This window comes from Acidithiobacillus sp. HP-2 (assembly GCF_015100155.1).
In the GTDB taxonomy this organism is placed as follows: domain Bacteria; phylum Pseudomonadota; class Gammaproteobacteria; order Acidithiobacillales; family Acidithiobacillaceae; genus Acidithiobacillus.
Window position 1 is genome coordinate 56,683 of record NZ_JACKZA010000009.1, and the last position, 90,396, is coordinate 147,078.

99 protein-coding genes and 1 tRNA gene (1 of these 100 only partly in view) are annotated in these 90,396 nt (G+C 53.5%); 56 read left to right on the forward strand and 44 right to left on the reverse strand.

All coding sequences use genetic code 11. The annotated features are described in order from the left end of the window. The 5 genes from H7F11_RS08645 to H7F11_RS08665 form a co-directional block, all read right to left on the reverse strand. On the reverse strand, positions 1-181 hold the 5' end (the start) of the coding sequence (locus tag H7F11_RS08645; RefSeq protein WP_193651094.1) for a roadblock/LC7 domain-containing protein. Its footprint begins 458 nt before the window's first position; the window shows 181 of its 639 coding nt (coding positions 1-181); its start codon is at positions 179-181; the stop codon falls past the left edge of the window. Further along, positions 178-744 (reverse strand): GTP-binding protein, encoded by a 567-nt coding sequence (locus H7F11_RS08650; RefSeq protein WP_193651095.1) that lies wholly within the window; start codon positions 742-744, stop codon positions 178-180. The genes H7F11_RS08645 and H7F11_RS08650 overlap by 4 nt, the downstream gene beginning before the upstream one ends. A gap of 51 nt (positions 745-795) precedes the next feature. Next, positions 796-1,944 carry a response regulator gene (locus H7F11_RS08655; RefSeq protein WP_193651096.1) on the reverse strand — a complete coding sequence of 383 codons (1,149 nt, stop codon included), beginning with the start codon at positions 1,942-1,944 and terminating at the stop codon, positions 796-798. A 9-nt stretch (positions 1,945-1,953) separates the two neighbouring features. Continuing rightward, entirely contained in the window at positions 1,954-3,450 is a 1,497-nt protein-coding gene (locus tag H7F11_RS08660) for a hypothetical protein (RefSeq protein WP_193651097.1), read from the reverse strand. An 80-nt stretch (positions 3,451-3,530) separates the two neighbouring features. Beyond that, positions 3,531-3,962: a hypothetical protein gene (locus H7F11_RS08665; RefSeq protein WP_193651098.1), complete on the reverse strand. Its 432-nt coding sequence runs from the start codon at positions 3,960-3,962 to the stop codon at positions 3,531-3,533. A 107-nt stretch (positions 3,963-4,069) separates the two neighbouring features. Here H7F11_RS08665 and H7F11_RS08670 point away from each other — a divergent pair, with 107 nt between their 5' ends. Continuing rightward, the gene (locus tag H7F11_RS08670; protein ID WP_193651099.1) at positions 4,070-5,161 is read left to right on the forward strand and encodes a L,D-transpeptidase family protein; all 1,092 of its coding nucleotides are present in this window, start codon (positions 4,070-4,072) and stop codon (positions 5,159-5,161) included. A 12-nt stretch (positions 5,162-5,173) separates the two neighbouring features. On the opposite strand, the gene H7F11_RS08675 is transcribed toward H7F11_RS08670, so the two are convergent. The 18 genes from H7F11_RS08675 to H7F11_RS08760 form a co-directional block, all read right to left on the reverse strand. After that, the gene (locus H7F11_RS08675) at positions 5,174-5,980 is read right to left on the reverse strand and encodes a YdcF family protein (RefSeq protein WP_193651100.1); all 807 of its coding nucleotides are present in this window, start codon (positions 5,978-5,980) and stop codon (positions 5,174-5,176) included. A 12-nt stretch (positions 5,981-5,992) separates the two neighbouring features. Next, positions 5,993-6,949 (reverse strand): lipoyl synthase, encoded by a 957-nt coding sequence (lipA, locus tag H7F11_RS08680; RefSeq protein WP_193651101.1) that lies wholly within the window; start codon positions 6,947-6,949, stop codon positions 5,993-5,995. A 2-nt stretch (positions 6,950-6,951) separates the two neighbouring features. Continuing rightward, positions 6,952-7,593, reverse strand: coding sequence for a lipoyl(octanoyl) transferase LipB (gene lipB, locus H7F11_RS08685; protein WP_193651102.1), 642 nt, complete (start codon positions 7,591-7,593; stop codon positions 6,952-6,954). Then, a complete protein-coding gene (locus tag H7F11_RS08690) occupies positions 7,590-7,856 on the reverse strand; it encodes a YbeD family protein (protein ID WP_010637236.1) in 267 nt (88 codons plus the stop codon). The genes lipB and H7F11_RS08690 overlap by 4 nt, the downstream gene beginning before the upstream one ends. 19 nt (positions 7,857-7,875) lie before the next feature. Then, entirely contained in the window at positions 7,876-9,042 is a 1,167-nt protein-coding gene (locus tag H7F11_RS08695) for a D-alanyl-D-alanine carboxypeptidase family protein (RefSeq protein ID WP_193651103.1), read from the reverse strand. A gap of 286 nt (positions 9,043-9,328) precedes the next feature. Then, positions 9,329-10,423, reverse strand: coding sequence for a rod shape-determining protein RodA (gene rodA, locus H7F11_RS08700; RefSeq protein WP_193651104.1), 1,095 nt, complete (start codon positions 10,421-10,423; stop codon positions 9,329-9,331). Next, positions 10,420-10,893: a rod shape-determining protein MreD gene (mreD, locus tag H7F11_RS08705; RefSeq protein WP_193651105.1), complete on the reverse strand. Its 474-nt coding sequence runs from the start codon at positions 10,891-10,893 to the stop codon at positions 10,420-10,422. The genes rodA and mreD overlap by 4 nt, the downstream gene beginning before the upstream one ends. Beyond that, positions 10,890-11,672, reverse strand: a complete 783-nt coding sequence (gene mreC / locus H7F11_RS08710) for a rod shape-determining protein MreC (protein ID WP_319803395.1) — start codon at positions 11,670-11,672, stop codon at positions 10,890-10,892. The genes mreD and mreC overlap by 4 nt, the downstream gene beginning before the upstream one ends. 82 nt (positions 11,673-11,754) lie before the next feature. Further along, the gene (locus tag H7F11_RS08715) at positions 11,755-12,792 is read right to left on the reverse strand and encodes a rod shape-determining protein (protein ID WP_372606774.1); all 1,038 of its coding nucleotides are present in this window, start codon (positions 12,790-12,792) and stop codon (positions 11,755-11,757) included. A 227-nt stretch (positions 12,793-13,019) separates the two neighbouring features. Then, positions 13,020-14,747, reverse strand: coding sequence for a thiosulfohydrolase SoxB (gene soxB / locus H7F11_RS08720; RefSeq protein ID WP_193651107.1), 1,728 nt, complete (start codon positions 14,745-14,747; stop codon positions 13,020-13,022). An 18-nt stretch (positions 14,748-14,765) separates the two neighbouring features. Beyond that, positions 14,766-15,293, reverse strand: a complete 528-nt coding sequence (locus H7F11_RS08725; protein WP_227485368.1) for a DUF302 domain-containing protein — start codon at positions 15,291-15,293, stop codon at positions 14,766-14,768. A 70-nt stretch (positions 15,294-15,363) separates the two neighbouring features. Further along, a complete protein-coding gene (gene soxA, locus H7F11_RS08730) occupies positions 15,364-16,227 on the reverse strand; it encodes a sulfur oxidation c-type cytochrome SoxA (protein ID WP_193651108.1) in 864 nt (287 codons plus the stop codon). 50 nt (positions 16,228-16,277) lie between these two features. Continuing rightward, the gene (gene soxZ, locus H7F11_RS08735; RefSeq protein ID WP_193651109.1) at positions 16,278-16,610 is read right to left on the reverse strand and encodes a thiosulfate oxidation carrier complex protein SoxZ; all 333 of its coding nucleotides are present in this window, start codon (positions 16,608-16,610) and stop codon (positions 16,278-16,280) included. A gap of 34 nt (positions 16,611-16,644) precedes the next feature. Then, on the reverse strand, positions 16,645-17,157 hold the full coding sequence (gene soxY, locus H7F11_RS08740; protein WP_193651168.1) for a thiosulfate oxidation carrier protein SoxY: 513 nt from the start codon (positions 17,155-17,157) through the stop codon (positions 16,645-16,647). Between the two features lie 35 nt (positions 17,158-17,192). Beyond that, a complete protein-coding gene (gene soxX / locus H7F11_RS08745; protein ID WP_227485369.1) occupies positions 17,193-17,648 on the reverse strand; it encodes a sulfur oxidation c-type cytochrome SoxX in 456 nt (151 codons plus the stop codon). 259 nt (positions 17,649-17,907) lie between these two features. After that, the gene (locus tag H7F11_RS08750; protein WP_193651111.1) at positions 17,908-19,278 is read right to left on the reverse strand and encodes a sigma-54-dependent transcriptional regulator; all 1,371 of its coding nucleotides are present in this window, start codon (positions 19,276-19,278) and stop codon (positions 17,908-17,910) included. A gap of 43 nt (positions 19,279-19,321) precedes the next feature. Beyond that, the gene (locus H7F11_RS08755; protein WP_227485370.1) at positions 19,322-20,701 is read right to left on the reverse strand and encodes an ATP-binding protein; all 1,380 of its coding nucleotides are present in this window, start codon (positions 20,699-20,701) and stop codon (positions 19,322-19,324) included. A 136-nt stretch (positions 20,702-20,837) separates the two neighbouring features. Next, on the reverse strand, positions 20,838-22,370 hold the full coding sequence (locus H7F11_RS08760) for a PhnD/SsuA/transferrin family substrate-binding protein (RefSeq protein ID WP_193651113.1): 1,533 nt from the start codon (positions 22,368-22,370) through the stop codon (positions 20,838-20,840). Positions 22,371-22,429: 59 nt separating this feature from the next. Between H7F11_RS08760 and moaC the strand changes: the two genes are divergently transcribed. Beyond that, positions 22,430-22,924 (forward strand): cyclic pyranopterin monophosphate synthase MoaC, encoded by a 495-nt coding sequence (gene moaC / locus H7F11_RS08765; RefSeq protein WP_193651114.1) that lies wholly within the window; start codon positions 22,430-22,432, stop codon positions 22,922-22,924. A 7-nt stretch (positions 22,925-22,931) separates the two neighbouring features. On the opposite strand, the gene H7F11_RS08770 is transcribed toward moaC, so the two are convergent. After that, on the reverse strand, positions 22,932-23,237 hold the full coding sequence (locus tag H7F11_RS08770) for a hypothetical protein (protein WP_010637263.1): 306 nt from the start codon (positions 23,235-23,237) through the stop codon (positions 22,932-22,934). A gap of 178 nt (positions 23,238-23,415) precedes the next feature. Here H7F11_RS08770 and H7F11_RS08775 point away from each other — a divergent pair, with 178 nt between their 5' ends. From H7F11_RS08775 to H7F11_RS08890, 24 genes are all read left to right on the forward strand, one after another. Next, entirely contained in the window at positions 23,416-26,274 is a 2,859-nt protein-coding gene (locus tag H7F11_RS08775; RefSeq protein WP_193651115.1) for a molybdopterin oxidoreductase family protein, read from the forward strand. Between the two features lie 18 nt (positions 26,275-26,292). Beyond that, on the forward strand, positions 26,293-26,985 hold the full coding sequence (locus tag H7F11_RS08780) for a 4Fe-4S dicluster domain-containing protein (RefSeq protein ID WP_010637265.1): 693 nt from the start codon (positions 26,293-26,295) through the stop codon (positions 26,983-26,985). 9 nt (positions 26,986-26,994) lie between these two features. Further along, on the forward strand, positions 26,995-27,933 hold the full coding sequence (locus H7F11_RS08785; RefSeq protein WP_193651116.1) for a dimethyl sulfoxide reductase anchor subunit family protein: 939 nt from the start codon (positions 26,995-26,997) through the stop codon (positions 27,931-27,933). Between the two features lie 59 nt (positions 27,934-27,992). Continuing rightward, the gene (gene moaA, locus H7F11_RS08790) at positions 27,993-29,024 is read left to right on the forward strand and encodes a GTP 3',8-cyclase MoaA (protein ID WP_193651117.1); all 1,032 of its coding nucleotides are present in this window, start codon (positions 27,993-27,995) and stop codon (positions 29,022-29,024) included. 72 nt (positions 29,025-29,096) lie between these two features. Further along, positions 29,097-29,426 (forward strand): rhodanese-like domain-containing protein, encoded by a 330-nt coding sequence (locus H7F11_RS08795; protein ID WP_024892993.1) that lies wholly within the window; start codon positions 29,097-29,099, stop codon positions 29,424-29,426. 124 nt (positions 29,427-29,550) lie between these two features. Beyond that, positions 29,551-29,781: a sulfurtransferase TusA family protein gene (locus H7F11_RS08800; RefSeq protein WP_010637274.1), complete on the forward strand. Its 231-nt coding sequence runs from the start codon at positions 29,551-29,553 to the stop codon at positions 29,779-29,781. A 40-nt stretch (positions 29,782-29,821) separates the two neighbouring features. Then, entirely contained in the window at positions 29,822-30,292 is a 471-nt protein-coding gene (dsrE2, locus tag H7F11_RS08805; RefSeq protein ID WP_010637276.1) for a sulfur carrier protein DsrE2, read from the forward strand. Between the two features lie 64 nt (positions 30,293-30,356). Beyond that, positions 30,357-31,037, forward strand: coding sequence for a 4Fe-4S dicluster domain-containing protein (locus H7F11_RS08810; protein WP_010637278.1), 681 nt, complete (start codon positions 30,357-30,359; stop codon positions 31,035-31,037). Positions 31,038-31,057: 20 nt separating this feature from the next. Beyond that, positions 31,058-32,401 carry a heterodisulfide reductase-related iron-sulfur binding cluster gene (locus H7F11_RS08815; protein ID WP_024892996.1) on the forward strand — a complete coding sequence of 448 codons (1,344 nt, stop codon included), beginning with the start codon at positions 31,058-31,060 and terminating at the stop codon, positions 32,399-32,401. A 12-nt stretch (positions 32,402-32,413) separates the two neighbouring features. Continuing rightward, a complete protein-coding gene (locus H7F11_RS08820) occupies positions 32,414-33,469 on the forward strand; it encodes a CoB--CoM heterodisulfide reductase iron-sulfur subunit A family protein (RefSeq protein WP_193651118.1) in 1,056 nt (351 codons plus the stop codon). After that, a complete protein-coding gene (locus H7F11_RS08825) occupies positions 33,459-34,277 on the forward strand; it encodes a hypothetical protein (RefSeq protein ID WP_010637281.1) in 819 nt (272 codons plus the stop codon). The genes H7F11_RS08820 and H7F11_RS08825 overlap by 11 nt, the downstream gene beginning before the upstream one ends. Before the next feature lie 23 nt (positions 34,278-34,300). Beyond that, complete coding sequence (locus H7F11_RS08830) at positions 34,301-35,020, forward strand: 4Fe-4S dicluster domain-containing protein (protein WP_010637284.1); 720 nt, start codon at positions 34,301-34,303, stop codon at positions 35,018-35,020. Further along, positions 35,013-35,924 carry a CoB--CoM heterodisulfide reductase iron-sulfur subunit B family protein gene (locus tag H7F11_RS08835; RefSeq protein WP_010637286.1) on the forward strand — a complete coding sequence of 304 codons (912 nt, stop codon included), beginning with the start codon at positions 35,013-35,015 and terminating at the stop codon, positions 35,922-35,924. Before H7F11_RS08830 ends, H7F11_RS08835 begins: the two co-directional genes overlap by 8 nt. Positions 35,925-35,990: 66 nt before the next feature. After that, positions 35,991-36,437, forward strand: a complete 447-nt coding sequence (locus H7F11_RS08840) for a glycine cleavage system protein H (RefSeq protein ID WP_010637288.1) — start codon at positions 35,991-35,993, stop codon at positions 36,435-36,437. After that, positions 36,434-36,829, forward strand: coding sequence for a DsrE family protein (locus H7F11_RS08845; RefSeq protein WP_193651119.1), 396 nt, complete (start codon positions 36,434-36,436; stop codon positions 36,827-36,829). The genes H7F11_RS08840 and H7F11_RS08845 overlap by 4 nt, the downstream gene beginning before the upstream one ends. Before the next feature lie 20 nt (positions 36,830-36,849). After that, entirely contained in the window at positions 36,850-37,290 is a 441-nt protein-coding gene (locus H7F11_RS08850) for a glycine cleavage system protein H (RefSeq protein WP_226826144.1), read from the forward strand. Positions 37,291-37,375: 85 nt separating this feature from the next. Next, positions 37,376-38,497, forward strand: coding sequence for a radical SAM protein (locus H7F11_RS08855; RefSeq protein ID WP_024892999.1), 1,122 nt, complete (start codon positions 37,376-37,378; stop codon positions 38,495-38,497). Between the two features lie 53 nt (positions 38,498-38,550). After that, the gene (locus H7F11_RS08860; protein WP_193651120.1) at positions 38,551-39,621 is read left to right on the forward strand and encodes a biotin/lipoate A/B protein ligase family protein; all 1,071 of its coding nucleotides are present in this window, start codon (positions 38,551-38,553) and stop codon (positions 39,619-39,621) included. Continuing rightward, positions 39,618-40,679 carry an NAD(P)/FAD-dependent oxidoreductase gene (locus H7F11_RS08865; RefSeq protein ID WP_193651121.1) on the forward strand — a complete coding sequence of 354 codons (1,062 nt, stop codon included), beginning with the start codon at positions 39,618-39,620 and terminating at the stop codon, positions 40,677-40,679. Before H7F11_RS08860 ends, H7F11_RS08865 begins: the two co-directional genes overlap by 4 nt. 24 nt (positions 40,680-40,703) lie before the next feature. After that, positions 40,704-41,840, forward strand: a complete 1,137-nt coding sequence (locus H7F11_RS08870) for a radical SAM protein (RefSeq protein WP_010640287.1) — start codon at positions 40,704-40,706, stop codon at positions 41,838-41,840. A 243-nt stretch (positions 41,841-42,083) separates the two neighbouring features. After that, positions 42,084-43,397, forward strand: a complete 1,314-nt coding sequence (locus tag H7F11_RS08875) for an OmpP1/FadL family transporter (protein WP_193651122.1) — start codon at positions 42,084-42,086, stop codon at positions 43,395-43,397. Between the two features lie 165 nt (positions 43,398-43,562). Next, entirely contained in the window at positions 43,563-43,967 is a 405-nt protein-coding gene (locus H7F11_RS08880) for a hypothetical protein (RefSeq protein WP_193651123.1), read from the forward strand. Positions 43,968-44,016: 49 nt separating this feature from the next. Then, positions 44,017-45,024: a biotin/lipoate A/B protein ligase family protein gene (locus tag H7F11_RS08885; protein WP_193651124.1), complete on the forward strand. Its 1,008-nt coding sequence runs from the start codon at positions 44,017-44,019 to the stop codon at positions 45,022-45,024. Positions 45,025-45,055: 31 nt separating this feature from the next. Then, a complete protein-coding gene (locus tag H7F11_RS08890) occupies positions 45,056-45,433 on the forward strand; it encodes a hypothetical protein (RefSeq protein ID WP_075323203.1) in 378 nt (125 codons plus the stop codon). A 75-nt stretch (positions 45,434-45,508) separates the two neighbouring features. On the opposite strand, the gene H7F11_RS08895 is transcribed toward H7F11_RS08890, so the two are convergent. Then, complete coding sequence (locus H7F11_RS08895) at positions 45,509-45,832, reverse strand: hypothetical protein (protein WP_024893006.1); 324 nt, start codon at positions 45,830-45,832, stop codon at positions 45,509-45,511. 125 nt (positions 45,833-45,957) lie between these two features. On the opposite strand from H7F11_RS08895, the gene H7F11_RS08900 reads away from it, so the two are divergent. The 6 genes from H7F11_RS08900 (at position 45,958) to H7F11_RS08925 (ending at position 52,613) form a co-directional block, all read left to right on the forward strand. Continuing rightward, positions 45,958-46,353, forward strand: coding sequence for a hypothetical protein (locus H7F11_RS08900; RefSeq protein ID WP_193651125.1), 396 nt, complete (start codon positions 45,958-45,960; stop codon positions 46,351-46,353). Between the two features lie 3 nt (positions 46,354-46,356). Continuing rightward, positions 46,357-47,154 carry a CbbQ/NirQ/NorQ/GpvN family protein gene (locus H7F11_RS08905; RefSeq protein WP_193651126.1) on the forward strand — a complete coding sequence of 266 codons (798 nt, stop codon included), beginning with the start codon at positions 46,357-46,359 and terminating at the stop codon, positions 47,152-47,154. 9 nt (positions 47,155-47,163) lie between these two features. Continuing rightward, the gene (locus H7F11_RS08910; protein WP_193651127.1) at positions 47,164-49,656 is read left to right on the forward strand and encodes a nitric oxide reductase activation protein NorD; all 2,493 of its coding nucleotides are present in this window, start codon (positions 47,164-47,166) and stop codon (positions 49,654-49,656) included. Further along, the gene (locus tag H7F11_RS08915) at positions 49,656-50,837 is read left to right on the forward strand and encodes an acetoin utilization protein AcuC (protein ID WP_193651128.1); all 1,182 of its coding nucleotides are present in this window, start codon (positions 49,656-49,658) and stop codon (positions 50,835-50,837) included. Before H7F11_RS08910 ends, H7F11_RS08915 begins: the two co-directional genes overlap by 1 nt. Beyond that, positions 50,834-51,979 carry an aldo/keto reductase gene (locus H7F11_RS08920; RefSeq protein WP_193651129.1) on the forward strand — a complete coding sequence of 382 codons (1,146 nt, stop codon included), beginning with the start codon at positions 50,834-50,836 and terminating at the stop codon, positions 51,977-51,979. The genes H7F11_RS08915 and H7F11_RS08920 overlap by 4 nt, the downstream gene beginning before the upstream one ends. Positions 51,980-52,127: 148 nt before the next feature. Next, positions 52,128-52,613 (forward strand): class I tRNA ligase family protein, encoded by a 486-nt coding sequence (locus H7F11_RS08925; protein ID WP_227485371.1) that lies wholly within the window; start codon positions 52,128-52,130, stop codon positions 52,611-52,613. 16 nt (positions 52,614-52,629) lie between these two features. Here the strand turns inward: H7F11_RS08925 and H7F11_RS08930 are convergent, their stop codons facing one another. The 3 genes from H7F11_RS08930 to H7F11_RS08940 form a co-directional block, all read right to left on the reverse strand. Beyond that, positions 52,630-52,926: a type II toxin-antitoxin system RelE/ParE family toxin gene (locus H7F11_RS08930; protein WP_227485372.1), complete on the reverse strand. Its 297-nt coding sequence runs from the start codon at positions 52,924-52,926 to the stop codon at positions 52,630-52,632. Continuing rightward, the gene (locus H7F11_RS08935) at positions 52,926-53,114 is read right to left on the reverse strand and encodes a stability determinant (protein WP_024893012.1); all 189 of its coding nucleotides are present in this window, start codon (positions 53,112-53,114) and stop codon (positions 52,926-52,928) included. Before H7F11_RS08935 ends, H7F11_RS08930 begins: the two co-directional genes overlap by 1 nt. A 129-nt stretch (positions 53,115-53,243) precedes the next feature. Further along, on the reverse strand, positions 53,244-53,828 hold the full coding sequence (locus H7F11_RS08940) for an NINE protein (RefSeq protein WP_193651130.1): 585 nt from the start codon (positions 53,826-53,828) through the stop codon (positions 53,244-53,246). Positions 53,829-53,912: 84 nt separating this feature from the next. Between H7F11_RS08940 and H7F11_RS08945 the strand changes: the two genes are divergently transcribed. From H7F11_RS08945 to H7F11_RS08960, 4 genes are read left to right on the forward strand one after another with little or no spacing between them, the layout of a single operon-like run. After that, a complete protein-coding gene (locus H7F11_RS08945; protein ID WP_010637323.1) occupies positions 53,913-54,839 on the forward strand; it encodes a selenium metabolism-associated LysR family transcriptional regulator in 927 nt (308 codons plus the stop codon). A 26-nt stretch (positions 54,840-54,865) separates the two neighbouring features. Continuing rightward, a complete protein-coding gene (locus tag H7F11_RS08950; RefSeq protein ID WP_193651131.1) occupies positions 54,866-55,618 on the forward strand; it encodes a type 1 glutamine amidotransferase in 753 nt (250 codons plus the stop codon). After that, entirely contained in the window at positions 55,615-55,977 is a 363-nt protein-coding gene (locus H7F11_RS08955; protein ID WP_193651132.1) for a hypothetical protein, read from the forward strand. Before H7F11_RS08950 ends, H7F11_RS08955 begins: the two co-directional genes overlap by 4 nt. Further along, positions 55,977-56,624 (forward strand): VTT domain-containing protein, encoded by a 648-nt coding sequence (locus H7F11_RS08960; protein ID WP_193651133.1) that lies wholly within the window; start codon positions 55,977-55,979, stop codon positions 56,622-56,624. The genes H7F11_RS08955 and H7F11_RS08960 overlap by 1 nt, the downstream gene beginning before the upstream one ends. Positions 56,625-56,675: 51 nt before the next feature. Here H7F11_RS08960 and H7F11_RS08965 read toward each other — a convergent pair whose 3' ends face one another. The 7 genes from H7F11_RS08965 to H7F11_RS08995 form a co-directional block, all read right to left on the reverse strand. Further along, positions 56,676-57,428 carry a gamma-glutamyl-gamma-aminobutyrate hydrolase family protein gene (locus H7F11_RS08965; RefSeq protein ID WP_193651134.1) on the reverse strand — a complete coding sequence of 251 codons (753 nt, stop codon included), beginning with the start codon at positions 57,426-57,428 and terminating at the stop codon, positions 56,676-56,678. After that, positions 57,421-58,293 carry an N-carbamoylputrescine amidase gene (gene aguB / locus H7F11_RS08970; protein WP_193651135.1) on the reverse strand — a complete coding sequence of 291 codons (873 nt, stop codon included), beginning with the start codon at positions 58,291-58,293 and terminating at the stop codon, positions 57,421-57,423. The genes H7F11_RS08965 and aguB overlap by 8 nt, the downstream gene beginning before the upstream one ends. A 114-nt stretch (positions 58,294-58,407) precedes the next feature. Then, positions 58,408-58,719, reverse strand: a complete 312-nt coding sequence (locus H7F11_RS08975) for a FeoC-like transcriptional regulator (RefSeq protein ID WP_193651136.1) — start codon at positions 58,717-58,719, stop codon at positions 58,408-58,410. Then, entirely contained in the window at positions 58,716-61,064 is a 2,349-nt protein-coding gene (feoB, locus tag H7F11_RS08980) for a Fe(2+) transporter permease subunit FeoB (protein WP_193651137.1), read from the reverse strand. The genes H7F11_RS08975 and feoB overlap by 4 nt, the downstream gene beginning before the upstream one ends. Then, positions 61,061-61,324, reverse strand: a complete 264-nt coding sequence (locus tag H7F11_RS08985; RefSeq protein ID WP_227485373.1) for a FeoA family protein — start codon at positions 61,322-61,324, stop codon at positions 61,061-61,063. The genes feoB and H7F11_RS08985 overlap by 4 nt, the downstream gene beginning before the upstream one ends. A gap of 27 nt (positions 61,325-61,351) precedes the next feature. Continuing rightward, positions 61,352-62,602 carry a carbohydrate porin gene (locus H7F11_RS08990; RefSeq protein ID WP_193651138.1) on the reverse strand — a complete coding sequence of 417 codons (1,251 nt, stop codon included), beginning with the start codon at positions 62,600-62,602 and terminating at the stop codon, positions 61,352-61,354. 166 nt (positions 62,603-62,768) lie between these two features. After that, the gene (locus H7F11_RS08995) at positions 62,769-63,338 is read right to left on the reverse strand and encodes a thioredoxin fold domain-containing protein (protein WP_193651139.1); all 570 of its coding nucleotides are present in this window, start codon (positions 63,336-63,338) and stop codon (positions 62,769-62,771) included. Positions 63,339-63,399: 61 nt separating this feature from the next. Here H7F11_RS08995 and H7F11_RS09000 point away from each other — a divergent pair, with 61 nt between their 5' ends. Together H7F11_RS09000 and H7F11_RS09005 are read left to right on the forward strand one after the other, a co-directional pair. Beyond that, entirely contained in the window at positions 63,400-63,732 is a 333-nt protein-coding gene (locus tag H7F11_RS09000) for a hypothetical protein (RefSeq protein ID WP_193651140.1), read from the forward strand. Positions 63,733-63,838: 106 nt separating this feature from the next. Further along, the gene (locus tag H7F11_RS09005) at positions 63,839-64,939 is read left to right on the forward strand and encodes a C40 family peptidase (protein ID WP_227485374.1); all 1,101 of its coding nucleotides are present in this window, start codon (positions 63,839-63,841) and stop codon (positions 64,937-64,939) included. 295 nt (positions 64,940-65,234) lie between these two features. Here H7F11_RS09005 and ccsB read toward each other — a convergent pair whose 3' ends face one another. Together ccsB and H7F11_RS09015 are read right to left on the reverse strand one after the other, a co-directional pair. Further along, a complete protein-coding gene (gene ccsB, locus H7F11_RS09010) occupies positions 65,235-66,404 on the reverse strand; it encodes a c-type cytochrome biogenesis protein CcsB (RefSeq protein WP_227485375.1) in 1,170 nt (389 codons plus the stop codon). A gap of 226 nt (positions 66,405-66,630) precedes the next feature. Further along, a complete protein-coding gene (locus H7F11_RS09015; protein ID WP_227485376.1) occupies positions 66,631-66,903 on the reverse strand; it encodes a hypothetical protein in 273 nt (90 codons plus the stop codon). 135 nt (positions 66,904-67,038) lie between these two features. On the opposite strand from H7F11_RS09015, the gene H7F11_RS09020 reads away from it, so the two are divergent. Genes H7F11_RS09020 through H7F11_RS09040 form a run of 5 tightly spaced genes read left to right on the forward strand, consistent with a single transcriptional unit; the run spans position 67,039 to position 72,189 of the window. After that, positions 67,039-68,946, forward strand: coding sequence for an ATP-dependent DNA helicase (locus tag H7F11_RS09020; RefSeq protein WP_319803367.1), 1,908 nt, complete (start codon positions 67,039-67,041; stop codon positions 68,944-68,946). Further along, on the forward strand, positions 68,943-69,620 hold the full coding sequence (tsaB, locus tag H7F11_RS09025) for a tRNA (adenosine(37)-N6)-threonylcarbamoyltransferase complex dimerization subunit type 1 TsaB (protein ID WP_193651143.1): 678 nt from the start codon (positions 68,943-68,945) through the stop codon (positions 69,618-69,620). The genes H7F11_RS09020 and tsaB overlap by 4 nt, the downstream gene beginning before the upstream one ends. After that, entirely contained in the window at positions 69,617-70,087 is a 471-nt protein-coding gene (gene rimI, locus H7F11_RS09030) for a ribosomal protein S18-alanine N-acetyltransferase (protein WP_193651144.1), read from the forward strand. Before tsaB ends, rimI begins: the two co-directional genes overlap by 4 nt. A gap of 8 nt (positions 70,088-70,095) precedes the next feature. Beyond that, positions 70,096-71,718: a peptide chain release factor 3 gene (locus H7F11_RS09035; protein ID WP_193651145.1), complete on the forward strand. Its 1,623-nt coding sequence runs from the start codon at positions 70,096-70,098 to the stop codon at positions 71,716-71,718. A 27-nt stretch (positions 71,719-71,745) separates the two neighbouring features. Further along, a complete protein-coding gene (locus H7F11_RS09040) occupies positions 71,746-72,189 on the forward strand; it encodes an SEL1-like repeat protein (RefSeq protein WP_193651146.1) in 444 nt (147 codons plus the stop codon). 342 nt (positions 72,190-72,531) lie between these two features. Here H7F11_RS09040 and H7F11_RS09045 read toward each other — a convergent pair whose 3' ends face one another. The 5 genes from H7F11_RS09045 to H7F11_RS09065 all read right to left on the reverse strand — a co-directional run bounded on the left by H7F11_RS09045 (position 72,532) and on the right by H7F11_RS09065 (position 77,600). Continuing rightward, positions 72,532-72,990 carry a hypothetical protein gene (locus H7F11_RS09045; RefSeq protein ID WP_193651147.1) on the reverse strand — a complete coding sequence of 153 codons (459 nt, stop codon included), beginning with the start codon at positions 72,988-72,990 and terminating at the stop codon, positions 72,532-72,534. Positions 72,991-73,404: 414 nt separating this feature from the next. Beyond that, positions 73,405-74,916, reverse strand: a complete 1,512-nt coding sequence (locus H7F11_RS09050) for a YifB family Mg chelatase-like AAA ATPase (RefSeq protein WP_193651148.1) — start codon at positions 74,914-74,916, stop codon at positions 73,405-73,407. A 3-nt stretch (positions 74,917-74,919) separates the two neighbouring features. Further along, the gene (locus tag H7F11_RS09055) at positions 74,920-75,183 is read right to left on the reverse strand and encodes an accessory factor UbiK family protein (RefSeq protein WP_193651149.1); all 264 of its coding nucleotides are present in this window, start codon (positions 75,181-75,183) and stop codon (positions 74,920-74,922) included. A 10-nt stretch (positions 75,184-75,193) separates the two neighbouring features. Then, positions 75,194-76,381: an FAD-dependent monooxygenase gene (locus tag H7F11_RS09060; RefSeq protein WP_193651150.1), complete on the reverse strand. Its 1,188-nt coding sequence runs from the start codon at positions 76,379-76,381 to the stop codon at positions 75,194-75,196. After that, positions 76,371-77,600, reverse strand: coding sequence for an FAD-dependent monooxygenase (locus tag H7F11_RS09065; RefSeq protein WP_193651151.1), 1,230 nt, complete (start codon positions 77,598-77,600; stop codon positions 76,371-76,373). The genes H7F11_RS09060 and H7F11_RS09065 overlap by 11 nt, the downstream gene beginning before the upstream one ends. 140 nt (positions 77,601-77,740) lie before the next feature. On the opposite strand from H7F11_RS09065, the gene H7F11_RS09070 reads away from it, so the two are divergent. The 5 genes from H7F11_RS09070 (at position 77,741) to ubiD (ending at position 82,155) form a co-directional block, all read left to right on the forward strand. Then, positions 77,741-78,550: a TatD family hydrolase gene (locus tag H7F11_RS09070; protein WP_193651152.1), complete on the forward strand. Its 810-nt coding sequence runs from the start codon at positions 77,741-77,743 to the stop codon at positions 78,548-78,550. Further along, positions 78,551-79,309: a ThiF family adenylyltransferase gene (locus H7F11_RS09075; protein ID WP_193651153.1), complete on the forward strand. Its 759-nt coding sequence runs from the start codon at positions 78,551-78,553 to the stop codon at positions 79,307-79,309. A gap of 73 nt (positions 79,310-79,382) precedes the next feature. Continuing rightward, a complete protein-coding gene (locus H7F11_RS09080; RefSeq protein ID WP_193651154.1) occupies positions 79,383-79,772 on the forward strand; it encodes an SCP2 sterol-binding domain-containing protein in 390 nt (129 codons plus the stop codon). A 13-nt stretch (positions 79,773-79,785) separates the two neighbouring features. Further along, a complete protein-coding gene (locus tag H7F11_RS09085) occupies positions 79,786-80,658 on the forward strand; it encodes a phosphate/phosphite/phosphonate ABC transporter substrate-binding protein (RefSeq protein WP_193651155.1) in 873 nt (290 codons plus the stop codon). Between the two features lie 24 nt (positions 80,659-80,682). Continuing rightward, positions 80,683-82,155, forward strand: a complete 1,473-nt coding sequence (gene ubiD / locus H7F11_RS09090) for a 4-hydroxy-3-polyprenylbenzoate decarboxylase (protein WP_193651156.1) — start codon at positions 80,683-80,685, stop codon at positions 82,153-82,155. A 58-nt stretch (positions 82,156-82,213) separates the two neighbouring features. Here the strand turns inward: ubiD and H7F11_RS09095 are convergent. After that, positions 82,214-82,287, reverse strand: a tRNA-Gly gene (locus H7F11_RS09095). Positions 82,288-82,401: 114 nt separating this feature from the next. Here H7F11_RS09095 and H7F11_RS09100 point away from each other — a divergent pair. The 8 genes from H7F11_RS09100 to trxC all read left to right on the forward strand — a co-directional run bounded on the left by H7F11_RS09100 (position 82,402) and on the right by trxC (position 90,093). Beyond that, a complete protein-coding gene (locus H7F11_RS09100) occupies positions 82,402-82,704 on the forward strand; it encodes an ArsR/SmtB family transcription factor (protein WP_024893036.1) in 303 nt (100 codons plus the stop codon). Positions 82,705-82,901: 197 nt separating this feature from the next. Next, the gene (locus H7F11_RS09105) at positions 82,902-84,326 is read left to right on the forward strand and encodes a TolC family protein (protein WP_193651157.1); all 1,425 of its coding nucleotides are present in this window, start codon (positions 82,902-82,904) and stop codon (positions 84,324-84,326) included. Next, a complete protein-coding gene (locus H7F11_RS09110; protein ID WP_193651158.1) occupies positions 84,326-85,405 on the forward strand; it encodes an efflux RND transporter periplasmic adaptor subunit in 1,080 nt (359 codons plus the stop codon). Before H7F11_RS09105 ends, H7F11_RS09110 begins: the two co-directional genes overlap by 1 nt. Then, positions 85,398-88,700: an efflux RND transporter permease subunit gene (locus tag H7F11_RS09115; RefSeq protein WP_193651159.1), complete on the forward strand. Its 3,303-nt coding sequence runs from the start codon at positions 85,398-85,400 to the stop codon at positions 88,698-88,700. Before H7F11_RS09110 ends, H7F11_RS09115 begins: the two co-directional genes overlap by 8 nt. A gap of 6 nt (positions 88,701-88,706) precedes the next feature. Then, positions 88,707-88,928 (forward strand): DUF2892 domain-containing protein, encoded by a 222-nt coding sequence (locus H7F11_RS09120; protein ID WP_193651160.1) that lies wholly within the window; start codon positions 88,707-88,709, stop codon positions 88,926-88,928. 3 nt (positions 88,929-88,931) lie between these two features. Then, entirely contained in the window at positions 88,932-89,357 is a 426-nt protein-coding gene (locus H7F11_RS09125) for a rhodanese-like domain-containing protein (RefSeq protein ID WP_193651161.1), read from the forward strand. Continuing rightward, positions 89,354-89,632, forward strand: a complete 279-nt coding sequence (grxC, locus tag H7F11_RS09130) for a glutaredoxin 3 (protein WP_193651162.1) — start codon at positions 89,354-89,356, stop codon at positions 89,630-89,632. Before H7F11_RS09125 ends, grxC begins: the two co-directional genes overlap by 4 nt. A 26-nt stretch (positions 89,633-89,658) precedes the next feature. Next, positions 89,659-90,093, forward strand: a complete 435-nt coding sequence (gene trxC / locus H7F11_RS09135; protein WP_193651163.1) for a thioredoxin TrxC — start codon at positions 89,659-89,661, stop codon at positions 90,091-90,093. Between the two features lie 125 nt (positions 90,094-90,218). Here trxC and H7F11_RS09140 read toward each other — a convergent pair. Next, positions 90,219-90,396: transposase (locus H7F11_RS09140; protein WP_193658107.1), on the reverse strand; the 178-nt coding region annotated here is incomplete at its 5' end.

The window sequence follows — 90,396 nt, forward strand, 5'->3', positions numbered from 1 at the left end:
TGTTTTCCGCCCATTGACTGGCAATTTCCGTCGTAAAAGGAGCGCGGTGACCTTCGCGTAGTACGTGCAACAGAATGGTACGATTACCTTCCTGATCAGGACTGGAAGTCGCGTAAAAGGCTCCTGCAGGAGTAAGCTCAGCGTATACTTCAGTACGCGTTGCAACCAGCTCTACACTCATAAGATGTCTCCAATTCCCGGGTCAATGGAATAAAGCAGGGCCATGACCAGGTTTTTGATGTCCTCCTTTTTGCGGCCATCAATTTCAAAAATGGGGGGGATGGGATTGAGCATTTTGAGGTCAGCGGTGACTTCAGGAAGCATGTTCGCATAATCGGCGGGACCTGGATGGTTCTGGACATCGGTTTTGGAAATGCCAATGACGACTGGAACATTGATGATGTAGTCCTTGAAGGCGTGCAGAAAAAAGTGGAGATCCTTCTTGGGATTGGGGCGAGTGTTGTCCAGCATGAGCACCAGACCCAGTCCGCCTGTGGTCAGGATGTCCCACATAAAATCAAAGCGTTCTTGACCCGGGGTGCCATATAGATGAATCTTGGTCTGGGTGTCCAGTTTGAGAATGCCATAGTCCATGGCGACGGTTGTATGACCCTTACGATTCAGGGTCATGTCCGAAGCCTGAGCATCTGTAGATATGATGGGTGTATCGGATAATACGGATATGGCCGTGGTTTTCCCCGCACCTACCGGACCGGTAAAAACGATTTTATTATCTTCTCTCACAAATTGGCTCCTTGAAAATCATTGTTATTTGCATCGCTGCGCGCGCAAGCCTTATATCCCGGCTATGCGTTTCAGGAGACGGCCCAAAAAGCTTCGCTTGGCTGCAGGAATTTCTGTCTCTAAGGATGCTGAATCATGTGGCATTCGAACGATATTGCCTGGATTTTCCGGCGTGTTGTAGCGGAGTAATTCCAGGCTGTCTGCAGCTGCAAGAAAATTGAACAAATCCCGGGGTTCGATGCGTAACATCTTGACAGTGAGCGCGGGCGAGGCCGGGGAACGTGCCAGAAACGCAGCCAGTCTTAATGCATCAGGAAGCATGGGCAGACGCGTCAGATTAGGCCATTGTTTCAGCTGAACCGGGGCGTTGAGTGGCAATTTTTGATTCAATCGCCCATTGGCTGTCCATGCGGCTACTTGCCAGAGCAAGGATTGCAGGGACATATGACGAAGGCTGCCTTTTTCTCCTGAATCGCCATCTCTTGGGGCTCTCAACTGCAGATTACTGGCAGAAACCTGGCACAGTTGCTGCAATTGTTCATCATCTATTAGGGCTGCTGCCTGGTCTGCGGAGGGATCAAGGCGCACAATCGCGCGCTGGTTTTGATCGGAAATTATGCTAATGCCATGATCGCGCTGGGAAATTTTTAGAAGTCCCAAGAATCCTTCATCAGGATTAAAATACTGCACTTCCTCGGGGCGAAGAACGGGAGCGGGCTTGCTGGGTGCTACGGGTACTTCTGGTGCATTTTGCAGAGCCGGGGATGGACTGGCATGCTGAGTATGGAAGCTGGTGATCGGGACTGCTATATCCGGTCGTATGGGCTTGACATTGGTATCCTGTTTTTCAGCTGTTCCGGGTGTATCCAGCAGGAGAGCTTCCAATGCCGGGAACAAGGTTTCCATGCGCACCGGCTTTTGGAGTATGGGGAAAATACAATCTGCCGGTGAAGCTATAGTGGTCACGAGTATCCGCTGCTCAGGTTCGCTCTGATGCAAATTTCTCGCGAGTTCAGTGCCCCCTGGCCCGTCAATGTCCACAATGCTCAGGTGGGCGACGCGATCATCTCCCGATTCCAGCAGTTGATACTGACGCCGTGTATGCATTTTAAACGCCATGCGAAAAACAGCCTCTTTACGGGTGTCCATGCCGAAGCTGCGGACGAGAATGCTGGCATTGTCTGGAGTATTATTCGTCATGATCAAATCCTAAATAACCTGTCGCTGCGGTTGGCGTTGCATGCGTTCAGCAAGGCTGAACATCTGCCGCATGATTTCTTCATCAGGTGGGGTATCCATATTGAGTATGGATCGGGTAAAGCTGGAAAAGCGTTCATGAGCGCCCATGCGCTCATACATTTCCAGAAGCGGGCGATAGTAAAACTCGTGATCAGGACGTGCCAGGGTGGCTTTTTCAAGAAGATCAACGGCCTCTTCCACTTGTCCGTACTCCAGCAGGCTGTCGAATTCTTCAAGAATACTGTCATCATTGTTGTGGGCCATGATCTGATGATTACGATGAATCTCCTCCAGAACCAGTGCCGGGCTGGAAAATGGGATAGCCGTCAAGGGAAGATAGAGACCATATTTTTCTGCCTGTTCAGCGAGAATATGCTTGTCTGCCTCACTGGCTACCAGATGATCCCAGAGTGGATGTTCGCCCAGTTGTCGGCCATGTTTAAGCATTCGGGTACGGAGTGCGCTGCCAGCTCCCCACAAACTGATATATAACTGCAATAAAGATTCTGCGTAATTGTCACAGCGTTTTTGTCGGTAAAAAATATCCAGCAAGGTTGCATGCAGTATCAACTTACGTGGTTCAAAAATGAGATTGCGTTTTAAAATCCGTTCGGCCTCCTGAATCTGCTGGGCCGTCAGTAATGTGCGAATAGTAGCCAAGGGGTCTGCCAGAGTCGTAGCCGTTTCCCACTCCCTGGGAGTTATAGCGTCAATTTTTACATCACCTTGGAGCAGCACTTCTACATTATTGCTGACCATTTCAGAAGGATCGTTGCTCTGGAATGATTGCAGAGGCTTTTCGGAAAAGCCGCTGAGATCCATATCCATGGGTTCGGGGTTGACAAGGGCCTGCTGGAGTTCCTGTTGTACCCTGATGAGCGCCGATGAAGGTGCCAGCTGGGCTTCGCTGGTTTTGATTGTGTTAATGGCTGCCAACTGACCATTGCTGATGCCCAGATTTTCGGCAAGCACACGGAGTTGGAGGTTTTCCGGGTCAGCTTGCAGACCGGCAAGGGTCAGATCCTGGGCTTCGACGCCTGATATGATTCCTGAATCACACAAATTACCCAGCAATTCCGCAAAACGATCCAGGTCTGGAATTTCCTGATATAAAGCCAGTAATCTCCGGCTTTGCCGGGTATCATCAGGATTGTGGATAACGTACCAGCTGAGTGAGGTGGCCGCTTGCTCCAGATGGCCGTAAGCGAGGTATATTTCAATTTCATCCAGGATACTGGTCTCATCCACTTCAGTAGAGGTGGCATGATGCGTAACATCAGAACCGTCTGTTCCGGCAATTTGTACAGTTGGAACCGAAGCTGAGTTTTTAGGGGCAGGCGTGATTTTTTGGGGTTTTACGGTATTTTTAAGCAGCCGTTTTCTGCTGAACAGCTTCCACAACCCCGCTGAAACCACCAGGGCGAGCAGTAACACAATAATAATCAGGCTGCTTAGGGGTAGTTCCATACACGAAGCTCACTTCCGGTTAAACGCATTTTTGCGGCAATTGACTCATAGCCCCGTAAATAGGCGTTTTAAATGTTCTGTCAATGTGCAAACAGTTCAGCGAGGGATTTTAACCGGGACACGCTCGGGCGCGAGGGATCAGCAGATTGTGCGGCAATGGCCGCGTAGCCAGAAAAAAAGCCGGGCAAGGCCCGGACGACAATGGGCAATCTTTCGCGACTGACCGTGGCCAGCGTCCATTCTGCTCGCAAGCCGTAAACAGGATGATGGCTGCAGATGGCTGCACCCCAATAGGAATCGGCTTGGGACCAGCGATGATCCGCGACGCTGAGCAAATGCTGTTCCGGTGCGTGGCGCAAACCCACGCACGGCCCCACGAAAGGGATCTGCAGGTCGCTGGCCAGATCGCTAAGCATATGGTCGAGGCGGTGGAGGGCATCACGGATTTCTGGTGAGTTTGCCGGTGCTCCCTGCGCTACATTTTTTAGAAATATCAGATGAGGTGATTCCATAAAGGCCTCCTTTTCCCTTATGATTATGACCGTTAAACAAAATGCTGCCAACGATCCTTTGGATTGGCTGGGCATCTTAATGGTATTTGTCGTAAACAGGAAGGCTAATGAAGCAAAAACAATGGGGTATCTGGCTGTTAACTGCTGCACTAAGTGCTTTGGGTGTTGGCTTCGCTCAGGCGAGCGTGTTTCCCTTGCCAGAGCACGGCAATGTGGTGGGTACATTGCATGCAGTCACTACGCATCGAGACGACACACTTCTGGATATCGGCCGGTTTTACGATCTGGGCTACAATCAGGTTACCAAAGCCAATCCCGGAGTGAATCCCTGGTTACCGGGGCAGGCTAGTAAGGTGGTCATACCGGCTCAGTATATATTGCCGCCCAAGCCCTGGACCGGAATCGTGGTGGATATACCCGCACGGCGGATTTACTTTTTCCCGAATGATGATCATGTGGTGTACACCTATCCGGTAGGTGTGTTTCTGCCTGGTTGGAAAGAGAATCTGACTACAACCCAGATTATTGCCAAGTTCAAAATGCCGGCCTGGAATGTTCCCAAAAATATTCATTCCTGGTTCAAGACAAAATTCCACATGGATATTCCCTGGTATTGGCCGCCTGGACCGGAAAACCCGATGGGTGAGCTGGCCATGGAAACGGGCCTTTCAGGGATATTTATTCATGGCACCTATCATCCCTGGGGTGTGGGTATGCGCGCCAGCCAGGGCTGTTTTCAGATGTTCCCTGAAAATGTCGCACAATTATTCCCCATGGTTCCGGTCGGAACCCCGGTGCGAATTATAGATATGCCTAATCTGGTAGGCGTGCACAATGGCGAAGTCTATTTGCAGTCCTACAAGCCCATGGACACCTACCACAAGGGGGTTCCCGAGTTGCAGCGGGCAGCCATGCGCATCAAGAATTTCATGGCGGAAAATCATATTCAGCAGGCAATTGACTGGAGCAAGGTGCGGCGCATTGTCGGTGAGCACAACACAGTGGCTTTGCCCATCGGTGTGAATTCGCCCAGTTACCAGACCCTGGCTGCCGCCGTACCAGCCAAGCCTTATGCTTATGCGCCTTATGGGCCTTCAGCCAATGGTGCAGCAGTACCGGCGCCGTTGCAGCTGGCCAAACCCAGTGATCGCGAACATTTGCATGTGCAAGTGAGTCTCCCGGATAGTAAAGGCCAGTAACTTCCGTGAATATTAATTGCCGTTACCGAGGCCCTGTTCTTGCAGCCAAAGCCAGAGCAGGCCAAGGTATTCATGGCAGGCCTCACTGCTGATTTCCATGAAAATGGCTCGAGGTAGCCAGCTATCCAGCTTCAGTTCCCGGACCCGATTCAGCCGATAGTCGGTGGGTACAGGGATCACTTCCAGGTGAGACAAGCGAAACCAGGCGACAGCCCGAGGCATGTGCAGGGCTGAAGTCACCAGATATATTTTTTGGATATGATGCGCGGCCAGCAATGCGCTGGAGTCGGCGGCGTTGGCCGCCGTATTGTAAGAGTGGGTTTCCGGCCATATTGGACTGGTAACGTGAAAATCCTGGCGGAGAATGTGTGCCATGGTCGTGGCTTCCGCAGCGACTCCGAAACGCGGCGCTCCGCCACTGGGGACCACAGGTAGCTGTGTGCGGTTGGCGAGTCGCGCTGCTGCCATGAGCCGTACCAAAGTGCGGGCATTGGCGGTTTCCAGGCGGGAATGGGGAGAATCCATATCCATGACTTCACCCCCACCCAGTACGACAATGGCCTCTGGGCGCTCTGCTCCCGTTAATGGCTGGTTTAGGGTTGGGTAGCGGTTTTCCAGAGGCATGAGCAGCAATCGGGCACCGATCGCGGTTGAAAAAAAGTATAGAATGCCCAGCGCCAGAATAATCAGCGTCCGTCCACAGTATCGCCAGCCCAGCACCTCACTCAGCCAGCCAAACATGACCAACAGGAACAATACTCCTGGGGGTTGGAGTAGCGCCGATGCCAGCGTCAGTACCGTGGTGTAACGCAGTAGCATGGAAGCTTCCGGTCAGTCTTCGGTCATTTCGTGAAAACTGCGTTCGGCATGGTAGGAAGAGCGTACCAGCGGGCCACTGGCGACATGACGGAAGCCCATGGCCAATCCATCCAGGCGCAGGATTTCAAATTCATCCGGGGGCACGAAGCGGGCTACGGGCAGGTGGTGACGGGAAGGAGACAAATACTGTCCCAAGGTCAGCAACTCGCAACCAGCTTCTCGAAGGTCCTGCATGACCTCACGAATTTCATCCAGCTCTTCTCCAAGCCCAAGCATCAGCCCTGATTTGCTGGGAATATCTGGATGTTCTGCCTTGAAGGCCGCAAGTAAATTGAGGGAATGTCGATAATCGGCACCGGGTCGGGCCTGTAAATAAAGGCGAGGCACCGTTTCGAGGTTGTGATTGAATACATCTGGGGGTGTATTGCGAAGCGCCGTCAGGGCTTTATCGACGCGTCCACGAAAGTCGGGCACCAGAATTTCTATGTGGAGACTCGGACAATGATCGCGTAATGCACGGATTACTTTTGCGAAATGCTGGGCACCGCCATCTCTTAGATCATCCCGATCCACGGAGGTGATGACCACAAAACGCAGTCCCATCGTCGCGACTGTCTGGGCAAGGTGCAGCGGTTCTGCCGAATCAGGAGGATTGGGGCGGCCGTGGGCCACATCACAAAACGGGCAGCGACGTGTGCATACATCGCCCAGAATCATGAAGGTGGCCGTTCCGCCGCCGAAGCATTCACCCAGATTGGGGCACGAAGCTTCCTCACAGACGGTATGCAGATCCGCTGCGCGCAGAATTTTTTTGAGCCGGTCGACTTCCGGAGACAAAGGGGAGCGTACTCTCAACCATTGCGGTTTAGGCACTCTCGGCGTTTCTACGGGAACGATGGGGATCGGAATAGGATTGCGGGCTGTTTTTTCAGCACCCCTTCCGGCTTTTTTGTCTGAGCGGATTTCCATGATCAGGCGCCTCCTTTTTTCAGAGGCCGTTGCAGCTGATCGGAAAGCGCGTTCATCAACGCTTCGGCAACGTCTCGACTGGACCAGTCGGGACAGAGATCATGGACCTGGGTGACGGCGAGTTGGGGCATTCCGCAAGGATGAATGCGCTGAAAAGGAGATAAATCCATATCAGTATTCAGGCTTAAACCATGGTAGCTACGTCCGCGCTGGACGCGCAGACCTAAAGAGGCGATTTTCGCCTCGCCCACATAAACGCCGGGAGCATCCCGACGAGCATGGGCATTTACTCCATGATCTGCCAGGAGTTGAATAACGGACTGTTCCATCATGCTGGTGAGTTGCCGTACATTAATACCCATTCTGGGTAAATCAATCAGCAGGTAAACAATCCATTGCCCCGGACCATGGTAGGTCACCTTGCCCCCCCGATCACTGCGGATGACCGGTATGGAGCCAGGATCCAGAACATCGGCGGCATCGGCATTGCGGCCGAGCGTAAATACCGGCGGATGCTGGAGCAGCCACATCTGATCAGGCGTTTCCGCATCGCGCTGGGTAGTGAATTCGCGCATGGCATCGAGCACGGTGAAGTAGGGCAGGATTCCGGGCCAGCAGCGCACCAGTATGGGGGAAGTATTCATAAGCAGAGGATGACTCCGTCCACGGCTTTTACCGCCGTATAAATATTCAGAAGCTGGGCTTCATTTTGTATTTCCAAAGAGATGGTTACCGAAAGGTACTGTCCCTGACTGCTGGCGCGCAGGGCAAAAGCGCTTTCCGGTAAATCGGGGGCATGGGGCTCTACGGCTTCGCGTACTGCACCCAGCAGATCAGCATGCTGCCCAATGACCTTGACATGATGCAGATGGGGAAAGTCATCTGCTTGCCGGGTTTCTGTCTTCATGCAAGCCCCTCATTCCGCTTCAGAGCGCGTCACCGATTTTATGGAACATCCGCGATAACCAGCCGGCTTTCTCAGCAGAAACCATGCTGACCACCGGGACTGTTTTAAGTGTTTTACCGTCAAGCTGGAAAACCAATGCTCCCACGACCGTACCTTTTTTCAGGGGGAGCTGCAAATTCGGATTGATTTCGACAACGCGCTGCAAATCCGAAAAATGTCCCTTGGGTACGGTGACGGTGACTTTTTGGGTGACACCTACGGGAACATGCATGGGAGAGAAGTCGTTCCGCGTGATTTTACCAACCTGCTGGCCTGACTGATAAACCGGATGGTTCACAAAAAAACGGTAACCGTAGTCCAACAGTGCTTCTACGGCATTGGTACTGCCAGCCCAGTTGGGTCCACCCATCACTACGGCGATCAGGCGCCGACCACTGCGTTGAGCCGTAGCGTCAATGCAATAGCCGGAGGCATCTGTCAGTCCGGTTTTCAGGCCATCCACGCTGGGATCCCGAAACAGCACGGGATTCCAGCTCCGTTGGGTGATTTTGTTGTAGGTATAGGATTTTTGTTTCGTAATTTGAATGACTTGAGGGTATTGTTGAATCAGCGTCCGGGATAGCTGCGCTACATCCAGAGCAGTGGTATACAGGTTGTCATCCGGTAAGCCATCAACATTATTGTAATGGGTATCATGCAGTCCCAGTTGTGCTGCCGTTTCATTCATCAGGGTTACAAATCCGGACTGGCTTCCTGCCACGGTTTCGGCCAATGCCACGGCGGCATCGTTGCCCGAATCAATCAGTAGCCCATGTAGGAGTTGGTCAATATTGACCGCCAGACCGGGCTGGATGAACATGCTGGAACCACCAGTTTTCCAGGCTGTGTTGGATATTTGAATGTTTTCATTGAGATTGAGGGTGCCATTGTGGATGGCCTGATAGGTCAGATAGGCCGTCATCAGCTTGGTGAGACTGGCCGGTGCGCGGCGCAGGTTTTCACTTTTTGCCGCAATAATCTGGCCCGTGTCATAGTCCATCAGCACATAGCTGACGATGGACGGCAGGGCAGGTGCTGGAGGCGTGGGGAGCCTTGGGGTCGGCACGACGGCAAAGGCGGTGCTGGCAAAAAGCAGCCCGAAAAAAACAAGAAAAACTTTACTCATCAGCGATGGGCGGAAAATCATCAGGGCCTCAATACGTAGTCTTTAATTGGAGTGTAATCTTGGAGATATCCGAAGAATTATAATGATGTCCGCCAAGAAAGCTATGTCTGTTTGCTCATTGTCCTGCAACCGGTGCTGGGCCGGGAAGCTTTACCGCGACTTTGTCCCGCGCCGTTGTTGTTCTTGGCGAAAGCCCGCGCCCGTCAGGAGAGCTGTCTGAGCCCACAGGGCGAGGAGGATGAGCCTTGGAACAACAGGCAAGGGACGTTGGAGCAAAAAGCTTCCCGGCCCACCACCGTTTGCAGTGCTATTCATGGGTTCGTGGATGTGCGTGGACTGACATCAGAATCCCCAATCCGATCATAAATGTCAGCATGGCCGTACCGCCATAGCTGATGAGGGGCAGTGGCACTCCGACTACAGGTAAAATCCCAGTGGTCATCCCCATGTTGATAAAAATATACAGAAAAAATGTCAGACTCAGGGTGCCGGCAATCAAGCGGCCAAAGGCATCCCGACTTTCAAAGGCGATGACCAGTCCGCGCAGGACAATCAGGAGGTAAGTGGCGATTAGAATGAGCACGCCAAAAAGACCGAATTCTTCGGCAAAACCGGCAAAAACAAAATCTGTTTGTGCTTCGGGCAAAAAGTCGAGATTCACCTGGGTACCGTTAAACCAGCCCTTTCCCCAAAACCCCCCGGAGCCAACAGCAATCATGCTCTGAATGATGTGATATCCCGCTCCCAAAGGGTCGCGTTGAGGGTCAAGGAAAGTCAGAATGCGCTCCTTTTGATAACCGTGCAGAAAATGCCACATGACGGGTCCACTGACTGCGACAATGATGAGTAGTCCAATAAACCAGCGCCGTCGCACGCCAGCCAGCCACATCATGAAAATGCCAGCGGCACCAATTTGGGCGGCGGTACCCAGATCTGGCTCCTTGGCAATCAACAGAAAGGGGATGGCGATCAGTATCAATCCGGTAATTGCGGCACGCCAATGGCGCACGTTTTCCTGCTGGGAGTAGTAGTAGGCCATCAGTAGCGGTAAAGCCAGTTTCATGAGTTCCGAGGGCTGAAAGGTGATGGGTCCGGCACCTAACCAGCGTCTGGCTCCGAGGCTGGTTTTGCCAGCGACCAGGGTGAGTGCCAGGAGTATAACGCCGATGCCATAAAGTGCCGGGGCCCAGGCGCGAATGCGTTCTGGCGGGGTATTGGCAATGGTGATCAGCACAATAAAGCCGATAGCAAAGTGGAATAACTGGGCGAAAACCACGCGAAGACTTTCCTGGCTGCCGCTGTAAAGTACGGCCAAACTGATGCCCATTAAAATGACAACACCGGTCAACAGTGCTGGATCCAGTTTTTGCAATGGACGGAACAGGCGTTGTGACCGGTTCATGATGATGCCTTCAAATGATGGCGCAGATAATCCAGCAAATAGGTAAACAGGGGCCATAGTAAGGCCCCCATCAACGGGCTGAGGAGCAGGCTGAAATGCCAGCTCACTGGCGCGGACCATAGTTGCCAGGACCAGACGATCAGTCGATGAGCGAACAGCAGCATGAAAATGAAAACCAATTGTTCCCAAACAGATAGATGGCGCACCCTGCCCAGGCCATTGACCAGCGCATAAACCATGAGAACACTGGCAACGGCCTGGCCACCGGGCACATCACCCATCATCATATCCTGAAGTAATCCTATGAGCCATACCACCGTATAGCTGAGTTCGGAGCCACTACGGATCGACCAGTAAAGCAGAAGCATGGCTACAAAATCCGGATGGATCATGCCATAAACAGGGCCAGAGGGGAGTGTTTCCAGGGCCATGGCCAGGGAAAAGGCGATCACTATGGCGATAGCATTCATGCTTTATCAGGCCGTGATGTCGGCTTGTTCTTTAGAAGTATGAGTACCGTGGTGAGTTGACCCAAGGGTACTGCGGGCCGCACTGAAATTTGCGCAAAGGGCTCGTCACCATTGTGAATGACCCTGGAAATGGTACCAATATGCAGGCCAGAGGGAAAACGCCCCCCGAGTCCAGAAGTGACCAATTGATCACCTGCTTTCAGGGTGGTGTTGCGCGGCTGAAAGGGAACACTCAACCAATGAATATTGCCCTTGCCATTAACCAGCAGCGGAAGGTTTGTGCCCGCCAGTTGCGCAGGGATGCTGCTGTCGAGGTCGGAAATCAGGGCGATCTGGGCGCTGAGATCGGCTACGTGAATGACTTGACCGGCCACACCACCGGCGGCCAGCACCGGCTGACCTACGTGAACGCCATTGTGACTGCCCAGATTGACGGTAATGAGCTGGCTACCGGGAGAAAAGTTTTCGGCGATGACCTGGGCAACAGCCATCCTTCCGGGTGGCTGGGGGAAACTGTCGAGTAATGCCAACAGTTGCCGGTTTTCATTGTGTAATATCTCGTTTTCCAGCAGTTTTGGTTCCAGCGATTTGAGTTTTTCCCGCAGTTGCGCGTTTTCAGCAAGCAGACTGCGGCGATCTTGCAGGTATTCACCCACTGTACGCCAGTTTTTTGTGGCCTGAAGATCCAGCCAATGAATGGGATAAGTCAGATTCCCGGACCAGTTCAGCATATTGGGATGCTTTTCGCTGAGCGCCGCAATGACAATGCTCAACAACACAAACGCCGCTACACGAAGGAGCGGCGGGTAGCGGCGAGGGAAAAACAACGCTGGCATGCTGAATGTTTACAGTTTCGCCGGGTTAATCGTCGGCGAATACCTCACCCAGAAGTTCCAGTTCTTCCAGGGCGCGGCCACTGCCTCGCGCTACACAGGTCAAAGGATCTTCGGCAACAATCACCGGCAAGGAAGTTTCCTCCATGATGAGACGGTCCAGATCGCGCAACAGGGCACCACCCCCCGTCAGAACCATGCCGCGCTCGGCAATATCGCCAGCGAGCTCCGGAGGGGTTTGTTCCAGGGCCAGCTTGATGGCGCCGACAATGGCACCCAGCGGTTCCTGAAGAGCTTCCATGATTTCATTACTATTGATGCTGAAAGTGCGGGGGACGCCTTCGGCGAGATTGCGCCCGCGAACTTCAAGCGTCAGCACTTCCTGACCGGGATAAGCACAGCCCACCTTTTTCTTGATTTCTTCGGCGGTACTTTCACCAATCAACATGCCGTAATTGCGGCGGATGTAATTAACGATGGCTTCATCCATTTTGTCACCCCCTACCCGGACGCTTTGGGAATAAACCACACCGCCCAGAGCAATTACCCCGACTTCAGTGGTCCCACCACCAATGTCCACCACCATGGAGCCGGTGGGTTCTGCGACTGGCATGCCGGCGCCAATGGCTGCCGCCATGGGTTCTTCAATCAGATGCACTTCGCGAGCTCCCGCGCTCATGGCTGATTCGCGGATGGCACGGCGTTCCACCTGCGTGGCTCCATAGGGCACACAAACAATAATACGGGGGCTGGGGCTGAGAAAACGCTGATGATGGACGCGACGAATGAAGTGCTTGAGCATCGCCTCCGTAATTTCAAAATCGGCAATGACGCCGTCTTTTAAAGGCCGAATGGCGGTGATGTTGGCGGGGGTGCGTCCGAGCATGCGTTTGGCCTCTTCACCGACATGTAAACGCCGACTGCCACCACCACGGCGGCCGGTATGAATGGCCACGACAGAAGGTTCTGAGAGGACAATGCCCTTTCCTCGCACATAAATCAGGGTGTTGGCCGTACCCAGGTCAACAGCGAGGTCCGTGGAAAAAAGTCCAAGAATGCGTTTCATGATCATCTGGTTACAAGCCTTTGTTATGCAAGTGGGGACACGGCCGGGATTTGAACAAAGTTAAACATCACTTCCGGGCTGCAAAATTCAGTGCGCAGTCTAGCATGAGGTATGGTCGAGATAAAATCTGGTGAGATTGGGGTGATTTGGCTACAGGACCTTGTTTTGCTCACAAAAAAACCAGCGGTCAAAACCGCTGGCTAATGCTGCTCGCCACCTGAAGATGCCTAAAGCTTGTAGGTTTTGGGAAAGGCAATGCCGTGGTTGTTTGCCATGTCCTTGTTGAGTACCGGTAAATCCACCTTGTCTACCCGCACATTCTTTTTGGATTGCAGCCACTTTGAAAAAATATCCCAGACTGCTTTCCCTTCAACAGGTTGCATGGCTGCCCAGCCTGCCACTTTGTATTTTTTGCTGGCAGACATCGTTTGACCACCAACCCGCATATTGCTGCAACGATGATAGATTTTTTCATCCGGATTAAAGTCATACTGAATATTCCCGACCCGGATCATATCCCCGCCCTGCTGATAATATGGGTTCGGATTGAAGATGTTATCTGCCACCTGCTCCATGATGTTCTTGATCTGTTCCCCAGTGTAGGTGTTGACGGTAACCTGGGGATAGGTGATGGCCGTCTGGCCCATGACGTCTTCCATGGTAATGGTTTCACCGGGGAGCTTGCAGTAGCCCCAGCGGAAGCCTGGGGAGAAAGAGACTTCGCAATCCATTTCTTCCCGCAAGGCGTCGCAGAGTAACTGGTCAAAGCTGCCATTAAAGTTGTCACGCCGGTAAAGCAGGCTTTCGGTAGTAGCCAGGGGCTGCGCCAATTTCTGCTGATAAGGGCTGCGGACCTTATGGATGTAGTCAGCCATCTCCGGATCTTCCTTGATCAGGTTGGAGAACACCGGCAGATAATGGAAACGCCAGCCATTAAGCTTGCCTTTGCCGACATCCAGATCGAAACGGGCTAATACCTTGCCATTGGTGCTGGTATTGATTATTAAGGTATTGCCGACCATGAAAGGCTTGGGTCCCATAATGTCATGGGTATGACCACCCAGAATGATATCAATGCCCTTGACCATTGAGGCCATTTTCTTGTCAACGTCAGCACCGTTATGCGAGAGCACGACCACCAGATCAGCGTGCTGTTTCTCGCGGCATTCTGTCACCATTTTCTGCATATGCCCGGTATGAATACCAAACCCCCAGTCAGGTATCATGTAACCGGGATTGGCGATGGGGGTAAAAGGAAAAGCCTGACCAATAACGGCAATTTTACGGCCACTGACCTCATGAATATGGTAGGGTTTAAAAACCAGTTCCTGCCAGGTATTGTTGAAGATATTCTGGGCCAGAAAATTGGCCTTGAGTTCAGTTTTGACCAGATGCTCCACCTGATCCTGCCCGTAAGTAAATTCCCAATGGCCAACAAAATCATCTATCCCCAGGAGATTCTGGGCCCCGACCATATCCGCACCCTTGGTCCAGAGACTGGTTGCTGAACCCTGCCAGGTATCTCCACCATCCAGCAGCAACACCTTGTCTCCCCGTTGTTGCCGATAGCGTTTGACCAGGCTGGCGATATGTGCATATCCACCGATTTTGCCGTATTTGTGCGCGAGAGTGTCGAAGTCCAGGCAAGAATAGGCATATTTGCTGGAAGAGGGGGTAGCTACTCCATAATAATCCAGCATCCACTGTCCGCAGAGATGGGGAACCTGATTCAGTACCTGCCCTACGCCGATGTTGGTATCCGGTTCACGCCACCATACCGGCAGCAATTGCGCATGAGAGTCAGTCATGTGCAATAAGGTGACATTCCCATAATCAGGAATTTCATAAGGGTCGGCATCTGCCCCCCAGGCCGACTGCACGGCACCCGGTGTCAGGAAGCTGCCAGCACCGGCTATTCCCATTAATTGCATGAAATCACGTCTACTTAAGTTCATTGAATCCTCCGATACGGATTAAAGCCCGCCAGCAGCGGCTTGCTTCATCACGGTAATAATCTGGTGATCCAGCTCCTGAGCCACCTTGGCGGATTCTGGATTTTTCGGGAAATATTTCAGGGCGTAGGTGGGTAAATAGGTCATCAATTTTAGTTGGCCATTTTGTTCATACATGACAATTTTACAGGGTGCAAAAGCCCCAAATTCCGGTGTGCTTTTGAGGATTTTTGCACCCAGAACCAAATTACAGACCTCATAAATGACATAGGGCTGATTGCTTTTAATACCTCTTTCCTTGAGTCCCTGCTGAACATCCAGCGTGCCTACCACATTCATATTTTCAGCCTCGGCACCGCTCTGAATACCCATTTTGATCTGGGCCGGAGTGACACCTTTCTGCACATTGACAATGTACAGCGGGCTGGCGGTATTAATTGCTGGCATTCCGGATACTGTCGAAGAAATCTCGGCACCCTGTGCCCAGCCGCCAAGACTCAATCCCGTGCAACATAATCCGAGCACAAGTACTGATTTTTTCATATTCATGGTATTCCCCATTGTTTCTGGTAAAAATAGTAGCGGGTAAAAATTCAGGATTTATTATCCGGGGTTGAGTTCATGGACGATATCCCGGCACATTGATCTTGATGCCGTTGCTGAGATAACTCATAAAATATTCCAGCCGCTGGTAATCTGCACTTTCGAGCGGTTGTGGCACCGCACCTACTTTTTTGTCACAACCCTGCATCCGCTTTTGCAAAGTATTGACTGCCGACCAGGCAGCGCGATAAGTCGGGAAATGGGCGCTTTGGCCCTGTACTGGAGAGATGATTTGTGCGCGTAAATATTTCCCGGCATAAGCAACATGACAAGTAGCACAGGAAAAATTAAGTTGTCCGCGTTTCATGAAAAAGTAGGCTTTACCTTCTTCAAAGGCTTTCGTGGCCCCCGGACCCTGTACCTGAACATCCACGGGCATCCCATTAGAGAGCGAGGTCAGATAAGTTTGCAAAGCCACCATATCACTGCTGCCATATTTAAGCGGTGCCTCACCATTAGCCTTGCGGCAAGCATTCAGACTGGTACCGATGGTTACGATGTCATGGGTTTTGGGATCATACATGGGGTAATGTGCCGCCACACCCTTGCCACCATCAGGATAACAACTGGCATAAGACTTGCCATCAGCAAAAGGCTTGCTCCATAAAGCCTTGCCTTGGGATAAAGTCAAATCTCCGGGATTAAACTGAATGGCCTCCTGATACTGACTGTACATTTCCGGGCTGAATGCATAAGAACCCAGCGCGTACTTCTCCAAAGGCATTTTAGGATTTTGTTCCTCGAAATAGGTATGAAATTGTTTGAGCGTTTCGGCCGGTCCGACCTTGGTATTTCCCAGGTCCCACCAGTTGACTGCCTGCGCAGCCTCACTGACACCAGCTAGGCCTATGATTAAAAACGCAATCAGCAACCGCTTCATGGGTTCCTCCTTTTGTTGCAGGGGCGATTTCATTCGCCCCGATATAAGTATCAGGCTACTGTCAGTTTGGAATCGGCACTCCAGTTACCGCCGGTATTGTCTTTCCAGACTATTTTCAGGGTTCCGCTACTTTCGGCCCGCAATTTGAATGCGAGGTAGGGATTGGCACTGACGGCCGTACTCCAGTCAATGTCCAGTAACGGCTTGTTATCAAATGTCACGGTGACGGTTTGGATAAAATGGGCCGGAATGACCTTTCCAGCCTTATCTTTGGTCAGACCCGTAGTCATGGGATTCATGATCAGTGAACGGATTTCGACAATTTCCCCTTTTTTGGCGCTGCTCGCCATGCGAATCATTGGGTTACCTACATTTCCAGCCATGGATAATTCCTTTTTTCAATGGGTGTATATTGATTTAACCGCCGCAACCACCAATGGTGACTTTGACTTCCCGGGGGGCAGAGGCCATCAGAACGCCCTTATTGGTTTTGGCAACGACCCGGACATTGTCAGTTTTTGCCATTTTGATGCGTTGCTGGATGTATGCTTTACCCGCTGCAGGTGTAAACGTGAACTGACTGGCCAGAGGGGTGGGGTTGTGATCGACAAACAGATAAACCGCTGCAATGTAATCGTCTGCCGTCATGGGCGAATCCACTTCAATGGTGACGGGAACCGCTCCGCCGTTTTCAGCAATGGTAGGCGCTGTCAGTTTGACTTTGGCGGATACCGGAATGTCGGTTTTACCAACGGAGTCGGACATGGCCTCTTTCAGCAACTTGGCATCAAAAGCTTTTTCAGGCCATCCGGCAACATTATCTGCAAAGGCCAGCTGCGGTTTGATCAAGCCAAGACCAGCAGCCGTAGCCACCGCCCCTGTAGCCAGGCTGGCACCTAAAAACTGGCGTCGCTCAATGGGTTTACTCATCATTATTGTCTCCTTAGGAATTACAGATGGATTATTTACTTCAAAGACCACAAATAGTCGGCAACCTGCTCTAACTGTGTCTGCGTCAGCACTTTGTTTTTTCCAAATTCAGGCATGTTTGCGTATGGAAATAGTTTTTCAGGATCACCCAAAAAAGCGACGAGTTTTTCCTTGGTCTGAAACATCTGCTGGAATGTTACGCCCTGCATGGGCAGGGCCGGACCCACATTGCCCGCCATTGTTCCGCCCGGTAGAGCGTGGCAGGCAAGACAGTTTCCCTGTGCGCGATTGAAGGCAATAGCTTTGCCGGCCTGAATACTGCTGACGTTGCCCGGCGCTGCTGCTGCATTCACGCCAAGTCCCAGACAAGAAATCCCTGTCAACAGCAAAGCGATCTGAGCCAGCTGTTTATTTCTGTGCTTCATAAAATGCTCCTTTATTGCAGCGCTACCTACTGGCGCGGCAAAATTAACTAGCAGCTTTTGTGCCATTCTTTTAGAAAGAATGGCCTCTTACAATAAACAATAAAATAGTCTGTAAAGTATAATTGCTGGTATTGTTTTTTTAAGCCATTTTTATGGCATTTTCAGCCATAAATCTGGGTCAATAGGTGTTTTTCAATGATATAGAAAGCCAGGTGCAAAGGCGCTGTGCGGGTGAGGGTGTTGCCGTGCGCAAGAGAAGGGGCAGTCGGGCGAAAAAACAGTGTGCCAAAAGGACCAGATGTTTCGTACCGGTCCCTGCAATGGATCAGTTATCGAGGTTGTCTTCTTCAGAATCCTGGTCGCCAAGCAGGCCAATATTTTTCATTTTGGTCCGCAATTGTTTGCGGCTGATGCCCAGAAGAACAGCCGCCTGGCTTTGATTGAATCGGGTTTTTTCAAGGGCGCTGAGCACGGTTTGCCGTTCCAGGGCAGGTAAATCAAAGGGGCTTGCCGTACCTGATCCACCAGCTCCAGCATTTTGCTGGCAGATGTCGGGAGGGAGGTTTTGCCGCTGTATGTGTCCATGACGATTGAGCACCACCATCCGTTCCAGAAGATTTTCAAGTTGTCTGATATTGCCTGGCCACTCATAGGCTTCCAGGGCAGCCAGAGCCTCACTGCTGATGGTTACGGTCGGGCTGCGGCCAATGACGCTGCAGATTTGTTCCAGAAAATGATGTACCAGCGGCGCGATGTCGGCCCGTCGCTCGCGCAGCGGAGGAATATGGAGCGGAATGACATTCAGCCGATAATAGAGATCTTCCCGGAACTGGCCTTCGGCCACCGCCTTGGCCAGATCCATGTGGGTAGCTGCCACAATCCGGGCCAACATGCGCAAGGGTTGATGGGTGCCCAGACGGGTGAACTCCCTTTCCTGCAGGGCGCGGAGCAATTTGACCTGCATGGCGAGGGGCATATCTCCTACTTCATCCAGAAAAAGGGTTCCGGCACCAGCCATTTCCAGTTTGCCGGCCTGCGTACGTGTCGCTCCAGTAAAGGCGCCTTTTTCATAGCCAAAAATTTCACTTTCCACCAACTCCAGTGGAATGGCGCCACAGTTAAAAGCGACAAAAGGTTGGTCCGCACGATTGGAAGCTTGATGCAAGGCGCGAGCAACCAGCTCCTTACCGGTCCCGGATTCTCCGGTAATCAGCACATTGGAGGGTGCTGGCGCTACCAGATCAATGGTTTCCAGCAGGGTTTCGATGGCCCGGCTGACCCCGATCAAGCCGTGCCGGCGTGGCTCCTGACGCATGGGGGGTAGGGATTTGCCACGACGCCCCAGGGTTTGGCGAATCAAGGCAATCAGTTCGCCCTCATCGACCGGTTTAGTCAGATAATGTTCGGCACCCGCCTTGATGGCTTCGACTGCCTGCTCAATTTCTCCATAGGCCGTCGTAATAATGACCGGTATTTCAGGGTGCGTCGCCTTGATATTGCGCAATAGTTCGGTGCCGGAAAGCCCGGGCAGACGCTGATCAGTCAGGATTAATGCAGGTTCAGTGTTTTCAATGGTCGCCAGTGCCTGTTCGCCATTTTCAGCTTCCAGTACCTGGAACCCCTCTGCAGTCAGTACCGCTGCCAAAACACAACGAAGGTTTTTTTCATCTTCTACAATTAAAATCAGATTCTGCATGTTTATAGGGTCGGTCTCAGAAATTTTTTGGTCATGGTCATCATCAGGATGACAGGGGAAGCTTGCCGGGCAAATGGAGAATGAACCTGGTACCAGAATGGGTTTCGCACAACTCTACGCTGCCATCATGCACCATCATGATTTTGGTGACCACTGCCAATCCCAGGCCACTACCCTTGGTTTTGGTGGTGACATAGGGTTTGAAAATGGTCGCCCGTTTTTCTGGGGGAATGCCCGGTCCATTATCAGAAACCATAATGTCCAGCTGCGCAAGCCCGGATTTTTCTGCAGCAAGATGCAGCTCCCCATCTTGCACAGGCAGGGCATCAATGGCATTGAGAATCAGATTGCTCAATGCCTGTTCGATCAGGGAAGGGTCCAGTATGGCATGCAGGGATGCCGGACAATCCAGAGTGGCCATAATGGTTTTGGTCTCCAGGTCTGCGCGATGTCTGGTGAGGCATCGTTCCAGCAGATGCCGGATTTGCGTGTCGACAGGGATCGCCGCGTAGGGCCGGCCAAAGTCCAGAAAGCCTTGAGTCATGTCATACAGGCGCTGTACTTCTTCCTCAATGATGCGGATAAAATCGCCCTGATTGTCTGCCCCCTGACCATAGCGCACCAGGTAACGAGCGGCGCCGCGCAGGGAGGACAGGGCGTTACGGATTTCATGGGCCACCTGCGCAGACATTTCACCAATGGTGACCATACATTGCATTGCCTGTTGGCGCTGGTGCAGCTGACGAAGCTCCAGTAAGTGTTCCCTGAGGCGCTGTTCGGTGAAGCGAAAAGCCCATTCCAGACGGTACAGTTCGTCGCCCGACTGGGGAGGGCGAACCAGGGTGAACTTTTTGTCGAGGCCAAGACGGTCTTCCATGCTTTCAATTTCATCCAGTAGTCTTAATACTGGGCGCGTCATCGCCAGACTGACCAGATAGGCCCCCAACAGACCCAGTAATGTGGTAATCAAGCCAAGTACAATCAACCGACTGGTGGTTCTATCCAGGCGCCGGTTCACCAGTCTGCTAATATGTTTCTGATTGCCCTGGAGATATACAGAGCCCAGCTGATTACCTCCGGCCAGAATGGGCGCAGCGAAGTGATCTGCCTGATGGGCGTTGGCTCTGGACAAATATGAAGGGAGGGTTTGTCCCAACTGGCGGATATCGGGGCTGGCTACCACGACATTTCGGCTATTGGTGATGACTACTGTTTGCACCAAAGGATTGTGCAGTTCTGCCAGCTTGCCCAGTTTTCCACCATCTTTCAGCAGGAGAGGGTCTGCTGCCGAGCTGGCCAGCGTTTCCGTCAGCCGCAGCAATTCGGTCTGTACCTGATTGGTGAGATCGTTGCGTACGGAGGTGTATAAAAATATGGAGATTGATAAATAAATCAGAGCCACCAGAAGCAGCACAAAAGTCATGCTTTTGGCTCGCCAGGACATATTTTGCCAAAAGTGCATCACTGGCTGGAAAATATGTACAACGGCTGCCCGAGTTTTCCAAACCTCCTGGTTTTTTGAGGAAGCGGGAATGTCTGGTCCTGAAGCCTTGCTCGAACTAGGCATAAGGCAGAATGCTGAAACGCATGAAACCGGCCGTGTCCAGCACGTTGAGGGGCATTTTGGCAACCTGTTGTTTGACCGCGCTGTGTATTCTGAGCGGTAGCTGGCGTTTGCCGACCAGGGTCCATACTGGTGCCCGGCCAGCGCTTTGGACAGTCGACCAGATACCGGGTAATTCTTTTTCCAGGGCCATGACCGTAGCTGTACGGACTATGCCGAGTGTTGCACGGTGTTCTGCCAGTGCTGTAAAAACAGCGTGCTCTGAACCTTCTGGAACCCATATCACCGGTCTGTTACCGGCCAGGCGGAGCAGTTTGGCTTTAGCCAGTGAGCGGGCACTGCAGTAAGGGCTGGCAAAAGCAATGCGCAGGGGACCCGTGGATGGCGCAGCGCCGGATGACGGCATATCCCTACGAATAACCGCCAGGCCATGCATGTCACTGCGTGGAACTGACCGGGCAATAGGCAGCATCTGCGTTTTTTCCATGGCGACCATTCTGGGGGTTAGCAGGGCGAAGTCAAATTTGCCAGCGCGCCCATCGGCGACAAAACTCTGTTCGTTATGGGGAATGACCAGCTGCACAGGAAGTCCCGTGGCTTCATTCAACGCCTTTTGCAGCGGGGCAAAAATGCGGTATGCCGCTATTGGTGTGAAAGTGGGCGGGATTCCCAAGGTCATGGCTTCTTGAGGCACTTTGGGAAGCAGTTTGACACCGTGTATTTCTTGATAAAGCGTGCGAAGCGCATTGTAATCTCCATCATTAACGGCTTTAAATCCTGCTGCCAGACCGCCAAGAGCCTGAATGCTGGCGGGATCCTGCATTTTTGCTGTCAGCAAAGCGGCGGTGAGTTTCGTGCGGACGCTGGCGGGCACACCGGCGGAGGCCGCCAGCAGGTCGCCGGGGCCTACCTCGGCATCGGCAATGGCGCGCAGGGTTCCGGAATGGATATAGGGTGCTGCCACGTTTTTGGCAACCGCCGTAGCATCGTAAAAACGCGCAGCCACATCCATGAGCGCACTCTGGTCCGATCCACTTTGCCGAAAAATACTAAAACTTTTGGGAGTCATCCCCAGCTCACGAAACATGGACAAGGGTACCAGCGAGGATGCCGCACAGGCAGGATCCCCCATGACAAAGCTGCGGTTCCTGAGTTGTAACACGTTGTGGATGGGGCTGTTACGGCGCACGACAATAACACTATGGTTTCCGCCGGGAGTGGGAATCACCCCGGCGAGAGGGTAGTAAGCCTGTTGATGGGCACTGCGGATGTAAGCAATAGGACAAAAAAACACCATTTGCGGAGTCTTTTGGTCGGCCTGATTGTAAAAGCTTTGTAGATTGGCACTGAAGCTCAGTGTGATTTTTTGATTAATGGCGTGACTTAAATAGTTGGCCAGCGGTGTGAATGCGGCATACATGACTGCCGGGCTGCTGACTGGGGGCAGCAGAAAGCGTAAATCGGCTTGCGCTGGCAAGGTGAAACAACAGAGAATCATCCACAGCCAGAGCTGTCTTTTGGTATTCATAAGAAATTCCAGAGCCGTTCGGATAGGTTCAAATTGTAAGCAAAAGGAGTGCCAGATTCATGTCGGTTCCTGAAAGTATGAATCATTTTAATGCGCAGGGCGAAGCCCACATGGTCGATGTTGGCGCCAAAGCAGTGAGTACGCGGATCGCCATTGCAGAAGGCGAAATCAACATGTCAGAAAGCACCTTCGACCACATTACCGAAGGGCAGATTCGCAAAGGTGATGTGCTCGGAATTGCCAGAATAGCCGCCATCCAGGCCACAAAAAGAACCTGGGAGCTGATCCCTTTGGCGCACCCATTGTTCTTGACGGCTGTTCAGGTGGACCTTATTCCTGAAACTGACCCCACCCGCATTGTTTGTCGTGCAGAAGTACACTGTGCAGGGCAAACCGGCGTGGAAATGGAAGCATTAACTGCCGTATCTGTTGCATTGCTGACCATATACGATATGTGCAAGGCAATAGACAGGGGCATGGTCATCAGTGACATCCGCCTGCTTAAAAAGGAAGGCGGCAAGACGGGCCTCTGGGCAAGAGAGGCCCGCTCGTAAACTTCAACTACTTGCCGCGATGCGGGCTGGAGCTATACCGCATCATGACATCCGTATCTTTCCAGCTGGCTTCCTTAAGAATTTCATCTGGAATCATGTAACGATCCTGCGGAGCTACATCCTGGAATTTCACCACGCGCAGCACATCTCCATAGGGTAGCTTGCGCAGCAGGCCATCTTTGTCGGTGGCCCGAACGATCATGGCATCCTTGAGCAGGGCATATACGTAGAAATTACCGGGGCGCAATTTACCTTCCTTATCCTTCCAGGTCACGGTAATGCGGGAATGTTCTTTGAAATCGTTGCGAATCATGAATGCATCTCCTTGGACTAAGCGCCACTAAACTAATCATCGTCCCTACCACAAAGCAAATAAGGACTACTTATTACAAAATCAAAAACGCTGACTTGCTTTATCAGGCACGCTCCGCCAAGATTTCGGCGATAACGGGATGTCCCCGATTTGTTGCAGCCAGGCGCGAGGTACAAATATGGCTACGGTTATGGAATTTGAAGACCACAGCAAGCAGGAAATCAAGTACACCACTTGCTACATGTGTGCTTGCCGTTGTGGCATCAAAGTCACTGTAGAAGACAATAAGGTACGATTTATCCAGGGTAACCGCAACCACCCCATCAATCAGGGTGTGCTTTGCGCCAAAGGCTCTGCAGGCATCATGAAGCAGTATTCGCCGGGTAAATTGCGTAATCCACTGCGGCGTAAGCCCGGCACCGAGCGTGGGGCTGGAGAGTTCGAGGAAATTTCCTGGGACGAAGCTATTAACACCCTGACCGAAAGATTGGCCCATATTCGCGCCACTGATCCAAATAAACTCGCCTATTTTACGGGACGAGACCAGATGCAGGCGCTCACCGGATTGTGGGCGCAGCAGTTTGGAACCCTGAACTGGTCGGCTCATGGCGGCTTCTGTTCGGTGAACATGGCTACGGCCGGATTGTATATGCTGGGTCACGCGTTCTGGGAATTTGGTGATCCGGATTGGGATCGCACCAAGTATTTCATGCTCTGGGGTGTGGCCGAAGATCACTCCTCTAACCCCCTGAAAATCGGCCTGGAAAAACTCAAGCGTCATGGTGGCAAGTTTGTCGGAATCAATCCTGCGCGTACGGGGTATCAGGCTATCGCTGACGAGTGGGTGCCCATCAAGCCTGGTACCGATGGCATGCTCGCTTTGTCCATGGTGCATGTTCTGCTTCAGAACGAACAGTTCGACTGGGATTTCCTGCTACGCTATACCAATGCCCCTTTCCTGGTCGTCAACACACCGGGCAAAGTGGGTGACGGTCTGATTCTGCGTGATGCCGAAGGATATCCCATAATTTGGGATATCCAGAAAGAATGCTTCGCCAATGGCATGGAAGCGGGCTCAGCCGGAGCCATGTTTGGAGAATATACGGCCCCCGACGGCAGGCCGGTGCGTACGGTCATGTCGATTCTGGCGGAACGTTATCTCAGCGACGAATTTTCTCCGGAAAATGCCAGTAAAATTACGGGCATTCCCGCCGAGACCATTGAACGGCTGGCGCTGGAAATGGCGCATGTGGCTTTCAAGGAAAGTATTGAAATCAATGTAGAGTGGACGGACTGGGCTGGACGCAAGCATGACAAGTTCATTGGCCGTCCGGTTTCCATGCACGCCATGCGCGGTATTTCGGCGCATTCCAATGGCATGCAGTCAGCTCGGGCCATTCACTTGCTGCAGGTACTGCTGGGTACGATTGATTGTCCCGGAGGCTTCAGGTCCAAGGCACCTTACCCCAAGCCCGTGCCGCCAGCAGTCAAACCCGCTCAGCACAGTGCGCCCAATACGCCACTCAAGTCTTCGCCGTTGGGTTTCCCCACCGCACCGGAAGATCTGGTTATTGATGAAAATGGTCAGCCCAAGCGCATTGATAAGGCCTATTCCTGGGAAGCACCTATTGCCAACCACGGCTTGATGCACATGGTGGTCACCAATGCGGTCAATAAGGACCCCTATGCTATTGATACCCTGATTTTCTTCATGGCCAACATGAGCTGGAACTCCACCATGAACACGGGCAATGTTCAGGATATGCTGAAATCCAAGGACGAGAATGGCGAATATAATATTCCCTTCCTCGTGGTGGTAGACGCCTTCCATTCGGAAATGGTCAATTTCGGCGATCTGATTCTGCCAGATACCACGTATCTGGAACGTTATGATGCCATCTCGCTGCTGGATCGCCCGATTTCCGAGCCGGATGCCATTTGTGATTCCATCCGTCACCCAATTCTCCAGCCCGACCGTAATGTGCGTCCCTGGCAGGAAGTCATGGTGGACATTGCTGGTCGTCTCAAATTTCCGGCCTTTACCAAGGAAAATGGAGAACCCCGTTTTTCGGGTTACAAAGATTTCATCATCAACTACGAACGTGCTCCTGGTATAGGTTTCCTGGCGGGCTGGCGTGGTGAAGATGGTGAAACCCACTTGCGTGGGGCACCAAACCCCAATCAATGGGATCGTTACATCGAAAACCAAGGATTTTTCAAGTATCACTTGCCGGAGTCCATGGCTTTTTATCGCTTTGCCAACAAGGAATACCTGGAGCTGTCCCAGCGTATTGGTTTCAATCCGACGGCTGATCCCATCATCATTGAACTGTATTCCGAGACCTTCCAGCGTTTCCGTCTGGCGGGCATGGGTTTATACGATGGTCCTCAGCCCAAGGATCCGGTGGATCGTGAGCGTTTGGCAACCTATTTTGATCCGCTGCCAGCTTTTTATGAGCCGCTGGAACAGCAGCGCGTGGACAAAAAAGAATACCCTTTCTTTGCCGTCAATCAGCGCCCCATGATGATGTACCACTCCTGGGACAGCCAGAACGCCTGGCTGCGTCAGATTATCGCCCAGAACTATATGTATATGAACCGCAAGCGCGGTGAGCAGATGGGGATTGTCGATAAAAGCTGGGTGTGGGTGGAAAGTCACAATGGTAAAATCCGGGTGCAGGTCAAGCTGATTGAAGGTTGTCAGGAAGATACCGTCTGGACCTGGAATGCCATTGGTAAACAATCTGGAGCCTGGGGCCTGAAGCCGGAAGCCGCTGAAGCAACACGCGGTTTCTTGATGAATCATCTGATTTCCGAACTGCTGCCAGCCAAGCAGGGGGAAAGACGTTTGACCAATTCAGATCCCATTACTGGCCAGGCGGCCTGGTACGATCTGATGGTCAAAATATATCCGGCGGCACCAGGAGAAGAAGGCACCTGGCCCGTATTCCCAACCATGAAGCCTTTACCTGGTGATACCCCAGCACCTGACGTGCTGCGTTACCATACCCACAAGCCCGTCAATCTGAAATCCTGACGTGCCAAGGAGACTATTATGAGACTCGGTTTAGTCATTGATCTGGACACCTGCGTGGGCTGCCATGCCTGCGCGGTGGCTTGCAAAGAATGGAATACCAGTGGCACCACAGCGCCGCTGACCGATTATGATCCCTACGGCGCCAAGCCATCCGGGGTCTGGTTCAACCGTATCCGGCATTTTGAAATAGGGGACTATCCCTACAACAAAACCGTCAATTTTCCCATGTCCTGTATGCATTGTGAAAACGCCGAATGTGTGACGGTTTGTCCCACCGGAGCTTCCTACAAGCGCGCCGAAGACGGCATTGTTCTGGTCGATCAGAACAAATGCATGGGTTGTAATTATTGTTCCTGGGCTTGTCCTTATGGCGCCCGCGAGCTGGATCGCGTCTCCGGAACCATGAAAAAATGCACCCTGTGTATTGACCGTATTTATGATATGGAAATTCCGGAAGAAGAAAGACAGCCTGCCTGCGTGCTGACTTGTCCGGCTCATGCCCGTATGTACGGCGATCTGGACGATCCGGAAAGTCCGGTTAGTCGTGCGGTGCGTGATCGCGGCGGCTATCAGCTGATGCCCGAACTGAATTACAACCCTACCAACCATTATTTGCCGCCCCGTGTTCATGCCCCGATCCCCACTGAAGAGCTGAAGAAAAAAGCAGTTCGTAAAGTGAAAGAATGGGTCAACCGCGTTGTTGAGCGTTAAGGAGATACCATGCATCCGGCACTCGCAGTTATTTTTCTGACGCTTTTTTCTGGCGGTGGTTTTGGCATTATGGCCTTGACGGCCATCATCAATGATTTTCAGATTGATGGTGGGTTAAATCCCTTGCAGACCATGGTGGCAGTCATTCTCTCGCTGGTTTTTGTCAGCATCGGCATGCTTTCGTCTACCGCGCATCTGGCAAACCCCAAGAACGCGTGGCGGGCTTTTACCCGTTGGCGCACCTCCTGGTTAGCCCGCGAAGGTGTTTTTGCGGTGTTATATTATCCTTTTGCTTTAGCCTATCTGGTCTGGGTGTTTTTCACGGCAGGTACACAGGATGCGGTAGGTTTGATTCTGGTGAATCTGGCCGGTCTGATTGGCTTGATCACTATTTTCTGTCAAGGCATGATTTATGCCGTGCTCAGAACCATTCGCCAATGGAATACGGCACTTGTACCTGCTAATTTTTACGTTATGGGTTTGGCTATTGGCGCCACGATTCTGGCTGCCGAGCGAATGATCATGGGAGCACCGGCGCTTACCCTGGTGGGTATTGCCCTGGGTCTGCTGGTCGCGGCAGCGGTCATGAAAGGCATTTATTATTTCTGGATTGGTCGTCCAAACGGTCCGACCATTCGTACGGCAACAGGTTTCAACCGCTCAACCGTGCGTATCCTCGAGCAGGGCCACACTTTTGGTACCTTTTTGACAGAAGAGTTCGGGCATACCTTGCCCAGTGCCAAGGCGCGCAGTATTAAATTCATGATGTATATATTTGCCTTCATTATCCCGGTGGCCGCTCTGGTCATCGGCTTCCTGACCGGGCAATTATTTTTCGCATGGCTTGCCATTGTGTCCGTGGTTTTTGGCATCGGGGTGGAGCGCTGGCTGTTTTTTGTCGAGGCGCAACACGTCATCAATCTGTACCATGGCCGGCAGCAGTGTTGAACTGAGTCTGAAAAGAGGACTAGTATAGTTTCTTTGCAGTTTTACTGAGGTGATTGGATATGGCGCAGGAAGTGTTTGCTCTACCGGCACGGGAATCCGCTTTGGTGGATCGTTTCGGGAGGCGGATTACTTACCTGCGTATTTCCGTTACGGAGCACTGTAATTTCCGTTGCTCCTACTGCTCACCGGCAGAAGGTACTCCTTTTTTTGCCAGAAAAGATCACCTTCAGGTCGATGAGTATGATCGCCTGATCGGGATTTTTGCAGGCTTGGGTGTGCGCCACATGCGCTTTACTGGTGGTGAGCCCCTCATACACCCGCACTTGCCTGCTCTGATTGCTGCTGCCCATCATCATGGGATTGGTAAAATCAGTATCAGTACCAATGGTCTGTTACTGGCTCGCAAAGCCGAATTGCTGCAACAATCCGGGGTCAATAATCTTAATGTCAGTCTGGATAGTTTGGAACCGGAAGTATTTGCCCGGGTCACCCGGGGTGGAAATCTACAAGAGGTTCTGCAAGGTATTTCTGCCGCAATCAGTGCTGGTATTCCCCGTATTAAGCTGAATGTGGTGCTCATGCGTAGCGAAAACGGCCATAATCTCGCTGATCTGGTGCGCTACGCTTTATCTCAGCATGTTGATATCCGTTTTATTGAAACTATGCCCTTGGGTCAGGCCGGAAGTGAAGCGCAGAATGCAGAGTATTTCAGCGCCAGCGAAGCCAGGACGCTCATCGAAGAGGAACTGGGTACCTTGTATCCGGCCTTTCGGCCTACGGATAATGGTCCCGCCCAGCTTTTTCAGTTTGCAGAACACCCACGTTCGCAAATCGGATTTATCACGCCCATCAGCGATAATTTTTGTGCCACCTGTAATCGGGTCCGCCTGACTGCAAGTGGCCGACTGGTATTTTGTTTGGGCCAGGAAAATGGTATGGACCTGCTACCTTCGCTGAGAGGGAGCAGCCGTAACGAAGAAATTGCCGATGAAATCCGCGAAAGGATTTGGCAGGATAAACCTGAACGCCACGAATTTGTCACAGATCCGGAACGTTCTTCGCGGATTTTTATGATGCGTTTGGGTGGATAATGGTGCTACACGTGAACGAATACATGGTGTAAGCTAGCAGATGACATTATTTTATTAATTGGTGAATAGCTTATGTACGGTTTTCAGGAAATCACGGCAGATCAACTCAAGGCCTTGAGCGATCAAGGTGATGAGTTCATTCTGGTGGATGTGCGTTCTCCCGCAGAGGTGGCACGTGGTATCATCGAAGGAGCCCGGCACGTACCCTTGCACATGCTGCCGATGTCTCTACAGCAGTTGGATAAATCCAAAACGGTGGTATTTTATTGTCTCAGCGGTGGACGTTCAGCCCAGGCCGCAGCTTTTGCCGCTGCTCAGGGTTTTGGGCAAGTGCTTAATTTGCGTGGTGGAATTTCAGCCTGGGCGAATCGTGGGCTGCCTATTGGTCAGTTACCCGGTTGATTAGCATTTTCTAAAATAGGGGTGCTTAATCATCAAATCAAAATATTTGCCTTGCTGTTCCCCCTTTTCCTGATACAGTCTTGCAGGTAGTTTTCAGACATCAATAACCTTAGGAGGTTAAACCATGGTACAAGAAGATCAAGTACTCGACGCACGTGGCCTGAATTGCCCCTTGCCCATCCTGCGCACCAAAAAGGCTCTCGGTGAGCTGACTTCCGGTCAGGTTTTGAAGATCGTGGCCACTGATCCTGGCGCGGTAAAAGATTTTGAAGCATTTGCCAAGCAGACCAAGAATCCTCTTTTGGAGCATGCTGAAGCAGCCGGCGAATTTATCTTCTTCATCCAGAAAGCATAATTGAATGAGGTTGGGCTGACGGCCTGACCAGGAGTAGAAAATGGACGAGAAAAAACTGGCAATTGTTGCCACAAAAGGAACGCTCGATTGGGGATATCCTCCCTTTATCCTGGCGTCCACTGCTGCAGCCCTGGGTTACAGTGTGGAAATCTTCTTCACCTTTTACGGCCTGCAATTGCTCAAGAAAGATCTGAGTCATCTGCGCGTCAGCCCCCTGGGTAACCCGGCCATGCCGATGCCTGTTCCCATGCCTACCCTGATGATGGTGTTGCCGGGTATGGAAGGAATGGCTACATCCATGATGAAAAGCAAAATGAAAGCCAAGGGCGTAGCCAGTCTGGATGAATTGCGCGAACTTTGTGTTGAAGCTGAAGTAAGAATGATCGCTTGTCAGATGACAGTCGATCTTTTCGAGTTTGATACAGCTGACTTTATTGACGGGATTGAATTGGGCGGTGCAGCGGCCTTTTTTGAATTCGCCGGTGAGTCCGATATCACGTTGTTTATTTGAACCAATGATCTGCGCTGCGGGTCGAACAGGTACGACGTATTAATTACGAGCGAGGAGCGAGTAGATGGCGACTTACGCTGAAATGAAAGAGATGTTTGACGAAATCCGTGCGGATTTTCGTTATGACCACGAACTCAATGGATGTCTGAATTGTGGCATTTGTACGGCTACCTGCCCGTCGGCGCAGTTCTACGATTATAGTCCCCGTGAAATTGTCCAGTTGCTCTGGACCGAAAACGTGGAACAGATTTATGACGCAATGCAGGAAAAAATATGGGCCTGTGCCCAGTGCATGACCTGTGCGGCACGTTGCCCTTTCAAGAATTCTCCCGGTGGACTGGTCATGATCATGCGCGAAGTATCCATTCGCCACGGTATGCAATCGGCCAAAGATGTGTTGCGCCCCTTTGGTCGCGTAATGCTCAAACTGATTACCACGGGTAACCAGCTTTCTCCTGACATGATCCAGCCTGATCATTTCCCGGACTGGGGCCCTAATATTCAGAAAGTTGAAGGAGATTTGCGGATTCTGCGCAAGGCAATCCCAGTTCGCACCTTGCAAACGGTAGAAACGGCATGGGAAGTATCCCTGAAAACTTCCGTAGAGATGTACACCATCTGGGAAATGACAGGTGTGCTGAAGTCTCTGGAAACCATGGATGAAAACCTCTTCGACGTAATCGAGGATTTCATTGATGAAAAGCGGGAAGATTATGAAGACTGGCTCGAGAGCCAGGAAGACTGACGGATTCTAAGGAGATCGTTATGAGCGACAACAGCACGCAGCAAGGATTAGCGGGGCACGGGGCTTTTTTCCAGGACACGAACTTATCGGCCAACGAAGCGGAAGCGGCCACGGCGTGGGTACGCAGTCACGTAGACCGTCGCACCATGGACCTGGGCGAGCGTATGGACGACATTCGCGAGCACATGTGGGCACTGGAAAAAGAAGGTGAAATTATTGTTCACCGCATCACCGATGACCACAAGCCCATTGAAGTAGACACCCTCTATGGCTGGAAAAAGCGGGTACCCACCAATCAGCTCTGGCATCACAAGAGCTGCGGTCAGTGTGGTAACATTCCCGGCTATCCCACCAGCCTGCTCTGGTTCATGAACCACTTTGGCACGGATTATCTGGACGAAACCGACCAGACCTCCTGCACCGCCTGGAACTACCACGGCTCCGGCATCGGCAATGTTGAATCCCTCGCCGCCGTCTTCCTGCGCAACTTCCATCAGGCCTATGTCTCCGGCAAGCAGCACGGCTATGAAAACGGTCACTTTTTCCCACTGGTCCACTGCGGCACCTCCTTCGGCAACTACAAGGAAATTCGCAAGTATTTGATTGAATCTGCCGAACTGCGCGAAAAGGTCAAGAAAATCCTCGGCAAGCTCGGCCGTCTGGTCGATGGCAAAATTGTCATTCCCGAAGAAGTCGTGCACTACAGTGAATGGTTGCATGTCATGCGCAACCGCATTGCCAGCGAACTGCAGACCATCGACATGAGCAACATCCGGGTGACCACCCATGCGGCCTGTCACTACTACAAGATGGTGGCGGAAGACGCGATTTACGACAACAGCATTCTCGGTGGCAACCGCACGGCCGTCGGCACCTCGGTCGCCCAGGCGCTGGGAGCCCAGGTCATCGACTACTCCACCTGGTATGACTGCTGTGGCTTTGGCTTCCGGCACATCATCTCCGAGCGCGAATTCACCCGCAGCTTCACCATGAACCGCAAGATCAAGGTCGCCCGGGAAGAAGCCAACGCCGACGTCATGATTGGCATCGACACCGGCTGTATCACCACCATGGACAAGAACCAGTGGATCGGCAAGGCCCATGACATGAACTACAGCATCCCGATCATTGCGGACGTGCAGCTGGCCGCCCTGGCCTGTGGCGCTGATCCCTTCAAGATCGTCCAGCTCCAGTGGCATGCTTCACCCTGTGAAGATCTGGTGGAAAAAATGGGCATCAGCTGGGACAAGGCCAAAGCCGACTTCCAGGAATATCTCAAACAGGTCGAGCAGGGGAATGTGGAATACCTCTACAACCCCGAACTCGCCACCAACCAACATATCAACATGAAAGCGGGCGCTTAAGGAGAAAAATCAGTGAGTGCACAGGATACAGTATTAGTCGTAGGTGCCGGCCCAGCCGGTCTGTCAGCAGCTGCAACCATCGCTTCGATGGGCAAGAAAGCGGTCATTGTCGAGAAGGAAGATATTCTCGGCGGTGCCCCGATCATCTCCGGATATGCCAAACTGGTTCCCTCGGGTGAGTGGGCCAAGGACGCAATTGGTCGTATGGTCAGTCGGGTAGAAGGGGACGGCAATGTGGCCATTCACAAATCTACCAAAGTGACCACGGTTGAAGGGGAAGCCGGTAATTTTACGGCGACTCTGAGCAACGGTAACAAAGTCGAGGCCGGTTCTATAGTGTTGGGTACCGGTTTCACCCACTTTGACTCCATCAACAAGCCGGAATGGGGTTTTGGTACCTATGAAGACGTACTGACCACCACGCAGATGGAACAGATGGTTGGTACGGGTCAAATTACCTGTCCTTCGGATGGACGGGTGCCCGAGCGCGTAGCCATTCTACTCTGCGTAGGTTCCCGTGACCGTCAGATTGGTCGTGAATGGTGCTCCAAAATCTGCTGCACCGTTTCCACGAATCTGGCGATGGAAATCAAGGAGATTTCACCGAGCACCGACGTGTTCATTTACTACATGGACATTCGTACCTTCGGTCTTTACGAAGACAAGTTCTACTGGAAGAGTCAAGAAGAGTACAAGACCAAGTTCGTCAAGGCGCGTATTGCCGAAGTCACCAAATCACCGGACGGCCGTTTGCTGGTGAAGGGCGAAGATACCCTAGTCAAGCGTCCTATCGTGATTCCCATGGATATCGTGGTTCATGCTATCGGTATGGATCCCAATGCTCTAAATTCTGAAATTGCCAAGACTTTTGGTATTGGTCTCGAAAAACACGGCTTTATTGATCGTGCCGAGCAGTACACCAATAGCCAGGGAACGACGCGCAAGGGTATTTACGTGTGTGGCGCGGCTACCGGCCCGGAAGATATTGATACTTCGATTGCTCAAGGGCAGTCAGCTGGTTCACGAGCAGTAGCCGATCTCTTTGGACAGCAGAAAGTTGCCAGCTGATATCTACCAGGACAGGAACGAAGAACATATCGTTCCAGCCACGCTGCCCATTGAGCTCGACAAGGGCCTGCTCAATCGTTCTTTCTATGAACTGGAAGAAGCTTTTGAGGGACAACAGGGACTTGCCGATCTGGTGAGCAGCATGGCAGAAAAGACGGCAAGTTTTCGCCGTCTGCTACTGGAAGAACAGCAACCTCTGACCGAAACACAAATGGAACATCTCGTCGCACAGATGTTTACGGCACGGAGGAAAATATGGCCGCTCATTGAGGAACAAGGTGCGGCCAAGGTTGGGGAGTTGATGCGCGATCTGCTTACCGGACACGGTGATCTGACGCAGCGCATGGCAAGATTCGAAGAAGCCTTGCCAGCTACCGGAAAAGTCAAACGTGTCATCAGGGATGTGGCTGCTGAAGTCCTGCACTTCAGTGACCCCGAGCGGTATCCTCTGATGACCCGCTGGGTCTGGGATCAAGGAACTACTTCCGGAGCCATTCGTGAGTTTATACGTGGTGGTGATTACCTCACGGATTTCCCTTTTGGCGAGAGTCCCGAAATGTTTGAGGGGCTGCGTCAGTGGATGCGTGAAACACTGCTGGAGTTGGGCGTATATCGTGATGTTCCCTACATGGTGGACATCATTCTCGCTCATCAGTATTCACAGTATGTGCGGGCAATGGCGGAAGGTTTTTTGCGTTCGGACTTTGGCGGTCAGACCGACTTTACGGAGCAGATTCGTAAGTTGCTGGGTGTTGAAGTGCAGCGGCGGATGGGCGGGTCTCGCATCAAAAGAGACGACATTCATTGATGAATTAGGGTTTAGGAGCAGCTATGGCTATTCATGAAAAAACACTGATCGATCCAGATCGGATTTTACAGCACGACCATCTGGTAGTGGACGGAGTGGATGTTTCAGGGTCCTGGAACACGATGATCACTCCCCGTACGCTCACCGACTATGAAGAAAATTTCGAAAAAATCATTCAGAGCTACAGCGGTGGCGAGAATGTGCATCGTTGTTGGCAGTGCGGTTCCTGCACCAACTCCTGCACCATGTATGCCCAGAACGTGGACTTCAATCCCCGTTACTGGATTTATCTGATTCGTCTGGGCCTGAAGGCCGAGTTGATGAAAGATAAGGACATCATCTGGCAGTGCGTGTCCTGTAACAAGTGCACCAACATCTGCCCCAAGGACGTGCGTCCTGAAGGCGTCATGAAAGCCACCGCACACTGGATGGAAGATAATGGGCTGACCCCCAAGACCCTTTCCACCCACTTTGACGAAGAATTCACCCATCAGTGTATTGAGTTTGGTCGTATTGAAGATACCGAAGTCATGATGGGTTTTTACAAGCGTTCCAACCAACCTCTGGTGCAGGCCTGGATTGTTGAGTTCGGAAAGCGGCTGTCCAAGGGGTTACCTTTGGGGCAGTTGGCGAAAATGGGTATGAATGTTGTTTTCCGACCGAAAACCAAGTCCTGGGGCAAGACCGGAGAAGTACTCGCAGAATATGTGAAAGCACAGAAGGAGGCTGCTCATCATGGCTAAGGTTGCATATTATCCGGGTTGCGCGCTGGAAGGTTCCGGCGGCCCCTACGACAAGTCCACGCGCGTTCTGGTCAAGGAACTTGGCCTGCAGATGGAAAACCTCGAAGACTACAACTGCTGTGGTGCCATGGAAGTGAAGAATATTCACCCCATGCTGCAGACTTACATGTCCGCACGCAATCTGGCCATTGCCAGCAAATTGCAGGGTTGTGATACGGTGATGGCCCCTTGCAACGGTTGTTACCGCAATCTGAAGCAGACGGAATATGAATGTGCCACTTCCGAAGAAACCATGAAGACGGTACAGGATCTGGCGGATAAATCCGGTGATCCGGTTTATGACGGGGATGTGCGGACCTTGCATGCGCTTGAGTGGTTCATGGAAGAAGTCGGTCCTGATGGCATCAAGAGCAAGGTCAAAAAAAGTCTGAACGGTCTGAAAATTGCCAATTATTATGGCTGTATGTACACCCGTCCCCGGCAGATCTTCCCGGAAAAAGACCAGGGTCCCGGCTCTGAATCCAGCTATGCACCGCATTTTATGGACGACCTGCTCAATGCAGCGGGTGCCGTAGCCGTCGATTTTCCCTTGAAAACCGCATGTTGTGGTGGTGCGCATACCCTTTCTGACTCGGATACCTCCACGCAGTTGGTGTTGAATATCCTCCAGGCAGCCGAAGACGCCGGTGCTGAAGTTATTGCGACGGAATGTCCGACCTGTCACTCCGGTCTGGAAATGCACCAGGTACGTGCGGAGACGGAATTCGGTATCAAATCCAACGTCAAGGTCATCTACTTCACCCAGTTGTTAGGTTTGGCTATGGGCCTGTCTGCACGCAAGGTCGGTATCCCCGATAATGTCAGCGATTCCATGGACCTGCTTGCGGCCAAAGGTATCGTATAACAAGGTTGGGAAGCGCCCCGTAAAGGGGCGCTTTTTTTTACCTGCCGCTGTCGACAGGGGGAGGCTATGGAATGTAACGGATGCGAATTTCGCGCCGAATTATATTATGATCAGGAGTGTCAGATCTGGGTGCGTCGCGAAGGTGACGGAACGCTGACGGTGGGCATGACGGATATTTCTCAGTCTATTGCAGGTAAAATTTTGCACGTGCGGGTGCGCCGTCCGGGCACACGCAGGCCCGTAGGCAAGCCCGTGGCAACCATTGAAAGTGGCAAGTGGGCGGGACCTGTTCCTAATGTATTTGATTGCGTGATCGATCTGGCCAACGAAGATGTGCTGGAAGATCCCAATCTGCTGAATATTGAGCCTTACGAAGCATGGATTGCCCGGGTTCGCCCGGTGGCATCCGTGGACGTAGCGTTAAAAAAACTGTCTACTGGGGATGCGGCATTTGAATTGTATCGGCAGCGCTGTCTGCGCGACGACATCCATTGTGAACGGGGTATGCGATGAGTGATCATTATTTAAACGATGACGGTGAAAAGTCGGTGGTTATTGTGATGACCAGTGGACCAAGTACCGCCCATCGTTGTGCTACGCCTTTTTATCTGGGGTCGTTGTTGTCTTCCATGGACGCAGAGGTTAAGATTTTTTGCACCATGGAAGCAGTAAAACTCATGAAAACAGGTGTTGCAGAAAATTTGGCAGCGATGGAAGGTGGAAAACGGATTATTGATTTTATCCGTGATGCCAAAAACGCCGGGGCGCAACTGTATGTATGCAGACCGGCACTGCCTGGATATGAGATTGAAGCGGACAACCTGATTGATGAAGTGGATGAAGTAGCTTCAGCAGGTGACCTTGCTGATTTGATTTTGTCTGTTGACCGGCTATTGTTTTTTTAATTTAAAACCCGAAGGAGAAAATGATGGGAACTGTACGTGGCTGTGAAATCCCCGAAGATTTGATGTACAACGTTGATAACAACGTTTGGTTGCGCAAGGAAGATGACGGCAGTGTCACCATTGGTATGACTTCTTATGCCTGTGCTCTGGCCGGCCAGATTGTTTCCTACACCCCCAAAGGTGCTGGAAAAGACATCAAGAAAGACAAGTCTGCCGCAACGGTTGAATCCGGTAAGTGGGTAGGTCCGCTGAAGAGCCCGGTGAGTGGCACTGTGGTTTCCAGCAATGATGACGTAGCCAAGGACCCGGGCCTGATCAACAAGGACCCTTATGGTAGTGGCTGGATTGCCAAGTTGACTCCAGCCGACTTTGCGGGTGATTCTGGCGAGCTGAAAACCGGTGCTGACGCTCTGGCCGCTTTTGAAGAAAAGATGACGGCTGATGGTTTTGGCGGCTGCTGAGTTATTCAGATAGCCCTATCCAGTCAGACGGCCGCATTTTGCGGCCGTCTAGCTTTCTTAATGGTTGACAAGGATGGAAATTAATATGAACCCATGGTTAAACGCTGTTTCGCAAGTGGAAGCATTAGAAGATCTGACGCTCAACGCTGATCTGGTCGAATCCATGCGGGAGCGGTGGTCTGGCCTGGCTGGCAGTCAGGTGGGTCGTATCAATTTCTATACCCCTTCATTCAAACACCACGAGACTTCGGAAGTTTCTGCTTGTGGTAAAAATGCGTTCCCGGCCATCTCCATTACCGGTGGTGACTGCAAACTCCAGTGTGACCACTGTAAGGCCAAAATTCTGGAACCCATGATTCCGGTACGCAGTCCTGAAGAACTGGATCGCCTGGTCGATCAGATTGTTCTGGACGGTGGTCGTGGTCTGCTCCTGTCCGGGGGGTCGGACCACCAGAATGTGGTCCATTATGAACCGTATTTCCCCATGGTGCGTAAAATCAAGGATCGTTACCCCAACCTGCAAATTGCCATGCATACGGGTATTGCCACCCCTGAGTTTGCCAGAGGCATGGAAGATGCGGGCGTTGATGTAGCGATGATGGATGTGATCGGCGCCCAGGACACCATCAATCAGGTCTATCATCTGCGTCGCACTGTGGATGACTTTGAGGCGGCCCTGGAGGCTTTGGTTGCCACATCAATGAAGGTTGTTCCCCACATTGTCATCGGTTTGCATTATGGAGAACTGCTGGGTGAGTGGAATTCGCTGGAAATCATTCAACGGCATCTGCCCAGTGCCTTGGTGCTGGTCGTGATTATGCCCCAGTATGCCTCTTCCAGTCGTCCTTTTGTGACCCCGCCCACCGATGAAGTCGGTAAATTCTTTATGGATGCCCGTGCTGCACTTCCAGAGACTCCCGTGTTGCTCGGTTGTGCGCGCCCATCGGGCGTTCATCGTTCCATTACCGATACCTACGCGGTCATGGCAGGTCTCAATGGTGTGGCATTCCCCTCCGATGGTATGTTGGCATTGGCCAAACATCTGGAACGGGATGTGTTCGTGACCCCGTCCTGCTGCTCCATGATTGTCGGCGAAGAAGTGCTCAGTATGGGCGACGAGTCCACGACCATGCCTCTGGATTACGTACCTGCTGCTCCAAAGCGTCGCACCCAATTGCGCGATATTCCCATCGTCTTCACGGCCTGAGCAATGTACGTGGTACTTGTGAACAGCTTGCCGCAGCATCGGGTTCACCCGCAATGAACCCTGTTGTTCAGGCTCCCTGGCTGGTCGTGGATACGGGTTTGCGTCCAGCCGATGAAAACATGGCGCTGGACAAAGCCTTGCTGCAGGCCATGGCCGATCAGGCCATTCCCAATATTTTCCGCTTTTTGCGCTTTGAAGAATCGGCGCTGGTGGGTTACCACCAGTCTCCGGATCAGGAATTGAATCTGGATTTTTGCCGGGAAGAGAGCATTGCTGTGCAGCGCCGGCTTACTGGTGGCGGTGCGTTGATTTTTGATCCGACCCAAATTGGCTGGGAACTGGTCTGTCATCGGGATGCTCTGCCCAAAGGTGACATGGCGGCAGTCTCCCGACAAATATGTCTGGCGGCTGCGGCAGGTTTGTCGAAGCTGGGGGTCAATGCCCGTTTCCGTCCGCGTAATGATATTGAAGTGGAAGGCAAAAAAATCTCCGGTACGGGCGGTATCATGGACGGCGATGTTTTGCTTTTCCAGGGTACCGTGCTGGTGGATCTGGACATACCCAGAATGCTGCGGGTCCTCCGGGTTCCCGTGGAAAAGCTGGATGCCCATGCCATTGCATCAGTAGCCGATCGGGTCACCAGTTTAAGAGCTCTGCTGGGCGCAGCGCCTGAGCTAAGCATGGTTCAAGAGGCCCTGCTGGAAGGTTTCCGCTTACACTTGGGGCTGTGTTTTGAAACAGGAAAAATGCCGGAACCGGTCATGGCCTTGCTGCCCGAGATGTTGACTGAAGTCCGCGATCCGGAATGGTTGGGTGTGAATAACCGTGCCCGCGACGGTATGCCACTGCGCAAAGCCAGTCTGCGTGCGCCGGGAGGAACCCTGCAGGCAGAAATCCTCTGGGATAGCTTTGGTAATCGGGTGCGTCAGGTGCATTTCAGCGGCGATTACTTCATCCAGCCCCGCCGCGCCATCGTCGATATGGAAGCCGCCCTGCGTAATGTGCATCTGAATGACGTGGACAGCATTCTGACTGAGCTGTTTGTGCAGCAACATATTGATGGCTTTGGTTTGCAGGCTGAACACTTCGCCAGTGTGCTGCGTATGGCAGCGGAGCAGCCATGAATAACATCAAGCTGGATCTGCTGATTGTCGGTGCCGGCCCGGCCGGAACTGCCGCTGCCCGTGCTGCCGCCGATAAGGGACTGCGGGTACTGTGTGTGGATCGTCGGGCACAAATTGGTATTCCGGTACAATGTGCAGAATTTGTCCCCATGCCCTTATTGCGCACTGTTCATGAGACCCGGGCGCGGGTGCAGGATGTGGCAGGCATGATGACCGTTCTTCCCTCCGGCTTGGAACACCATAGTGTCTTCCCCGGTATCATGATTGACCGGGGACGTTTTGATCAGGGACTGGCAGAGCTCGCTCAGGCCGCCGGGGCTGAGGTGAAAACACGCAGCACCTTTCTTGCCTGGGATGGTCGCCACGCCCAAATCAAGTTGTGTTCAGGTGAGCTTCAAGCGGTTGAACCCTTGCTGATGGTTGCCGCAGATGGTCCGCATAGCCCGGTTGCTGAGGCGATTGGGTTGCCCCATCAGCAGGTGGTTTATACCCGGCAATACACGGTACCCTTGAGTCATCCCTATGCGGATACGGATATTTTTCTGTCTGATGCTTTTCCAGGTGGTTACGGCTGGCTGTTTCCGCGTGGACCCGTTGCCAATTTGGGTTTGGGGGCGGATAAACGCTTTGAGGATAATCTCAAATTACCTCTCGAACATCTCCATCAGCAGATGGTGGAGCGCGGCATTATTGGCCCAGAAGTGCTCGGTAGAACCGGTGGCGCCATACCCGTTGGCGGTTTGCGCCCCATGATCCACGGTAATGTTTTGCTTTGTGGGGATGCCGCCGGATTGACGCATCCCATTACGGGTGCTGGCATCCCTGCGGCGGTCATCAGTGGGGAAGCCGTCGGTTTGGCCGCTGCCGCTTTTCTGTCCGGCGATGAAGACGCGCTGGAAAGTTATGAAGAAGATATGCAGGATCAGTTCGGACCCGCTTTGCGCCGGGCTGTGCAGCGCAGAACATCTTTGGAAGCTGTATGGCGCAAGCCTGCAGCCCGGGAAGACCAGGTAATGCGATCCGCCTGGATCGCTTTTGATGAATACTTTGCCGCTTAAGGCAGATTGACAGGAGGAACGTCCATGAGTGCGGTAGTCGAAGAAAATTCTCAGACCCTAAATTTTTATCGCCCGGATTATTTCGTCAAAACACCGACGATGCGTTCCCCGGACTATGTGCAGTTAAGTACGGCGGCAGCCATTACCCTGGGTCTGGTGCCCGGCGTGATGCATCGCACCTCCTGTACCAACTGCCTGAATCTGCTGATGACCTACCCGGAAGGTTGCCGCGCCAACTGCACCTACTGTGGTCTGGCCCGCCATCGCGAAGAAAGCCGCGATTATGCCGACCGCAATTTCATTCGGGTGGACTGGCCGACGGTACGGGTGGACGAAATGCTCGAACGCATTGCCCAGAACAGCGACAAGGGTGATTTTCAGCGCATGTGTATCAGCATGATCACCCACCCCGATTCAGACAATGACACCATGACCATGCTCAAACGCTGGATGGAAGTTGCCCCCCATATTCCGGTTTCCATTCTTTCCAATCCGACCACCATGGAAAAGCAGGATCTCATCAACCTCAAGGAAGCCGGTGCGGACATTTTTACGGTAGCTCTGGATGCGGTAACCCCCGAAATTTTTGAGCGGACCCGTGGTAAAACCGTACAAAGCCCGCATTCCTGGGATAAATACTGGCAGACCATTGAATGGGCCGCCGAAATTTATGGGCCGGAAAAATTTGGCGCCCATCTGATTTGTGGCATGGGTGAAACCGAACAGGAAATTCTTGAAGTCTGTCAGAAAATGAAGGATATGGGCGGTCATAATCACATGTTTGCCTTTTTCCCGGAGAAGGGTTCCATGATGGAAGACTGGGATCCGGTTCCTCAGGATCATTGGCGTCGCGTTCAGTTGGGCCGCTTCCTCATTGACTATGCCGGTGGCCGCTACGATGACATGAAATTCGACGAATATGGCCGGGTCGTGGACTTCGGCTACCCCGAAGCAGAGCTGGAAGACATTATCAACTCCGGTAAGCCTTTCCAGACTTCCGGCTGCCCCGGCAAAGACGATGAAGAAGTCAGCGCCTGCAACCGTCCCTATGGGGATTCTTCGCCCTCGGACATTCGTTCTTTCCCCTTCGCCCTCAACAAGGAAGATGTGGAAATCGTGCGTCGGCAGATGCGTTTGCAGGACCTGCAATTCCCGGGCTGACAGGCTTTTGGGATGAACATCCAGCCGATTCATGATAAATTGGCTGAATGAAAAAGGGGCTTCGGTCCCTTTTTTAATGGGGATTCCCCAAAATCCAGTAATATTTATTGTTGCTAATATACCCATATTTTAAGCGCTGATAATTGGATTAAAAAATTGATAGATCAACGTTCTTGCAACACTGTTCCCGATAAGACACAATCACCGTGTCATTAGCGACACAACTGTGGGCGGAGGATACAAATGAAAAAATCACGGATTTTAGGAGTAACAGTAGCAGCAACTCTGGCAATGGGAATTTCCAGCAGTGCTTTTGCAACGAATGGATATCAGCTGATTGGGATTGGTCAGTATGCCATGGGTATGGGTGGCGCGGTTGTAGCGGCTCCTGGTGACCCTATGGCCGCTCTGAGCAATCCTGCGGGCCTTTCCTGGATAGCTCCTCAGGTCGCATTTTCGGCAGAGGTGTTTAATCCTACGCGTTCAACCAATTTCGGCTTTGGAAATATTGGAAGTCACACCAACATTTACGCCGTACCTTCGTTAGGTTGGGTCGCCCCTGTAGGTCATAATCTGGTTTTTGGTGGCGGAATGTATGGTACTTCAGGGCTTGGAACGAATTATATTCAGTCTATCCCTGCGCCATTCAATCAGGTATTGGGAGATTCAGTACTGGCGACCAGTAACATTCAATTATTCCAGATGTCTCCTGCTATTTCCTGGAAAGTTAATAATCACATGAGCCTTGGTGCAGCACTGAATATTGGTTATGAATCTGCGTCTTTTCAGGAAGTTTTCGGTGGTCCCCAGGGACAATCCGGTTTTAACCTGGCAAGTCCAACTTCTGCATACGGTATCGGCTTAACCTTAGGTATGATTTACAAAGTAAACCCTATGGTTACCTTAGGCCTTTCATACAAAACGCCGCAAATTTATACTCCGCTCAATTGGCAGGCAACTGGTCAGTTTGTTCCGACAAGCTATGATGCCAGTACAGGGAAGGTAAAAGGTGTTTCAGGTAATTCAGGTGAATATAGTGCACATCTCAATTACCCCCAGCAAGTTGCATTCGGTATGGCTATCAAGCCAACAAAGCAATGGTTGGTGAGTGTTGAGGGTCAGTGGATTAATTGGAGCGCTACTCTTGGATCATTTAATATTTATGGACCGTGGAATGGTACTAATGTTGTAAGCCTCCCCACTAAATGGAAAAATGAATGGGTATTCAATATCGGTACTCAGTATGATCTGACAAACTGGTTACAGGTTCGTGCAGGCTACTGTTATGGAACCAATCCAATAGGTCAAGGTGCTGATACGACAGCTAATCTTTTGTTCCCTGCACTTACCCAAAACTCAATTACGGTTGGTGCGACGCAGAAGCTCGGTAAAGGTTGGAAGCTAACAGAAGCTTATATGCACGGATTTAGTAATACCAATAACGGTACGCCGTTATTGCCGGGATTGGAGCCTTATGTTCAGGCAGGATATGTGCAGAATACGAGTGCAACACTGACGGAAAACTCCTTCGGTCTGCAACTCGGTTACGACTTCTAAAACCTTATCCCTCCTCAGGGTACGTGGGAGACGGGCGACCGTCTCCTTTTTTTGTGTTCAGGTTACGGGGCCGCGTTGGCGGCGCAAAATCCCTTACCTTGCACCGCAGGGGGTTTTTGCGCGAAACTGGCCTGAATCCGATCAGCAAGGAATCCAAGGAAACTCATGAAGTCCATACCGATTACTGATGTCAGTAGCCTCAAAAATGACCTCAACAAATACAAGATGGGGAAAAAGCTGGAAATTCCCCGTTTCAACCAATTGGCGAGAATGGCCTATATGGGTCGTTTGGTCATGACGCCACTGGATCCCGAAGATCCTGCCTGCAAATCATTTCTGGTGCATGTGCAGGAACCTCTGGGCATGGCCGCGCACTTTATCGAGCTGGATGAAGATTTGCAGGATACCATCCTGATTCTGGATAGTGAGCAGTCCATGGCCATGGCGGGTATCATGCAGGCGGGTGTGGAAGAACGCGTGCGCTGGCATGAAGCCCTGAATGAGCGGGATTTCTATTTTTCGGCCTTTTACCGCCCCAAGGACAGGGAAACCCGGGAAGAAAACGCCTGAATTGATGACTTTCGGCCATTTTCCGCTCCAGTCAGGGCAGCTCTGAGGGGTGCGGTTACGCATCATCTCCCTGGGGGTGTTGTCCCCGGAGTTACTCCACAAAACCTATGTGGGGCTGGCAGAGGCGCAAGGTGACAGTGATCTGCCCATTTTGCTGCTGGTACAAAGCGCGGCGCATCTGAGTCTGGGTGCGGCGCAATCTGCCGGAGCGGAACTGGACCTGCTGGCCTGTAAAAAGCTGGAGGTCCCGGTGCTGCAAAGATCCCTGGGGGGCGGGCTGGTCTGGGTGGATGGCGGACAGCTCAGCTACTTTTTTATTTTTCCGACGGCGTGGGGTATGCGCCGTGCTACTGAGCTTTTTGTCTATATCGCGCCCTGGATAGTGGCTCTTTATGCCCATTTTGGGGTGCTCGTAGAGGCGCGCGATGGGCACGACTTCTGGTGCGCCGGGCGTAAAATCGGTGGGACCGGAGCGGCAAGTATCGGGCGTAGTCTGGTGCTGGGCGGCAGCATCATGCTCCATGTGGACTGGCAGGGTTTTGTCGCTTGTGTGGCAGCCCCTTCGGAAGCGTTTCGTGCCTGGCTCGCAGAGGCCCTGGAGGACAGTGTCTGGAGTTGGTCGCAACTGTCCTCCTCTCCACCCACGCCCGAGGCTCTACGCGCGGCTTTTCCTATGGTGCTGGAAAAGTTGGGAGTGCAAGCGGTCATCGAGACGGTGCTGAGTCGTGATGAGCAGCGCGCCGTGGCAGAAGCGGAAAGGGAAGAGCCGGAATGGGAAGACCGCAGAAGCCGCCGCGTAGCTGCGGGTATCAAGATTAAAGCAGGCGCTTTTTTGACAGAACGCCATTGGCCGAAAGGGCAATATTTACGTATCTGGACAGAAAATGGCTGCTTTCGTAGGGTGGAAGCCTCGCTGTGGGCCGAGAGCGAGATGCAGATATTCAGCGGCTTGCAGATGGATTCCCCCGCTTTCAACGCCGCCTTGCAACAATTGGCAGGTGACGAATACGACCTTTGGGCGGCACGATTTGCCGAAACGGCTGTCTGGAAAGATTAAAATCCGAATCCAGAATGACAGGAGGTAACGAATGCCCAGTATTGATGACCGGATGCGCAAGCGTTTTATATTGATGAATAGTGATGCGGCATTGCGTCAGGCGGTGGAGTCTTCTATTCCGGAAAAGTGGGAAATGACGGAAGCCACTGATCTGGATGCTTTTGATGAATGGCAGGAAATTCTCTTGCACCGCTTTATGCTGCTGAATCTGGAAGACCCGCAAATCAGTGACCCGGTGGAGTTGATAGACATGATCCGCCGCGAGCACCAGCTGAATATCCCTATTTTCTGTTTGGGTGGGAGCCGCGAACTGCGTGATCAGGCGCGTTCAGCGCGGGCTGACCGTTTTTTTGATCGGGAAGAAGGTTTGCAACGCTTGCCGGAATTTTTCCAGCAGTTTGCCTGGTAATAAAAAGCACCAAAAAATAGCGCCGCTGGCTTTGCTCAGCCGGACGGCGCGTGATAGGCCGATTGGCTCGGTGGTTCAGCCGACCTTGGCGTGGGCCTCGGTGTCCAGCAGCAGATCATGGCTTTCGCTCTGGCCTTCGGCGCTGACGGTCAGGGTGGCAATGCGAATGCCGGCATCCTTGAAGGTGACTTCGTAGGAGAAAATACCCGGCAGTTCCAGGGTGCTTTCTTTCAGAGTCTTGCCTTCACAGGTTACACTGACTTTGGCGCTGCCCTGACCTTCCAGCATGGCCTGAATCCGGAAAGGATGTCCGGCGACGCGACGGTAGACCTGAGGATCGCGATTGGCGTTGTATTGCAGGTTGTTCAGTTTGACCATCTTGACGAGTTTGTTGCTCATGGTTGCCCCTTATTAATCACACTATAAAATGAATTATACACGCATTTAGCTAAAACTCTTTTATCCTAGACGAAAATCTCCCGGAGTGGTAGCGGGTTTCGCCGAAAAACCGATCAGGAGTGATGATGACCGAGTCAACACAGTTAATTACGGCACTGGATGCCGCCCATGAACGTATTGAAGCACTAGCCAAACAACAAAGCGCAGGAATGCCCTTGCCCGAATTGCTGGCAGCGGGCATTGCCGAAGCGCAGGCCATGTTGCGCATTATGCTGGAAAACGAGCATAAGCCTTATGCCAGTGATGCGGATTTGCTGGAATTGTGGAAAACCCTGGTGAAGGGCAAGCCCCACTGGAATACCATTCGCGATAATTGTCGTGAACTGATTTACTACCAGAATTGTCTGAAAGCGGAGCGTCAGGATGCACTGCCCGCCCAGCCTGAGCGGATGGTGATTCATACCCTGCGTCACATATTTCTGTATTTACGTAGTCATGCCGAACAAAATCAAGAGGGTTGAGTAATGAGTGAAATGATTATCCAGGAACCTTTTTACCAACCCGTAGCCAATGAAGTCGGGGTGTTTATGGCGGCCTGGAGCCGCCGTTTGCCGGTCATGCTCAAAGGCCCGACGGGCTGCGGCAAAACCCGCTTTCTGGAACATATGGCCTGGCGCCTCAAGCGGCCCCTGATTACCGTAGCCTGCCACGAAGATCTGACCAGTTCAGACCTGGTCGGACGCTTTCTCATTGAAGGAGATGCCACGGTCTGGCAGGACGGACCCTTGACCAAAGCGGTGCGTGAGGGGGCGATCTGCTATCTGGATGAAATTGTCGAAGCGCGGACCGACACGACGGTCGTGATCCATCCGCTGACGGACCATCGCCGCCATCTGCCCATTGAAAAGCTGGGCACGGAAATCAGTGCGCATCCCGATTTCATGCTGGTCATTTCCTACAATCCCGGTTATCAGACGGTTTTGAAAGATCTTAAACCCTCGACCAAACAGCGTTTTGTGGGTATGAATTTTACCTATCCCCCGGCCGAGGTGGAAACCCGGATTGTCATGAAAGAGGCGGGGCTGGATGAATCCCGCTCCAAGGCCCTGGTGGCGGCAGCAGATAAAGCCCGGAATCTCAAGGATCAGGGTCTGCAGGAAGTGACTTCGACGCGCGCGCTGATTTACGCTGGAGCGTTGATGGTGGCGGGACTGGAATCCCTGGAAGCCTGCACCATGGCGATCATCAACCCGCAAACGGATGATCCGGAATTAAGTGAGGCTTTGCTGGAAATTTTCCGGACTTTTTTTCCGGAACGTTAAGGAGCTTTCATGTCGGAAGCGACCGAAGAAATCCTCGAGCATCTGGCGGCCATCAGTTTTGTGGCCGGACGGGATGCCCGCGAAGCGCTGCCTGCAGTAGCACCTTTAGGAGAAGAAGCCTCCCTGCGCTTTCTGGAAACAGGCAGAGACCTGTTCTTTTATGACCGGGAAGCTGGCAAGGCCTTTTTCCATGCCACGGCCAACATGGTAGCGGCTTTTGCTGGCCTGGATCCCTGGCTGGAGCAATCGCGGCAGTTTCTGACTCAGCGCGGAACCTTTCGCGCCGTAGTCGGTTTTTTTGCACAGGCGGCCACGGTGCGTAAAAGCTGGGGGGCCGAAGGTGAAGCGCTGTGGTTCAAGCTGGGGGCGGCCTGGATTGATCGTCATGTAGATAGTGCTGCGGCTTATTTTCGGATGCCGGTAGCGACGCTTTTTGGGGATAACGGTACCACTGGCCTGACTGCCCTGCTGCAGCCTGCTGACAGTCTGGCCAAGGGCCGACTGGGCCTGGGGACTTATCTGGATGGCGCCATCAAGGTGCGCGGCATCTGTGGTCTGGACGGTGTAGCGGAATGGGCGCGACGCGGGGCAGATGTGCTGGCTGCCGGTCGGATTCGCGGTGAGGCCTGGTTTCGTCTGGAAAGTGATGAAGCCCGTAGCTTTCTGCTGGAGGTGCTGCCCGGTTTTCGGATGGGAACCCACAAGCGCTTGTTTGGTTTATTGCTGCAGGCCTGGACCGGATTACATTTGCCTTTGGAAGAGGGCGACTGGAGTCTGGAAGGAGGCCGCAGTTTTCTGGAAACCGATGGCCGCAGTCTGTTTGTACCGGCGGTCATGCCGGATCGGGAAGAAGCCCTGCTGGCTTTTTACCATACGGGTGCGCATCTGGCTTATGACAGTTATGAGCAGGACGCCATCCACGCCCTGTTTGCGGAAATCGGCATGGAGCATCCACCCCTGGACCCCGATCAGCGCATTACCTGGCGACCGCTGTTTGCCCAGTTTGGCGAAGACCTGATTCGTTTCCAGATGATTTTTGATTTGTGTGAAGACCTGCGCGTAGATGTAGCGCTGGATCGGGAAATGCCAGGGTACATCTCCCGGGTTGTCCGGGCGGCCCGCAAGCACGGACTCCCTGAGGGTGTGGCTGCTGCCTACTATGAACAGGCCCAGCGTTATCTGGAAGATTACCAGCAAGGCCGGTTGAGTCCTGATCTGGCGGATCTGACCCGTAGCGAAGCCGGTATTGTGGATGCCTTCCGGGTGGCTATGGCCTTGTATGCCACAACCACCCTGCCGCCTTTGACCCTCACGGAGCGTGCCCGCGCTTATTTGCCCGGCCATTCTCCCAATGCCGCAAGGCCCGTCTATCCCCGGCAAAAACACGGCAGTGATGGACCGGAAGTGGAGGGCGACAGTGCCCTGGGTGCGGCGGGTCATCAGGAAAAACCCAAGGAAACTCCACAGGCCGCCGAGGGGAATGACCCGGACATGGAAATCCCGCCCGAAGACATTCAGGGTACGGGCGGGCGCGTGGGTGTGGGTATTCCTTTGCCGGCCAAGGTGGCGGGCAGTGGTCGGGGGGTGAAAGGCCCCAAGGGCGGCTGGCCCTACCGCGAGTGGGACTACCGTCATCAGCAGTACAAAATGGACTGGGCACGGGTGCACGAGCGTAAGCTGCGCGAAAAAGATGAAGCCAAGGCCATTGAAATAGCGGCTGAATATGATGGGACTTTGCGGCGTCTGAAGCGCGCCTTGCAGGCCCAGAAGCCGACCCGGATGTCTCCCCGTCGTCGTCAGTATGAAGGGGAGGAACCGGATCTTGAAGCCGCTGTGCAGTTTCTGATTGAAAAACGTGCCGGACGTTCGCCCAAAGCCAGCGTGTATTTGCAGCGTCGTCCCCAGCAAAGGGATACGGCGGTGTTGCTGCTGGCCGATCTTTCCACCTCGATCATGGCCGAAGCCGGAGATTCCGGGGTGCGGGTAGTGGACCGGCTGCGTGCAGCCATGCTGCTTTTTGGCGAGGCATTGCTGGAAGTGGGGGATCCTTTTGCGGTCTATGGTTTTGCGAGCAAATATCATGATGAGGTGCTGATGTATCCCATCAAGCGCTTCACCGACAGATTTGACGCAAGAGCCAGGGCCCTGCTGGGAGGCTTGTCGGGGCGTCTGGCGACGCGCATGGGCGCGGCTATCCGCCACAGCAGCAAACTGATGCTGCGCAGCCCTGCCCAGCGCCGCCTGTTACTGATTCTTTCCGATGGTCGTCCGGCAGATTATGATGACGGGGGAGATGCCCGCTATTTGCAGGAAGATACCCGCATGGCGGTGCGGGAAGCGCTGGAACTGGGTATTCACGCCTTCTGTATCAGTCTTGATCCCCAAGGTGGAGAATATTTGCCGCAGGTTTTCGGGCAGGGACATTATCTGGTGCTGCCGCATCTGGATAGCCTGCCGGCGCGTCTGCCCGAAGTGTACCTGCGCCTGCGGGGGCATGGCTGATGAATGAAAAAGAATTATTGCAGCCACGACTTGCGGCCACGCGTCCGGCCCGCTTTGTCGGCGCTGCCCGATATCGCCGCGCCAGTTATGGCAGCAATCATCCGCTGGCGATTCCACGCGTTTCCCTGACTCTGGATCTGATCAACAGTTATGGGGCTATTGCTCCCGAGGAGTATTGCCTGGGACGTCCGGCCAGTCACCAGGAGCTGTTTGGCTTTCATACCCGCGATTATATCCAGGCCTTTGAACGCGCCCAGTTTCGCGGTAATGTCCGCGATGCAGATCGTAAACAATATCAACTGGGTACCTTGGAAAATCCCTATTTCCCCGGTTTTTTTGATACGCCCAATCTGGCTACGGGCTCCAGCATATTGGCTGCAGAGCAGGTATTGCAGGGTTTCACCGCTTTCAGTCCGGCAGGAGGCATGCACCATGCGGCACCCGGTCAGGCGCGCGGATTTTGTTATCTGAATGATCCGGTGCTGGCTATCCAGCGACTGCGCAAGGCCGGGCTGCGGGTGCTGTACTGGGATATGGACGCCCATCATGGCGACGGTGTAGAGGCAGCTTTTCGTGCGGACCCTGATACCTTGACGGTTTCCCTGCATATGGACACGGCCTATGCCTATCCTTTTCAGGGGGGTGGGCTGGATGACCATGAAGGCATGGCAGTCAATCTGCCCCTGCCCGCAGAAATCAACGACACGGAATACGCGGCAGTTTTCGAGGCCCTATGGCCCCGGGTCATGGGGCAGTTTGTTCCGGATGTGGTGGTCTTGCAGGCGGGTACGGACATTTTGTCTCCCGATCCGCTGAGCAAATTCCGGATATCCAATGGACTGTTCTGGCAGGTGCTTCGGCGTCTGCTCGCCGAAAGCCCGCGTTTGCTGGTGCTGGGTGGAGGAGGGTATCATCCCATTGCTTTGGCACGCTGCTGGACCGGGGTCTGGGCGATTTTGTCCGGACGGACGCTGGATGAAAATCTGCCCGAGTCAGGCCGAGCCCTGCTGGAAGGCGTGGAATGGGATCTGGACGATGAAGACGCCCCCGATTATAGCCGGCAATTCCAGTATCTGGATGATCTGCCCTTGCCGGGTCCCATGCGAAGCGAAGTGACCGATCGTCTGGAGTATCTGTTCCACCATCATCCCCTTTTTGCAAACAGGAGAAACGCTGCGTGAATGCTGCGGATAACACATTGATTCCCGGAGCCGCCAATAGTGTCGGCAGTAAGGCCTATGTAGCGCGTTTTGCAGAGACTCTGGCGGAAGAACATTTCAGTGATTTTCTGAATACCCGGATCAAACTTTCCTCCTTGGGGGTCGGTACATTCCCCGGTGCGGTGGATGATGTGACGGATCTGGCCGTGGCGGCCATTGTCGCTCAGGCCCTGCAGTCCGGGATTAACGTGATTGATACCGGTGCGAATTATCGTTTTGGCCGGGCCGGTCGGGCGGTGGGGGCGGGTATTGCCAAGGCCATGGCGGCGGGAATTCTCCGCGAGGAGTTTTTCGTGGTGGGCAAGGGCGGGTTCCTGACCTTCACGGGCGGGCGTCCCGAAGATCCTCTCGCCTTTTTCCGTGAGGAAGTGGTCGCCAAAGGCCTGGGCAAGGAAGAAGACCTCGCCCAGAATGTGCATTGTCTGAGTCCCGAATATATTGCCTGGCAACTGGATGATTTACGCAGCCAAACCGGTCTGGAAACCCTGGATGTGTTTCTGGTGGATCAGCCGGAGGTGCATATTCCGCTGATTGGCAAAGAACGCATGTACCAGAAGTTGATCCAGGTCTTTACCGTGTTGGAACAGGCGGTCAATGAAAACAAAATTCGTTATTATGGCATCTCTACCTTCAACGCCTGTCGGGTGGAAACCGATCACACCCTGTTCCAGTCCCTGACCAGTCTGATTGGGCTGGCCGAGAAGGCAGCCGGTGAAGGCAACAGACACCATCTGCGGGTAGTGGAACTCCCCTTTAATGCCCTGATGCCCGAAGCCTACACGCGCTTCAGTCAGGTTACCGGGCAGGGAAATATTGGTTCGACCATTCAGGCCGCTTTTCAGCTCAAGCTGACCGTCATGGCCAGCCATACCCTGGGCAAAGGATTGCTGGCCCAGGAAGAAATCCCCTCCTTGCAGGAAGGAATTCCCGAACTGGCCAATGCGGCGCAACGGGCCATTCAGTTTGTGCGCTCGACGCCGGGCATCGGTGTCACCCTGGTGGGAATGAGTTCACCCCTGCATCTGGCAGATTTTCTGGCGGTGGCCAAACAGCTCCCCTTACCCAAAGAACGCTATCTGGCGATGTTTGAAAAGGAAAAATAGGTTTGAGCGAACCTGACTTTTCTGGTTTTTACGCACATGTCCGTTTCCATTTGGTCAAGACGGTGATTTTGGACAGCGGGCACTCATAGATCGCATAAACAACGATCTGGGAAATGATCTTGGTAATTTGCTCTATCGGCTTATCGGAATGAGTTATAAATACTTCGATGGGGTCATCGTTTCCGGGCAATGCGAAAAATACTACAGTGGAGAGCTGAAACGGATTCAGACGGTGATAGGCGAACTGGATCAGCTGATGGTGGATATTCAAATCAACCGCTATTTGGAATATCTGTGGCGAATCCTTTCCATGGGGAATAAAGCCATAGACACCGCCAAGCCCCGGGTAAGAATGAAAGAGGGCAAAGAGGCAGAAGTGCAGGCTCTACTGGGTTTTATCGCTAACTTACTAGCGAAGGTGGCACTACTTCTACATCCCATTATGCCCGAAATTACCCTGAAAATGGGTAGAGCCTTGAAAATTACGCTGGATGCGGCGAGCTTCAAAACCTATGTCACGGAGGGCCAGCTACTGGCAGATTTCACGATAGAGAAGGTTCCGCCACTTTTTCCCAAGATCGAAGCGCCTTTAATAGCGGAAGCGAGTGGTGGCATCTCTATCGCTGCGCCCTAAAGGGTGATGAGGCTAATTATTTTGAATTGAAACAGGGGAACTCACGGCGAGCATTTACCACGTTCACGATCTCTATGCAGGTGGCCGTGACACGATAGAGCACGATGTAGTTTGGGTGTGCGATGATTTCACGTAATCCTGGCACTCGATCGCTGATGCGGTACAGGTAAGGGTGCTCTGATAGTGGCAACACGCAGACGCGCAGGCGTTCCCACAAGCGTTCGGCTGCGCTCACATCGTACTGACCGATGTAGTCTATAATGGCGGCCAGATCGGCGTCCGCCGACTCAAGCCAGAAGATGGGTAGCATCATCAGGGCGTCTTGCGCTGTCTGAGCCGTGCTAGTCGCTCGGCCATGCGCCTCTCAATCTCATCGTGCGGGATGCCCGGGCGCTGGTCAGCTATGCTGGCGGCCGTCTTGGCCTGCAGCCAAGCCGTGTAGCTGGCCTCCTGCTCGGCGGTTTCAAACTCGGAGATGATGGATGGTAAAATGGCATTCATCCTAGGTTGCTCCTTGGTATCTATCATCAGAGAGGGTTTAACGCCCTCATTTGGCCAACCATGCGGCCCTTAAAGGCTATATTAGGCGCTTTTCGCTCTTACCGGAACCATCCTAACATCCAGACCCACCTAATGATCTTTGGGTTTTTCGCCTTTGGGGGCGCTGGCAATTTCCCGCAACAGTTTTTCCTGTTCCGCAAAAGACATACGCCTTTGTCCCGGCGCGAAACCCTTATGGGCAGGGTTTTGTGGAGCAGGATGCCCGGCCCGTTCACTTTCCTTGGTGGCCGTATAGTTTTGTAACTCCCGTTGCCACTGGGCAGGTGCTTCACCTGTGTCCGTGCGCCCCTGATAACCAGCAGGTGCGGCAGGGGTTTGTCGGGCAAACCAGCTGGCCTTGCGCAACTCCTTGTTATAGATGCTGATCCAGTGGCTGATGCGGCTGAGATCCCAAAGAGCGAACGCCAGCATCAGGACGGCCACAACAATGGCCTCCCAGAGTAACCCTAATACGGCCAGAACCACTACGGCGGTCGTCACCAGCGGAAATACCCAGGCCCAGGACTCTTCCAGATAAAAACGATGGGCGCCAAAAGGGAACAAAAACCAATATAGATAGGCCCATAGAGGTTTTTTCTGGAGTTTTTGCAAGCGAATTTGTAAACTCTGTACCCCGGCGCCTTGCAGATCGAGCTTTTCCCAAGCCTTGGGCATGGGTTATCCTCCGTAAATACTGTATTGAAGCGCTCAGATATTACCCCTAAACTCATTAAAAGTCGCGGGTGACTAAGGATTTCCATGGCAGATCGACGGTTACAGGTTTTTCACACGGTGGCAAGGATGCTCAGCTTTACCAAAGCGGCAGATACTTTGCACATGACGCAGCCTGCGGTGACTTTTCAGGTGAAGCAGCTTGAAGAGCAATTCAATACGCGGTTGTTTGACCGTACCCATAATCGCATCAGCCTCACTGAAGCGGGCCTGGTGGTGTACGAATACTCGGAACGCATCATTTCCCTGTACACGGAAATGTCCAATCGGGTTGGAGAAATGACGGGAGACTTGCGTGGTCATTTGCTGATCGGAGCCAGTACCACCATTGCCGAGTATATGCTTCCCCGTCTGCTCGGTGATTTCAAAATGAAATATCCGGACGTACAGGTGCGCCTGCATGTAGGAAATACCGACAAAATTGTTCACATGATTGAAGACAACAGCATTGATTTGGGACTGGTGGAAGGCGTGGTGACCAATAAAAGTCTGGCCACACTCAAGTGTTGCATGGATTCCATGATTGTCATCGCCCAGCCTGATCATGCCCTGGGTCTCCATGAAAGCGTGTCTGCTCAAGAGTTGCTGGATTATCCTTTTGTTTCCCGCGAAGAAGGTTCCGGCACCCGGGAAGTCACCATGGAATATCTGCATCAGGCTGGCATAGATACGGATGATTTGCATATCACCATGGAATTGGGCAGCCCTGAGGCGGTCAAGGGCGCGGTGGAGGGGGGGCTCGGCGTGGCCATTGTCTCCGAGGCCACGGTACTGAAAGAGCTGGCCCTGGGGACCTTACTGGCCCGGCCCTTGAGCCCGGCCCTGGCAAGGCCGTACTTTTTTGTGTACCAGAAACAAAAATTCCGCAGTCTGGTTATGGATGAATTTCTGGAGTTTGCCAAGGAACGTTGCAGCAAGGACATGTTGGCCATGCCGGTGCGTCGCGAGGTCTAATCAACGAGAAGTTTTGAGGAGTATGAATGAAGCATTTTGCAGTCGTGCAGCACAGTTATTCCGAATTTCTGGGAATCGTGGAAAGCCAACTGGAAAAGCGCGACATCGGTTTCAGTTATTTTCGGGTTTTTTTGAGTGGTGAATTACCGGGGAATGCCCTGACTTTTGATGCCCTGTTTTTGTTGGGTGGGCCGATGTCTCCGCTGGAAACAGAAAAGCACGAATGGCTGGAGCAGGAAATCAAAACCATTGCCATGTTCCGTAAAAACCGCAGACCGGTAGTGGGTTTCGGGCTGGGGGCGCTGCTGCTGGCTAAATATGAAGGCGCAGAATTACAACTGGAACCTTATCACAACGCCTATTTTACGACGGCGCATGCCACTGAAGCGGGTAAAAGCGATCCTCTGGCTCAGGCTGTGGACGGTGCCAAAGTGATGGTCTGGTCGCCGGGAACCGCCATTTTGCCGGAAGGCATCCAGCCTCTGGTAGTAGATGATGAAGGCCGCTGGATTGCTTTCCGCCCTGAAGAGGGTGCGGTAGGTCTGCTGTTTCGACCGGAAATGAAACCGGGTCTGATTGAAGACATCCTCATGGAAGAAGATCGCGAAACCCCTGAAAATGTCGGTGAGTTGCTGGAACAATGCCGCAGTCTCTGGCCGGAAATGCAGAAAACCACTGACCGCGTGATCGTTGCCCTAGTTCGCGAGCTGGCCCTGATGACCGAAAAGCGCAAACCCCCGGTATTTTCCCTGAAAGTCGATACGGGTAGTGACGTATGAACAGTCGTGAGCGTCAGTTCCTGAAAGTGATGCGCAAGCTGGATGCTGCCGGGCAGGAACAGGTGGTGGCTTTTGCCGAGTTTCTGCGCAGTCGCCAGAAGCCTGAAGCGCCGCAGGAAAAAGTGATTGAAAAGCCCAACCTGTTGCCTGCCCGCGAAGGCGAAAGCGTGGTAGGGGCCATCAAGCGGCTGCGGGAGAGTTACAGCATGCTGGATGCCAAGGAAATGCTCAATGATACATCCAGCCTGATGTCCAGGCATGTCATGGGCGGAATAGAGGCAGAAACGGTGATTGCCGAAATGGAAGTCATGTTTGAGCGCCACTATCAACGCTATTGCGGAGTTTCGGAAGACAGCTGATGTCGGATGTTCATCACTTGCTGCAGATGCTTCTGCACTTTGATCATTACCTGCTTTTGTTTTTGCAGGAATACGGGGCTTGGGTGTATGCCCTGCTCTTTCTGATTCTGTTTGCAGAAACCGGGCTGGTCATCATGCCCATTCTTCCCGGGGATTCCATGCTTTTTGTGTGTGGCACCCTGGCTGGAATTGGTGCCATGAGCGCACCCTGGCTACTGTTTTTGCTGGTGACAGCGGCGGTACTGGGAGATGCAGTCAATTACTGGGTGGGCAAGCGCTGGGGTGTGCATCTGTTTGGCGGTAAGCTGCTGAACATCCGCCATCTGGAAACCACCCATCGTTTTTATGCCCGGCATGGCGGGAAAACAGTAGTCATCGCCAGGCTGCTGCCCATTATCCGCACCTTTGCACCCTTTGTCGCCGGTATTGCGGCCATGCCTTATCGGCGTTTTGTTGTCTTTAACCTGACCGGGGCATTTCTCTGGGTGGGCGGATTACTCGGTGCTGGTTATTTTCTGGGTAGTTTCTCCTGGGTGAAAATCCATCTGAACCTGGTTTTGATCGCCATTATTGTGATTTCCCTGTTGCCAGCGGGTTTTGCCTGGTTACAGCAGCGCCTGCAGACCGCCGGTAATCCTGCGCCCTGAATCTGTGTAGAGTTCGGCTAAAGCCTGCCACTGCCTGTAGGCTTGGCCAGCTCAGTTCTTGTTTTCCTGTCGTTCGATGGTCCGCACAATGCGGCGCTCGGCACGTTTCACCAGCCAGTTGAAAAGCGCCTGCTGATGGGGATCACCAGCGGCAGTATGTTCCGGGTGCCACTGTACGGCGAAAATATCCGGATTGTCGGGCATGTCCACGGCTTCGATCACGCCATCTTCAGCGATGGCGTTGATGCGCAGGGACGGGGCCATGTTGGCAATGGCCTGATGATGCCAGGAAGATATTTCCAGGGTTTCCCGACGAACAATGCTGCCCAAAAGGGTATCCGGCAGGACAATGACTTTATGCATGATGGGATCCCCGTCATTGTTGCGATGACAGATGCGGGTACCAATATTTTTGGGTAAATCCTGCAGGAGGTCACCCCCCAGCGCGACATTGATGATTTGCAGGCCGCGACAAATACCCAATACCGGAATGCGGCGGGCGATGGCTTCCCGGGCCAGGGCAATTTCTGCTGCATCGCGATCTGGATGCACCATGTACACACTTTCATCACAGGTAGCGCGATAAAACTCCGGGGAAATATCTCCACCACCCGTCAGCACCAGGGCATCGCAGCGCGACAAAATAATCCGGGCTTCCGGACATTGGGGTGGAAACAAAACCGGCAGACCTCCCGCCTGGCATACGGCTGCGGCGTACTGGGGCGCAAGGGAAAAAGGTTCGCCGTTCCGCTCATAAGCGCTGAGGGCGATGACCGGGGGTTCCGGAGGTAAAATCTCATCCATCGGAAGGGCTTCCATCCAGGCTGAGGATGGGCGCGTACAACTCCGGGCGGCGATCCCGGAATAATCCCCACTCGGCCCGTTGTGCAGCCAGTTTGGTTAAATCGAGGTCGGCATAGAGGATGCATTCTTCCTGGTCGGCCTGGGCGAGCAGGGCCCCGGTAGGGTCACTGATAAAAGAGCCACCATAAAAGGTGATGCTGCTTTCCGCGCCGATTTCGTGGCCCACCCGATTCGCCGCTACGACCGGGGCCAGATTGGCAGCGGCATGTCCCTGCATTACCCGGGTCCAGTGTCCACGGCTGTTGATTTTCGGGGCACGGGGTTCGGAACCGATGGCGGTGGGATAAAACAGGATTTCCGCCCCTTGCAGTGCCATCACCCGGGCGGCTTCGGGAAACCATTGGTCCCAGCAGATGGCGACGCCAATTCGGCCATAATGGGTGGCGAAAACTTTGAAGCCGGTGTCGCCGGGACTGAAGTAGAATTTTTCCTGATAGCCGGGACCATCGGGGATATGGGCTTTACGGTACAGCCCCAGATCCTTTCCGTCGGCATCAAAAACCACCAGACTATTAAAAAAGGCGTTGTTGGCGCGTTCAAAAAAACTCACGGGCAGGACCAGATGCCGGTCTTTCGCCAGCTTTTGCAGGGCGAGTAATGCGGGATGGGAGCTGCGCGGCTGGGCCAGTGCCAAAAAATCCGGGTTCTGATCCTTGCAAAAGTAGGGTGTGCTGAATAACTCCTGGAGGAGGATGATGTTCGCTCCAGCATCTGCAGCACAATGTATCTGCTGCAGTGCCTTGTCGATGTTTTCCGCTTCGTTGTCGCCGACTGCCATCTGAATGGCAGCTACTTTTACCTGCATGATGCACCCCTGTCCGCAAACTTCTGGCCGATTCTCCAAATTGGAGTATAGAGGAGCCACCGGGAGGGGCAAGAGGGCCTGATGATCCGAGCAGTTTTCGGGATTTGGCTGAACTCAGGGATGTTGTGGCGGGTGAAAAGTCATGACGCTACCCGCAGAAACTTCGGACTGATCCCGCCAACGCCAGGCTTGCAGTGCCGCATTTTGTGCTGGGCTGGTGCAACTGCTGCAACTTCCAGACTGGCACGAACTACCACAGCTTTTAGCTGAAGAGAGAGAAACAGCCTCGACGCGCCCCCGGCTTTGCCAGTAACGCAGCATATCTTCTACCGTGCTTTTGGGCAGGTTCAAAATTACGGCAATCTGGCTGCTGGTCAGCAGAGCGTGATCACGCAGGCTGTCGCGCACGGCAAACAATGTGCTCATGCCGCAGCCTGCTTTTTGACGCTGGCTGCGGGACTCGCTTCCTGGCGTCGCCCATAAATGCGCAGGGCAATGATCAGCAGACCGAAACTCGTCAGAATCCCGGCTATCCAGGCCAGGGATGCAGCGGGGTGGGCGGCGAAAGTTCCTCCCTGAAAAATGAGGGTACTGGTACCCCAGGCGAGACCGGTGCCGTAAAGCAGGGAAAACCCCATCCATCCCCAACCGACTTCCCTACGTAAGGCTCCCATGGTGCTGGCGCAGGGCACATAGAGCAATACAAACACCAGGTAAGCAAAAGCCGAGAGTGGCGTAAAGCCTGCAGCAATGGCTTGCAGGGTGGCGCTTTCTGCGCCGGAGGCCTGCTCCGTTGCAGTGGTGGAAGTCATGGCACTCAAGCCCAGAGGATCGTCCAGTGTGCGTATAAAGGTCAGGGCATTAGCCGGAATGGTCAGTAGTGCATCCCGCAGTTGGCCGATAATGTCGGGCTGCCGGTAATCAGCCATCAAATCCGCCGCATTTTGGCGTTGATAAATACCATTGAGGGTGCCGATGACGATTTCCTTGGCTGCCGCGCCGGCAATGAGGCCGGATACGGCGGGCCAGTTGTCAGTCTTGATGCCCATGGGTGCGAATATCGGAACCAATGCCTGACTGCCCTGGGCAAGCAGGGAGTGATCAATGTCCGTGCTGCGCAAGCCCTGACTGGTCCAGCCGATGCCGGGCAGGATGAAGAGCACCAGACCGATGACCGCGATGACCTTGCCGACCCGGAAAATAAAGACCTTCAGGCGCTGCCAGCTTTGCAGGACGACGCTGCGGAAACTGGGCAGGCGGTAGGGCGGCAGTTCCATGACAAAAGGCATGACTTCACCGCGCAGGGCCGTTTTCCCCAGTAACCACGCCGTGAGCAGCGCGACCACTATGCCCAGAACATATAAGGCAAATACGACCTGACCACCATTGCTGCGGAAAAAAACGACCGCAAAAGCCATGTAGATGGTGAGACGCGCCGAGCAGGACATGAAGGGTTGCATCAACACGGTCAAAATGCGTCCACGCGGATCTTCGATAATACGCGCACCCATAATGGCCGGAACATTGCAGCCAAAACCAATGACCATGGGTACCAGCGCGTTGCCGGGCAAGCCCATGCGCCGCATCAGGCGATCCATGGCATAGGCGGCGCGCGCCATATAGCCGGAGTCATCCAGAAATGCCAGAAAGAGAAAAGTAAGACCAATGGGGGGGATAAAGGAAATCACCAGATTGAGACCGCCGCCAACCCCGCCGGCAATCACCGAAATCAGCCAGTCCGGCAAACCCGCCAGCAGCAGGAGATGACCGGTTCCATGGATGAGCAGGGCCGCAGAAGCCTGATCAAAAAAATCCAGGAAAATGTTGCCGCCACTGAAACTCACGACAAACACCAGATAAAGAACCAGCAAAAATATCGGTACACCCAGCCATTCATTGAGAACAATGTGATCCAGATGGTGATTGATTTTTTCACGCAGACCCTTTTTCCCGTGGGCTTGCAGGGCTATACCTGCCATGTCGTGAGCCCAGGAAAAACGCCGATCCATGACCAGGTCAGCGGGATCCTCATGACTGATCAACTCAATATGCCGGCGCAAGTCTTTCAGGATTTTCGCGTTCTGATCTGAAGAGGGTTGCGCAGAGCCATCCAGAAGACGCAGAGCGTCCACCCTGGTTCTGGCAGTGGTTTGTCCGCTTATTGCTGTGCCCAGTGTTTGCAGCGCTTCTTCCACAGGTGCCGGATAAAGGATTGGATGACCCTGCGGCTTTTTTTGCAAGGCCTCAATCATTCTCTGGAGCAAATAGTCTCGTCCTTTGTTTTTTCGCGCTACCATGGGCACCACGGGAATTCCCAAAGCATTTTCCAGCTCGGCACAACGTAACTTCCAGCTTCTGGCTTCTGCCTCGTCCGTCATGTTCATGATGAGCAGCATGGGGTGGCCGGTTTCCAGCAATTCGGCGGTCAAGGCGAGATGGCGTTCCAGATTGGAAGCATCAACAATGTTGACAATCAGGTCTAACGGGGTATCCAGCAGAAAATCCCGGGCGACCCGTTGATCCTCTCCGCCGCCACCCATCAGGCTGTAAACGCCGGGAAGATCGATAATCGAAACTTTCTTCTTGGCAAGCTGCAGGCTGCCGCTGCGTTTTTCTACCGTGACTCCCGGCCAGTTGCCGACCTGCTGGTGGGCACCGGTGAGCAGGTTGAACACCGTGGTCTTGCCACAGTTGGGATTACCCGCAAGAACAATGCTTTGTTCGGACAGGACCGGGGCTGCTTTTCCCTGACTTTCATGACAAGCACTCATGCGGATAGCTCCGTAACCCATATTTTCTGAACCATGCTGTTGCCGATGGCAAAACGCGCCCCGTTGATTTGAATGACCACCCCACGTTTGTTGGGGCCGTGGACAATTTGTAGTGCGACTCCCGGACGAATACCCAGCATCTGCAGACGTTGCTGCATGGTCCGATCACCAGCAATTCGGTCAATGCGCGCGGAGGCAGCGCCGGGTAACTGATCCAGACTGCGTGAAGGGTTTTCAGGAGTGAGATTGTGCATGTTCATGGATGAATAGGCTTCCTGATTCAACATTCAAAAAAATTCGAGGTGCAGACGCAACATGCCGACCAGAGCATCCGGGTAATAACCGGAAGGATGCTGGATGTATTGCAAATCCGGCTGAATATTGATGTGCTCTGTTACTTTTGCCAGATAAGTGAGTTCATAGCTGGTTTCAGCGGGATGGATGCTGGCTGGTTCCACATCCAGCCCCGCAGCGACGGCCTCAGGGCGTAGCCAGGCTCTGGCCATACCAATGGAAATGCTGTCGTCCGGGCGGTCTGCTAAGGGATGCCCGAGCCGCAAGCCCACGCCCAGGTACCAGGGGACGGGATTGAAGTTTTGCGGCGCTGCCCCGGCCTGCAGGAATGCGCCAAGCTGACGTTCATCCGGCAGTGTCCAGTTTCCTTCGACGATGCCATAGGCACCGGCCGTGCTGGGTGATAAGCCATAAAGTTCGGGGTTGGCCTGCTGGTAGCGCCAGGCACCGATTTTTATTTCATATTGGCCATATTCATCGGTATTGTCCTCCATATCTTCGTCGGCTTTGTGACCCCAATGCAGTGCGCCTTCCCAGAGAGCCATGTAGCCTCGCTCAAACGCAGAGGTCTGGTGCTGTGGATCACCCTGAAAAATCGCTAATTTGTTACTCACATTTTGCGTGTGTGTGCTGACCAGCAGGCCGAGACCAGAATAGGGATAGGTAGCAGTACCGGGAACATTGACCGTGATGGTGGGCGACATGCCAAAAGAGCTGTTGATCAATTGCAGGGCATTGGCGGCAACATCAAAATAATAGTTGACGTCCATATAACCGACCCGGGTGTTGAGCCAGTCATTCCAGCGTTGCCGATAGGCGGCATCGTAAAAACGGACGGCATTGGGCGCCCAGATATTACTGGCAGTCTGAATGTCACCACTATAGTTTTGCTGAATGCCACTACTGTAAATGCCCATCAGGGAGAGGGTGAATTTGCCTCCCTTCCAGAGCCCGGCTTTGTCGGTGTCATATTCAGCCCCGATTTGTCCGACAATATTGCCTTCACTGCCCTGCTTGATTCCTCCCGAAAAATTGGAAAAAATCTCGCTGTCCAGATGTCCCGCCCAGGATAGCCCGTTGCCGATGTGGGTATAAGCAGGTAAGTACTTGGCAGAAAGTCCGGGGGTGTTGGGTATGGAGGATTCCGGGTTGCTGTCAGCAGCATCAGCGCAACCGATTGCAGGACAGCCCAGAAAAGACGCCGCACAAAGTGCAGTCGCCACGGAAAAAGTCAGGCGAGACATTGCAGATACGCTCCGTTATTAGAATATTAGCGATAATGATTCTTAATATTATATAGACTGTTGGCAATGTCAATATTTTCGGATTATTTTTTTGCGGGAGGCTGGAGCCGATGCCGGGCCAAAGTCGCGGCAAAGCTTCCCGGCCCGGCATCGGCTCCAGATTGGGCTAGTGAAGTCCCTTTAGGGTCTGGGCGAGATTTTTAGCATCCAGAACCTGCCAGACAATTTGTGGCTGATTGTGGCTATCCATGTAAAGCATGGTAGGGACAGTTTTCTGGCCGGTGGCTTCGAGTATGCTCAGGTTGTTTTTTAGTGCTTTTTCAGTTGCCGTACTGGGCAGAATTTCCTGGATGGCACCATCATGACCTTTTTCCGTAAACCCTTTTTCATTTTCCCATAGGGCCTTCAGTGGGTTTTTCGCCTCCAGAATCGCGGCAGCTTTGCCGGTACTGGAAGGTTCCAGAAAGCCCACGGGAACATAGCGTATGCTGAGTTGATCGGGTTTGATCAGGGATTGCAGTTCCTGGATGAGAAGGTGGCAATAGGGGCAGTTCGGATCAAATATCAGATAAATGATGTGTGGCCCCGAACCTTGGACGAACCAGCGGGTATGATCGAGTCGCTGCCAGATCTGTGCAGGGCTGGCAGTTGTGCGCTTTGGGGCAAAACTGGCCGCGATCTGGCCCAGCGTCGAGGCTTGGCCAGGTGGACTGAAGCCGCTTGTCATGAGGGTCATGGAAAACGCTAAGCCCATAGAATAAAGCCAACTTTTTTTGCTCATCAAATCAGAAGAGAACATGCATGCGCTCCTTGGTTTTTGCTATCTCCTTGTATTAAAGCAATACTCAGGCCAGTTTAAGCATTTTTCGGAAATCAGGAAAAAAATTGCTTTTCAGACCTTGCCTGTCCCGGCAATTCCACCTATATTCCCAAATACGGACTATGGAGCATCGATTTTACTAATGGCTAATATTCGAATTGATTCGGGAGAAGACTGTCTGGTTATTTGGGGCTTGGCGCCCCAAGCTGCCGGCAGTTTTGATTCGGTGTCGGCCCGCGTGTTCCGTAGTCCGGGTAATTCTCATCGAGCCGAACCAACGTTCGGCTTTTTTGTTGGGTTCAGGGGGTAGCCTCGAAGTTTCTCTTTCAACTTTATGAGAAATGGCAATGTCTCTGCATAATCAGCCCTTGGGCAGATTACGCAGCGGCGATTCCCAGGTGATTCTGGAGATAAGAATGAAGAAGAAGCATCGCTGGCAGATTGCTTTGGCGGTATGTTTGTGTACAGGAGGTGTTGCTGTGGCTCAGGCCGCGCCACATCATGTTAAGACGGCAGCTCATCGAGTGGATGCGCATCGGTATCATCGGGAGACCTCTCCCAGGCATCCCCATTCGAGACATTATCATGCCGTCAAATCGGTTCGAAAAGTTTCGCACAGGCATGAGGCTTTTCCAGTCGAAGCAGCCGATTATACGGCTTTGACGCCAACGGCCCTGCAGTTGATGCATCTTTCCCCGGTAGAATTTGCGGGAGTAGGTGCAGCACCTCAGCCGGTAACCAATTACCAATTTCCTGTTCATTCGTTCCCGGATACATCCGCCAGTTCTGTCACCAGCCCCGACTTTGTTGATCGATCCCTGGTGCTGGTGAAAACCGGTCTTGCAGCCAGCACGATGAATACAGATTCTCCGGCCAAGCCGGCGGCAGCCCCGGTGGATGCAGTGGTTGCCACCTCTGCGCCGGATCAGTCGCATCTGCGCATTGCCCTGGAAATGTTTGCCAGTCAGGCCTACCACTGGGCCCGCCATCCGCTGCAGGCTTTGGAGTCCAGCGGCGATGCCGTCAGCGGACCTCAGGCTGCTGCTGAATTGGCAGACGCTATTGCCCAACAACAGGCAGATCCAAACAATACCGGGAGTAATGCCGCTGCGTCCTCGGGTGATTCCTGGCTTTCGCCCCGGGCCATGGTGGTTTCGGCCTTGAAGTTTATTGGTGCCCCCTATCGCTGGGGCGGGATGAGTCCGGCTTCAGGTTTTGATTGCAGTGGCTTCGTGAAATACATACTGGCCAAATTTGACATTCAGGTGCCGCGCACTTCTTATGCCCAGGCTGCGGAGTTGCACAAGGTGTCCCGGGAAAATCTCAAACCCGGCGATCTGGTGTTTTTTGATACCATGCATCGGGCTTATTCTCACGTAGGTATATACATCGGTCACCAGCGTTTCGTCAGCGCCCAGACACCCAGCACTGGTGTCCAGGTTGGCAGCCTGAATGATCCTTATTGGGCAGCGCATTATGACGGCGCACGCAGCTTGCCGGTAGCCAACTCTTATTAAGGTTGCTGTACTGATCAGAGCGTTGCTCATAAAAAACCCGCAGACTTGAAGCTGCGGGTTGTGCTTTGTTGATGCTTAACTTTACGGTTCATCGAAAAGGCGACCGCGAGCCGGGAAGCTTTTTGCTCCAACGTCCCTTGCCTGTTGTTCCAAGGCTTATCCTGCTGTCAGGAGAGAACTCGCCCTATGGGCTCAGACAGCTCTCCTGACAGTCGCAGGGTTTCACCAGGAACAACAACGGCGCGGGCCAAAGTCGCGGCAAAGCTTCCCGGCCCACGGCCGCCTTTCTTATCATTCAGAGTTTGCCGTAGGAGTGCAGCCCACCCAGGAACAAGTCGACGCCGATGAAACAGAAGGTAACGACGATCAGGCTGATAAATGCCCACCAGGCCATGGGGCGTCCTTCCCAGTTGCGCTGACTGCGGGCGTGCAGAAAGCCGGCATAATTCAGCCAGACAATCAGAGCCCAGGTTTCCTTGGGGTCCCAGGACCAGAATCCCCCCCAGGCCTTGGCAGCCCAGACTGCACCGAGAATGGTGCCGACCGTAAAAAACAAAAATCCGAAGGCGATGGTTCCGGAAAAGGTCTTGTCCAGTAATTCCAGGCTGGGCAGGCGATCGCGCAGGAAGTTGCCGCTGCTGATGGCACGTTCTTTCAGCAAATAGGCCAAACCGGCCATGGCTGAAATATAAAAATTGGCGTAGGCAATGAACATGGAAGGTACATGGATTTTCATCCAGAAGCTCTGCAATGCCGGAATCAGTGGTTGAATACGGTTCAAATGGTAAGCAGCACCCACCCAGATCAGAAAAATATCAGCGACCAGCACCAAAGGCAGAACAAAAGCCCCCAATCCCCGGTTTTCTGTGCGATTTTCGTGAAACAAGTAAAACAGGATGGTGGTCGCACAAAATAACACCATCACATCATAAATATTGCTGACCGGAATATGTCCCCAGGATGGGTGGCCGATATAGGTTTCTCGCCAGCGAATGGCCAGACCGGCAAAGCCCAGAACAACGGCAACCCAGGCCAGACGATGCCCCCAGTTACCGGCATTCTGGTTACCGGCAAACAGATACAAATAGTAGCCGGCGGCACTGAGCAAAATTGCGCCACTCATCCAGTAAAACATCGCATTGCTGTGAAAAAAGTAGCGTATTGCGAGGCTGTCGTGCGTCGTGAAACCCCATTGATAAAGCCCTACCCCGGTGCCGGCAATAGCCATGACGACCAGAAACAACACCCGGAAAGCAGGCCATTTCAGACCAAACCACATAAGGCCGACATACCACATACCGAGGATGATGAATTGCCACATCCAGAATTCAGCACGAAATATGGCCCAGGTGGCAACGGCGCCGACGCTCAGAAAAAAGGCCCAGGCAGTACGCTGGGATTTGGAGTTTTCTATGGATGTGGGCTCTTTGAGTGAAAAATAGGGTGATTGGAGTTGCGCTGACATCTTGTTGGCTCCTGTTTCGCGGTAGTGTTTGGCATCTGTTTACAATTTTATAAGGGCTTTAAGCAATAATTAAGCCCGAACAGTCCGGGCTTTTCATCTATCCACAAAGGTCAAAATGCTCGCTTTCAGAATACGCTAACTTACACATAATTTTAGACTTTTGGGCCTAAGCGAACAATCGGGACAATACCTCTGGTTCCGAAAGGGCCAGCGTGTTCACCCAGGCTCAGGCTGGCGGCGGTGTACTTTGATCCAGTCTGGCCAGTAAGCGAAAACCGCCGATGACACCCAGAATGCGTTCTCGCAGGTTATTTTCAGGATCCGTGGAGGAAACTGGCCAGAATTTGCATTGGGTATGGGTTGCCCGTTCCAGCTCAGGGATCCCATCACAGTCCAGCGCAATTAAAAGATCGGGCCATAAGTATTCTGCCGAATTGGCTTTGGCGATCAGCCACTCACCGCCAAGTTCAGTGGCTAATTGGGCAGCATATTGGGCCATTTCAGGTTTGCTCGGATGCCAAAAGAGTATGTGTGCACGACGTTTATACATGAATGCCCTATTTATGACGGAATTGTGTAAAAATAGCAGGACAGAGCGCGCAGCGGGAGTAGGCATGAAATTCAGGCGTTATCAGTGACAGACTGGTCAGAAAATCTGGGACAAAATGGGGCCTTGGCACAACGCTTGCCGCAGTTTCGGGCGCGTGCCCAGCAGCAGGCCATGGCCGCGCAGGTTGCCCAAACCTTGCAGCAGGGTGGGGTGGCATTGATTGAAGCAGGTACGGGTACAGGTAAAACGTTTGCCTACTTGTTGCCCGCCATGCTTTCCGGACGCAAGGTGCTGGTTTCCACCGGGAGCAAGGCGCTGCAAGACCAGATTCTCGAAAAAGACATTCCCTTACTCATGGATGTGGTGGGTAAGCCGATGCGCGTCAGCCGCCTCAAGGGGCGGTCCAATTATCTTTGTCTGCACCGTCTCCAGCGTTTCAGCAGCGAGGGTGTCGCGCCATTGCTGGCGGCTCCTCTCGCCAAAATTGTGAATTGGGCGGGGCGCACCCGGGAGGGAGATATTGCGGAAGTCAGCGGGGTCCCGGAAGACTCGGCGGTGTGGCCGCTGGTAACTTCAACCCGGGATAATTGTCTGGGTAGTGAATGTCCTGATTACCAGCGTTGTCATGTCGTGGAAGCGCGGCGCAAGGCCCAGGAAGCCGATCTGCTGGTGGTGAACCACCACCTGCTTTTTTCCGATCTGGCACTCAAGGCCAATGGTATGGGAGACCTGCTGCCCCGGGTGGAAGCGATGGTGCTGGATGAGGCCCATCAGGTTTTTGACCTGGCGGGCCGCTACTTTGGGCGGCAACTCAGCAGTCTCCAGTTGTGGGATTGGGCCCGGGACAGTCGTGCGGAAGCCCTTGGCGAAGCGTCAGATGACGCGCCTTTACTGCTGGCCGCCGCCGGGGTGGAGACGGCGACCAGTGCCTGGCGCACTGCCCTTGGGGCTGGTGAGGACCGGACTCAGTGGGCACTGACACCAGGGTCTCCCCAAGAGGCGGCTTTTATCCATTTACGTCAGGCTGGACTTACGTTACTGCAAGCCCTTCAGCAGGCCTCCGCCCGAGGCAAGGGACTGGAACAATGTGCGGAACGGGGCGCGGCGCTGCTGGCCAGCGTCGAGTTTTTTCTGCTGCATAATGCCCCGGAAATGGTGTTCTGGCAGGAAAAGCGAACGCGAACCGTGCAGTTACACGCCACCCCCCTGGATGTGGCGGGACCGCTGCAAAAATATCTGCTGGAGCCTATTGAGGCACTGGTGTTGACCAGTGCTACCTTGCGGGTGGGAGACAGTTTTACGGTCACCGAGCGGGCGCTGGGTCTTAGTGGCGCACAGACTTTCAATGCCGCTTCACCTTTTGATTATGCCCGCCAATCGTTACTGTATTTACCCTCTGGCCTGCCTGAGCCCAGTCATCCCGGTTATACGACGGCGTGTTTGCAGGCTGCCATACCAGTCATTGAGGCCAGTGCCGGGCGGACTTTTATCCTGTTTACCAGTCATCGCGCCCTGCAGGAGGCTGCATCCTTTCTGCCCCGCCAACTTGGGTTTCCCGTGCTGGTACAGGGCAGCATGCCGCGTTCGCGCTTGCTGGACCGGTTCCGCAGTCTGGGCAATGCCGTGTTGCTGGGCGCGGCGAGTTTCTGGGAAGGTGTGGATGTGCAGGGAGAGGCTCTGTCCTCGGTCATTATTGATAAACTGCCTTTTGCCAGCCCATCTGATCCGATTTTGCGCGCGCGTACCGAACAATGTCAGGCAGCGGGCGGTGACCCCTTTCGCGAACTGCAAATACCCCAGGCCGTCATTGCCTTGCGCCAGGGCGTAGGGCGCCTGATACGCTCGGAAACTGATCGTGGTGTGCTCATGCTCTGCGATCCGCGTCTGCGCAGCAAAGCTTATGGCAAGATTTTTCTGGAAAGTTTGCCACCCATGCGGCGCGTGAGCGATCTGGAGGCCGTGCAGCAGTTCTGGAAGGCATCGCTGTCATGAGTGATCCGATTGTTCTCGCGATAGATACGGCTACCGAAGCCTGCTCGGTCGCCGTGAATGGCGTTGCAGGGGTGGTTGAAGAGTGTCAGGTGGCGGCCAATGCCCACAGCCAGTTATTGTTGCCGATGATCAGCAGGATATTGCAGCGTGCCGGACTGGTTCTTGGCGATCTGGACGCCATCGCCTGCGGGGTCGGACCCGGCGGCTTTACCGGTGTCCGTATTGGGGTCAGTACCGCGCAGGCTCTGGCGATGGCGCGGGGGTTACCCGTATATCCGGTTTCCAGTTTGCAGGCGTTGGCGGCAGCGACCGTTCAGCCATCGGTTTTGACGGCACTGGATGCGCGTAAAGGCGAGGTCTATGCCGCTGTCTATGTGCAGGATGAGCGTACCGGGCTGCCAGTGTTGCAGGGCGAGGAGCGCGTTTGCCCGCCCGGGGCAGTGGCCTGGCCCCATGAGGGCGGGTATTGGGGGCTGGGTAGCGCTTGGCCCCTGTATCATTCTGAATGGCAGCAGAATAACGTCCTGGGGTGGACGGAAGACGCCTATCCGCAGGCAGAAGCGGTTCTGCGTCTGGCACTGGCCCGTCATCTCAGAGGCGAAGACGGTTGTCGTCCTGACCAGCTCGAACCCCATTATATCCGGCCCTTTCTGCCCCAGGACCAACAAAAATGAAGTTGCGACCGATGCAGGCGGGAGATCTGGATGCGGTGGCGGCACTGGAGTCGCACATTTCCCCTGGACCCTGGACGCGGGGCATATTCCGGGATTGTATGCAGGCCGGATATGATGCCTGGGTGTTGAAGGATGAAACGGATCTCCTGATTGCCTTTGGTGTCCTGTCTACCGGAGCCGCTGAAGCCCATGTGCTGAATCTGGGGGTGAGTCCGACACAGCGCCGCCGGGGTTATGGGCGTAAAATGCTCATGCACCTTTTGTCGCGTGCCGGGCAATTGGGTGCGGAACGCGCCTTTCTGGAGGTCCGGGTATCCAATACGGCCGCCCAGCAGTTGTACCGCTCGGCGGGTTTTCATGAAATCGGGGTGCGCTTGAATTATTATCGAAATACCGAGGGTCGCGAAGATGCTCTGGTTTTGTCCATGTCTTTGGTTCGCGATGTACATTTTTTCAAAGAAGGTTAAAAAAGCTTATGTCTTCCTCACCTGAAGCACTGGTTCCGTCAGTGGATGCCTTTCTGGAGGCTATTCAACGGCGCCGGACTTTTGCCATTATTTCCCATCCTGATGCGGGTAAAACCACCCTGACGGAGAAACTGTTGTTGTTTGGCGGTGCCATTCAACTGGCAGGGACCGTCAAGGCGCGTAAAAGTAGCCGCCATGCTACCAGTGACTGGATGGCTATTGAAAAAAATCGCGGCATTTCCGTGGCGAGTTCCGTGATGCAGTTTGAATATGCGGATCACGTGATCAACCTGCTGGATACGCCCGGTCACCAGGACTTCTCCGAAGATACTTATCGGGTGCTGACGGCCGTGGATTCGGCCTTGATGGTCATTGACGGCGGTAATGGTGTGGAAGCCCAGACCATCAAATTGCTGGAAGTGTGTCGGTTGCGCGATACGCCCATCATCACCTTCATGAACAAGTTTGACCGCGAAAGCCGGGATCCTACGGAACTGATGGATGAAGTGGAGTCGGTGCTGGGCATTCAATGTGCCCCTGTCACCTGGCCGATTGGTATGGGCAAGCGTTTCCGGGGGGTCTACCACCTGTTGCGGGATGAAGTACTGGTGTTCGCCCCCGGTGAGGAAACCCGTGAGCAGCAGCTGGAACGGATTGCTGGCCTGGATAATCCGGAACTGGACCGGCGCTTTCCTGAGGAAATGCCCGAGTTGCGGGAACAGGTGGAACTGCTGCGAGCCGCTTCCAACCCGTTTTCACTGGAAGATTTTCTGGCGGGACAGCAGACCCCAGTATTTTTCGGCTCCGCCATCAACAATTTCGGCGTCCGGGAATTACTCGGAGCCCTGATTGACTGGGCACCCTCGCCGCGCCCACGACCAACCACTGGCCGTGCGGTGCAACCTGATGAACAGGCTTTCAGCGGCTTTGTTTTCAAAATACAGGCCAATATGGATCCCCAGCATCGCGATCGGGTAGCGTTTTTGCGGGTTTGTTCCGGTCATTTTCAGCGTGGCATGAAAATCAAGCATCTGCGTATAGGGCGTGATATTCAGGTGCATAATCCCATCACTTTTCTGGCCCAGGAAAGAGAGCTGGTGGAAGACGCCTATGCAGGGGACATCATCGGCCTGCATAACCATGGCAGCATTCAGATTGGTGACAGCTTCAGTCAGGGCGAAGCGCTGCAATTTACGGGAATACCCTATTTTGCGCCGGAATTGTTCCGGCGGGTGCGGCTGCGCAATCCGCTCAAGGCCAAGCAACTGCAAAAAGGCCTGCAGCAGTTGGCAGAGGAGGGCGCGACCCAGGTTTTCAAGCCACTGCAGGGTGGCGATATGATTCTGGGGGCAGTGGGCGTGCTGCAATTTGATGTGGTGGCAGAGCGCCTGAAAACTGAATACGCGGTGGAAGCCATTTTTGATCCGGTTACCGTCCAGACGGCTCGCTGGATTCAATGTGAGGATGCCAAAATCCTGGCGGAATTCACCCGCAAGCATGAAGATCAGTTGGCTGAAGATGCGGGGGGGCGCCTTGCCTATCTGGCCCCCTCGCGGGTGAATCTGGATTTGACCATGGAACGCTGGCCGCAGGTAATCTTCCATGCCACCCGGGAGCATGCGGATACCTGAGCTTGCAGACAAAAGGAGATTGCACGGATGAAAAAATCCACCCTGATGGTCCTGATGCTGCTGACTTGGCCCCTGGCAGCGGCTGCTCAGGACCTGGAGTCATTGCGCAATCAGGCCGAGTCTGATCCGGTCGCTTTAGCGCAATTGCAGACCCTCGCCCGTGGGCATGATGCCAAGGCGGCATTTTATCTGGGGACTCTCTATTCACCGCTGATCACCCGCAAGGAAGTCACCGTCCATAAAGGCTGGCCAGAAACCCTCCATTGGTACCGTAAAGCTGCAGGATTGGGTCTGGCCCGTGCTGATTTTGACCTGGGTCTTGCTTACGAAGAAGGCCTGGGTGTGCGCAAAAACCCGCAACAGGCCAAGACCTATTTTGCGCGCATGGCCCATATTGCCCAGCTTGAAACAGCCCTGCCAGCCGCTGCCCAGGTTTCCGCAAACCCGCAGGAGTCGGCGCGGCAGGATTGATGGCTGTTGTGACCGGTCGTAGCGCTTATTTGCGCGTCAACAGAAAAACCACTATCCCGACAAATAGCAAGCCTCCAGATAAAGCCAGCAACACCAAGGGATTGCTTAAACCTGCGAAGGGACTGGCACCGTACATGGTTGCTCCTTGAAGCCAAATTACCAAACCCTAGCACATAATTCTAAAAAACAGCAGCCACGGTCCGGCAGGATTGAGCAGGCTCCTGGTTAAGACTATTCAGCGGAAGTGGCTGCCAAATCAAGGATGAAGGAGACCAACCGATTGCCATACGAACGGCATGATTTACCTTTGTCCTGTTACAACTTCTACATCTGAAACAATTTTTACAGACCACCCAAACTGCTGGAGCTTCCAGAAGATAGGGAAGAACTACTCATGGTGTTAATACCGAGTGAGAGCAGAGAAGCTTCCGCAGGATTCTGGTTGATGCCGATAGATACCAAGCTGCCTACGGATAAAGCAAAACCTGAGTCCTGGCCGGTAACACCACCCAGAAGATCGCCCAGATCGCCGACTACTCCGCCGACTAAGCCACCGAGCAAGCCCTGTACATCAGCGCTGAGTGTTTCGCCAGTGCTGCCTTGAGCCGTGTTGGCGTCAGCCTGGACAAGGTTGCCAGTGTGACTTGGGGCATTGATGGAGACCGAGGCGGCAGTACCAACTTGCACCTGCGTGCCCCCGCCTTGATTGGTGATTCCACCCAGTAGCTGTCCTACTGAACTCACCAGATCGGCGAGAACGCTACCGAGACTTCCCTTTGCGCTAGCAAAAATTCCAGTCATTTCGAGTGCTCCTAAATGTTAGATGATGAAATGGGTTTATGTTTAGAATTACCCCAATATTGTTGGGATGTTACCTTAAAAATACGCCTTCAGATGGGAAGAGTACGATAGTTTAGCAAAAATCATGCCATATTCTGTGGGTTGATTTGTTTATCTTAGTGGTTGAGTAAAATGAATTTTCCAGAAAATTCTAATATAATTATTTTATTATAATAAAATCATGTATATTATTATGTAACGTATCTAGGTGTGTGGGTTACAAACTTTTCCGCTTCACCTTCCTTGATAATGCACCCACTCTGTGTAGAGATTGAGATCTATTGGTAGAGGCTCCGGCAGGACTGGGTAAGCTCTTGGCTGCGACTATTCAGCAGAATTAACTGCCGTTTTTAGGATAAACGGGTTGTAGCTTGTCTAGAAAGCAAGGGTTTGCGCCAGTCGCCGGTACTGGATGGCCTCGGCCAGATGCTGCAGGCTGATTGTGGCGCTTTCTTCCAGATCGGCAATGCTGCGGGCCAGACGTAAAACGCGGTGGTAACCACGGGCGGAAAGATGCAGGGTGTCAGCGGCACGCGTCAGTAAGCGGGCGCCCTCGGGCTGTAGCGCACAATACTGGTCCAACGCTTCACCCTGCAGTTGGGCATTGCGGCAGGACTGTCGTTGCCACTGTCGGTTTATGGCCGCGCTGATCCGCTCGCGCCAGTAGGCAGAATTTTCGCCTTCTGGCGCTTTTTGCAGGAGTTCTACCGGAAGACTCGGTACTTCTATTTGGATATCCATACGATCCAGCAGGGGGCCGGAAAGACGGCTGCGATACTGGGAAATTTGGGTTGGGGTGCATACACAGGCCTGGTGGGGGTTACCGAGATTGCCGCAGGGGCAGGGATTCATGGCGGCAATCAACTGAAAACGCGCCGGGAAGGTGCTTTGCCGGGCGGCTCTGGAAATATGGATTTCGCCGGACTCCAGAGGTTCCCGCAGCACTTCGAGAACACTCCGCGAGAATTCCGGCATTTCATCCAGAAAAAGAATACCATGATGCGCAAGACTGATTTCTCCGGGGCGGGGGCGCGATCCCCCACCCACCAGCGCTGCCGAAGAGGCACTGTGATGGGGGGAACGAAAGGGACGTTGCCCCCAGCGCTGCACATCAAATCCACCGCTTTGCAAACTATGGATGGCGGCCACTTCCAGGGCTTCGTTGCGGCGCAGGTGCGGAAGCAATCCGGGCAAACGCGCGGCCAGCATGCTTTTCCCGGTCCCGGGAGGCCCGGACAGGAGAATATGATGACCACCAACGGCCGCAATAATCAGTGCCCGTTTGACGGTTTCCTGGCCGCGTACATCCCGCAAGTCCGGGTAGGGAAGAGCATCACCGTCGATCTCGTCATGAGGCACCGTTTCCGGCAGTTGTTGGGTGCCGCGCAGGTGGGCCACCGCTTCCGCGAGATTGTGGCAGGCCAATACGGGCGCCGTGCGAGCCAAAGCAGCTTCCACGGCATTGCCCTCCGGGAGCAGTAAAACATGTCCGGCCTGACCAGCAGCCAGACTGCTGGAGAGGGCTCCAGTCACCGGACGCAAACTGCCATCCAGCGCCAGCTCTCCGATCATTTCCAGATTTTCCAGGGCTTTCAGAGGAATCTGACCACTGGCGGCGAGAATGCCAATGGCAATGGGCAGATCAAAACGCCCCCCATCCTTGGGGAGATCGGCAGGAGCCAGATTGACGACCATGCGTCGGGCCGGAAACTCGAATCCACTGTTCTGAATGGCAGAGCGGACGCGATCCCGGGATTCCTTGACGGCAGTCTCGGCCAATCCCACCATAGCAAATGTGGGTAGACCCGGCCCCAGATCGCATTCTACGGCGACTGCAGCAGCATGCACCCCCGTGAGCGCACGACTCTGGACAATCGCCAGAGGCAAAGTTCAGTCCTTGTCGGTATTTTCGTCGAGGGCTGCTTTGGGAGCCAGTGCGTCCAGACGCGCTTCCAGGGCCGCTACGCGCGCGGCCAGTCGGGATACCAGATCCTGCTGGACATCAAATTCGTCGCGGGTAACCAGATCCAGACGATCCAAAGCGTTGGAGAGAATGGCCTTGACCTGTTTGTCCACATCTTCCTTGACGGTGCCCAGGCGCGCAAAAGCGTCACCAAGAGTGGCAGCAATATCATCAGCAATACGGTGTTGCATGGTGGTCTCCTTAAAGGCCCATGGCCTGACGAATCAGAAAGCGTTTAACCGGTGGAAGCATTGCCGTTCCCAGCATGCCAATGTCGCGCAGGCGGGCAAGACCGCGACTGCGATTGGAAAACAGATGGCTCAATGCCCCGCAGGTCATTACATTGAGAAGATTATCAGGGCGTCGCGCTCTTTGATAGCGGCGCAGCGCAGGATCATCTCCCCAGTCCTCATGTTGGGCTCGGGCATCGCGAATGGTGCTGATCAATGCCTGAGCATCGCGAAAGCCCAGATTGACCCCCAGTCCGGCCAATGGATGCACCCCATGCGCACTATCTCCCAGAACCACGCAACGCTCACCCGTATAACGGCTGCTGTGCAGACCGGAAAGCGGGTAACTGCTGCGTTTGCCGATACGCACAAAGTGCCCCAGTTGCGGCCCGAATGCCAGTTGAAGGGCCGCTAAAAATGCGCTGTCATCCATGGCCATCAAGCGCCGCTCCAAGGCATGTTTGGCGCTCCAGACGATGGATGCACGGGGATGATTTTCGGCATCAGCGCTGAAGGGCAGGACGGCCAGGGGGCCGGTCGCCAGAAAACGCTGATAAGCGATCCCGCGATGGGGTTTTTCCATCCATACGGTGGCGGTGATGGCATCCTGGCCGTAGTCTTCCTGAAAAACAGGTGCCTGAATGAGCTGCTTGCGCAGCGGAGACTGACGGCCTTCGGCGATGGCGAGGAGGGTGGCCCTGTATTCGGTTCCATCTTTCGCGGTAAGTTGCATGTGTTGCTGATCAGCCCGGGCCTGGGCGATTTCCTGCGCGTAAAGCACCGTGACTCCCGCCTCAGCCAGTGCGGCATGGAGTTGCTGCTCCAAACGCCGGTTTTCAACAATATGACCGAGAAAGGTTTCGCCGGCTTCTTCGGCGTCCAGATGAATGCTGCCGGAATTTTCAGCATCCCAGACCCGCATTCTTTCGACTTTGCTGCCATGCGTGGCCAGGTCGATACCGAGTTCCTGCAAAAACCGCTGAGAACCATTGGCCACCAGGCTCGCTCGCTCCGAGGGATCGGCCAGGGCGCAGACCGGTTGCGGACGCTTTTCAAAAAGTGCGACCCGGAGACCGCTTTGCCGGGCAGCCAGCGCCAGACTGGCACCCACCATGCCTGCTCCGGAAATGATCAGGTCGTAATGTGCGTCAGTGGACATGGACAGACTCCCGCATCAGGTCCGGGATGGTGCTTCCGGCAGGCAGGCGAATTCCCGCCAGACGGGCAGCGAGCTCGCGTTTCCCGAGTGTGCTTTGTTCGAGCAGGGCAAGGGCTGCAGCACGGGCGAAACGCAATGGCAGGCGCGGACTGCTGAACAGGCGGTTCATGGCTTCGGTGAAGGCGATGGTTTCCAGGCGGTCCCGGCGGCGAATCCGGCTGTAATCTTCCAGCAAGCGTCTGGCCCCTGGATCCTGCCCGGCATCGGCGGCCTCCCGAAGCAGGGCGGCCAGGGTGATGACATCGCGCAAGCCCAGATTGTAACCTTGGCCAGCCAGGGGATGGAGCGTTTGCGCCGCATTTCCCATCAGTGCCAGACGTTGACTGGGCTGAGCCCATAAGCGCTGGAAAAACAGCGGATATACGCTACGTGGACCAACGCCGGTCAGTAGAGGAAGATGGGGTGGCCGCTGGCGGTTCAGGGCTTCCAGAAAAGCGAAATCACTTAAATCCAGCATCTGGCTGGCAGCACTGGGACGCAGGCTCCAGACAATGGAAAATTGCTGTTGACCAATAGGCAAAAAAGCCAGTGGCCCGCTCTCCTGAAAATGTTCAAAGGCAATGCCCGGTAAGGCTTCGCGCGGTGTGACCGTGGCGACAATGGCATGGCGGTTATGATCCCAGCCCATGCGCTGCAAAGCCGCCAGACGGGCAAGACCCCCATGTCCTCCGTCGGCCACGACCGCCAGCGCCGTGTCCACGCGCAGGTCCGGCCAATCGAGCTGGAGACGATCTGGAAACCACTGCATGCCTGCCAGAGGCCCCGCCGCCTCCTGTTGCAGCGTACTACATTGCGCCAGCGGCATTGCCAGCGCTGCTTGCAAGGTGTTCAGTCCGGCTACTTCGCCCAGGCGTTGTTCCGGCGCTTCCAGAAGCTGCTGCTCCAGGCGGACCCGTCCGCTGAGTCCCTGCTGGGTGATCTGGACGGTTTCAATGGCGGCAGCATCATGCAGCGGCATTTGGACACCGAGATGGCTGAGAAGACGACGACTCCCCAGTGCCAGGGCAACCGTCCGCTCACTATGCGCAGGGCGGGGCTGCTGCAGCGGAAAGGTGTCCACCATGAGTATGTTGAGGGATGTCCGTTTCAGGGCCAGCACCAGACTGTGCGCCACAGGCCCATTGCCGAGGATGGTGATATCGGCGGTCAGGCTACGCATAATTTCTCCGGTACTTGAGCATATCCCCTCATTTAAGACCAAGATGCCGCTTGCAGCAAGTCATGAAGCTGCAAATCCGGCGGTGCATGCGGACACAAGCCATCAGAAAGTCCTAGAATGGCTGGATGGAGATTCGCTCAGTGAACCATAACGGCAACTCAGCTGGAACGCCGCAAAACCCTTTTCTGCAGGGGTTGATTGACAGTCATTGTCATCTGGATGACGAGGCCTTTGCTCCAGACCGTAGCGCCGTCATACAAAGGGCCAAAAATGCTGGCATCGATAAAATTCTGGTGCCTGCTTATAGTCCGGCATTTTGGCCGCGTCTGCAGCATCTCTGCGCGCAGCAGTCCATGCTTTATCCGGCGTACGGGGTGCACCCTTTGTATATCAATGCCTGTGCTTCCAACTGGCTTGAGCAACTGCGAAGCCAGCTGGATCAGGCGGTGGCAGTCGGCGAAATTGGACTCGATCTTTCGGAAAATGCGCCTGATTATGCGTCGCAAGTGGACTGCCTGAAAATGCAATTGCATCTGGCCCAAGAGCTGGATTTGCCGGTGATTCTCCACGCGCGTCGCACCCTGGAAAATCTGTCACTCATTCTCAAGGATTTTCCGGGTCTGCGCGGGGTGGTGCACAGTTTTTCCGGGAGTCTGGTACAGGCCCAACGACTGGTGGACAGGGGATTTTATCTGGGGTTAGGTGGGGCTTTTACCCATGCGCGGGCGCTGCGCCTGCGGGCCACTATCCAGTCCCTGCCCCTGGAGCAGATTCTGGTTGAAACGGACGCTCCCTGGCAATCTGCCGAAAGTTACCGGGGGCAGCGCAACGAACCCGCCTTTCTGCTGGAAACCGTCCATGCGCTTGCACGTCTGCTCCAGATGTCGCCGCAAGCGTTGGCAGAGCAGCTCACCCGTAATACTCTGGCTCTTTTTCAGGAAAAACTATAAATGCAAGATCCCTTTATTCGTAGTGAAATTCTTTTGGGTGCTTCGGCAGTGGCCGATTTGCGGCACCGCCATGTACTTATTGCCGGAGTGGGGGGCGTGGGGGGGTATGTAGCAGAAAACCTGGCCCGGGCGGGGATCGGTAAAATCACCCTGGTTGATCACGATGTGGTCTCCTCATCGAATATTAACCGCCAGTTGGTGGCTTTGCACTCGACGCTGGACCAGCCGAAGGTGGCAGTGATGGCGGCACGTATTCAGGATATTTCTCCAGATTGTGAAGTGGTTGCCCGTGAGGCGTTTATTACCATCGACAACGCCGAGCAGATCCTGCGTGAAAGTGGCGCGGAAGTAGTGGCGGATTGTATTGATGCCATTGCCTGGAAAGCGGTTCTTATTCAGTCTGCCCAGCACTTGGGTCTGGAAGTGTTTTCGAGTATGGGCGCAGGGAATCGCCTGGATCCCCGGCGGGTGCGAGTGGCCAAATTGAATCAGACGGAGACATGTCCGCTGGCCCGTGAAATCCGGGCGTTGCTCCGTAAAAACGGCGCCAGCCTCGATTTTCTGACCGTATTTTCTGATGAAGCGCCGCGACCTGCGGCTCCCCAGGAGCCGGTAAGTGGCCCGCAGGGGCGGCCCAAAACGGTCAATGGAACCATTTCCTATATGCCCGCGATATTTGGTGTGTTGCTTTCTGGAATGATTGTGCAATATCTCGTTGGAGCTTGTGAAAATATCAAAGAGCATCTAATTGTAAATTGAAGGCTATTAGTTCAATTAAAATTAATATAATTGATTTATTATATACTGACATATCGTTGGGGCGCTTTAAGTTATGGCAAAATTCATGAGTACCGAGTGGATTCGTCTGGTGGGTAAACAATGGGATACGCATCCGGAAATTCAGAAAGATCTGAAAAACTTCAATGCGACCTGGGAATACTATATTGAGGATCGTCCCGATATCCCCCATGTCATGCTTTTCTGCAAAGCCGGGAAAGTCATCTATGCGGGCCCTTCCGATGGTCGTCGTCGTGATTTCATCATGTGGACATCCATGGACAACTGGGAAAAAATTCTTTCCGGCGAACTGTCCGGAAAAGCCGCACTGATGACCCGTAAGCTGAAATTTAAAGGGTCCATGATGACCGCGATGAAATATATGACCCCATTTAATATTCATCTGAGTATTCTGGGTGAAATACCCGTCGATTTTGATAGTTAGGGCGGATGCCTTGATGACAGCAGAAGTTTTGCCTTCCAAAACCATACTGAACTTTACAGTTGATCCCAATTATTCCGGGAAAAATCTGCCTGGCTGGTTTTTGATGAATACTTTTTTGCAGCGCCACCTGGTTCAGGTAATGCATTTTCAGCCGCAGGATGATTTTGACAGCGGTCGGGCGGCAGTGCTGTCCGGAAATTACGATCTGGTATATGCCAACCCCTTTGATTGGGTGCAGTATCAACAAAAACTGGATTTTCTGCCCATCGTCAAGCCGCTAAACCATTTTGATGAAGTGTACTTGTGCGCACCAGCAGCAGGTTCTATTCATCATGCTGAGGATTTTCCGGAGCGTATCCGGATTGCTTCGGCGCATCCCTCAACCCTGGTCCATATGGTGGGGTTATTCCTCATGGATAAGGCGGACATTGATCGGGCGCGTCTGGATTTTGTGTTTACCGGCAGCTATCAACGGGTTCTCAAGGCGTTGCTGCAGGGCCAGGCTGATTTGGGTTTTCTTTTTAATGAGGTCTACAGCAGTGCCAGCAAGCTGATCCGTGAACGTTTACGCGTCATTGATCAGTCCGATGATGCCTTTGCTTTTCATGCTTTTTGCGTGGGTCCACGCTTACTGCCACAACGGGAATTATTGACGGACTTGTTGACGAGTATGGATCTGGAACCTCGTGGGAAAAACCTGTTGGAAGATTTGGGCTTTTCCGGATTTGAGGCGGTTACGGAAGATGAAATCGCCTGCCTTGCCACCCTTGCCGATGAATATATCAGCGGTCACGAAGCCATTGATATTCGTGCGACCTCCAGCCTGGCAGTGGCAGACAGCGCCTTTGTCGTCGCCCGTGAAGATCCTGAAGGCGGGACAAATTAGCCGGGCTGCGGTTACAATGCGCCCATGAGCTATCGTGACCTGCGTGCCTTTATTGCCGACCTTGAAAAACGTGACCTGCTGCGCACTCTGAATGTGCCGGTTTCTCCGCATCTGGAGATGACGGAAATATGTGATCGTACCCTGCGGGCAGGTGGCCCTGCTGTTTTATTCAAAAAGCCCAGCGGGTTCGATATGCCGGTGCTGGGCAATCTTTTTGGAACCACGGAAAGAGTCGCTCTGGGTATGGGTGCCGAGTCTCTGGCTGATCTGCGTCAGATTGGTCAGTTGCTGTCCTATCTCAAGGAGCCGGATCCGCCCCGGGGACTGAAGGACCTGTGGAGCAAATTGCCGACCTTGCGCAAGGTGCTGTATATGGCTCCGACGAATATTGCACGCCCGGTTTGTCAGGAAGTAATCCTGCGCGGCGACGCCGTGGATTTATCCACCTTACCGGTGCAGACCTGTTGGCCCGAAGATGTGGCACCACTCATGACCTGGGGGCTGACCATTACCAAAGGTCCGCACAAGCGCCGTGCCAATATGGGAATTTACCGACAACAGGTCATTGGTCGTAATCGGGTGATCATGCGCTGGCTGGCGCACCGGGGTGGAGCGCAGGATTTACGTGAATTTCAAAAATTACATCCGGGTGAAGCTTTCCCGGTTGCTGTGGCCTATGGGGCGGACCCGGCCACCATTCTCGCCGCCGTTATGCCTATTCCCGACACGGTTTCCGAACACCAATTTGCGGGATTATTAAGGGGCGGACGGACGGAGCTGGCCAAAGCGCTGACCGTACCCCTGCAAGTTCCGGCGCGCGCAGAAATAGTCCTGGAAGGGCACATATATCCGGATGATATGGCTGAAGAGGGACCTTTTGGCGACCACACCGGGTATTACAACGAAACCCAGAAATTTCCTGTTTTTACGGTCGAGGCTGTCACCCACCGCGAAAATCCCATTTATCATAGTACCTATACCGGGCGCCCTCCGGATGAGCCAGCCATTCTTGGTGCGGCCCTGAACGAGGTTTTTGTGCCTCTCCTGCAAAAGCAGTTTCCGGAAATTGTTGATTTTTATCTGCCTCCCGAAGGCTGCTCCTATCGCCTGGCCGTAGTCAGTATTCGCAAGGGATATCCAGGACATGCCAAACGCGTCATGTTTGGTATTTGGGGATTTTTACGGCAGTTCATGTACACCAAATTTATTATTGTCGTGGACGACGACATCAATGTGCGCAGTTGGGAGGATGTCATCTGGGCGATGACAACGCGCATGGACCCGGTGCGGGACATCACGCTGATAGACAATACGCCCATCGATTACCTTGATTTTGCTTCACCGGTGGCTGGTCTGGGCGGTAAAACGGGTTTTGATGCCACCAACAAGATGCCGGGCGAAACCAGTCGGGAATGGGGACGTCCCATCCAGATGACCAGTGCTGTGCGGGACAACGTGGATGCTATACTGAGCAGTCTGGATCGACCGCTTTTCTAATCGGGTATGGTTGGGGTTTCTAAAATTGTTGTATGGGGTTATTCTCGTTCGCTGATGGTGGAGCGGGTGATGGGAATCGAACCCACGTCATGAGCTTGGGAAGCTCAGGTTCTACCATTGAACCACACCCGCATGCGCTGGATTCTAAGCGCATGCAGATGAAAACGCAAGACGGCAAAACAGGTATTGTTTTAAGAATTTTTAATTAAAGTCAATAAGATGGTTAATAGACCAAGAGGCAAGAATATGGAAGAGTTACCAACCCGGGAAGAGGATATCGAGCAGGCTTCGCGTTCTCTGAAAGCCATGGCCCACCCACTACGCCTCAAGGTGCTTTGTGTTTTGGGTTCAGAAGAAATGAGTGTTCAGGACATCGTCTCCGCAGTGGGTACCACGCAGAGTAATATTTCCCAGCATCTCGCCATTTTGCGGGAAAAAGATATCCTCCGCGCTCGCAAGGACGCCAACAAGGTTTATTATCGGGTGGGCGATCCGCGCACTTTGCGCCTGATCTCCATGATGAGTGACGTGTTCTGCAGTATCCACTGAAAATCTGGATAAATTCTGAATCAGTGGCTAGCGGATGCAACGGCAAGACCTGCTGCCAGATGCTCGTTTGTGGAATATGATGATATTCTGATATACTCCGCCGTCTGTGCCTGCTGGTTTTCAGAAAACGCAAAGAAAAGCAATTGTTAATGGCTGCGTAACCTGATTTGTGGCGGCTTTGTTTGGCGGAGAAATCAATGCATTACGGTCCCTATAAAAAATCCATGGCGCTTGTTGCCATAACTGTCTCAGGAACTTTTTTTGCCATATCTGCTCAGGCAGTAGATTTTAACCAGTGTGTGGCCATGGCGCTCAAACAGAATCCACAGATTCTGGCGGCCAAAGCAGAGCAGGCAGAAGCCAAGGGGGCGGTGTCCCAGGCGCGTGGTCATCTGTTGCCGAAATTGAATGCTTCGTTTTCTGCCAGTCAGTCCAATAATGCCTTGACCGTTTTCGGAATGAAGTTGTCCCAACGCCAGGCAACCTTCAATGATTTTGGCGCGAGTCAGTTTAATCTTAATCCGCCTAACTACAATGTGGCTCCGACTGGGCTTAACCTGCCAGGCAGTTATCATAACTACGGTACCAAACTCCAGTTGGAAATTCCGATCTGGAATGGTGGTGAAGTCTGGGGGCGACTGAGTCAGGCCCACGCCATGTTGGAAGCTGCTCAAAGCGGAAATGTCATGGCCCGGCAAAAGCTGACTTTTGCGGTTTTGCAGGCCTACGACAGCGTCATTGCAGCTGAAAGCGCCATTCAGGTTGCCCAAAAAGCCCAAAAGGCGGCTGAGTCCTACGTCAAAACCAGCAAACTGCTTCTGGATAAAGGGGTGCTGGTCAAAAGCGATTGGCTGGCTGCTGAGGTAAATCTGGAAAAAACTCAGCTGGCGGTGCAGACCGCAGAGAATGACCATGCTAATGCTCTGGAAAATCTGGCTATTCTGATTGGCTGGCCGGAAGAAAAAACTTTATCCGTGGGGAAACCCGTACAACCCGCGTTACCTGATCACTCCCTCCTGGATTTACAGCGTCAGGCAATTACAGAAAATGCCGGCATTGTCGCGCTACGCCACAAGCTGAAAGCCGCTCAGGATGGCATTCAGGTCGCTCGTGCAGCCTATCTGCCCCATGTGAACGCCATGGCCAATCAGGAATGGAATGGCAGCTCGCTGGGTAATGCGGCTCCCTCCTATACCGTCGGCGGCGAAGTCACCTGGAATGTCCTGGATTTTTCCCGGGGCGGGGGCATTGATCGGGCGCAGGCCGAACGTGAGCAGGCCATGGCCGCCTTGCAGGAGGCGCAGGACAAGCTGCGCTTGCAGGTGGCAGAAGTCTGGCGCAGTGCGCGTGAGGCGGCACTGCGCGTCAAAATGCGCCGTCTGGCTGTTCAGCAGATGGAAGAATCCCAGCGTCTGGTGCGATTGCGTTATGAAAATGGGGTTGAAACCATTACCGGCTTGTTACATGGGCAAGCCGAGCTGGATCAATCCCGGGCTGAACTGGTATCGGCCGATTATGCCGAGGCTGTCCAGCGCGCTGCACTGCTGCTGGCGATTGGTAAACTGAATCCGCAAGAAATCGTCGACGTGGCCCCGGTGTCCGTCGTGGAAGGAGCTTCCTGATGTTGAACTTGAAACGCACCGTCATGCTATCAGCCATTGTTTTGGCCAGTGCCGGCTTGGCTGCCTGCAGTAAATCCCCTCCCCAGACCCCGGCTGTGCATCACAGGGTGAGTGCTCCGGTCATGCAGATCGGGGGGAAGAACATGGCCGCCTACAGTCAGGTCCCGGGCACGGTGACTGCCGCCCAGCAGGTGCAAATCAGCTCGCGTCTCAGTGGTTATATTCGTCATCTGGATCTGCGCGAAGGTCAGGCGGTCAAAGCTGGGCAGCTCCTCTTTGAGGTCGATCCAACGGATGTGCAGGCCCAGGTCCAGCAGGCCCAGGCGGGTCTTGCCGAGGCGCAATCCAGTCTGACTGATGCCCGGTCCAATTATGAGCGTTTCAAGGTCCTGTATGCCCAGCAGGCGATTCCTGAAAAGCAGTGGGATCAGGTGAAGTCGGCCTATGCCATGGCTCAGGCGCGGGCCGCCGCCGCGCGTGCGGGTATTGCCAGTGCTGAGGCCCAGATGCGTTATGCTCGAGTAACTGCACCGTTTTCCGGAACCATTATCAATAAACAGGCCCAAAATGGCGATATGGCCTCGCCGGGGCAACCGGTGCTTACTTTGGCCAATACCCGTCAACTGGAAGTGCGCTTTGCCGCCGGCAGTGCTTTATACCGCAGCCTGAAAATTGGTCAGACGCTCAGCGTGCTTGCAGACGGCCAGCGGATACCCGCGACGGTGCTGGATATGGTCAACGCGGCAGATGCCATGACCCATGCCCACTCCGTCAAACTGAGTCTGCCAGCTGATAGTCATCTCCAGGCAGGAGATTATGTGACCGTTGCGGCCCCGCTGGCAGCCCGTCAGATTATTGCAGTGCCTGCCAACGCTTTGCTGGATCGTGCTGGCATCCCCGGCGTGTTTGTTGTAGACGCCCACGGCATCGCCCATTACCGTATGGTCCGTCCCGGTCCGCAAACAGCAGATGGGGTAGAAATTCTTGCCGGCCTGAGTGCTGGAGAAACCGTGGTGACGGGTAATCTTGCTGCAGTCAACAATGGCGACCAGATCAAGGCCGGAGCAGCCCATGGCTGATCAGCATCAAAAAATGAATTTGGCCGGACGGCTGGCCCAGTCTTTTTACCAATCCAAAATTACCGTGCTCATCATGATTGCCATTGCCCTGTTCGGGCTCCTGGCAGTTACGGTTACCCCACGCCTTTATAACCCGGAGATTGTGGTTCCTGCGGCGGAAATTTTCGTCATGCGCCCCGGTTCCAACAGTGAGGAAATCCACAATTTAGTCATCCGCCCGTTGGAAGCGCTGATGGCTTCTCTGCCGGGGGTGCATCATACCTTTGGTTACTCCGTAAATGACATGGGTATTGTCACCGTGGAATTTCAGGTGGGGGCCAATGAAGAAAAAAGCCTGCTGGAGGTGTACAACCAGCTCAGCCGTAATATGGACAAAATGCCGCCGGGGACGGAACAGCCTCTGGTCAAGTCCATAGGGATCAATGATGTTCCCATCATGACGGTGACCTTAAGCACATCACAGTTGACGCCTGTGGCCTTGCGTCAAGTGGGCACCCGCTTGATGGATCAATTGCAGAATGTGCCCGATGTGGCTAATGCTACCCTCATTGGTGGAGGCAGGCAGGCGGTCAATGTCTGGCTCAACCCCGCCAAACTCGCGAGTGCCGGTCTCAGTCTGAAAAATATCGAGCAATCCCTGCAGGGCAACAACGTGATTTTGCCGGGCGGTCATCTGGTCAACGACAATCACGAAATTCCACTGCGCATCAATGGTGCTCTGGGTTCCGCGCAATCTGTGGGCAATGTGATTATAGGCAGTCATGATGGCCAACCCATTTTTCTGAAAAATGTGGCACGTATTGAGGAGGGTGCGGCAGAGGGGCACACCGCTATCAGTAATACCGCCGGGTTGGCGAACCGCATGCAGCTGCCGGCCGGAACAAATATGCCGGCAGTAACCATTACCCTGGCCAAGCGCCCGGGAACCAATGCCGTCACTGTCGCTGATGCCATCAAGGCCAAGCTCGGGCGCCTGGAACAGGAAGCGCTGCCAGAGGGCGTCCATGTCACCATTACCCGGGATTACGGTGCCCGGGCCGATGACGCCGTCAGTACCCTGTTCGAGCATCTCAGCATCGCCATCGGCGTGGTAGCCATCATCTTGATGATTTTCCTGGGTTGGCGGGAAGCCGGTATTGTTATCTTGACGGTGCCTCTGACTCTGGGAGCGGTATTGGGTATCGGCTGGTTGCTGGGCCAGACCATCAATCGGATCACGCTGTTTGCCCTGATTTTATCTTTGGGCTTATTGGTCGATGGCGGCATTGTGGTGATTGAAAATATTCATCGTCATTTGCATGGATGTGCCAAGGGTGGCTTTGCCAACTGCGTGATTCATGCCACCAATGAAATTGGCAATCCCACCAATATTGCTACGTTAGCGGTCATTCTGGCTTTTGTGCCAATGGCTTTTGTGACCGGCATGATGGGTCCTTTCATGTTGCCGATCCCGATTTTCGTGCCCATTGCCATGATTGCTTCGGTGTTGTTGGCTTATACGGTAGTTCCCTGGGGTGCGTATCGTTTTCTGCGCAAGAAGGCTGCCAAGGCGGCAGATACCCATTCCCAGGCGGAACATGAAACAGCACATGAGGATGGCACCCAAGCTCCCAAAGACGCGTTACAAAGGGGCTATTTGCGCGTGGTGACGCCATTGCTCGAGTCTTCTGGGCGCCGCAATATATTCTTCCTGATTGTCGTGGTATTGCTGTTGCTGGCCATGTTGATGCCCCTATGGCAGTTTGTTCGTCCTCAGGGTATGAATGGCCCCCTCAGTGCCATGGGTGTCAATTTGAAGATGCTCCCGGAAGGTAATGTCAGTGATTTCATGATTCAGGTGGATACGCCTGCGGGTACTGCATTGGATGCCACCGGTCAGGTGACGCAAGCGGTAGGGGATGTCCTCAGTCATAATCATTACATAGAAAACTTCCAGACTTATCTGGGACGTTCTGCTCCGGTGGATTTTGCGGGACTGGTACGTGGTGACATGATGCGCGAAGGCAGTAATTACGCCCAGATACAAATCAATCTGGTACCGCGTGATGAGCGCCCCATGTCGCATACTGTGGCGGTGGAGGTGTATAAAGCCCTGCAGAGCGTGCGCAGTCGTTATCCCCAGTCCGTCATCAAGATTTTTGAGGTTCCACCGGGGCCCCCCGTGCGTGCCCAGGTGGTGGCGGAGCTTTATGGCCCGAATTACCAAAAATTGCGGGAGTTGGCCGGGACGGTAGAGCAGCACTTCCGGAAAGTGTACGACATGATTAACGTGGATGATTCGGTCACGGCGAGTGTGCCCGAATACCGGATTCATGTAGATCGGCAAAAGGCCATGCTCGCAGGAGTGGCCCCAGCACAGGTTGCTGAGCTGGTACATGACTATGTTGCGGGCACCAAGCTCGGTGCCTTGCATGATTCTTCAGCGCGGGAACCGGTAGACATCATTTTGCGGGTTCCCCCCCAGGATCGCGCATGGCGTCAGCAGATTCTTGATCTGCATATTCGCAACAGTCAGGGCCAAGAGGTGGCCTTGTCCAGTATTGTCCAGATCCAGAAAACCACTCTGTCCAAACCGATTTATGACCGGGATCAACATCCGGTGGTCTATGTGACCGGTGATCTGATTGGTTCAAGTCCGGTGTATGCCGTTCTGAGTCTGAATCACTGGCTGGATGATCAGCACATTGACGGTGTCCATCTGACCACTGGCAATCTCGGCTTCACGCCTGCCCAGCCCAATGATATTACCCACTACCAGATTCTCTGGGGAGGTGATATGCGCCTGACTCTGGATGTGTTTCGCGATCTGGGTGCCGCTTTCATTGTGGCTCTGGTGTTCATCTATCTGATGTTGGTGGCGTATTATCAGTCTTTCATGATGCCGGTCATTGTCATGGGGGCTATTCCCATGACTCTGATTGGTGTGTTTCCCGGACACTGGTTGTTGAATACACCCTTTAACGCAACTTCCATGATTGGTGTCATTGCGCTGGCCGGTGTGGTGGTGCGTAACTCCCTATTGTTGATTGATTTTATTATTGATTACCGGCGTCAGGGCTACGCGCTTGAAGAGGCCGTGTTGCAGGCGGGGGCAGTGCGGTTTCGCCCGATTTTGCTGACGGCTCTGGCCATCATGTTCGGCTCGGCCATTATGGTGACCGATCCGGTATTTGGTGGTCTGGCGGTTTCCTTGATTTTTGGTACCTTCGCCTCCACACTGCTGACATTGGTGGTGATTCCGCTTTTATACTTTTTGTGGGAGCGGCGCCTTGAAAAGCAGACGCAGAGGATTTAACAGAAAATGAATACAGAACGTTGGGTACGTGTGGTGGCCGGTTTTTTTGTTCTGGTGAGCGTGATTCTGGGTGCGCCCGCCAGCCCGATTTTTGTCAGTGAGTGGTTTCTGGCATTTACGCTCTTTGTCGGGTTCAATTTGTTGCAGAGCGGTTTCACTTGTTTCTGCCCGCTGGACAAAATTTTGCTGAAGCTGGGCGTACCGGGTTCAGGGTCCTGCGGGAGATAATTCATGGAAGCCAAAATTCTCACCTTCGTCCAGGCACAATGGCCGCTTTTGCTCGCAGCTGTAGCCTTGATCGTCATGATTTTTAAAGGCCCACTGACACGCAAGGCAGCCGGAATCAGTGAATTGGATGCGAAAACGGCGGTTCAGTTGATTAACCATGAAGAAGCTGTGGTCATTGATGTGCGCGAACAAAATGAATGGGCTCAGGGGCATCTCCCCGGTGCCCGTCATATTCCCCTCGGGGACCTTCCCAAGTACATGAAAGATCTGGAAAAGCATCGTGGTCATCATGTTATTTGCCAGTGTGCCAGCGGAATGCGTTCGGCGCGTGCTGCTGCAAGCCTGAAAAAAGCGGGCTTTGACAAAATCTACAGTCTCAAGGGTGGTATTAGTGCCTGGCGCGGTGCTGGATTACCGGTCGAAAAATGAAAGTCGTAGCCGAAGTCGTCATGTATGCAACAGGGAGCTGCCCGTACTGTCATCGTGCGGAAGCCTTGCTGCGCAGTAAGGGCGTCAATCCACAAATCATTCGGGTGGATCACAACCCGGCCTTGCGTCGGGAAATGCAGCAGCGCGCCCACGGAAGGCACACCGTACCGCAGATTTTCATCAATGGTCAGCATGTGGGTGGTTCTGATGATCTGGCGGCGCTGAATCATCGTGGGGCGCTTGACGCTCTCCTGCAGGCTGCACCCCAGGAATAGCCGGCAAGGCGTATTGGGAGGAGAAAATGGCGGGATTGATGGTAGTTTGTCCTTCCTGTGGAAGCCTGAATCGGGTGCCGCAGGAGCGTCTGGGTGACAAGGCCAAATGCGGCAAGTGTCATGCTGAAATTTTACCCGACCACCCGGTTAATCTGGCTGCTGCACGCTTCAATACGTACATCCAGAAAAATGAATTACCCGTATTGGTAGACTTTTGGGCCCCCTGGTGTGGTCCATGCCGCAGTATGGCCCCGCAGTTTGAGCAGGCTGGGCGAACTTTGCGTGGCCGCGTGCTTTTTGCCAAGGTCAATACGGAAGAAGAACAGTCCTTGGGGGCGCGTTTCCAGATCCGCTCTATTCCCAGTATGGTTCTTTTCAAAAATGGCAAGGAACACGCGCGGATCAGTGGTGCCATGGGTGCTGCTGACATTCAGCGCTGGCTTGCTGCTCAGGGTGTCTAGCAGCCCGTCGGTTTTAACTTCGGACTACTGCCAGATTTCGCCCCGAATTTTTTGAAATCGCTCATTTTGAGTCTTTTTCGGTCATTATTGCCCTGTTTTTTGCGGTTTATCTGCATTTTCCTGCCCTACAGGCGCAATACGGCCATGCGTTTTATGTTCCACGCCAGGCAGACCAGACTCCATTCTCCCTGAACCTGACGCAGGCCGCGCAAGGAGAACTGCCGGAATCCCATCACGGATTTGATAATCCCGAAGACCGGTTCTACCGTTTGTTTGCGCAGACGATAAACGCTTCGGCCGGCC

What these genes read in the sequence shown, in the direction of transcription:
- H7F11_RS08655 (WP_193651096.1), bottom strand. Translation starts at nt 1,944, where the DNA reads ATGACGAATAATACTCCAGACAATGCCAGCATTCTCGTCCGCAGCTTC.
- H7F11_RS08660 (WP_193651097.1), bottom strand. Translation starts at nt 3,450, where the DNA reads ATGGAACTACCCCTAAGCAGCCTGATTATTATTGTGTTACTGCTCGCC.
- H7F11_RS08665 (WP_193651098.1), bottom strand. Translation starts at nt 3,962, where the DNA reads ATGGAATCACCTCATCTGATATTTCTAAAAAATGTAGCGCAGGGAGCA.
- H7F11_RS08670 (WP_193651099.1), top strand. Translation starts at nt 4,070, where the DNA reads ATGAAGCAAAAACAATGGGGTATCTGGCTGTTAACTGCTGCACTAAGT.
- H7F11_RS08675 (WP_193651100.1), bottom strand. Translation starts at nt 5,980, where the DNA reads ATGCTACTGCGTTACACCACGGTACTGACGCTGGCATCGGCGCTACTC.
- lipA (WP_193651101.1), bottom strand. Translation starts at nt 6,949, where the DNA reads ATGGAAATCCGCTCAGACAAAAAAGCCGGAAGGGGTGCTGAAAAAACA.
- lipB (WP_193651102.1), bottom strand. Translation starts at nt 7,593, where the DNA reads ATGAATACTTCCCCCATACTGGTGCGCTGCTGGCCCGGAATCCTGCCC.
- H7F11_RS08690 (WP_010637236.1), bottom strand. Translation starts at nt 7,856, where the DNA reads ATGAAGACAGAAACCCGGCAAGCAGATGACTTTCCCCATCTGCATCAT.
- H7F11_RS08695 (WP_193651103.1), bottom strand. Translation starts at nt 9,042, where the DNA reads ATGATTTTCCGCCCATCGCTGATGAGTAAAGTTTTTCTTGTTTTTTTC.
- rodA (WP_193651104.1), bottom strand. Translation starts at nt 10,423, where the DNA reads ATGAACCGGTCACAACGCCTGTTCCGTCCATTGCAAAAACTGGATCCA.
- mreD (WP_193651105.1), bottom strand. Translation starts at nt 10,893, where the DNA reads ATGAATGCTATCGCCATAGTGATCGCCTTTTCCCTGGCCATGGCCCTG.
- H7F11_RS08715 (WP_372606774.1), bottom strand. Translation starts at nt 12,792, where the DNA reads ATGAAACGCATTCTTGGACTTTTTTCCACGGACCTCGCTGTTGACCTG.
- soxB (WP_193651107.1), bottom strand. Translation starts at nt 14,747, where the DNA reads ATGAACTTAAGTAGACGTGATTTCATGCAATTAATGGGAATAGCCGGT.
- H7F11_RS08725 (WP_227485368.1), bottom strand. Translation starts at nt 15,293, where the DNA reads ATGAATATGAAAAAATCAGTACTTGTGCTCGGATTATGTTGCACGGGA.
- soxA (WP_193651108.1), bottom strand. Translation starts at nt 16,227, where the DNA reads ATGAAGCGGTTGCTGATTGCGTTTTTAATCATAGGCCTAGCTGGTGTC.
- soxZ (WP_193651109.1), bottom strand. Translation starts at nt 16,610, where the DNA reads ATGGCTGGAAATGTAGGTAACCCAATGATTCGCATGGCGAGCAGCGCC.
- soxY (WP_193651168.1), bottom strand. Translation starts at nt 17,157, where the DNA reads ATGAGTAAACCCATTGAGCGACGCCAGTTTTTAGGTGCCAGCCTGGCT.
- soxX (WP_227485369.1), bottom strand. Translation starts at nt 17,648, where the DNA reads ATGGCACAAAAGCTGCTAGTTAATTTTGCCGCGCCAGTAGGTAGCGCT.
- H7F11_RS08750 (WP_193651111.1), bottom strand. Translation starts at nt 19,278, where the DNA reads ATGCAGAATCTGATTTTAATTGTAGAAGATGAAAAAAACCTTCGTTGT.
- H7F11_RS08755 (WP_227485370.1), bottom strand. Translation starts at nt 20,701, where the DNA reads ATGACTTTTGTGCTGCTTCTGGTGGCTCTGATTTATTTATCAATCTCC.
- H7F11_RS08760 (WP_193651113.1), bottom strand. Translation starts at nt 22,370, where the DNA reads ATGAATACCAAAAGACAGCTCTGGCTGTGGATGATTCTCTGTTGTTTC.
- moaC (WP_193651114.1), top strand. Translation starts at nt 22,430, where the DNA reads ATGTCGGTTCCTGAAAGTATGAATCATTTTAATGCGCAGGGCGAAGCC.
- H7F11_RS08770 (WP_010637263.1), bottom strand. Translation starts at nt 23,237, where the DNA reads ATGATTCGCAACGATTTCAAAGAACATTCCCGCATTACCGTGACCTGG.
- H7F11_RS08775 (WP_193651115.1), top strand. Translation starts at nt 23,416, where the DNA reads ATGGCTACGGTTATGGAATTTGAAGACCACAGCAAGCAGGAAATCAAG.
- H7F11_RS08780 (WP_010637265.1), top strand. Translation starts at nt 26,293, where the DNA reads ATGAGACTCGGTTTAGTCATTGATCTGGACACCTGCGTGGGCTGCCAT.
- H7F11_RS08785 (WP_193651116.1), top strand. Translation starts at nt 26,995, where the DNA reads ATGCATCCGGCACTCGCAGTTATTTTTCTGACGCTTTTTTCTGGCGGT.
- moaA (WP_193651117.1), top strand. Translation starts at nt 27,993, where the DNA reads ATGGCGCAGGAAGTGTTTGCTCTACCGGCACGGGAATCCGCTTTGGTG.
- H7F11_RS08795 (WP_024892993.1), top strand. Translation starts at nt 29,097, where the DNA reads ATGTACGGTTTTCAGGAAATCACGGCAGATCAACTCAAGGCCTTGAGC.
- H7F11_RS08800 (WP_010637274.1), top strand. Translation starts at nt 29,551, where the DNA reads ATGGTACAAGAAGATCAAGTACTCGACGCACGTGGCCTGAATTGCCCC.
- dsrE2 (WP_010637276.1), top strand. Translation starts at nt 29,822, where the DNA reads ATGGACGAGAAAAAACTGGCAATTGTTGCCACAAAAGGAACGCTCGAT.
- H7F11_RS08810 (WP_010637278.1), top strand. Translation starts at nt 30,357, where the DNA reads ATGGCGACTTACGCTGAAATGAAAGAGATGTTTGACGAAATCCGTGCG.
- H7F11_RS08815 (WP_024892996.1), top strand. Translation starts at nt 31,058, where the DNA reads ATGAGCGACAACAGCACGCAGCAAGGATTAGCGGGGCACGGGGCTTTT.
- H7F11_RS08830 (WP_010637284.1), top strand. Translation starts at nt 34,301, where the DNA reads ATGGCTATTCATGAAAAAACACTGATCGATCCAGATCGGATTTTACAG.
- H7F11_RS08835 (WP_010637286.1), top strand. Translation starts at nt 35,013, where the DNA reads ATGGCTAAGGTTGCATATTATCCGGGTTGCGCGCTGGAAGGTTCCGGC.
- H7F11_RS08840 (WP_010637288.1), top strand. Translation starts at nt 35,991, where the DNA reads ATGGAATGTAACGGATGCGAATTTCGCGCCGAATTATATTATGATCAG.
- H7F11_RS08845 (WP_193651119.1), top strand. Translation starts at nt 36,434, where the DNA reads ATGAGTGATCATTATTTAAACGATGACGGTGAAAAGTCGGTGGTTATT.
- H7F11_RS08850 (WP_226826144.1), top strand. Translation starts at nt 36,850, where the DNA reads ATGATGGGAACTGTACGTGGCTGTGAAATCCCCGAAGATTTGATGTAC.
- H7F11_RS08855 (WP_024892999.1), top strand. Translation starts at nt 37,376, where the DNA reads ATGAACCCATGGTTAAACGCTGTTTCGCAAGTGGAAGCATTAGAAGAT.
- H7F11_RS08860 (WP_193651120.1), top strand. Translation starts at nt 38,551, where the DNA reads ATGAACCCTGTTGTTCAGGCTCCCTGGCTGGTCGTGGATACGGGTTTG.
- H7F11_RS08865 (WP_193651121.1), top strand. Translation starts at nt 39,618, where the DNA reads ATGAATAACATCAAGCTGGATCTGCTGATTGTCGGTGCCGGCCCGGCC.
- H7F11_RS08870 (WP_010640287.1), top strand. Translation starts at nt 40,704, where the DNA reads ATGAGTGCGGTAGTCGAAGAAAATTCTCAGACCCTAAATTTTTATCGC.
- H7F11_RS08875 (WP_193651122.1), top strand. Translation starts at nt 42,084, where the DNA reads ATGAAAAAATCACGGATTTTAGGAGTAACAGTAGCAGCAACTCTGGCA.
- H7F11_RS08880 (WP_193651123.1), top strand. Translation starts at nt 43,563, where the DNA reads ATGAAGTCCATACCGATTACTGATGTCAGTAGCCTCAAAAATGACCTC.
- H7F11_RS08890 (WP_075323203.1), top strand. Translation starts at nt 45,056, where the DNA reads ATGCCCAGTATTGATGACCGGATGCGCAAGCGTTTTATATTGATGAAT.
- H7F11_RS08895 (WP_024893006.1), bottom strand. Translation starts at nt 45,832, where the DNA reads ATGAGCAACAAACTCGTCAAGATGGTCAAACTGAACAACCTGCAATAC.
- H7F11_RS08900 (WP_193651125.1), top strand. Translation starts at nt 45,958, where the DNA reads ATGACCGAGTCAACACAGTTAATTACGGCACTGGATGCCGCCCATGAA.
- H7F11_RS08905 (WP_193651126.1), top strand. Translation starts at nt 46,357, where the DNA reads ATGAGTGAAATGATTATCCAGGAACCTTTTTACCAACCCGTAGCCAAT.
- H7F11_RS08910 (WP_193651127.1), top strand. Translation starts at nt 47,164, where the DNA reads ATGTCGGAAGCGACCGAAGAAATCCTCGAGCATCTGGCGGCCATCAGT.
- H7F11_RS08915 (WP_193651128.1), top strand. Translation starts at nt 49,656, where the DNA reads ATGAATGAAAAAGAATTATTGCAGCCACGACTTGCGGCCACGCGTCCG.
- H7F11_RS08925 (WP_227485371.1), top strand. Translation starts at nt 52,128, where the DNA reads ATGAGTTATAAATACTTCGATGGGGTCATCGTTTCCGGGCAATGCGAA.
- H7F11_RS08930 (WP_227485372.1), bottom strand. Translation starts at nt 52,926, where the DNA reads ATGATGCTACCCATCTTCTGGCTTGAGTCGGCGGACGCCGATCTGGCC.
- H7F11_RS08935 (WP_024893012.1), bottom strand. Translation starts at nt 53,114, where the DNA reads ATGAATGCCATTTTACCATCCATCATCTCCGAGTTTGAAACCGCCGAG.
- H7F11_RS08940 (WP_193651130.1), bottom strand. Translation starts at nt 53,828, where the DNA reads ATGCCCAAGGCTTGGGAAAAGCTCGATCTGCAAGGCGCCGGGGTACAG.
- H7F11_RS08945 (WP_010637323.1), top strand. Translation starts at nt 53,913, where the DNA reads ATGGCAGATCGACGGTTACAGGTTTTTCACACGGTGGCAAGGATGCTC.
- H7F11_RS08950 (WP_193651131.1), top strand. Translation starts at nt 54,866, where the DNA reads ATGAAGCATTTTGCAGTCGTGCAGCACAGTTATTCCGAATTTCTGGGA.
- H7F11_RS08955 (WP_193651132.1), top strand. Translation starts at nt 55,615, where the DNA reads ATGAACAGTCGTGAGCGTCAGTTCCTGAAAGTGATGCGCAAGCTGGAT.
- H7F11_RS08960 (WP_193651133.1), top strand. Translation starts at nt 55,977, where the DNA reads ATGTCGGATGTTCATCACTTGCTGCAGATGCTTCTGCACTTTGATCAT.
- H7F11_RS08965 (WP_193651134.1), bottom strand. Translation starts at nt 57,428, where the DNA reads ATGGATGAGATTTTACCTCCGGAACCCCCGGTCATCGCCCTCAGCGCT.
- aguB (WP_193651135.1), bottom strand. Translation starts at nt 58,293, where the DNA reads ATGCAGGTAAAAGTAGCTGCCATTCAGATGGCAGTCGGCGACAACGAA.
- H7F11_RS08975 (WP_193651136.1), bottom strand. Translation starts at nt 58,719, where the DNA reads ATGAGCACATTGTTTGCCGTGCGCGACAGCCTGCGTGATCACGCTCTG.
- feoB (WP_193651137.1), bottom strand. Translation starts at nt 61,064, where the DNA reads ATGAGTGCTTGTCATGAAAGTCAGGGAAAAGCAGCCCCGGTCCTGTCC.
- H7F11_RS08985 (WP_227485373.1), bottom strand. Translation starts at nt 61,324, where the DNA reads ATGAACATGCACAATCTCACTCCTGAAAACCCTTCACGCAGTCTGGAT.
- H7F11_RS08990 (WP_193651138.1), bottom strand. Translation starts at nt 62,602, where the DNA reads ATGTCTCGCCTGACTTTTTCCGTGGCGACTGCACTTTGTGCGGCGTCT.
- H7F11_RS08995 (WP_193651139.1), bottom strand. Translation starts at nt 63,338, where the DNA reads ATGACCCTCATGACAAGCGGCTTCAGTCCACCTGGCCAAGCCTCGACG.
- H7F11_RS09000 (WP_193651140.1), top strand. Translation starts at nt 63,400, where the DNA reads ATGCATGCGCTCCTTGGTTTTTGCTATCTCCTTGTATTAAAGCAATAC.
- H7F11_RS09005 (WP_227485374.1), top strand. Translation starts at nt 63,839, where the DNA reads ATGAAGAAGAAGCATCGCTGGCAGATTGCTTTGGCGGTATGTTTGTGT.
- ccsB (WP_227485375.1), bottom strand. Translation starts at nt 66,404, where the DNA reads ATGTCAGCGCAACTCCAATCACCCTATTTTTCACTCAAAGAGCCCACA.
- H7F11_RS09015 (WP_227485376.1), bottom strand. Translation starts at nt 66,903, where the DNA reads ATGGCCCAATATGCTGCCCAATTAGCCACTGAACTTGGCGGTGAGTGG.
- tsaB (WP_193651143.1), top strand. Translation starts at nt 68,943, where the DNA reads ATGAGTGATCCGATTGTTCTCGCGATAGATACGGCTACCGAAGCCTGC.
- rimI (WP_193651144.1), top strand. Translation starts at nt 69,617, where the DNA reads ATGAAGTTGCGACCGATGCAGGCGGGAGATCTGGATGCGGTGGCGGCA.
- H7F11_RS09035 (WP_193651145.1), top strand. Translation starts at nt 70,096, where the DNA reads ATGTCTTCCTCACCTGAAGCACTGGTTCCGTCAGTGGATGCCTTTCTG.
- H7F11_RS09040 (WP_193651146.1), top strand. Translation starts at nt 71,746, where the DNA reads ATGAAAAAATCCACCCTGATGGTCCTGATGCTGCTGACTTGGCCCCTG.
- H7F11_RS09045 (WP_193651147.1), bottom strand. Translation starts at nt 72,990, where the DNA reads ATGACTGGAATTTTTGCTAGCGCAAAGGGAAGTCTCGGTAGCGTTCTC.
- H7F11_RS09055 (WP_193651149.1), bottom strand. Translation starts at nt 75,183, where the DNA reads ATGCAACACCGTATTGCTGATGATATTGCTGCCACTCTTGGTGACGCT.
- H7F11_RS09060 (WP_193651150.1), bottom strand. Translation starts at nt 76,381, where the DNA reads ATGTCCACTGACGCACATTACGACCTGATCATTTCCGGAGCAGGCATG.
- H7F11_RS09065 (WP_193651151.1), bottom strand. Translation starts at nt 77,600, where the DNA reads ATGCGTAGCCTGACCGCCGATATCACCATCCTCGGCAATGGGCCTGTG.
- H7F11_RS09075 (WP_193651153.1), top strand. Translation starts at nt 78,551, where the DNA reads ATGCAAGATCCCTTTATTCGTAGTGAAATTCTTTTGGGTGCTTCGGCA.
- H7F11_RS09080 (WP_193651154.1), top strand. Translation starts at nt 79,383, where the DNA reads ATGGCAAAATTCATGAGTACCGAGTGGATTCGTCTGGTGGGTAAACAA.
- H7F11_RS09085 (WP_193651155.1), top strand. Translation starts at nt 79,786, where the DNA reads ATGACAGCAGAAGTTTTGCCTTCCAAAACCATACTGAACTTTACAGTT.
- ubiD (WP_193651156.1), top strand. Translation starts at nt 80,683, where the DNA reads ATGAGCTATCGTGACCTGCGTGCCTTTATTGCCGACCTTGAAAAACGT.
- H7F11_RS09100 (WP_024893036.1), top strand. Translation starts at nt 82,402, where the DNA reads ATGGAAGAGTTACCAACCCGGGAAGAGGATATCGAGCAGGCTTCGCGT.
- H7F11_RS09105 (WP_193651157.1), top strand. Translation starts at nt 82,902, where the DNA reads ATGCATTACGGTCCCTATAAAAAATCCATGGCGCTTGTTGCCATAACT.
- H7F11_RS09110 (WP_193651158.1), top strand. Translation starts at nt 84,326, where the DNA reads ATGTTGAACTTGAAACGCACCGTCATGCTATCAGCCATTGTTTTGGCC.
- H7F11_RS09115 (WP_193651159.1), top strand. Translation starts at nt 85,398, where the DNA reads ATGGCTGATCAGCATCAAAAAATGAATTTGGCCGGACGGCTGGCCCAG.
- H7F11_RS09120 (WP_193651160.1), top strand. Translation starts at nt 88,707, where the DNA reads ATGAATACAGAACGTTGGGTACGTGTGGTGGCCGGTTTTTTTGTTCTG.
- H7F11_RS09125 (WP_193651161.1), top strand. Translation starts at nt 88,932, where the DNA reads ATGGAAGCCAAAATTCTCACCTTCGTCCAGGCACAATGGCCGCTTTTG.
- grxC (WP_193651162.1), top strand. Translation starts at nt 89,354, where the DNA reads ATGAAAGTCGTAGCCGAAGTCGTCATGTATGCAACAGGGAGCTGCCCG.
- trxC (WP_193651163.1), top strand. Translation starts at nt 89,659, where the DNA reads ATGGCGGGATTGATGGTAGTTTGTCCTTCCTGTGGAAGCCTGAATCGG.